Genomic DNA, 115,343 nt, shown 5'->3' on the forward strand with positions numbered 1-115,343 from the left:
GCTGGGCGGCGCTGGACAGCAGCGCGCATCCGCTGGCGGCGCTGCGAAGCGCGCTCGATCTGCAGCTGCGGCCCTGGCCGGAAGCGGCCATGAACGCGCTGCCGCTTGAGGCGGGCGATGCGCGGCTGCTGCAACGCGCGGCCCTGCTGCTGGTCGTGCGTGACCTCAACAGTGCGCAGCGCGTCTATGACGACCTGCGCTACCACCAGGCCTACCGGATGTTCATCGGCCTCGACCACGGCACCGCGTGGTCGCCGATGCAGTGCGTGCGCCTGCTGCAGGCGTGCGCGCATCCGCTGGTGCGCGGCTGCATCGACGAAACGCTGGCCAGCGTGCCGCAACACCTGTTCGACGCGGCACGCGCGCAGGCGGCCCCTGCGCCCGCGCAGGCACATGCGCAGCGAATTGCCGGCGGATGTTTATCGTACTGACACATGCACCGCTGACCATGGCGCAGCGGTCTCTTCCAGGATGACGAGGGCGGAACAATGGCAAGGCAGGTTCGTGGTCGCAGGGCTCGGCAGCAGGGGTTCAGCCTGATCGAAATCATGGTGGTGGTGGTGATCATCGGCATCCTCGCCGCATTGATCGTGCCGCGCCTGATGGACCGCCCTGACCAGGCGCGCGTGGTCGCGGCGCGGCAGGATATCGCGGCATTGATGCAGGCGCTGAAACTGTTCAGGCTGGACAATGGGCGCTATCCGAGTGCCGAGCAGGGCCTGCAGGCACTGGTGAAGCCGCCGCAGGGCAGCGGTTCGATGCCGGTGACGCCGTATCTGGATCGCCTGCCGAATGACCCGTGGGGCCATCCGTACCAGTACCAGATTCCCGGAACCCATGGCGACATCGACGTGTTCTCGCTGGGTGCGGACAGCAAGCCAGGTGGCGACGCCGGGAACGCGGATATCGGCTCCTGGCAGCTGTGAGGCGCGCTGATGGCAACCCGGACACGTGCGGTCCCGTGCACCCGCCAGCGTGGCATGGCGGTGATCGTTGCGCTGCTGGTGGTGGCACTGGTGGCGGTGATTGCCACCGCGCTGCTGACCCGGCAGTCGGCGCAGCTGCGCGCGCTGCGTAGCGACCAGTTGCGTGCGCAGGTGCGCATGGCGGTCGACGCCACGCTGGAGCGTGCGGCGCAGCAGCTGCGCGAGGATGTGCGCGAGCAGTTGACCACGGTACGCAGCGGGCGCTGGGCGCGTCCGCTGACGCTGCAGGCGCCGTTGCCGGTGCAGTTGCAGCTGGTCGACGCGCAGTCGATGTTCAACCTGCGCAACCTGCTGGCGCATGGCCGGCCGGACCCCGAGGCGCGACGCGCGTTCATCGCGTTGTGTGCCGGGCAGGGGCTGGGCCTGGGCGCCTGCGCATCCGCGGCGGACCACATCCAGGCGCGCCTGCGCGACGGCGGCATGCAGGCGCAGGCCCCGCTACCGAGCGAATCGCTGATCACGCAGGCACTGGCCGGTGCCGATCCGGTGGCACTGCAGGCGCTGGCGCGACGCACCGTCGTACTGCCGGCGCAGACCCTGGTCAACGCCAACACCAGCGACCTGAGCGTTCTGCAGGCAGTGACGCCTGCGGTCGAGCCGGCGCGGCTGCAGGCGCTGCTCGGTGAGCGCGACGGTGGCCGTTGGTTGCTCAACCGCGGCGACATCGCCAATCGGCTGCAACTGAGCAACGAACAGATGGCCATGCTTCCCTTGGGCATCCATAGCGAGTGGTTCCTTGCGGTCGGCCAGGTGCAGGCCGACGGCAGTGCGGTCGAGTTCCGTGCGTTGCTCTGGCGCGAGTACCGTGACGATGGGGCACGTGTGCAGCGAGTGTGGACGAGGATCGGTGCATGAGCGTGCAGCTACGGGTGCGCCTGCCGCCGCTGGAGCACCTGCGCGCCGACAGCGCAGTGGACTGGGTGCAGCTGCACAAGGGCGAGGTGCTGGCACACGGCCGCGACACACTGGCGGCGCTGGGCCTGCGTCATCCGAATGCGGCGGTGCGCGCCTGCCTTGATCCGCACGACCTGATCCTGCTGGAACTGCAGCTGCCGCCGTTGTCCGGGCGCCGCCTGCAGTCGGCGCTGCAGGGTGAGGTGGAGGCGATGCTGCTGGACGACCTGCAGGAGGTGGCGTTGGCCCACGGTGCGCAGGCGGCGGACGGCACGGTTCCGGTGGCCTGGCTCGGCCAGCAGGCAGTCCTGCAGGCGCAGCAGCTGCTGGCCTCGTGCGCACTGCAGCTGCAGGCACTGTATCCCACGCCATTGCTGCTGCCCTGGCAGGAGGGCCAGGCCACGCTGCAGGTCAGCGGCGAGCACCTGCTTGTGCGCAGCGGGCGCGATCGGGGCTTCGTCCAATGGTGTGGCGGACGTGACGCGTCCGCAGTGATGCAGGCCCTGGCAGTGCGCCTGCAACAGGCCGGCGCGCACGCCGTGCAGTGGCTCGACAGCGTGCCCCCGACGTGGCCGGCGAGCCTGCCCGCCACCGCCGTCGCGCATGAGCGGCAGGCCTGCGGCCCCGTGCCGGCGTGGTCGTTGCCGCTGGCTGGTACTGGCCAGCGGGCGCCCCGGTTGGCGATCGGCCTGGCGTTGGCGGCGGTGCTGCTGGCCGCGCTCGGCCTGCAGCTGCAGGTCTCGCGGTGGCGAAGTGAGGGCGAGGTGCTGCAACAGGGCATGACGCGGCAGTTCAATGCACGCTTCCCGGAGATCACCGATGTGGTGGACCCGGTGCTGCAGGCAAGGCGGGCATTGGCGGTGCCATTGCCACCGCCGCCGTTGCCGCCACTGCAACGCCAGGTGGCCAGCACGCTGCAGGCGGTCCCGGAGTTGGCGGGGCAGGTTCGCAGCCTGCATTACCAGCCGGGCCAGCTGGACATGGCGTTGGACGCCGATGCCCAGGCATTGGCCGATGATCCGCAGCGGCTCGAGCGCTGGCAGCAGGCGGTGCAGGCGCAGGGCCTGCAGCTGGCACGTGGTTCCGATGGACAACTGCGGGTGAGCGGAGCCGGACAGTGACGACCCGCACCCTGCGCTTGGGCGAGGGACTGGCCGGCCTCCGGCAGCGCTGGCAGCGCCTGCCAGCGCGCGACCGGCTGATGCTGTGGGTGATGGTGGTGGCGCTGCTGGCGGCAGGCCTGTGGTCGTTGTGGCTGGACCCCCTGCTGAAGCAGCACGCGTACTGGCAGGCCGAACTCCCACGGCTGCAGGCGCAGTCCCGCGCACTGGCGCCGCTGCTGCGGGCCCGGGAGCGCCAGCAGCAGGCCCAGGGCCAGCGCCCGACGCTGGCCAGCCTGCGGGACGGAATCAGATCCGCCGGCCTCGCCGACGGCCTGCATATCGAAGCGCGCGACGGGCGCTGGCACCTGCAGGTGCAGGCGGTGCCCGCCGATGCGCTATGGAACTGGCTGCTGCCGCTGCTGGCCGACCCGGCCATCGAGCTGCAGCAGCTGCAACTGACACGCACAGGGGATGCGAACATGCCGGCGGCACGGATTTCCGGAAACATCGTGATGGTGGCCACTGCGGGTGCCCATCCATGAGGGCGATGCGCAGCCTTGCCTGCAGTACTGCATTGGCGCTGATCGTGGGCATGGCCCACGTGCCGGCGCCCGTGCTGGCGCAGGACACCCGCGATGAGCCGGTGCAGCTGAACCTGGTGGATACCGATATCGGCGGCGTGCTGCGCATGGCGGCACGGTTCACCGGCCGCCAGTTCCTGGTCGACCCGCGGGTGACCGGCAAGATGACGGTGGTCTCCGATGGCCCGGTCAGCCGTACCCAGGCCTACCAGCTGCTGCTGGGCGCGCTGCGCATGCGCGGCTTCGCCGTGGTCGAGAACGGCGGCGTCAGCCGGGTGGTGCCGCAGGCCGACGCCAAGCTGCTCGGTGGCCGGGTGGGCAGCGGCGGTGCAGGGGGCGAGATCGCCACGCGCACCTTCGCGCTGCGCTACGAGAACGCGGCCGCGCTGGTGGCAGTGCTGCGGCCGATGATCAGCCCGGACAACCCGATCACTGCCAACCCAGGCAACAACACCCTGGTGATCACCGACTATGCCGACAATCTGGAGCGCATCGCACGGGTGATCGCCAGCGTCGACACGCCGGCTGGCATGGACACCGATGTGGTGAAGCTGCAGCAGGGCATTGCCGTTGACGTGGCGGCAATGGTCGCGCCGCTGCTGGATGCGCAGGGCGCCGAGCCCAGCCAGAAGGTGGTGGTGATGGCCGACCCGCGCAGCAACAGCGTGCTGCTGCGTTCCAGCAGCCCCGGGCGTACCCGCCTGGCACGGCAGCTGGTGGAGAAGCTGGACCGCGCCCAGGATGAATCCGGCAACCTGCATGTGGTCTACCTGCGCAATGCCCAGGCCAACCAGCTCGCTGGTGTGCTGCGCGGCGTGGTGGCCGGACAGAGCGATGCACCGGCAATGGGCAGCAACGAGGGCATCACGCCACTGCCCGGCGATGCCAACGGTTCCACACCGGCGCAGCCGTCGCAGCCGCAGCAGGCCAAGGCCGGTGGCAATGCGCTGGAATCACAGCGGCTGGACCCGAACCGCCGCGACCCGATCGACGCCGGAAGCACCGGCTTCAGCCAGAACGGCATTTCGGTGCAGGCGGACGTGGCCACCAACACGCTGCTGATTTCGGCCCCCGAGCCGGTGTACCGCAACCTGCGCCGGGTGATCGACCAGCTTGACCAGCGCCGTGCGCAGGTGCTGGTGGAAAGCCTGATCGTGGAGGTCAACCAGACCGACGCCGCCGAGCTGGGCGTGCAGTGGATGCTGGGCAATGGCCGCACCTTCGGCGGCACCCACTTTGGTGGCGCCACCGGCGGCATTGGGCTCAATACCGGTGCACGCACTACCTTGGACGTGCTGCCAAAGGATGGCCTGAAGATCGGTGTGATCGACGGCACCATCAACCTGCCCGGCGTCGGTCAGATCCTCAACATGAAGGCGCTGGCCAACGCGCTGCAGAGCAAGGGTGGCGCCAACATCCTGTCCACGCCGAACCTGATGACGCTGGACAACGAAGCGGCCAGCATCATGGTCGGCCAGACCGTACCGTTTGTCAGCGGCCGCTACGTGACCGACGGTGGTGGCGGCAGCAACAACCCGTTCCAGACCATCGTGCGCGAGGACGTGGGCCTGAAGCTGCGGGTACGCCCGCAGATCTCCGAGGGCGGCACGGTGAAGCTGGATATCTACCAGGAGGTCAGCAGCATCGACGCGCAGAGCGCCAACAGCACGGCCGGCATCATCACCAACAAGCGCGCCCTGGATACCAGCGTGCTGCTGGACGATGGCCAGATCATGGTGCTGGGTGGCCTGCTGGAAGACAGCGTCAGTCATGGCCGTGATGCGGTTCCGGGGCTGGGCAGGATCCCGGTGCTGGGCGCCTTGTTCCGCAGCGACACGCGCAAGCGCGCCAAGACCAACCTGATGGTGTTCCTGCGCCCGCACGTGGTGCGTGACCCGGCTGCCGGCCAGCGCCTGACCCGCGACCGCTACGACTACATGCGCAACGCACAGGCCGGCGCGCAGCCGGTACAGAGCTGGGCCTTGCCGGCGCTGTCGGCGCCGCAGCTGCCGCCGCAGGACCTGTCTGTACTCGGCCAGGGCAATGCGCGCGATGGCCAGGGTCAGCCGCAGCAGAGCAGCAGCCTGGCGGCGTTGTATCCGTCCGGCGACGGCGATGCGCAGCTGGTGCAGTTCGCGCAGGGGCTGGACCCGGCGCGTGCCAGCCAGGGCGTTGCGCAGGTGCGTGCACTGGGCCTGCAGGCCTATGCCGAAGCGACACCCGGCGAGAGCGGGCAACGCCTGCGCGTGCGATTGCCGCGCGATCCGGCGACGCTGGACCCGGCACTGCAGCAACTGCGCGGGCTGGGCTACACGCCGGAACTGGTGATCGGGCCGTGAGCGCCGCCGCGCCGCTGCCGTACGCCTGGGTGCGCAGCCATGGCGTGATGCTGTCCGAGGCCGGCGGCGAGCCCGTACTGCTGGGCACCGCCGAAACTGCCGCGTGGGCCGTGGCCGAACTGCGGCGCCGGCATGGCCCGCTGCCGTTCCAGGCGCTGGATGCGGCGACCTGGCAACAGCGGCTGGGTGAACAGTACCGTGACGGCGGCGATGCCGCTGCTGTGGTCGGGGCTGCTGAAAGTGAAGTGGATCTGGACCGGCTGATGCAGGACATGCCGGAGGTCACCGATCTGCTGGATGCGCAGGACGATGCGCCGGTGATCCGCATGATCAACGCGCTGCTGGCACAGGCCGCACGCGATGGCGCCAGCGATCTGCACATCGAGCCGTTCGAGACCCACTCGGTGGTGCGCTACCGGGTGGACGGCACGCTGCGCGACATGGTGCAGCCGCGGCGCGCACTGCACGCGGCGCTGGTGTCGCGCATCAAGATCATGGCGCACCTGGACATCGCCGAGAAGCGCCTGCCGCAGGACGGGCGCATCGCGATCCGCGTGGGTGGGCGTCCGCTGGATATCCGTGTCTCCACGGTGCCGACCGGGCATGGCGAGCGCGCCGTGCTGCGACTGCTGGAAAAGGATGCCGGCCGCCTGCAGCTGCAGCGCCTGGGCATGGCCGATGACACCCTGGCCACGTTCACCGGATTGATCCGGCAGCCGCATGGCATCGTGCTGGTCACCGGGCCGACCGGCAGCGGCAAGACCACTTCGCTGTACGCCGCGCTGGGCCAGCTCGACAGCAGCACCAGCAACATCCTCACCGTGGAAGACCCGGTGGAGTACGACTTCGCCGGCATCGGCCAGATCCAGGTCAACGCGCGTATCGGCATGAGCTTCGGTACCGCGCTGCGCGCGATCCTGCGCCAGGACCCGGACACCATCATGATTGGCGAGATCCGCGATCTGGAAACCGCGCAGATTGCGGTGCAGTCGTCGCTGACCGGGCATGGCGTGCTGGCCTCCCTGCACACCAATGACGCGATCTCAGCGGTAACCCGTCTGGCCGACATGGGGGTGGAGCCGTTCCTGCTGGCCTCGTCGTTGCGCGGTGTACTGGCACAGCGGCTGGTGCGGCGGCTGTGCACGCAGTGCCGGCGTGCCGAGGTGGATGGCGAAGGCCGCACCGTGTGGCGTGCGGTGGGCTGCGCGGCCTGTGCCAACAGCGGCTATCGGGGGCGCACCGGCATCCATGAGCTTTTCGTGGTGGACGATCGCGTGCGTGCGCTGATCCATGAAGGGCAGGGTGAGCCCGCGCTGCGCGAAGCGGCGCGGCATGCCGGCATGCGCACGCTGCGCCAGGACGGCCAGCGTTGGGTCGACAGCGGGGTGACCACGCTGGAAGAAATCCTGCGCGTCACGGGCGACGACTGAGGCCTGCATGGCGCTGTTCGACTACCAGGCCGCCAACGCGCAGGGCCGCATCGAGAAGGGCCAGCTGGACGCGGACAGCCCGCGCGGCGCGCGCCAGCTGCTGCGCGGCCGTGGGTTGACGCCGGTGCAGGTGAGCGCGGCGCGCAACGCCGGCAGTGGCTGGGGCACGCGCCGGCTGTCCGCCAGCGAGTTGGCCTGGGCAACCCGCCAGCTGGCCAGCCTGCTGGCCGCCAGCCTGCCGTTGGAAGGTGCATTGAGTGCGGTGATCGAACAGGCCGAGCGCCCGCATGTGGCCCAGGCACTCACCGCGGTGCGCGCCGACGTACGTGCTGGACAGCGCCTGACCGTGGCATTGGCTGCGCGGCCACGTGATTTTCCGCCGATCTACCGGGCGCTGGTGGGCGCCGGTGAAGACTCCGGCGACCTGGCACGGGTGATGGAGCGCCTGGCCGACTACATCGAAGAGCGCAATGCGCTGCAGGCCAAGGTGCTGACGGCTTTCATCTATCCGGCGGCGATCAGCCTGGTGTCGGTGGCGATCGTGGTCTTCCTGCTCAGCTATGTCGTGCCGCAGGTGGTGACCGCGTTCGTGCAGGCACGGCAAACGCTGCCGATGCTGACCCAGGTGATGCTGGCGGCCAGTGCATTCGTTCGCAGCTGGGGAGTGTGGGCGGGGCTCGGCATCGCTGCGTTGGTGGTGGCATGGCGGTTGGCTCTGCGCAAGCCCGAGCTGCGCCTTCGCTGGGACGCGATGCTGCTGCGGGTGCCGATGGTCGGGCGTTTCGTACTGGGTGTGAACAGTGCGCGCTTTGCCTCGACCCTGGCGATCCTGCTGGATGCCGGCGTGCCGCTGCTGCGTGCACTGGAAGCGGCGCGGCAGACGCTTGGCAATGCACTGCTGGCGCGTTGCGCTGATGACGTGTCCGCGCGCGTACGCGAAGGTGCCGCGCTGGGTGCTGCGTTGAAGGTGCAGAAGGTGTATCCGCCGATCCTGGTGCACCTGGTGGCCAGCGGCGAAAAGACCGGCGCATTGGCACCACTGCTGGATCGCGCGGCACAGACGATCTCGCGCGAGATCGAGCGCCGCGCGATGGCACTGACCGCGTTGCTGGAGCCGACCATGATCCTGGTGATGGGCGGCGTGGTGCTGACCATCGTGCTGGCCGTGCTGATGCCGATCATGGAAATGAACCAGCTGGTGCAGTGATGCGCAACGCGCATCACGGGTAGAGTCGACTGTTAGTCGACTGCTTCTCAAACGCACTTCGACAAGTCCAGCGCTTCGCGTGCCAGTCGACTAACAGTCGACTCTACCCGGTGGGCGTCTTCGATTCTCCACACAATCCTCCACACCTTTTTTCGATCTTCCACAGGTTTCTTAAGCGGCCTGTCATCGGCACGGACCAGCATAGCCACGTCGTCGCAGAGCGGGCTGGGAGGCCCCTGGCGACAGCAGGCGTGCAATGACCGTTCCTCCCTTGGCGTTTCCCTTCGCAGTAAACCCTTCAGGAGAAGATCATGACCAAGTACAAGACCCTGGCCGCGCTGGTTGCCACCGCGCTGCTCGCTACCGTGGGCGCCGCGTCGGCGCAGACCGTTACCGGCGGCGGTGCATCGCTGCCGGCCGACCTCTACAAGGGTTCGGCCGACAGCATCCTGCCGGCGAACTTCACCTACGCCGTGACCGGTTCGGGCACCGGCAAGAAGGCGTTCCTGGAAAACAACTCGGCGCTGTTCTCGACCACCGGCACCGTGCATTTCGCCGGCAGCGATTCGGTGCTGAGCAGCACCGAGCTGAGCACCTACACCACCAACTTCAACCAGCCGACCAATGCCAACCGCTACGGCGCGCTGATCCAGGTGCCGTCGGTGGCCACCTCGGTCACCATTCCGTTCAACAAGGCCGGTTCGGCGGTGGACCTGAGCGTGGCGCAGATCTGCGGCGTATTCTCGGGTGCGATCAGCGACTGGTCGACCATCGATGCCAACCGCAGCGGCCCGATCCAGGTGGTGTACCGCCCGGAAAGCAGCGGTACCAGCGAAATGTTCAGCCGCTTCCTGACCGCCGCCTGTGCCGCTGAGAACGCTGAAACCTCGAAGCTGGTGGGTGGCAAGTTCGCCATCAAGTCGACCTTCGCCGACCTGTACAAGCGCGATGACAACGGCGCCTTGCCGGCGTTCCTGGTGGCCGCCCCGGCCACCGGTGGCACCTCGCTGTACAACGCTGTCTACGCTGCTGACGGCCGTATCGGCTACGTCGGCCCGGACGTGATCCCGAGCCTGACCGATGCGACCAAGGTCGCCAAGGTCAAGGGCTTCTCGCCGGACCAGGTGAGCGTGCAGGCTACCCTGGACACCGTCGCTCCGCCGACCGGCGCCGCAGCCGAGGACCCCGCCAACTGGGTGCCGGTGTTCGGCAACCCGTCGGCCGGCTATCCGATCGCCGGCTACACCAACCTGGTGATCGGCCAGTGCTACAAGGATTCGAGCGTCGCCACCAGCCTGCGCGGCTTCCTGGCCCGCCACTATCCGGCGACCTACACCGTCGCGTATGAGAAGTCGATCACCGACCACGGCTTCATCCCGCTGACCAAGGCCTGGCGCGATGCGATCCGCAACCGCTTCGTGCTGGCCAGCAGCGCTGCCGGCCTGAACAACCCCAGCACCTGCTCGGGCATCGGTCGTCCGCTGTAATCCGCAGCACTGGTTGAGTCCTGCTTGACCCGACGCCGGCCTCCTGGGCCGGCGTCGCCATTTCCGCGACGGTGCCGCCACTGCAGTGTTTCGCTGTCGGCTTCGTGTCACGTGAACCGTCTATCAGGGGCAGGGCATGCGTTGCGCGTGCCTCCCCGATCGTCGCCGCAGCCGCGGCCCACCAGGTTGATGAGGTTCCGATGTCGCACCCGCTCCCGTCCGCTGTTCATCCGGCCGCGCCGATGCGCCGCAATCATCCGATGGCGTGGGCCATCGCGGTCGCCCTGGGCAGCATGGTGGCCCCGGCCAGCCAGGCGCAGCAGGCATTCAGTCCGGGCTGGTTCGCCGAACGCGGCGCGGCCCAGGGCAGCGCGGCACAGAGTGGCCGCATGCCCAACGGCGTGCCGATCCAGTTCCAGTTGCCGGCCCAGCAGCAGGATGCAGCACGGCAGAAGCTGCAGCAGTCGATCGACAATCTCGGCACCGCGGCGCAGGCGATTGCCCTGCAGCAGCGCTTGCAGGAACAGGCGCGGCAGGCGCGCCGCGAGGCTGGCTTCATCGTTGCCGATGGCCTCGGCAAGGACGGCCTGAGCGTCGACCAGAACCCGCTGACCCGTGGCTGGCTCAACGCGCGCGACGCGGTCCAGTCGCAGGGCAGCGACGGGCGGGTGCAGGTCACGGTCGAGCAGACCGCGGACAAGGCGATCCTGAACTGGGAGACCTTCAACATCGGCGGTAACACCACGCTGAACTTCCTGCAGAACCCTGACTGGGCCGTGCTGAACCGGGTCAATGACCCGGGTGCGCGGCCCAGCCAGATCCTGGGGCAGCTCAACGCCAATGGCACGGTGTTCGTGGCCAACCGCAATGGCGTGGTGTTCGGCAACAACAGCCAGGTCAATGTACGTAACCTGCTGGCAGCCGCAGCACGGATCAGCGATGCGCAGTTCCGCGACAACGGCCTGTACAGCCCCGACGCCAGCAGCAGCGCGCTCAGCGATGCATTCGGCAAGGTGATGGTGGAGCAGGGCGCCCGCATCGCGACCCATGAGCCGACCAGTGCGACGCGCGGCGGTGGTTACGTGCTGCTGGCCGGGCACAGCGTGGAGAATGCAGGACATATCGAGGCGCGCAAGGGCCAGGTGCAGCTCGCTGCCGGTGACAGTTTCGTGATCCGGCGCGGCGTGGGTACGGCGACCAATACCAGCTCCACCACCCGCGGCAATGAAATCGCGCCGCGCTTCATCGCTGGCAGCACGGCTGGCAGCGTGCGCAACACCGGCCTGCTGCGCGCCCGCGAGGGTGACGTGACCCTGGCCGGGCGCAGCGTCGAGCAGGCCGGTGTGGCCGTGGCCAGCACCACGCTTGCGCAGCGCGGCACCGTGCATCTTCTGGCCTCGGCCAGTGATGCCGGCAGCAGCGTCACGCTTGCCGATGGAGCCACCACGGCGGTGCTGATCGAGGACGATGGCAAGGCTACGGTGCTGGATACGCAGCGCGACAGCCTCATCAAGGAATCGGCAGAGCAGGACGCGATCCGCGCCGGCGCGCGCTCGGCAACCTTCGACAATCTGTCCCAGCACAATGATCGCCGGGACCAGTCGCGGGTGGAGATCGTCTCGGGTGGCAACATCCATTTCAGTGCGGATTCGCTGACGGTTGCCACGGGCGGCCAGATCATTGCCGATGCGGCGGCCCGCAGCTACGTAGACGACGCGGCACGCGTGGATGTTTCCGGTGCAGTGGGCGTACAGGTGTCGATGGAGAGCAACAATGTCCAGGTCAAGGTGCAGGGCAACGAACTGCGCGATGCCCTGGACAACCGCGACAGCGGCAAGCTGACCAGCAGCGAGGTCTGGGTCGACCGCCGCCGGCTGGTCCACGTTCCGGCCGGTACCGGGGGCTACGAGGGTGAGCGCTGGTACGCGGCGGGTGGCCTGCTGGAAGTGGGCGGCTACCTCGACAACCAGGGGCACTCGATCGGCGAATGGGCCGCGCAGGGAGGCACCGTCCTGCTGGGCGGCAGGGAAGTGATCACGCATGGCGGCTCACGCATCAACCTTGCCGGTGGCAGTCTGGATGTGCAGAGCGGCGTGATCCGGCAGAGCTGGGTGCGCGGCGTCGATGGCCAGGTCTACCGCCTCGATGATGCGCCGGCGGAGATGCTGTTCGATGGGTTGTACAGCGGCCATGAAGTAAAGCAGGAGCGCTGGGGCATCACCGAGACCTTCCGTGATCCGATCGTATTCGCGGCGCAGCGTGTCGATAACGGGTACACGGTCGGCCGCGACGCAGGACGCCTGATCGTCTCCGCACCGACCGCGGTGCTGGATGGGCAGGTTGAGACTGCCACCTTCCAGGGCGCGCAGCAGAACCGCAGGCCGGATTCCGCGCTGGAGGGTTATGCGCAGGCGCAGACGGCGGCCGCACGCAACGCGCAGCTGTACCTGGGGCGCTACGACGGCCAGGGCCGCAGCGGTGTGTTCGGCTCGGAGGTGCGCCTGGATGACAAGGCTCCGACGAAGGCGGCGTGGTCGCTGCTGGCGCCGGTCAACGAGGAGCGGCGTGACACAGTGTGGCTGGATACCGCAGAGCTGAGTGCCCAGCAGTGGGGACGGATCGACCTGGCGACCGCCGATCGCATCCGCATCGATGGCAGCCTTCGCCTTCAGGCAGGCGGACAGCTCAATCTGACCGGCAGCGAGGTGGAACTGGCAGGCGACATCGGCATTGCCGGCGGCCAGCTGTCGGCGGGCAACCTGCTGGATGTCCAGGGCCGGCCGACGGCGCTGCTGCACGATGGCCGCGCCCGCACCGCCATTGCCGACGGCACGCGGATCGATCTCTCCGGTGAATGGAGCAATGCGTCACTGGCGATGCCGCTCGACGCCAGCGGTGCCTGGACGGATGGCGGTCGCCTGAGCCTGAGCAACAGTCATGACGTGGTCGTGGGCGCCGAGGCAGCGGTTGACGTGGAGGCCGGCGCCGCGTTGGACCTGCGCGGCAAGGGCCGCATCGGCAAAGGGGGCAGCGTCAGCCTGCAGGCGAACAGCAGCACGGTTGCGACCGACGGCAGTGGACGGGTGCAGCTGGGCGAGGGGAGCCGGTTCAGTGGCCGAGGACAGGGCAGTGGTTCCTTCTCGCTGGGAACCGGTGGCCACGTTCGGGTGGGCGATGCGGACCCGGCGGGCGCGTCGCTGCGACTGGACCCCGGCCTGTTCGGCAGTGGCTTTGCGCAGTACGACATCAATGGCCACCAGGGCCTGGAGGTGACCGATGGCGCGCAGCTGGTCGCTGCCCTGCCGGGCCTGCAGCTGACCCAGGGCGCTCGGATGGCAACTGATCGGGCGAGCGCGCTGGCGGCGTGGGATGCGCCGCTGTACAGCGCCGATCCGTCGAGCGGGCGCGTCAGCCAGCGCGCAGGCGCGAGCATCAGCCTGCGTTCGGACCGCAACAGCGTGGGCGGTGACCTGCGGGTCGGCACGGATGCACTGGTGGCGGTCGATCCAGGGCAGACGATCTCGCTGCTTGGTGCAGGCAACATCGATGTTGAAGGCACGCTGCGCGCCAAGGGCGGCCGCATCCTGATCGACGATGTGCGACCGGAAAACGCGCTGTACGCCGGGCAGCGCACCGAACGCACCTGGCGTTTCGCCGAAGGCGCGCTGCTGGATGCCGATGCCGACGCGATTTCGCTGCCCGATGCCAGCGGCCGCCTGCGCGGGCAGGTGCGCGCGGGCGGACGCATCGAGATTGGTGGGGCGCTGGACTGGGAGAGCACAGCATTCGTCGACAACCGTCCACCGGAAGCCTTCGTGGTGGTCGAACGCGGTGCGCGCCTGCAGGCGCGGGGCGCGTCGGCCGAACTGGACATCGACGGCCAGGGCCGTGTGCGCGTGGACAGCGACGGCGGGCAGATCGTGCTGCGCTCTGCCAATGCACTGTACCTGGACGGCGGGATGGACGCGGCCGCCGGTGGTGCCGGCGCACGCGGCGGCACGCTTGGCCTGGCCTTTGGCGGCAGCATCCATGCACGTGGCGCCAGCGATGAGGTACTGCGGGCGCGTGCGATCAGCCTCAGCCAGCACAACGCACCGGCGCAGCCACTGCCGGCCGCATTGGAATATGGCCACGCCGCGTTGTCGGTCGAGCAGCTGCAGGCCGGCGGCTTCGGTAGCCTGTCCGTGTTCGGTGACATCCGCGCCGCCGGCGATGTCGACCTGCGCCTGGCCCAGAGCCTGCGCTTCCACGGCCAGGGAACGTCGAGCCTGGGCATGGCCGTGGATGCCGGGCCGTCCTCGGGGCTGCGACTGAGTGCGCCCTACGTCCGCCTGGCGCAGGCACGCTGGCGCCAGCTGCCGGGCGAGAACCTGCTGGTCACGGCCGATGTTGCCTCGGCGGCGCCGGACCAGCATGCGCTGGCGGTGCAGGCCGAGCTGATCGACATCCGCGACGTCACCTGGCTGCCCGGGTTCGAACACGTGGCGCTGGAAAGCCGCAGTGATGTGCGCCTGACCAACAGCATTGCCAGCAATGGCAACACCAGCGCGTTGATGACGGCCGGTTCGATGGATGTGACCGCTGCCCGCCTGTACCCCACCACGGGTGCGGCCGGCACGCTGGTGGCCGGCGCTTCTGCGCAGACCGTGCAGACCGCTGATTACTGGGCTGATCCAGATGCCGTGCTGCGCATCCACGGCATCGGTGCGGGTACGCAGCCGGCGCCGGAATCGGCGCGGGGCACGCTTCGCCTGGTGGCCGCCACGGTGCAGCAGGGCGGCAACGTACAGGTGCCGATGGGCACGCTGCAGCTGGGCGGCCTGATCCAGAACGGAACCGTCGGCAGCCGGGTGGAACTGCTCCCGGGCAGCGTTACCTCCACCAGCGGTGCCGGCCTGTCGCTGCCCTATGGTGGCACCGTCGATGGTGTCGACTGGCGGGTCGGCACGCGCAGCGTGAGTTCGCTGACGCCGGCCGGCATCTCCTCGATGGGGGTGACCCTGAAGGCCAACGAGGTCGAGGTGGCGCCGGGGGCACTGCTGGACATGTCCGGCGGTGGTGAGTTGACGGGTGCGGCCTTCGTGTCCGGGCGCGGCGGCTCTGTCGACGTGCTGCGCACGGCGTTGGCCGACGCCAATCCGCGCTATGAATTCAGTGCGTCGGGCAACCCGGTGTATGCAATCGTGCCAGGACGCGCCGGGACATTCGCCCCCAGCGGCGAGGAAGGATTCGCCGCACCGGGGGTGGGTCAGCAGATCACCGTGCCGGCGGGCGTGCCCGGCCTGGTGGCAGGCACCTACACGCTGATGCCGGCCAGCTATGCGCTGCAGCCCGGTGCCTTCCGGGTGGAGCTGGGCGCCACCGGTACCTCGGGCATCGCGCAACCCATCGCGACCGGCACCGGCACCTGGCGTGTGTCCGGGCAGCAGCGCGCGGCGCTGGGCGCGGCAATCTCGCCGTTGCTCACCGACATCCTGCTGACCCCCGCCGCGGTGGTACGCCGGCACTCGGGCTACAACGAAACCTCCTACAACAGCTTCGCGCAATCGGTGGCCGACCGCCGCGGCGAGTCGCGCGGCTGGCAGACCATCGATGCGCTCGGGTTGACCCTGGCGCTGGGCGAAGGCGCAGGTCGTGCAGACACGCCTGCCATCCGCTTCGCCGGCACCGCGCGGTTCGGCGCCGCCACCGACAACGGGCGCGGCGGCACGCTGACAGCCACGTTGGCCAGCCCGGCGGTCGGTTCACTGGAGATCGTCGATGGCGGTGCGCAATCGCAGGCGCGTGATCGCGGTGCCACCTTCAGCGACGACGCGCTCAATGCCTTCCTGCCTGTGCGGATGATGATCGGCGGGCAGTTCAACCAGGTGACTTCGCAGGTGGCGGTGACCGGCCAGGCACGCAGCGTGGCGATCCGTTCCGGAGTCACCCTGAACGCACCGGAAGTGCTGGTGGCAGCGGCCTCCGGTGGCAGCGGCGTGCTGGTCGAGGCCGGTGCGACCCTCGATACACTGCCGTTCGCATCCGCCAACGCGGATGCCAGGGCGACGCTGCCTTACCAGGTCTCCGGCGGCCTGCTGGCGGTGTCCAACCAGCGCCTGAACCTGATCACCGGCACCACCGGCGTGGAGGCCGGTCCGGTGGCAATCGACATCGGGGGGTGCCAGACGGCGTGCGACGGCCAGACCCGGCTGGTTTCCGATGGCAGTATCGCGGTAGCGACCGATGGCACGCTGCAGATGCGCGACTCGGCCAGCTATGGCACCCGTCAGCTCGGCCTGAGCATGGCGGCGCTGAACCTCGGCAGTGCCGAAGCGATCGCGCAGGCCGCTGCGGCAGGGGCGCTGGCCAGTGGCATGACCATGAACCAGTCCGTGCTGCAGCAGCTGCTGCGCGGCAATGATGCCACCGGCGCACCGGCGCTGGATACGCTGAGCCTAATCGCACGGGATTCGGTCAACGTCTTCGGCAGCGTCGACCTGGATGCGCGCGACAGTGCCACCGGCCGCGGTGGCCTGCAGACGCTGGTACTGGGCGCGCAGGCCATCCATGGCTATGGTGCGGCGAGCGACCGTGCGCGCATCCTGGTGGACACACTGGTCTGGGACGGTTCGCTGGCGGCGACGCAGGGGCCGGGCAGCGATGCGTCGGTGCCGCCGGCCGATCCGATGGTGGACCGGCTCGGCGCCGGGCAGCTGGACATCGTCACCCGCAACCTGCAGCTGGCGCGCGCCCCGTTCAGCCGTCCCAGCTCCGAGGTGCCTGCCAACCGTCAGGTACTCGGATTCAGTGCGCTGAACCTGAGTGCTTCGGAGCAGCTGTCGTTCTCCGCGCAGGGCACGCTGGACGTGTTCCAGCAGCGCGGCGACTATCTGGCCGACAAGGGCTGGCAGTACAGCGGAGGCAGCCTGGGTATCGATACACCGCTGTTGACCGCCGATCCCGCCGCGCAGCTGCGCGTGCGCACCGGCGGCGACTTCCGCCTGCAGGGGGGCACCGGCAAGGCGGGTGGCGATGCACTGGGCAGTGAGCTGAGCATCGACGCCAACCGGATCACGCTGGACAGCACGATCGCGCTGGCGTCAGGACGGCTGTCTGCGAACGCGCGCGAGGGCATCACGCTTGGCAGCCGGGCGGCGCTGGACCTTGCCGGGCGCAAGGTCTCGCTGTACGACGTGGACAAGTTCAGCTGGGGCGGTGATGTCCTGCTGTCCAGCGACACGGGGGACATCCGCACCGATGCGGCCTCCCGCATCGATGTTTCCGCCCGCAACAACCGCGGCGGGCGCATGACGGTCACCGCAATGGCCGGCCGAGCCGATCTGGCCGGTGATCTGCAGGGCACCGCCAGTGGCCGCTACGATGCCGGTGGCACGCTGGTGCCCTACGACGGTGGTGAACTGGTGGTGCGGGCACGTCAGTTGCAGGACTTCACCGGCCTCAACCAGCGATTGACCGCCGGCGGCGTCGTCGGTGGTCGCAGCTTCCAGATCGGTGAAGGCGATCTGCGGATCGGCGACGAAGTGAAGGCGCGCCGGGTCGACATCAGTGTCGACGCGGGCAGCATGACCGTGGCCGGCCGCATCGATGCCAGCGGCGAGCAGGTCGGCAGCATCCGCCTGTACGCCCGTGATCAGTTGCAGGTGGACGGCACGCTGGACGCGCACGGTACCGGCCTGCGCGTGGACAGCCATGGCAAGATCATCGACAGTCCGAACCGGGCCACCATCACGCTGGGCAGCGCCGAAGGCGCCGTTGGTCTGGGCAGCGCGGCGCACCTGGACATGCGTGCAGGCAGCGACGTTGCCCTCGGTGACGGCCCTGGACAGAACGACGGCATGGCGCGGGGCTCGCTGAAGATCGATGTGCCGCGGCTGGGCAGCAACGACGCGGCGATTGCCGTGGCCAGCGGCCTGCGCATCGATGGCGCGGCCGACATCCAGCTCAATGGTGTCCGTCGCTACGACGATGCGCCCCTGGCCACCACCGCTGATGTGCGCGGCAACCGCGCGCAGCTGGTCACCCAGCAGTGGCTGGACCAGGTGGTCGATCCGCACAGCGGGGCCTGGATCGATGGCGCGCTGGGCAATCCGGATCTGCAGCAGCGCACCGCCGCGCTGGGCGACGTCCGCCTGCGTCCCGGCGTGCAGGTGGTGGCGCGGCGCAGCGAGGCCAATCCCGAGGGCGACCTGACCATTGCCGGCGACATCGATCTGTCCGGCTACCGCTACGGGCCCGAAGCCAACCGCGCCGATCCATCGCGGCGTGGCTTCGGTGAATCGGCTTCGCTGGTACTGCGCGCCGAAGGCAACATCAACGTCTATGGCAGCATCAACGATGGTTTCGCACCGCCGCCGTCCACGCCGGACGAGGGCGGTTGGCAGTTGTATGAGGCTCGCAATGGCAGCGCCGGGCACACCCCCTTCGGTGGCGACCTGGTGGTGCCGGTGGACGGAGTGAAGCTGCAGCCCGGCACCGAGTTCCAGGCCGGCACCCGCCTGAACTATGACGTGCCGGTCGAATCGGTAACGCTTCCGGTCGGTACCGTGCTGCCCGCGCCGATGGTGATCTCGCAGACCCTGCGCCTGCCTGCGGGCACGGTGCTGGGTGCGGCGGTGACCACCGACTCCGGGCAGACGCTGGCGGCGGGCACCGTGCTGCAGGAGCCGCTGGTGCTGGCGGCCGGTGCGCGCCTGGGGGCCGGCTTCCGCCTGCGCAGCGCCGTGCAGATGGCGGCACAGGAGTGGCCCGCCGGCGCGGTGCTGCCGGTTGCGCTGCGCCTGGCACGCGAAGTCGAGCTCAAGGTGGGCGCCTACATCCCATCGTTGACCAAGGTGGAGCTGCCCGGCAACGGGCCGGTGAATCTGCGGCCGGCCGATGCCAACGGCAACCAGGGGCGCAACTGGGCGCTGGCGCCGATGCTGGCCGAGGGCACCACCTCCTGGGACCTGACCGTGGTTGCCGGTGCCGATTCCGGGGCGGCCGATCCACGCAGCCGGCGCTGGGGCGCCGAAGGCAGCGTGGTGCTGGCCGATACCCACCAGGGCTCAATCGGTACGGTCAAGACCGAAATCATCTGGGTGGGTGATCGTGTGTTGACTGAGCGGGCATCGCTGGACTGGATCGGCGACACCTCCTATGCGGGCCGTCCGATTGCGGAGCTGGCCGACATGTACGGCTTCACCGAAGATGAGTTCTGTGCGATGTCGGCTGACTACTGCGGCCCGGCCCCCCGCCAGGTGGCCGCGCAGGGCTCGCTGGATTACTGGGGCGATGAGTCCTACGTGGGCACCCCTGCGAAGGACTTCGCGGCGATGTTCGGCATGACCGAAGACGAGTTCTGCAGCACCGCACCCAGCTACTGCGCCGGCGGTGGCACGCAGACCGAAGTGACCACCTACGGCAAGCGCGCGGGCACGCCGGCCTGGAGCGTGCTGCGCACCGGCAAGGGGGACCTGGAACTGCTCGCTGCCGGTGATGTCGTGATGAAGTCCGGCTTCGGTGTGTACACGGCGGGCACTCCCACCACGCTGGGCGAGGGCCGCGACGCTGCCTTCAATTCGCCCCGTGCAGCAGCCCCCAGGAACACCGCACTGCTGGGTCCGAACCTGGTGCCGGGCAGCTATGATGCCGCGTTGGCCGGCTACCAGGCCTGGTATCCCGATCATGGCGGCAACCTGCGCGTCGAAGCCGGGCGAGATATCGTCGGTGACGTCTGGACCGGGCGCGCAGAGTCGGGCACCAGCGAGCGTGACTGGGCGCTGTACTCCAGTGCCGCGGTCGGCAACTGGCTGTGGCGGCAGGGAACCGGCAGCACCACCGGCGTGGAGCCGGTGCCGACCAGCTGGTGGGTGAACTTTGGCGCCTACACCAACGTGTCCGCTGCTGCTGGCGCCTCTCCGCGGATGGTCGGCTTCACCGGCTTCGGTACATTGGGCGGCGGCAACTTGACGCTGGAGGCCGGGCGTGACGCCGGCGTGCGCGATGCGATAGGTGACGCGCTGGACTCGACGATCGCACCGCGCTCGGGTGCGATCATCGCGGCGGTGGGATCGACCGGCCGGGTCAGCGATGGCCAGCTGCACCTGACCGGCGGCGGCGACCTGCAACTGCGTATCGGTGGCGCACTGAATCCGAATCTGCGGGCGACGTTCTCCAGCCTCAATGCCTCCAGGGCGGGACAGAATCTCGACCTCAACGGTACCTTCAGCAATCTGCGTGGCAGCCTGCAGCTGGATGCGGGACGCATCGGTGCAATGGGCGTCACCCTGGAAAGCTACGCGACGCTGGGCCAGCTGCGTGCGGCCGATCTGTTCGCCGCCGACGCCGCTCGCCCGATGGGCGGGCCGGTGCTGGTGCTGGGCGATGCGGTCGCGCAGCTGCAGGCGCGGGGTGACGTCGTGCTCGGCGGCGTCGCCGATGCCGGTCGGGTTCCACTGGCCAACTACAGCGCGGTGGTGCAGGACAACGGCAGCCGCGCTGCGGGCAGCACCTGGTTCTCCCTGTGGACCGACACGACCGCCGTGGACCTGTTCAGTGCCGGTGGCGACCTGGCGCCGGGCCTGGCCGGGCCGGAGAACGTGACCGGCAGCAATCTGTGGCCCGAGCAGGTTGCGCTGGCACCGGGCAGCCGGGAGGAGCTGCTGAACTACTGGCTCTATCCTTCGCGCTTCAGCGCCGTTGCTGCGCAGGGCGACGTCAAGCTGGACCGGATCAGCACCACGCCGGGGACGCAGGATGTGATCCTGCTGGCACCATCGGCGACAGGACGGCTGGACGTCCTGGCCGGTGGCGGCATCTTCGCCCAGCGTGGCGCGACCCAGATCGCGCGCTCCGCCAGCGACGCGCGCCTGCCGGGACCCTTCGACCCTGCATTCATGGCCGAGCAGGGGGATTCCAGCGGCAATGTGACCCGCTCGCGTCACAACCTGTCGGTCGACGGCAACATTGCATCGCCGCAGGCGTCGCTTCCGCTGTTTGCGTTCGGTCCGAATACTCCGCTGTCCACCGTGTCTGCGGCCCTGGCGCCGAGCCGCTTCTACGCGGTGCAGGGCGACATCATCGGTCTGGCCACCGGCGCCCAACGCACGCTGACTCCCAACGGGGGGCAGCGCACGCAGCTGAACTGGTTCGAGGCCGCCGGCGCCGTGCAACTGCGGGCAGGCCGGGACATCCTCGGGGTGTCGATGACCGCGCTGAACACCGCGCCCACCGACTTCACGGTGGTGGCGGCGGGCCGCGACATCGTGCATCTGAACGCGACCATCGCCGGCCCCGGCAACACCGAGATCAGTGCCGGCCGCCAGCTGCGCCAGGAGGATGCGGGCAGCATCGTCAGCCTCGGTGGCATCGTGCAGGGCGATACCCGTCCCGGCGCCAGCATCGCGTTGACGGCCGGCAACCAGCAGATCGATTTCGCGGCCCTGCGTGCCCGCTATCTGGATCCTGCGAATCTGGCCGATCCCGCGCAATCGCTCGCGTCGCAGCCGGGCAAGGCAGTCAAGGTCTACAACCAGGAGCTGAAGCAGTGGCTGCAGCAGCGCTTCGGCGTGGCTGCCGACGGCGACGGGGCGCTGGCTGCATTCGACGCACTGCCGCAGGAACAGCAGCGCATCTTCCTGCGTCAGGTGTACTACGCCGAACTGCGTGAAGGTGGGCGTGAGTACACCGATGCAGAAGGGCCCCGCTTCGGCTCCTACCTGCGCGGGCGCGAAGCCATCGCCACGCTGATGCCGGACAGGAATGCGGCCGGTGCGACGATCGACCGTACCGGCGATATCGTGATGTACGGCGGTTCCGGCGTGCGCACCGAGGCGGGCGGCAACATCGAACTGATGGCACCGGGCGGACAGATCGTGGTCGGCGTACAGGGCGTGGTGCCGCCTGCCAGCGCCGGCCTCGTCACCCAGGGGCAGGGCGATATCCGCCTGTTCAGCCAGGACAGCGTGCTGCTGGGCCTGTCGCGGGTGATGACCACGTTCGGCGGCGACATCCTGGCCTGGTCGGAGCAGGGTGACATCAATGCCGGTCGCGGTTCGCAGACGACGCTGCTGTACACGCCACCGCGTCGCCTCTATGACGGCTGGGGCAATGTGATCCTGTCGCCGCAGGCTCCCGCCAGTGGCGCAGGCATTGCGACCTTGAACCCCATCGCCGAAGTGCCGCCGGGCGACGTCGACCTGATCGCGCCGCTGGGCACCATCGATGCGGGCGAGGCCGGTATCCGCGTCTCGGGCAACATCAATCTGGCGGCGCTGCAGGTGCTCAACGCCGCCAATATCCAGGTACAGGGCGAGAGCAAGGGCCTGCCGGTGCTGGCCACGGTGAACGTCAATGCGCTGGCCTCGGCCAGTGCGGCGGCGAACAGTGCCAGCCAGGCCGCACAGGATGTGATGCGCAAGAGCCAGGACGATGCACGGCGCAACCAGCCATCGGTGATCAGCGTGCAGATTCTGGGCTTTGGCAGTGGTACAAGCAGCATCGCTCCGCCTGCGCGTGGCACGACCGCCGGCAGTGGCTACGACGCCAACAGCGCCTTCCAGTTCCCGCAGGCCAGCCGGGACGAGGGCACCGAGCGCCGCTAGGCATTCCACGCCCCGGCAGGTGCCGACCTTGGTCGGCACGCATTGCCCGGTGCAGCGCATCGGGCTGCAGCATCGGGCCAGCCGCCACGGAACGGTGGCGGCCCCAGCCAGGACGGCACGGAGGGCAGGGAGCGGCCATCAGCGGTGAGGACCACCGACACAGCGCCGTCGGGTGCAGGAGAGCACCCGGCGGCAGGAGGGCAGGGAATCCATGCCATGCGTAGATGCCTGGGCCAGCATCAGTGCCGACCAACGGTCGGCACCCACCAGAGCAGGCTCGGGGGTAGATCCCCGCCATCACCAGAGCAGCCTCAGCAGTAGATCCACGCCATGCGTGGATGCGGCGCCACGAACGAACCCTACAACTCCAGCACCCGCCGGTAGCTCAGCGGCCCACGCCCATCGCGAAGGCCCAGCCGCAGCTCCAGCCCCGTCGCCGGCAAAACCTCGCCCTCGCTCGGCAGCACCGCCCAACCGGCACCGGGCTGCCAGGCCCGCACCTCGAACCGCTGCACACCTTGGGCCACCGCGATGCCTCTGGATTGCTCAGGCGCTGGCAGCGGATACCGGTCGGTCGCCTCGCCACTGGCCCGCCACAGCGTGTTGCCCTGTTGCCACCAGCGCACCCGCTGCCAGCGCAGCCCGTCGCTGCCGACGCTGCGGGTGATCTCCAGCGCGAAGCTTCCATCCGGGTGCCGTTCGCTTACCAGCGAAGGTGGCAGCAGTCGCTGCGGCTGGTCCGCCGGGCGCACGGCGCCATTCATCAGCGCGTCGTCTGCGCGCATGTCGATATCACGCTGGAACTGCTGCAGCACGCGCAGCGCCGTGGTGGTCTCGGCATCGGCCTGGCGCAGGCGCTGGTCGCTGCTGGCCACGCTGTCGAGCGCACGCCAGCAGATCAGCGCCAGCACGCCCATGATGGTGATCGCGATCATCACCTCGATCAGGGTGAAGCCGCGCACGGCGCGCTTCACGGTGCGAGCGTCCACGGCAGCTGCATCCGCGCCAGCGGTCGCCGCGGTGCGTCCTCGGCCACCACGCTAAGTTCCAGCTGCGGCTGGCCGTCGCTGCCCGTGCCAAGATGCTGCAGCACCAGGAAGCTGCCGCGTCCCTGCACGCAGCGCTGGCGGACATCCTGCGCTGCCTGTCCGGTCAGACGCAGTTCCTGCCAGCGGTCCTGCGCGCACATCAGCGCCAGGCGGCGATCGCGCAGCCGCGATTGATCGTCGGTCGCCACCGCCACCGAACGCATCACCGCCGCCAACGCAATCGATACGATCGCCAGCGCGATCAGCACTTCGATCAGGGTGAATCCTCGCATCGCCTGCTTCACTGCACGACCTGCAATTGTCCGCTGCCATCATCACGAAGACGCAGTGTGCGGCCCTCCAGCGACAGCCCCAGCTCCCAGGCAGTGCCGATCCATTCCGGGCTCAGTTCGATGGCGCTGGCGGGCACTACCGCAATGCCAGCGGCCTGCCACTGCTGCGGCCGCAACAGGTCATCGCGTTCCACGGTCACCCAGCGGCCGCCTTCGCGGCGGCTGAAACGATAGCCCTTGGCATCGGACTGCCAGCGCAGGGGCCGGCCATCGATTCGGGCTTCGTCGCGTGCCACCTGCAGCCGCTGCGCCAACCGCTCGGCTTCCTGGCGCAGTTGCCGGGCCGGATCGAGCAGGCTGCCCAGGCCAAGGCCGATACCGGCAGTGCAGATGCCGATGATCACCAATACCACCATCAGCTCCAGCAGGGTAAAACCGCGCGGGATGCGTTGCACCGACATTGCCTCCGGTCCTTGCCGATACGCGCCAGCATAGGCCTGTACGATGAAACAAAAGCGTCAGCCGCAGCTGCTAGCGTAGGCGGACACGAACGTGGCGATGGTGCGGAACATGGATGGCAGGCGCTGGGATCGCAATCGCATGCTGACCCTGCTGGCAGCGATGCTGCTGCTGGCCGTAGTGGCCTATTGGAGTGTCACCCTGTCTGCGGTGGCGCCAGCGGTGGCGGCCGGTGAAGCGCAGGCCGAAGCGCCGGTACGGCCCCTGTTCGATGCGATGGCCAGCCTGCCGCTGGTGCGGCTGCTGTCCCCCGGTGCGGTACGGACCGAGGTGGTCGTGCTCGGCGTGATCGCCGGCGAGCACGCGCCACTGGCGCTGCTGTCGGTGGATGGTCGTCCTGCGCAAGCGTACGCACCCGGGCAGCGGCTGGGGCCTTGCACGGTGCTGGCCAGCATCAGTGCCAGTGCAGTGGAACTGAATCAGGCCGGCCAGTCGCGCAGCGTGCCGGTGCCCGAGCTGCCGCCGGTGCCGACCGATGGCATCGTGCCTGCGCCCTCGAACGGTGGCTCACTGTAGAGCCGGGTCCACGCCCGGCGGCTTCTGCATGAACGTTGAAGGGCGCGCTGGAGCAGCCGGGCGTGGACCCGGCTCTACAGCTTCGCAGGCTCAGCGCGCCGGGCGCTGCGGCACCACCGAGCGGCCGAAGGCATCGCCCATGCGCTGCCGCGTGCCTTCCAGGTTGTACTGCATCAGCTGGTTGCCGGGCTGCCGCATCAAGCGTTCGGCTTCAGGCAGCGCCGGTGACTTGGCTGGCTTCGCCGCCGGTGCCAGCTTGCGCTGCAGGCAGTCCCACGCCGGAATCCGCTCGCCGTTGACCTGCACTTCAATGCACGGCACGGCCTCTTCCCGCTTCTTCGCCTCCTCGGCACGGAGCGATGGCAACGCCAGCAGCAATGCCAGCGCCAGGGCAGGGCGGATGCCCGCTATCGATAGTGCACTCATTTCCAATCTCCCGCGGCAACCGGCGTTCTGCAAGGAAGACGTGTGGCGAAGGCAGTCTCCGCCCGCCACCGTTCCGGCAGGGTCAAAAGATGACAGTGCTGTCACAAAACTATTGGCGGTTTTGACGCGACGTGCACGTCCTGTTGGTAGACCCACGCGCCGCTCCCTGGCCACTCCCTTCGATACGACGCGATGCCTTCGATGACTCCTGTTCCGTGCCGAGCCGTCCGCCTTCCGCTGCACCTGCATCCGCTGGTGCTGGCCCTGGCCGCGATGCCGCTGCCGTTGTTCGCGCAGGCGGCTGCACCTGCGCCCAGCGTGAACATCAATGAATACATTGTGCGCGGCAACACCGTGCTCGATCCGCGCCAGATCGAACGCGCGGTGGAGCCGTTCCTCGGCCCGGGCAAGACCCTGGCCGATGTCGAGAAGGCGCGCGATGCAGTCAATGCGCTGTACCAGCAGGCGGGCTACCAGTCGGTCTATGTGGAACTGCCCGAGCAGCAGGTCAGTGGAGGCGTGGTACTGCTGAAGGTACAGCAGACACCGATCGGCCAGCTGCGGGTCGTGGGAACGAAGCACGAATCGCCCGAACGCATCCGCGAACGCGTGCCGGCGCTGGCCGAGGGCAAGGTGCCGGATTTCGACCAGGCGCAGAAGGAACTGACCGCGCTCAATGAAGGTGGACGTCGCCAGGTGATGCCCTTGGTGCGCGAAGGTCAGGTGCCGGGCACGATGGATGTGGACCTGCAGGTCGAGGAGAAGTCGCCGTGGCGCGCCAGCGCGGCGCTCAACAACGACCACAGTGCCGACACCGAGAAGCTGCGCCTGAGTGCGTCGCTGGCCTACGACAACCTGTGGAAGCGCGGGCACAGCGCCACCATCGGCGTGTACCTGGCGCCGGAAGATACCAGGCAGGCCAAGGTGTTTTCGGCCTCGTACATGATGCCGTTCGAGGGCACGCCGTGGAGCCTGGAAGCGTCCGGCTACACGTCCGATAGCCGCGTGCTGAACGCGGGCGGACAGGTCGGTACCGGCACCGGAACCAATGTGATCGGCAACGGTCACTCGATCGGCCTCAAGCTCAACTACCGCCTTGCCGGCAGCAGCCAGTGGTGGCGCCAGCTCAGCCTTGGTGTGGATTTCAAGGACACCGAGGAAGACACGCAGATGGGCGAGGACAGCCTGAAGACGCCGCTGAAATATGCGCCGATCACGCTGGCCTTCGTCGGCGTGCGCCAGGGCGAGCACGATCAGCTGAGCATCAACACCCAGCTGGTGGCCGGCACCCGCCGCCTGTTCGGTTACGGCAGCGACGCCACCGCCTTCGGCCAGAAGCGCTACTGGGCCGACCCGAGCTTCGTGGCGTTCAAGGCCGATGTCGCCAACACCCATACCTTCGGCAGCGACTGGCAGTGGTACGCGCGCGGCTCGCTGCAGGTGACCGACGCGCCGCTGGTGTCGGCCGAGCAGTTCGCCGCCGGTGGCATGTATACCGTACGTGGCTATCTGTCGGCCGAGGCGATCGGCGACTACGGCGGCCTGGCCAGCCTGGAATGGCGCACCCCGGCGTGGTCGCTGTGGAACGGCACCGATCTGCGCGTCTACAGCTTTGCCGACGCGGCCTATCTGCGCCTGCGCCAACCACTGCCCGAACAGCGTGACAAGTACAACCTGGCCTCGGTCGGCCTGGGCGCGCAGCTGCGCCTGGGCGAACACCTGCAACTGCGCCTGGACTACGCCTGGCCCTATGCCGATGGCCCGGTCACGCGCAAGGACGATCCGCGCCTGCATTTCAACATCAGCACCAGTTACTGACCCTTCCCTTGAACATGCGTTCTCCGGAGACCCCTCGCATGGACCGTTTGCTTTCCCGAGTGTTGCTGCTGCTGGCCGCGCTGGTTGCGTTGCCTGCTGCTGCGGCCGATGCCAATTGGTGGCAGGCCGAATGGAAGTACCGCAAGCCGATCACCGTCGACGCCGGCCCGCAGGGCGCGGGCCTGGCCGGTGACCCGGGCCGCACGCCGCTGCTGCTGCGCCTGCATACCGGCAACTTCGGTTTCGACGGTACCCAGGATGCGGGCAACGACCTGCGTTTCGTGTCGGGCGATGGCCGCACCGTGCTGGCCCACCAGATCGAACAGTTCGACCCCAAGCTGGGCCTGGCCCTGGTCTGGGTGGACGTGCCGGCAGTCAGCGCAGCCGCGCCGCAGACGATCTGGATGTACTACGGCAATGAGAAGGCCCCGGCCAGCGGCAATGGCCAGCAGGTATTCGACCCGGACTACACGCTGGTCTACCACTTCGCCGAAGCCAATGCGCCGGCGCGCGACACCACGGCCTACGGCAACAATGCCGGGGCCGTCGTGCCGCCGTCCGAAGGCTCGGTGATCGGCCGTGGCGTGCAGCTGGGTGCGGGCCCGCTGCCACTGCCTGCCAGCGCGTCGCTGGCGCAGGAAGCCGGCGCGCCGCTCACCGTTTCAGCCTGGATCAAGCCGGGCAGCACCAACGCCGCACAGGCGATCTACGCCCGTCGAGACGGCGCTTCGGAACTGGTGCTGGGCATCGAGAACCGGGTGCCGTTCGTGCAGCTCAATGGCCAGCGCAGCACGCCGGCGCAGCCGATTCCGGAAGGGCAGTGGGCGCATGTGGCGCTGACCGCGGAGAAGGGCGCGTTGCAGCTGTACCTCAACGGTCGCGTGGTGGCCCAGCTGAGCGGCGAGCTGCCGGCGCTGGGCAGCGCGCCGGTGGTCGGTGCCGACGCCCCCGGCGCGGCGCAGCCACTGGCCAACTTCGAGGGGGCGCTGGATGAGCTGCGCGTCTCGCGTGTGGCACGCCCGGCGGCGCTGCTGCTGGCCGACGCCACCGCGCAGGGTGCCGATTCGCGCCTGATCAGCTACGGTGCCGATGAGCAGTCGGCCGGCCAGAGCCACTTCGCCTTCATCCTCAAGGCGATGCCGTTCGATGCGTGGGTGGTGGTCGCCATCCTGGGCCTGATGATGCTGCTGTCGTGGGCGATCATGATCGCCAAGAGCCGCCACTTCGGCCGTACCAGCAAGGCCAATGCGGTATTCACCGAGAGCTTCGGCAAGCTGTCCGGCGTGCCGTTGCGCACCCTGTCGGACATGGATCGCCAGGGCAAGGCACCGACCGCCATGCACGATGGCTCGTTGTGGCGCATCTACCAGGTGGCCATCGATGAAATGCAGCAGCGCCACCAGCGCGACGGCAACAGCGGTTACCTGAGTGGCGCCACCATCGCCGCGATCCGTGCCTCGATGGATGCAGTGATGGTGCGCGAGCAGGAAGCGATGGCGCGGCGCATGAACTGGCTGTCGACCACCATCGAGGGTGCGCCGTACGTGGGCCTGTTCGGCACCGTGATCGGCATCATGCTGGTGTTCGTGGTGGCGGCGATGGCCGGCGCGGTGGACATCAACTCGGTGGCGCCGGGCATGGCCGCGGCGCTGCTGTGTACCGCCGCCGGCCTCGGCGTCGCGATCCCGGCACTGTTCGGTTACAACTACCTGGGCGCGCGTGCCGAAGCGATCGGCGCGGACATGGCGGTGTTCATCGACGAGTTCGCCGCGCGCCTGGCCGAAGAGCAGGACGGGCGCGGCCCGGCCGCGGTCCAGGGCTGAGGGGCGCGCCATGGGCCAGAAGGCGAAGTTCGGCATCAAGAAGCGCGAGAAGGGCATCAACGTGACGCCCTTCGTCGATGTGCTGCTGGTGGTGCTGGTGATCTTCATCCTGACCAGCAACGCCTCCATCCCCGGCATCGAGGTCAACCTGCCGAAGGCCAGCAACAGCGTCGCATTGGAGAAGCCGAAGACCAAGGCAATCACCATCGACCCCAGCGGCCAGGTGTTCCTGGATGCGTATCCGGTGACCATGGCCGAGCTGGAGGATCGCCTGCGCACCGAGCGCGCGACCACGCCGGACTTCCCGGTGATCGTGCGCGGGGATGCGCAGGTGCAGTACGCGCGCGTGGTCGAGGTGCTGGACCTGCTGCGGCGGCTGGAGCTGGCCCAGGTCGGCCTGGTCACCGGCAAGGCACAGGGCTGAGGCATGACGGCCCATCAACCCCCCCGGCCCGAGCCCGGCATGCGCGGCCGCCAGTTGCTGGTGACCGTCGCGCTGGTGCTGGCTGCGTTGCTGGTGCTCGGCATCGCGGTGTGGTGGCTGCTGTTCAAGGACACTGCCAGTACCCGCCGGCCGGTGGTGCAGCCGCCGATGCTGGCGCTGCCGCCGCCCCCTCCTCCGCCGCCGCCGCCCCCGGAAAAACCACCGGAGCCGGAGACGCCGCCGGAAGAAACGATGCCCGAACCGGAGCCGCTGGATCAGCCGACGCCGGCCGAAGAGCCGACGCCGACGCCGGACAACGCCGATCCGGTGACGATGAACGCCGATGCGCAGGCCGGCGGTGACAACTTCGGCATCCAGTCCGGCAGTGGTGGCGGATCGTCCGGCGTTGGCCGTGGTGGCGCCGGCAATGCCACCTATGGGCGCTACCTCGGCTACCTGATGCAGCAGGCGATCTCGCGCGACGACAAGGTCAAGCGCCTGGCGTTCCAGCTGCAGGTGAACGTGTGGCTGGCCAATGACGGCCGCCTGGAGAAGGTCGAGCTGGTGCGCGGCAGTGGCAACGAGGAGGCCGACGCGGCCGTGCTCGACGCCCTGCGCCGCATCGGCAAGGTCGACCAGGCACCGCCGCCGTCGCTCGATTTCCCCGCCCGCGTGCTGATCCAGGGCCGCCGGCCCGGGGCCTGATTCCCGACCTCCGTGATTTCCCTTCTTTCGATGAGAACCGTGATGAACGACCACGTCCGCGCACGAACCGACTCCCGCCACCCGCGGCCGGCCCGACGGGCGCTGCTGTGCTGTGCCGTGCTGCTCAGCCTGGCTGCCCCGGCCGGTGCGATGGCCGCCGAAACCACCATGGTCAAGCTGATCAAGGGCCTGATCGCCAGCGGTGCACTGAAACCCGAAGATGGCCAGGCACTGCTGGTGCAGGCCGAAGCCGAGGCCGCGGCCGCACAGCGCACTGCAGCCACTGGCAGCGCGGCCGCCAGTGGTGGCGTGGCCCTGGAAGCCGGCGACGTGCGCGTGCCCTACGTGCCGCAGAGCGTGCGTGACGGCATCCGTGACGAGGTGCGCCAGGACGTGATGGCGCAGGCGAAGTCCGAAGGCTGGGCGGCACCCAACGAAGTGGCCGAGTGGACCAAGCGCATCAAGGTCACCGGTGATGTGCGCGTGCGCAGCGAGTCGCGCTTCTACTCCGAGCGCAACAGCGATATCGTGAGCAACTGGGCGTCGATCAACTCCGGCAGCGGCTTCGATACGAACAGCAACACCAACCTGCAGTTGCCGCCCTTGTTGAACACCCGCCAGGACCGCCGCAACCTGTGGCGAATCCGCGCCCGCCTCGGCATCGAGGCGATGATCGGGCAGCACACCACGGCCGGCGTGCGCCTGGCCAGCGGCAGCAGCAATGGCCCGGTGTCGACCACCGAGCAGCTGGGCGGTGGCCTGAGCAAGAAGGACGTGTGGCTGGACCAGGCCTGGCTTGCCTATGCTCCGGCCGACTGGGTGACGGTGCGCGGTGGCCGCTTCGGCAATCCGTTCTGGACCAGCGATACGCTGTTCTCCAACGACCTCAACTTCGACGGCCTTGCCGCCAACCTGAAGCATGACTTCGACGGTGGCGACGTTGATCTGTTCGGCAACCTCGCGGTGGTGCCGCTGGAGTACACCTCCGACAATTCGCCGAACCGCAACCAGGTCAAGACGCCCAACGAAAACAAGTGGCTTTCCGGTGCGCAGGTGGGCGTGAACTGGCGCTTCAACGACGAAAATTCGCTGCGCGCAGCGCTGGGCTACTACGACTTCAAGAACATCAGTGGTCGGCTGTCGTCGCCGTGCGCGTTGTTCTCGGGCGTCGATGGCTGCGACACCGATTGGTCGCGCCCGGCGTTCATGCAGAAGGGCAACACCCTGATGCTGATCCGCGACATCGCGCGCAATCCGCTGGATCCGGCCAACACGCCAACCCCGCAGTATGTCGGCCTGGCCTCGGCATTCCGCCTGGCCACGCTCAACCTGCGCTGGGATACGCAGCTGGCGGAGGGCGTCGGTCTGCGCCTGGATGGCGACTACATCCGCAACCTGGCCTACGACAAGCAGGCCATGTTCAACCGCGCCAACGGCGGCATCGTCAACAACTACGGCGCCGGCGGCACCGCCAGCATCGATACCTTCCGCAGCGGCGACACCGCCTGGATGCTGCAGGCCACCTTCGGCGCCACCGAGCTGAAGGAGAAGGGCCAATGGCAGGCGCTGCTGGGCTACAAGCACATCGAGGCCGACGCGTTGCCCGACGCCTACAACGATTCGAACTTCCACCTGGGCGGCACCAACGCCCGTGGCTATTACGTGGGCGGCGCCTATGCGCTGGATGCGCGCAGCTGGATCAGCGGCAAATGGATGGCGGCCAAGGAAGTATCGGGGGCACCGCTGTCGATCGACGTGTTCCAGCTGGAGTTCAACACCGGCTTCTGAGTGGCGGGCGTGATTCGGTTCACGTAGCGCGTGGCGGGGGCGCAGCGATGCGCCCGTCTAAGGAAAGGAGACCACGCGTTGTTCAAAAGGAGGAGTGGATGAGCCGTCGCAAGCTGTTCGAGAGTCCCGAACCGTCCAGCCAGTCCCTGGGCATCGGGCCCGCCTACGTCTCGGTGGAGGGGCTGCGCCAGCACCTGGCCGAGTTCCTGCTGTATGCGGGCCGGCCGGTGGTGATCATGCGCGGGCGCAGCGAAGTGGGCTATTTCCTGCCGGCGCGCTGCTGGCGTCAGCGTGACGATGATCCGCTGGCCGCCGCCGCCGCCGACCAGCTGCTGGATGCGGCCGGTTTTCAGGCAGAAGACATCCAGCAGGTGGAGCAGGAATTCAACGCGATGCGCCAGCGCACCGTGCTGCACTCGCGGCGCTGATGTAGATCCACGCCCTGCGTGCATGGGGTTACGCTGCCACCCCGCGTTCGCTGGTGATGCGCGCGCCCTCGCGCATCACCAGGGTCACTGGAGTCTTCTCCACCACTTCCAGCAGGCGCTGCCATTGCGCATCGCTCAGCTCGGCGCTGGCATGCAGCACGCGGTGCACGTGGAAGCGTCCATCTTCGTCACGTTCCGAACGCAGCTCGGCATGGAACTCACCCAGTTCCCAGCCCTTGCGCTGCGCATACATGCGCAGGGTGATGGCGGTGCAGGCGGCCAGCGAGGCCAGGTACAGATCGAAGGGCGCGAAGCCCTTGCCCTGGCCGCCCAGCGAGGCAGGCTCGTCCGCATCCACATCAAAGCTGCCATTGCTGACGTGGTGCAGGTAGTTGTCGCCGGTCGAAACAATGCGCGCGTAGGCCATCGAAGTCTCCATCTGTCTATAGCGTCGAGCCATGCTCGACTGCTCCAAAACGCGGCGTCAGCCAGAACCGGCGCCGCAACCCAATCACTCGGTACGATCGTACGAGAACTGGATGCCTGCCGTACCACCGGTTTCAATGAAGAGGTTCATGAAAGCCGGCACCGTTTCCGAGCGGGCCCAGTCGCGCTGCAGCTCGCAGAACAGCTGCGGCACGCTGATCAGCTGGCCCCCGGCCTGTTCGATGCGGCGCAACGCGGCATCATGCGCCGCCAGCGAAGTGCCACCAACGGCGTCGACCACCACATACACCTCATAGCCTTCCTTCAACGCATCCAGGGCCGGGAAAGCCAGGCACGCCTCGGTCCACAGTGCGGTCATGATCAGCTTGCGGCGGCCGGTGGCCTCCACCGCCTTGCGGAACTCGACGTCTTCCCAGGAATTGATGGTGGTACGGTCGTAGGTGGGGTAGTCGCCCAGCACCTTGCGCAGTTGCGGAATCGGCGGCTCGTTCAGGCCGGTCTTGACGTTCACCGTCGAATGCACGATCGGCAGACCGTAAGCCACAGCGGCCTTGGCGGTGCCGACGATGTTGTTGACCAGCAGCTGGCGGTCCATCGAGGCGATGGAGTTCACCTGCACCGGCTGGTAGTCGATGATGATGAAGGCGGAATTCTGCGGGGTCAGCAGGTGGTCGCTGGCCGGGTCGCGGATCGGTTCACTGGACATGATGGGTCTCTGGTTGGGAGGAGTGCCGGCAGCGGGCCGGCACCCCGGGGGCAGCTCAGCTGCGCTGCGAATCCAGCTGCTCGTGGTTCTTCTGCACGTCCTGCGCCTTCAGGTAGCTTTCGATCAGCAGCTGGTAGTTCGGGAAGATCTTCGTGTAGACCTCGGCCCATTGCTGGGCATCGTCGCGGTTCCAGCTGCGCTGGATCTCCGAGGCCACCGCGGCGGTGTCCATCGGCACCACGCCGGCCTGCACCACGCGGGCCAGGGTGATCTCTTCGGCCATCTTCGAATAGGTGCCCGAGGCATCGATCACCGCGAACACCTGGTAGCCGTCGGCCACGGCGGCGATCGACGGAAATGCCATGCACACGCTGGTGATGGTGCCGGCGATGATCAGCTGCTTGCGGCCAGTAGCCTTCACTGCGGCAACGAATTCCGGGTTGTCCCAGGCGTTGATCTCGCCCTTGCGTGCCACGTACTGCGCATGCGGTGCAGCCTCGTGAATCTCCGGAATCAGCGGCCCGTTCGGACCCTGTGGGACCGAGGCGGTGGTGATCACCGGCATCCTGGCTAGCGTGGCCATCTTCGCCAGCGCCGTGGCGTGGGCGCGCACGCTGGTGAACGGCATGTCACCGATGGTCTGGAACAGGCCGCTCTGGTGGTCGATCAGCAGCATCGCGGCGTTGTCCGGGTCGATCACCGGGCGGGCACCGTTGAAGTTGGCGGGGGTACTCATGGTCAGTCTCCTGGGGAAGGTGGGCGATGGCCCATTGGCGCGGCGGGTCATCGCCCGCCGCGCGGAAGCGCTCAGTGCGCGATCTGGCCGAAACGGCCGCTGTTGAAGTCGTTGACCGCCTGTGCGATCTCGGCCTGGCTGTTCATCACGAACGGGCCGTAGCCCACCACCGGCTCGTCGATCGGCTCGCCGCTGAGCAGCAGCAGGGTGGCGTCGCTGTCGGCATCGACGAACACGTCCTCGCCGTTGCGGTCGAAGGTGATCAGCTGTGCTTCGCCGACCGGTTGGCCGCCGTTGATCCGGACCGTGCCCTTCAGCACCACCACCGCCAGCGTGCGGCCATCGGCCACCGGCAGTTCGGCGTGATGGCCCTGCTGCAGGCGGATGTCCCAGACATCCATCGGCGTGTGGGTACGTGCCGGACCGGCGTGGCCGTCGAAGCGGCCCGCGATGACACGCACGCGGCCGGCGCCATCGGGTAGATCCACCGAGGGGATCTCTGCGTCGAGCAGGGTCTGGTAGCCCGGTGCGCCCATCTTGTCCCGCGCCGGCAGGTTGACCCACAGCTGCACCATGTCCAGCGTGCCGCCGCGCTTGCTGAATGCCGGCGTGTGGAATTCCTCGTGGAGGATGCCGGAGGCAGCCGTCATCCACTGCACGTCACCCGGGCCGATGGTGCCGCCGGCCCCGGTCGAATCGCGGTGGGCGACCTCGCCCTCATAGACGATGGTGACCGTCTCTAAACCGCGGTGCGGATGCTGGCCGACCCCACGCGGGGTCTCGCTGGGGGCGAAGGTGTACGGACCGGCATAGTCCAGCAGCAGGAACGGGCTCAGGTGCTGGCCATGGGTGTTGTAGGAAAACATCGAGCGGGCGGGGAATCCGTCGCCAACCCAATGCGGGCGAGGGGCGCTGTAGGTACCGGTGACACGCTTCATGGCGATCTCCTGGCCGGGGCTGCCGGCCGCTGTTCTTCGTTGCAAAGAAGGTATCGCCGCGACAATGGGGCCGGTAGACGCCAATATTTGCCGTCATAGTCCTATCGGGTGAACAATGGTGCAGGCATTGCGCCGCCGCAGGAGATCGCCCGTGTTCATCGCAGACATCCGCCGTTGTGACCTCAACGACCTGTTCTACTTCGCCATGGTGGTCGAGCACGGCGGCTTTTCGCAGGCTGGCCGGGCGCTGGCCATGCCCAAGTCGAAGCTGAGCCGGCGCATCGCGCTGCTGGAGGAGCGCCTGGGCGTGCGCCTGATCCAGCGTTCGACGCGGCGCTTTTCAGTCACCGAAGTCGGCCAGGACTACTACCGCCACTGCAAGGCGATGCTGGTCGAGGCCGAAGCAGCCGAAGAAGCCATCGCGATGTCGCGCGCCGAGCCGCGCGGCACGATCCGCCTGGCGTGCCCGATCGCGATCCTGCACGCGCGCATCGGGCCCATGCTGGCCGACTTCCTGGCCCTGCACCCGCAGGTCACGGTGCAGCTGGATGCCACCAACCGCCGCGTGGACGTGGTGGGCGAGGGCGTGGATGTGGCGATAAGGGTGCGGCCGCCGCCGCTGGAGGACAGCGACCTGGTGGTGCGCGTGCTGGCGCGCCGGGTCTGGTGCACCAGTGCCAGCCCGGCCCTGCTGGAACGGTTCGGCACGCCGCTGGTGCCGGCCGACCTGGCGATGATGCCGACCGTCGATCTGGCATCGCCCAGCCAGCAGCATGCCTGGGAATACACCGGGCCGGACGACGTGCAGGCCAGCGTGCATCACCGCCCGCGCCTCGTCAGTGACGACATGATCGCGCTGCGCGCCGCCGCGGTGGCCGGGGTCGGGTTGTTGATGCTGCCGCGGATGATGATCACCGATGAGCTGGAGAGCGGGGCGCTGGTGCCGGTGCTGCCGGAGTGGGTGCCCAGGCACGGCATCGTGCACGCGGTGTTCCCGTCGCGACGCGGCCTGTTGCCTGCGGTGCGTGCGTTGATCGATTACCTCGCCGAGCGTTTCGAGGCGTTGGACGAACCGTAGGTTGCGGCGAGCGTGGAGGTGGCCCGCGCAGGCCCACCCCGCAAGGCCTGGATCTACCGGGCCGGGGTGGTCCCCTCCGGCACATACACCATGCGTCCGTCCGGCAGCCGATAGGTCACGCCGGCCTTGACCCCGCCGCCTTCGCCGATCTCGCCGGTGGACTCGTAGCGGGTCAGCTCCTCGCCCTGCTTCACGGTGATGCGCATGTCGGACTGGCCGGGGTTCTCGATCACGGTGACGTCCTGGCTGGCGAACGGATTGAGCGGATTGCGCACGATCACGATCATCAGGATGCCGGTGACCACCAGGAACAGGTCGATCAGGTTCACCACCGACAGGATCGGGTCGTCGGCTTCGTCGTCATCCAGGAAGCGCATCAGTGCGCCTCCTGCTGGCGTTCGAACAGGCGCAGTTCCTGCAGCAGCCAGCGCCGGCGCACGGTCAGCACCAGATAGGTCAGGCTGGCGGCAACCAGGGCCAGGATCACCGACGAGAAAGCCACCACCATGTTCTCGCCCACGCCTTGCGCGTCGCTGCGGGTCAGCGCCAGCAGTGCCGGGCCCATCGGGATCATGGTCGCGACCAGGCCCAGCATCGGTGCGGTGCGCGAGACGATGCGCAGGCCTTCCAGGCGTTTGAGGATATGCAGTTCCAGATCGTCGCTGCAGCCGCCGTGGCGGGCCTGCCAGGCCAGCAGCTCGGGCCGGTGGCGGCCGCGGCGGCGCTGCAGTCCTTCCCACAGGAAGGCACCGAAGCTGAGGAAGGCATAGGCCAGCGACAGCAGGATCAGCAGCAGGACCGGAACGAGGAACAGGTGGGAGAGATCGTAGAGCGTGGATTCAAGCGCGTTCATGCGGAAGCCGTGTTGGAAGGGGAACGGGAAGGACCGGCGCGCCGTGCGTTGCGCCGTGACTGCAGCACGGCACCTGCACCGAGCAGGGCCAGCAGCACACCGGGCGCCCAGCGCGTGGCAGGCGAGTGCGCAGCCGGCGGCGGCACCTGCCGCATCACCTGGCCTCGCACCTTCGGCGAAGGAGTGGCGGCCGCTTCGACGGTGGCGGGTTGTTGAGCCGCGGAGGCCGCAGCGCGGGTTGCCGGTGTGGCGGCGGCGCGGCCGAGCCCATAGCCCGGGCGTGCCTGCGTTGGTGCCGGCCCCGGCGCTGGCGAAGCCTGCAGCTGCTGCAGGCGTGCCTGCAGTTCCGCGCGGGTGTGGTCATCGGGTTGCCAGTAGCCGCGCGTGATCGCCTCCTGCAGGCGCTGGATCATCTGCACCTGCGCGCTGGCGTTGTGCTGCTCGAACCACTGCGCCAGGCCCAGCTGCCGGCTGTCGCGCACGAAGGTGTCATGCACCGCCTGCCACTGGTCGGCGCGGACGGTAGCTGGCGCGGTCACCTGCCAGCCGAACAGGTTGTCGACGTTCTTCAGTACTTCCAGCGTGCCGGCATAGCCCTCGGCCTGCATCGCACCGATCCACTGCGGGTTCAGTGTCTGCGCGCGCAGCTCATCGGCGAGGAAGCGTGCGGTGCTGCGCGTGCGCGGTGCCGGTTCGCGCAGGTCGGAGACGTACAGTGCCGGGCTGGTGCCATCGAGGTGGCGCACGGCCAGCGCCAGCCCGCCCAGGTACTCGAAAGGATGGTCGGTGCTGAGCAGCCCATGGGTGTTGGAGGAGCGCGACAGCACCGCCGCCTGCACGCCGCGCAGCTGTTCGGCGAACAGGTTGCCGCCGGGCAGGGTGGTCGCCTGGCCATCGCTGCCGTAGCCGTGCTGCAGGCGATCCAGGAAGCCGCGGGCCAGCGCCGCATCGTCCTTGCCCGCCGCGCTGCCGCGCGCCAGCACGGCATGGTTCAGGCCGCTGCCATACTCGCCGGGCGCATTGCTGAAGATGCGCAGGCGCGACAAGCGCTGCGCCTCGTCCGCAGGGACGCCGTCACGCTGCAGGCGCTGTCGCAACGCCAGTGCATTGGCGGCAATCGGGTTGCCGGGCGAGGCCGGCATCGCCGCCAGTTGCTCGATGGCGCCAGCCAGCAGTCGCAGGAACGGATCGAACTGGTCGCGGTAGACGCTGGTGGCCTGGATCACCACGTCGATGCGTGGGCGTTGCAGTTCTGCATCGGGCACGATGTCCAGGGCGATCACCTTGCCACCACTGTCCCAGCGCGGGCGCAGGCCCAGTGCGTGCAGTACCTGCGCCTCCAGCACGCCAAGGTGGCGGATGGCCTCGCTCGACCATAGGCTGATGGCGAGTTTGCGTGGTAGCTGCCCATCGTGATCATCACGATAGGCCTGCAGCAGCTGCTGCAGGGCGAGCTCGCCGGTGTCGAACGCTGCGCGGGTGGGAATGCGGTCGGGTTCGAACGCGAACAGGTTGCGGCCACTGCGCAGTTCCGGCGTGCGTATCGGGTCGCCACCGGCGCCGGGCAGTACGAAGCCACCCCCGAGGCCATGCAGCAGCGATTTGATCTCCTGTGTATCGGCCAGAGCTGTATCCAGTTGCACGGCATGCTGCAGCGCTGCGCGCAGGTCAGGGGTGGCGACGCTGCCGATCGGCGCACCTTCGCGCAGGTGGTGCAGCAGCGTGCGATAGCCGAGGCCCTGCTGGATCTGCCGGTAGTCCACCGCAGTGGCCTCCATCGGATCCTCGCCCAGCGCTTTCAGATAGCCCGGCCCCAGCTGCTGCATCACCATCAGCAGGCGGTGCTCGGGCGAAGCCGGTTCGCCGAAGGTATGCAGCCCCAGTGGCAGGTTGCGCCGGGCAAGTTCGTGCAGGTGGTCGTGCAGCACCGGCAGAAAGCTCTCGAAGCGGGCCTGCATGTCCACCGCGCTCCAGCCCAGGTCGGCGGCGATGCCACTGTCGGTGGCCAGGGTGCGCAGGCGTGCGGCGGTGGCATCACGCACCGGCCCCTGGTCCAGCTGCTGCAGTTCGTGCACCACCGCGTGCAGGTCGCGCAGCTCGTCGTACAGGCCGGACGGCGCGAACGGCGGGGTCTGGTGGCTGACCACCACCGCACGGCCACGGCGCTTGGCCTGGATCGCCTCGCCGACGTTGTCCTGGATGTACGGGTAGAACACCGGCAGCTCGCCCACCGCCAGCCACGGATAATCGGCAATCCACAGGCCGCGGTCCTTGCCCGGCGTCCATTCCTGCGTGCCGTGGGTGCCGAAGTGGATCAGCGCATCGGCCCTCCACTGCTGGCGCAGGTACAGGTACGCCGCCAGGTAGTAATGGCTCGGCACCGATGCCATATCGTGGGTGGCCTCGCCGACTCGGCCCGCGCGCGGGGGCTGCGGCATCAGCAGCAGGTTGCCCAGGCGCAGGCGCGGCAGCACGAACTCGGCCTGTCCGTGCCGCTGGCGTACCGCGGGGTGGTGTGCAGGATCGCCCCACTGTGTGCGCAGTTCATCGCGGCGCGAAGCGGGCAGGGTGGCCAGCCAGCGGCGGTAGTCGGCCACCGGCAGGGTATCGGCCAGCCCGGCATCGAGCAGCGCGTCCAACCGCTCGGGATGGTAGTAGCCTCCCAGCAGCGCCTGCAGCTGCGAGATCAGGGTCCTTTCATCCACCGGCTGCGTCGAATACCCGGCCTGTGCCAGGCGTGGCAGCAGCGCCTCGATGCTGCGCGGCACGTTGAGATGCGACGCGGACAGGTTGCGTTCGCCGTCCGGCGCATTCCAGAACAGCAGCGCCACGCGTTTGTCGGCCGCGGCGGTGTGGCGCAGCGCGGCCAGCCGCTGCAGCTTGGCGGCCAGTGCATCGATCTGTTCGGGAATCGGCTGCAGTTCGCCGCGCGCATTGGCCGAGACCACGATCGGATCACTGGCGCCCCAGGCTTCGGGCACGGCGACGAAGCTTGCCAGGGTCGCCATCGGGATGCCGGTGGTCGCCGCGCGCCAGTCATCCGCGCCGCCTTGCCGGTGGTTCAGTGCCTGCAGCACCGGCACGTCCAGTGCGGAAAATTCGGCGGCACGCGCGCTGCCGTTCTGCAGATGGGTCAGGTTGACCAGCGCATCCACCTCGATGCCGCGCAGCGCCTGCTGCAGGCCGTCCTCGGCGGCGGCATCGAACCAGACGCCGAACAGCGCAACCTTGCGCACGCGTCCTGCCTCGATCAGTGCGTCCAGCACCTGGGTCTGCATGCCGCTGAGCATGCTGCCGGAAATCAGCACCGCCACCTTCGGCCATGTCACCTGATTGTCGCGCTGCCACTGCGCCTGCAATGCGTGTGGGCTGTCCAGCCAGTGGCTGCCGCCCGTGCTGTAGCCGGTGGCCGGCAGCACCTGCGGCAGCGGCAGTCCGTCGGTCCCGGCACCGCTGCGCCAGGCCTGCAGGTATGCCGCCAGCGTGCGGATGTTGGCCTCGCCACCGTTGCCGTAGTAGCCGGCGATCCTGCGCGCGGCTTCGGCCGGAAGCTGCCCGGAGGCAGGTGCGCCGCCACCCACGCGCAGCCAGGGTACCTTGCCGTTCTGCAAGGGGCCACCGACCACCGCCATGACCTCTTCGACATCCGTCGGTCGCGGCGTGTCCAGCAGCACCAGGTCGGCGCCCGCTGGCCAGCCAGCGGGCAGCGCCGCCGCCGGGTCGACCACGCGCTGCTGGAAGCGCACCCCTGCAGGCGCACCCAGCGCGTCCAGGCGGGCGATCCTGCCGGGCAGCACGAAGCTGCTGCTGACCACCTCCACCCGCAAGGGGGCGGGCTCGGCACGGGCCGATGTGCCAAGCATCAGCCACCCGAGCAGCAGCCATGTCCACCCGCTGCGCATGGTCAGAAGGCCAGTTCGATGCCGGCATGCACGTAGCGGCCGGTTTCCGGGTACGGGTACAGCGCACCGGTTTCATCCAGCCGCGTGTCGGCCAGGTTGTCGATGCCGGCCACCACGCTCACCGCCGTGCTCACGCGCCAGCGCGCGTCCAGCGACCACAGCCAGTAGTCGGGCAGGGTCACCTGGCTGCTGCCGGCCACCTGCTGCTGTGGGCCGATGTACTCGCCGCGCACGGCGGCCTGCAGGGGGCCGCGCTGCCAGTTCAGCGCGGTTGCACCGCTACGGCGCGGACGTTCCGGCAGCCATTGGTCGGCCTGACGGTCGCGTGGGTCCAGCCAGCTCCAGTTCGCCTCGAAGGACAGATGCTCGCTGATCGGCGCGGTACCGGCCAGCTCGAGGCCACGGATGCGTGCACGGGCCACGTTGGTGTAGTTGCGCAGTTCGCGGCCGCGCACGCCGCAGGCACGCACGCAGGTGGTCTGGATCAGGTCCTTCAGGTCATTCTGGAAGGCAGTGGCCTGCAACGACCAGCGCTGCTGCTGCCAGGCCACTGACAGCTCGGCGCTGGTGTTCTGTTCCGGCTTCAACTGTGGGTTGCCGACAATGGTGAAACGCCCACCGCCGCCCACGGCGGAGTACTCCGGCGAAAGCTGTTTCAGGCTCGGGGCCTTGAAGCCGCTGCCGATGCCGCCCTTGATTGTCAGCGCGTCGGTGGCATGCCACACCGCATACGCACGGGGGCTGTGGTGCCAGCCGAACTCGGGATGGCGATCACCGCGGCTGCCGAACACCAGCGAGAGCGCGTCGCTCACCTGGATCTCGTCCTGCACGAACAGCGCGCTCTGGTTGGACTGCAGGTGACCACTGCGTGCGCCCGCCGCATCATCCAGTTCCTGCCGCCGCCATTCGCCGCCGACGCTGACGCGGTGGCGTGCACCCAGCGCAACGGTGGCGCGCGCATCGACGATCTGGTCGGTCAGCTGCTGCGGCCGCGAGGCCTCGCCGCGGTCGCGACGGTTGTCGCGGTCCAGCGTCGCTCGGTAGGCACTGACCCGGGTCTGGCCCCAGTCCCAGTCGCCCTGATGGCTCAGCGTGGTCTGGCGGCGACGAATGTCGTCGATGGTCTCGTACACATAGGGTGCGGCACCGGCCTGCAGCGCATGGCGGCGGCGTTCCTCGCGGCCCTGCAGGTGCGACAGGTCGATGCGCTGGTGTGCGTCCGGGGTCCAGGTCAGTACCGCGCGGCCGGTGTTGGCGCGGCGTCCCTCCTGCTCGTCCAGGCGGTCGTCGGTTGGGTCGCGGGTGGCGTCCTTCTGCCGGTGTTCGGCAAATACGCTCAGGCCCAGCGTGCCGGGCAGCAGTGCGCCACCCGCATAGACGCCGGCCTGTGCGGTGTTGCCGCCGCGGTCGCCGCCCACCACGCCAGCGTTGTAGACCAGGTTGCCCTGCCAGTCGTCGGTGGCGCGGCGGCTGATTACGTTGACCACGCCGCCCAGTGCCTCCGAGCCATACAGCGAGGACATCGGGCCACGTACCACCTCAATGCGTTCAATCGCCGCAGCCGGCAGCCAGCCCAGGTCGAAATCCGAGTGGGCGATGGCATCGGCCGACGCGCTTACGCGCTGGCCGTCCAGCAGCACCAGTGTGTAGCCAGGGTCCATGCCGCGGATGCGGATGCCACGACGCCCGAAGCCGACGCCGGCCACGGTGACGCCCGGGCTGCCGCGCAGTGCGTCGGCCAGATCCAGCACCGGCCGCAGCTGGATCTGCTCACGGGTGATCATGCTGATGGAGGCGGGGGCGTCGCTGGCCAGGCGATCGGTGGCAGTGGCGGTCACCACGATCGGATCCAGCTGCGAAGGTGCCTCTGCCGCCGCTGCCAGTACGGGGGCCAGGGCGAGGAGGATCGCGCCGGACAGTCGGCGGGCGGGGACGGAACGGGACATGGGAAGGGGTCGCTACAAATGGGACGATATAACATAGCATCATCTTCACGAAATCTTCATAGGCCGAAGGTCCTGCCTGTGGCGACGTCGCTGAACGGGGGTGCGGTATCGCGGCCGGACGCCTACAATCCCGGCTCGGACCGTCGCCATCACGCCCATCATTCCCCGGTCCGGCCTTGGCACCTATGTCTCCCAATGCCCTGGCGCTGGTCGAGCTGCTGATCCGCGAGCGCCGTGCGTTGTCTCGCTTCATCGCGCGCTACCTCGACCCGGCCAGTACCGAGGACACCCTGCAGAACCTGTACCTGAAGGCCAGCAGTGTGCCCGGCGACCCGCCCATCCTGGAGCCGCGCGGCTATCTGTACCGGATGGCCTACCACCACGCGCTCAACCGCAGCCAGGCCGACGCCCGCGAGCGGCGTGCGATGGCCGAGTACGCCACCGAGATGGCGGAGGTGGGCCACGACGGCGAGGCCCAGGCGCTGGACCAGGCGCAACTGCGCGAGATCACCCAGACCATCCTCGCGTTGCCAGCGCAGGTACGCGAATGCTTCGTGCTCAACCGCTACCTGGGCCTGAGCGAGCGCGAGATCGCCGCCCGGCTCGGCATTTCCAAGAGCCTGGTCGGCAAGCATGTGCTGCGCGCTGCGTTGCTGATCCAGCAGCACCAGCAGGGAATGCATCGATGAGCGGCGATTGCCGTGGGCAGATCGCGCCCGCCGTTGTCACAACAGGAAAGCGCACCCGTTCGTGGTGCGGCAGGCCACAACCATGACCACGTCCGAACCCTCGCCGCGTCAGGCCAGGCAGGCGTTGCGCTGGGTGATCCGGTGCAGTGCAGGCCCGCTGCCGGAACGCCAGCAACGAACCCTGCAGCGCTGGCTGCAGGCCGATCCCCGCCATGCGCTGGCCTGGCGTCGGCAGCAGGCCTTCTGGCAGGGGCTGGATGCCGCCGGGCCCGACGTGCTGGCCGCGCTGCCCGAGTTGACGGCGGATCGCCAAGGGCTGCGTCCGATCGCGCCGCGCCGCCGCCTGCCGTGGCTGCTGGCCAGTGCTGCCGCGGTGGTGCTGATGGTTGCCGCTGCGCCGCACGCGCTGCTGCTGGCACGTAGTGACCTGCGCAGCAGCGATGCACCGCGCGTGGTGCAGCTGGAGGACGGCAGCACGGCGGTACTCGATGCCGGCACCGCGCTGGCACTCGCGTTCGACGGCGAGCAGCGGCGCGTGCGCCTGCTGCGCGGGAAGGCCTGGTTCCAGGTGGCGCATGAGCAGCGACCGTTCCAGGTCGAGGCCGGCGGTGGCCAGATCCGCGATATCGGCACGGCGTTCAGCGTGTCGATGCAGGACGCCACCATAACCACCGAAGTCAGCGAGGGCGTGGTCGATGTGCGCCCGGGCGATGGCAGCGTGCAGCGCCTGCACGCCGGGCAGGCACGTGTGTTCCGTGACGGGCGCTGGCTGCAGCCGGTGCAGCGGGAAGATCCCGGGTCCATGGCACCGTGGCGGCGGGGAGAGGTCGTGATCGACGATCAGCCGGCCACGCAGGCCATCGCCGATCTGGCACGCTACCGTCGTGCCCCGGTCTGGGTGCTGGGCGGGCAGGGCGCACGCGTACGGGTCAGTGGCCTGTTCCACCTGCAGCAACCGGAGACCGCCATCGACGCGGTGGCCGCGCAGGCAGGACTGCGCGTGCAGCGCTTGCCCGGCGGCGCGCTGGTGGTGTGGTGAGGTGCCGCCGTTTCCTGGCGGAAACCGCGGCATGAAAAAAAACATGAAAAAACCGTGGGCACTCGCTGTGCCCCGCTGTCTATAGAGGTATAGCCAGAGCGAAACACCGTTTTTCCTCAAGCCAGACACGCCACCGGCACCGGATGTGCCGGTGGTCCCGCCCCGCTTGAGGAGTTCCTGTCCATGCCGTCCACGGCATCCGCCTGTCATCGCCGCGCCACTGTCCTGGCCCTGGCCATCTCCACCGCATTGCTGCCGCTGGCCTGGGTGCCGGCCGTGCAGGCGCAACCGGCGATCGTCGCGCCGCTGCGCCAGTACACCATTCCGGAACAACCCCTTGCTGATGCCGTGCGTGCCTTTGGCCGCCAAGCCGATGTGCAGGTGGTGTTCCGCAGCGACCTGGTGGAAGGCCGTCGCTCCAGCGCGGTGAGTGGCGAGTACAGCCAGATGCAGGCCCTGCAGCAGCTGTTGCGCGGCAGCGGCGTGCGCGCGCAGCGCGGCATGGACGGCACCTGGAGCCTGCGGGCCGCAGCGGAGGCGGGTGAAGGGGAAGGGGTGCGGGTGACCGAGACACTGGACGTGGCCGGTCGCCTTCAGTCGGAAGGGGGTGAGGCGCGCGATCGGCGCGGCTACGATGATGTGTTCGCGCTGGACCTGACCACGGCGTATTCGGGGCGCGACCGGGTGGAGCGCTACCGCGGCTCCAACCCGGCCGACGTGGTCAAGGATCTGGTCGGCGTGTTCAGTGGCGATGCGCGCAACAGCGGCGCGCTGGACATCAACATCCGCGGCATCCAGGGGCCGGGGCGGGTGCCGGTCAGCATCGACGGTGGCGAACAGGCGCTCACGGTCTGGCGCGGCTACAACGGCGTCAGCAACCGCAACTACATCGATCCCAACCTGATTGGTGGCATCCAGGTCATCAAGGGGCCAGGGCTGGTGCGCGATGTGCACAGCGGGATCGGTGGTGCGCTGGTGATCAAGACCATCGACGTTGACGACATTGTTGCTGCCGGCGAGCGCTTCGGCGGGGAGCTGAAGATCGAAGGCAGCAGCAATGCGGTGGCCCCACGCCTGCCTCGCCTGCACACCGGCGAGGACTACCGAAACGTACCGGGCTTCCCGCAGGGCTCGCCGAACTCGCCCTATGACGACCGCACCCTGGTGGTGCCGGTGAAGTCGCGCAGTGGCAACAACCCTTTCGATGGCGAGGACCAGGCCTGGCGCCTGGCGCTGGGCGTGCGTGGCGACAACGTCGACCTGATGGCCGCCTACGCCTGGCGCAAGCGCGGCAACTACTTCTCCGGCAGCAAGGGAAGCGCGTACTACGACCAGGACCGGCGCGAGCAGTACGAGTACCAGGGCATCGACTACATCACGACGCTGGCGCGCTACTTCAAGCCGGGCGATGAAGTGCCCAATACCTCCAGCGAACAGGAGTCCTGGCTGGTCAAGGGCAGCTGGCAGATCAACGATGACCAGCAGTTGAAGGCGACCTGGCGGCGCACGCTGTCGCACTACGGCGAGATCATGCCGTCGCGCATCCTGTCGGCGCCGGATTATGGTCGCATCCAGTGGCCGCTCAGCCGGGTCGATTCCGATGCGTGGAACCTCGAGTACCGTTTCCAGCCCGCCGACAGTCATTGGCTTGATCTGTACGCCAACCTGTGGCGCACCGAGACAGACAGCGATACCTACACCGCCGGTGGGTTTCCCAATTTCGCACCGGGCAATCCGGCGTGGAATCCCGGGGTCAGCCCGATCCTGCGCAACACCGCACTGGCAAATGCGCGCAATGACCGCACCGGCCTGACCCTGAGCAACCGCTTTGCGCTGCATTCCACCCTGGACCTGACCGTGGGCGGCAACTGGCAGTACGAGAAGCTGGGTTCGCGCGACCCGTACTTCGGCACGACCGATGGATGGCGCATGTTTCCACGTGCTGGCCGGCGCCAGGAGGGCGAAGGCTATCTCAACCTCGAATGGCGTCCGGTCGACTTCCTGACCCTCAACGCCGGCGTGCGCTACAGCCGCTACTGGGCCTTCGATGATTTCCTGCAGGCGCATCCGGAGCTGCTGACGAAGGGCGTGGGCAACAAGGAGGCGACCTACCGGACGAATGAGTTGCCCGAGCGGCCGGCCAGCCTGCAAGCGGAGATCGATGCACTGGAGGCCGAACGCGAGTTCTGGGAGAGCATCGGCATGGGTTCGGTGATTGACGATGCACTGCATGGTCTGCTGGCGTACTACGAGACGCCGCAGGCGGTGGAACATCGGCTTCCGTGGTTGCCCGATGCCAACGGCAACTATGCCCGTGCGACCAACCCCTGTCTCAACGGCAAGGTGGCGGCCATACCCGGCGTGCTGCCGATCTACCCCGGCAGCGACCTGGTCTGCAATATCGGCAACACCATGCAGTCGCGGCCGGTGGACGGGCGCAATGACCGCCGCCGCGATCACGCGTGGTTGCCCACTTTCTCGGCCACGGTGAACCTGTCCAGGGCCGCGCGCGTCTACCTGCGCTACAGCGAAGCAGTGCGCTTCCCCAGCATGTTCGAAAGCACCATCGCGTTCTCCAGCAGCCTCAATCCGCTGTACACGCTCAAGCCCGAGCATGCCTACAACTACGAGCTGGGCTACGTGCACAACCTGTCGGGCCTGTTCGGCAACACCGCCGATGCCGACGTCAAACTGGCCTATTACGTGCACAAGACCCGCAACGTGATCGAGCGCGACGCCTACTTCCTGTTCGACAACATCGACAAGCAGACCATCCGCGGCATCGAGCTGCAGGCACGCTTCGACAACCGGCGGTTCTTCACCGACCTGGGTATTTCGCGCACGCTGGAAAACGAGGTGTGCGACGAAAGCACGGCAGTGCTGCTGGACGCCAACCGTGGCCTGGTGCCGAACTGCGTGCAGGACGGCTTCGTCAGTGGCTACCTGCTGACCCAGGCGATTCCGAAGTTGTCGGTGAACCTGTCGCTCGGTACGCGCCTGTTCGATGAACGGTTGGAACTGGGCAGCCGCATCGTGCACTACCAGCGCCACGAAAACCCCGACCTGCAGGCCTACCGCGACCGGTTGCTGGCCGGTGGCAGCAGCCTGCTGTGGCAGAACGTGCCGTTCACCTGGGGCAACATCACCACCGTCGATGTATACGCGCGCTGGCGCTTCAACGAGCACGCCAGCGTCGAGCTGGTGGGCAGCAACCTCGGCAACCGCTACTACGTCGACCCGGCCACGCGCTCCACGCTGCCGGCGCCGGGCCGCACCCTCAAGCTCGGCATCACCGCGCGCTTCTGACCTCCGGCTTTCAAGCGTTGTACCCGTAGTTCCCACAACCCAAGGAGCAATACCATGAAGATGACCTCCCGCTCGGTGCTCGCCGTTGCTGCCACCTTTGCCCTGGCCGGCGCCGCGCATGCCGCTGACATCGTCGGTGCGGCCAGCCCGGTGACCGACGCCGAGCTGTACGTCGCCGTCGGCGAATCGCAGGTCAACGGTGGCCCGCACCAGGCAGGCAAGGCCGGTATCGGCGTCGGCACCGTGTCCAACGCAAAGCCGGTCGATTTCCAGGGCCTGAGCCTGTACTCGGGCACCACCACCGTCAATGGCACCGCCGTGCGCACCTTGGCCATGCCGATCACCGGCGCACCAGGCAGCCATGCCGGCATGGGCCACTTCAACTTCGTCAAGGTCGGCAGCGGCGATGTGTGGTTCGGCGAATGGTCCAAGGATGGCGCCGCCGGTGGCTTCAACAACCGCCAGGTGTACTTCGTCGGTGACCGTGCCGGCACCACGCTGCCGGCCGGCGTAGCCACCTACAGCGTCGCGGGCCTGAACAAGTTCAACGGCAGCAACCTGCTGTCCGGCACCTTCCGTGCGGACTTCGGCAGCGGCAAGCTGCTCGGCGGCCTGACCGGTGGCGGCCTGGCGATCAACGTCAACGCCAACATCAACGCCGCCAACGCCTCGTTCGCGGGTACCGCCACCGCCAACGGCACCGTTGCCGGTGCCACCCAGGGCCAGTTCTTCGGCGCCAACGCCGCCACCCTGGCCGGTATCGCCACGTTCGCCGGCAATAGCCAGTACGACACCGCCTTCGGCGGCAGCAAGAACTGATCGCCACGCCCCTGACGGGGCAGGGCAGGGACAAGCCGCGATCCGCCAGTCCCTGCTTCGGCCCGCTGCATGCACCACCACGGATCGACCATGCGCCACTCCATCTTCCTTGTCGTACTGCTGTTGGTTGCCACCGATGTGCGCGCCCAGCAGGACGATCTTCGACGCGTGCTTGAACAGGGCACCGACCTTCGCCACCAGCAGCAGGACCAGCAGCGCCTGCAGCAGGCCGAGTCGGCGCGGCCGACCATCACCATCGACGGCCAGACGCTGCGCGTGGAGCGCACCGTCGACGATCTCGGCCAGGCGCTCTACCTGTCGCTGCAGCATCAGCAATGGCAGGCCGCCGCTGCGTTCCTCGAGGAGTACATCGAACTGCCGGGGCATGACCCTCTGCTGCGCCACTATGCGCAGGGGGCGCTGGCGCGGGTGGCCGGCGACCATCGCCGCGCGGCGAAGGAGTACGAACTGCTGCTGGCGGCGCAGCCGGATTTCCTGCCAGCCCGCCTCGAGCTGGCGCGTGTCTATGCGGAAGACCAGCGCGATCGCGATGCGGTTGCGCTGTTCACGGCCATCGCTGCAGGCATCAATGCCGATGATCCAGCCACCGCCGGCGTCCGTGCCCGCGTGGACGGCTACCTGGGTGCCCTGCAGGCGCGCCAGCGCTGGAAAGGCGCGCTGTCCGCCGGCCCGGCGTGGAGTGACAACATCAACCGCAGCTCGGCCAGTCGTACCTGCCTGTTCGGCGTGGGCGACGCCTGCATCATCGAACGGAAACTGCCCGACGCCCAGCGCGCGGCGGGCCTCGACTACGACGCCAGCCTGGAACGGCGCTGGGTGCTCGGCGGGCATCATGGGCTGTACGTGCGCGGTCTCGCCTTCGGTCAGGCATGGCGCGGGCACAGTGCCTACAACGAGCTCAATGCCAACGTGCAGGCGGGTTACAGCTGGCGTAGCGCACGGCAGACCGTGATGCTGGCCCCCAGCTATGACTACCAGGGCCTGGGCAACCATGCGCTGCAGGGCGGCAGCGGCGTGCACGGGGAATGGCAGTACGCTCTGGATGCGCGCAGCCTGCTCAAGCTGGAGGCCGACTGGAAGCGCCAGCGGTATCGCCAGCAGGGCCTGGCCAGCAACTACGACGGCGAGCTGGCATCGTTGTATGCCACCTGGTTCCGCGCGTTCAATCCGCGCTGGACGGTGTTCGCCGGGCTGGATGTCACCGGCAGCAGCGCAGCCGACCCGGCCAACGGCTACCGCCAGCGCGGCCTGCGGCTGGGCGCGGCACGGCAGTGGAGTGGCACCACGGCCACGGTGTTCGTGTCGCTGCGCCATCGCGATTACGATGCCTGGAGTCCGCTGCTGGAGGCGCGCAGGCAGGACGATGAGCAGAACCTGATCGCCATCGTACGCAGCGAGCGGCTGGCCGTGGCCGGGCTGGTGCCCAGCCTGAGCCTGCGCTACGCCCGCATCGACAGCAACGTCGGCTGGCTGTACAGCCACGACCGCAGCCTGCTCAGCCTGAAATGGGAGCGTGCGTTCTGAACGCGCCGCTGCAATGCCGGAGTGAATGCGCCGTGGCGGTGCTCTTCATCGATCATCACGCGCCCTTGTAGCCCGGTTCGCGCATCCTGCGGGCGTTGCGGCAGAGGTGGGCCGCGTGTATCGAGGAGCGTCGGTCGTGCTGGAAGCGGGCAACAAACCAGAGGGCCTGAAAGGGCTGAGAGTGCTGGTGGCGGAGGATGAATTCGCCATCGCGATGTTCCTGGTGGACTACCTGGAGCTGAAGGGCGCGCAGGTGGTTGGGCCGGCCGGAGATCTGCAGGCCTTGGGGCGGCTGGTGGATGACAACCCCATCGATGTGGCCCTGCTGGACATCAACCTGGGCGGCGAGCAGGTGTACCCGTTGGCCGATCGCCTGGCCGAAGCGGGCACGCCGTTCATGCTGACCTCCGGCTACGACGACAACCTGCCCAGCCGCTTCGCCAGCGCGCCCCGCTGCACCAAGCCTTATCACATCGAGGCCCTGGTCCAGCAGTTGGCGGGCCTGGTGGCGACGCCGCAGGCCCCTGCGGGCGTCGCCTGATTGCGCGGCATGTCGCGCCGCATCGAAGGCCTCCAGGCCGCCGGCCCGAGGGGCGGAATGCTGCCGGCCCCGCGCCTGCAGGCGCGCCACGATGGCATGGCCGCGCGCATCGCGCGCCACGACTGGTCGTCCACGCCATTGGGCGCTTGTGGGCAGTGGCCGCCCCACCTGCGCGCCACCGTCGACCTGATGCTGGCCCACGGCTTCCCGATGATCGTGCTGTGGGGCGAACAGTTGGTGCAGCTCTACAACGACGGCTATGCCGAGATCCTCGCCGACAAGCATCCTGGCGGACTCGGCCAGCCGACCCGCGAGTGCTGGCCCGAGGTCTGGCACATCAACGGGCCGATCTACCAGCGGGTCTGGCAGGGCGAGACCATCACCTTTGAGGACAAGCTCTATCCGCTGGCGCGGCGGGGGCGGTTGGAGGATGTCTGGTTCACCATCACCTACAGCCCCATCTGCGGAGAGGAAGGCCGCATCAACGGCGTGCTGGTGACCATGTTCGAGACCACCGCGGCGCACGTTGCGCAGGCGGCCCGCGAGCGCGAGGAGCGCAAGCGGCGGGAAAGCGATCGCCGGTTGGCGCTGGCATTCAAGGTGCTGCCGGTGGGTGTCTGCATTGTCGACGCCGAAGGCCGCCTGCAGCTGTCCAATGATCAGATGCGTGCGTACCTGCCCAGTGGCAAGGTGCCCTCGACCGATGCAGAGAACCAGCATCGCTGGCGCGGCTGGCATGCAGACGGTTCGGCCATCGGCCCCGAGGACTTCGCCATCGCCCGGGCGTTGCGGGGCGAGACGGTGGTTCCGGGCCTGGAGTTCCAGTTCACCCATGATGACGGGCGCGCACGCTGGACACGCGTCGCCGCCGCGCCACTGCGCGATGCAGACGGCGAAGTAACCGGCGTGTTCGCCATCGCCGTGGACATCGACGATCTCAAGCGCGCCACCGAGCGCCAGTCGGTGTTGCTGGCCGAACTGCAGCACCGGGTGCGCAACATCATGTCGACCATCCATGCCATTGCCTGGCGGACCCGCGAGTCGGTTGGCAGCGTGGATGAGTACGCCGAACGCCTGTGCGGGCGGCTGATGTCGCTGGCGCGCACGCAGAGCCTGCTGACCCGTGGTGCCAACGCGGGGGTCTGCCTGCGCGGCATGCTCGACGAAGAGATCGCGGCACAGACACCGGCAGCGGCGGCCTACCGCCTGCAGGGCGAGGACGTGCTGCTGCCGCCGAAAGCAGCCGAAGTGCTGTCCCTGGCGATCCACGAGCTGGCGACCAATGCCCTGCGGCATGGCGCACTGACCCATGAGGATGGCCGGATCGAGGTGGCCTGGGATCTGCAGGTTCAGGCCGGCCAGCCATGGCTGGGCCTGCACTGGTGCGAGCGCCATGCCGAGGTGGAGGACTGGGAGCTGCCCCGCCAGCGTGGCCTTGGCCGGGCGCTGATCGAGCAGCGCGTGCCGTACGAGCTGGCCGGCAGCGGCGAGCTGCGCTTTGGCCCGCAAGGCCTGGACGCCTGGATCCGCTTCCCGCTGCGCGAGCGCGACAGCCTGCTGCAGACTGACGCCCCGGATACCCGGCCCAACGGGTAAAAGGGAATTTATCTCCAATTTGGCCAAATTGGGTATAGTGGCTCTCATCACCCCTGCCTGGAGCCATGCCATGACCCTGCCGCTGGACCTGCCTGGCCTCGAGAAGGCCCCGGCTTCGTCCGTGAAGACCCGGGGCTGGCCGAGCCTGATGCGCACCGTGCGCGAGAAGCAGGCGCTGGTCATCACCAACCACAATCATCCGGAAGCGGTGATCGTGGACATCCGCACGTACCAGGAGCTGCTGGCCAAGGCCGCCGGCGGTGACGCCGGTGAGCGCAGTGAAGAACTGCTGCGCCTGCGCGGTGAGTTCGACCAGACCCTGGCCGGCCTGCAGCGCGGTGAGGGGCTGGGCAAGGTGCTGGGCCAGCCGATCCGCCGCGGCCGCAAGGTCACCCTCGGCCGTCCGCTCTGACCGATGGGGCGGATCCTGGTGCTGGCCGGCGTCAACGGCGCCGGCAAGAGTTCGCTGCTGGGTACCTGGCTGGAAGCCGAAGGGCTGGGCTGGTTCAACCCCGATTCGTTCACCCGCCGCCTGGTGGAGGCCGGCTGGCCGTTGCCGGAGGCCAACGCCGAGGCCTGGCAGGAAGGCACCCGCCGCCTGCGCCAGGCCATGGCCGATGGCACCGACTTCGCCTTCGAGACCACGCTGGGCGGCAACACCATTCCACGCCTGCTGCGTGAGGCCTGCGAACGGCATCAGGTGGCGATCTGGTTCTGTGGCCTGGCCACGGTTGAGCTGCATATCGCCCGCGTTGCGGCACGGGTGGCTGCCGGCGGCCATGACATCCCGGTGGAGAAGATCCACGCGCGCTTTGATTCGGCGCGCGAGAACCTGCTGGAACTGCTGCCACACCTGGCCGAGCTGCATGTCTACGACAACAGCGCCCCGGCCGACGCCGAGGGCTGCGTCGAACCGCTGCCGGTGCTGGCGATGGCGCATGGCCAATTGCAGTATCCGGTGTCGGTGGCCGAACTGCTGCATACGCCGGACTGGGCCAAACCCATCGTAATGCGTGCGATGGAGTTGGACACCCCGCCGTAGATCCACGCCATGCGTGGATGCCTCGGCTGCACGGCTGAACAGATTCCTGGCGCCATCCGCGCCATCCGCATCCAGGGTGATCGCATCATTGTCGCTTTCACAGTCACTGCCGGGGCAACAGTCTGCGAATGGAAGAGCCCGAACCGCCACGTCTGCCCGCCGGAGGGTCACTACACCTGGACGCTGCGCTGGACGCCGGGGAAGCTGGCCCGCATCAAGAAGTAACGCCAACGTAGCGCCGGGTGTATGCACCCGGCGCCACTGTCCCCTGAGATCCACGCCAAGCGAGGATCGCGTTCTGCGCTCAGCCTCAGGCCGGCTTCACCTGCTCGGGTTCCGCAACGTCCGGCAGCGGTGGCAGGTTCGGATCCACCGTCACGGGTACATCGCTCTTCAACAGCGCAGCGGCTTCCTTCCTGCAGCCGACGGCCGGCGGTGAACCGCGCAGCGGCAGGCCGGCGGTCTCCTTCACGAACAGCATGGTCACCAGGCCGATCACCGCCGCGCCCATCAGGTAGTAGGCCGGTACCAGCGGGTCGCCGGTGCGTTCCACCAGCCACGCGGTCACCAGCGGCGTGGTGCCACCGAACAGCGACACCGACACGTTGAAGGCGATCGACAGCGCGCTGTAGCGCACCGGGGTATAGAACAGTGCCGGCAGCGTGGATGGCATCGAACTGGTGAAGCACACCAGCGCCAGCCCCAGCAGCATCAGCCCGAGGAAGATCAGCCCATCATTGCCGCTGCCGACCAGCAGCAGGCACGGCACCGCCAGCACCAGCAACGCGATGCAGGCGCCGATGATCATCGGGCGGCGGCCCAGCTTGTCACTGAACAACCCGCCGACGATGTTCAGCGGCATCATCACCAGCATCACGATGATGATCAGCAGCAGGCCCTTGCTCTCGGCGTAGCCCATGGTGACGCTGAGGTAGCTGGGCATGTAGGTCAGCAGCATGTAATCGGTCACGTTGAACACCAGCACCAGGCCCATGCAGACCAGCAGCTGGCGGCCATGTACCTGCAACAGCGCGCCCAGCCCGGGCCGGTCGTGCTCGCGCTTTTCGGCTTCTTCGGCAAAAGCGCGGAATGCCGGGGTTTCCTCCAGCCTCATGCGCATGTACAGGCCGAGCAGGCCCAGCGGGCCGGCCACCAGGAACGGAATGCGCCAGCCCCAGTCCAGCATCTGTTCGCTGCTCAACAGCATGTGCAGTGCCGTTACGGTACCGGCGCCGGCGATATAGCCGCCCAGCGTGCCGAACTCCAGCCAGCTACCCATCAGGCCGCGGTTGCGGTCGGTGGAGTACTCGGCGATGAAGGTGGCCGCGCCGCCATACTCGCCACCGGTGGAGAAGCCCTGTACCACGCGTGCCAGCAGCAACAGCACCGGCGCCCAGATGCCGATGCGCTCGTAGGCGGGAATCAGGCCGATCGCAAAGGTGCCCAGCGCCATCAGGATCATGGTGAATGCCAGCACTTTCTGGCGGCCGTAGCGATCACCCAGCGGGCCGAATACCAGGCCGCCCAGGGGGCGCACCAGGAACGCCACGGTGAAGGTGGCGAACGCGGCGATCACCTGTGCGGTGGGATTGCTGGACGGGAAGAACACCTGGCCGATGGTGACGGCCAGATAGCCGTAGACACCAAAGTCGAACCACTCCATGGCATTGCCGAGGGCGGCGGCGCCGACGGCGCGCTTGAGCATGGGCTTGTCGACGACGGTGATCTCATCGACCTTCAGGTGGCGGCGGCGCTTGAACCAGCCGAAATGGGCATGTGCATCGGGGGTGTCCTGCATGGGGGCTCCCTTGTAGGTAGAAGAGGGGAAATGTGCGGTGAGACAGGTCCCGGAAATCGGAAACGGCGATGCAGGCGCAGGGGGCGCAGGGGCATCGGTGAGTGGCGTGGAGGCCGGGGAATGTGTGCAGGCGCAACGCGCCGCGCACGGCAAAGCACCGCTGCCATGGCGGAAACGCAGCAACGCAATCACAGCGGCCGCGCAGTCAGCGGCCGGGGGTCACATCAGCGTAGGGAGTGCAGGCAACGGGCCTGCGGGCGTCATCCGCCGGGATCCAGCGCGAGGCGATGGAAATGCAGGGCGGGAGCATTCGTGGCAAGCGAAGCGCCGGTCGGCAGTGCTTCCCACGTAACAGGTGCGCCCGTCACGTAGTGGGTCGTGTCGATCATCCGTTCATCATAACGGCATTGGCGTGAGCATGCAGCGAAGCGGGCTGATCTGCACGCTGTGTTCCATCGCGCCTGTTCATGCGCGAATGCAACGCAATGACATGTGTTGAACGAACTCTGGCCGCAGCGCTCACACCGTGCTGTCTACGGTGGGGGTGAACGCAATCGAGAAGGAGCATCGCATGACCCGTCGCATTCCCGAAGGTACGCTGATCATCGTCGCCGATGGTGGTTCGGCCCGCGTGTTCACCAACGTTGGCAGCGAGCATCAGCTGGCCCTGAAGCAGGAAGGCGAGCTGCGGCTGCAGGACATCAGCGAGCAGGGTGTATCCGGGCAGGGCCCGGCCGGGGCGGTGCCAAAGGACATGTCCATCTCCCAGCTCAACGAAGCGACGTTCGCCAAGCAGGTCGCCGAGCAGCTCAACGAGGATGCACTGAACAACCGCTATGCGCACCTGGTACTGGTGGCCGACCCGACCACGCTGGGGCGCATCCGGCCGCTGCTGCACAAGGAGGTCCAGGCGCGCCTGCTGGGTGATATCGCCAAGGACCTGACCAACGCGCCGCTGGAAGACATCCAGAAAGCGCTGGCGGCGTAGCGCGCATGCCTTTCATGCGTGACCATGTTGCCGCCGAACCGGTTCGCGCCGATGTTGATGCGCAGGCCGGTTGGCTGCTGCTGGAGTTCGGCGCGCCGTGGTGTGGCCACTGCCAGGCTGCGCAACCGGCGCTGCAGGCAGTCGTGGATGCGCACGACCTGCCGCACTGGAAGATCGAGGATGGCAAGGGCAAGCCGCTGGGCCGCTCGTTCCAAGTGAAGCTGTGGCCAACCGTGGTCCTGCTGCGTGACGGCCAGGAAGTGGCGCGGGTGGTGCGGCCGGTGGAACGCGCAGATCTGGCAACCTTGGAGAGCGCGCTACCCGATTGATCGGCACCCGCCTTATGCGGCGTCGCGCCACGCTCAACTGATTGCCGTGGAGCCAAGCTCCACGGACGTCCAGCAAAGCCGTGCCCGATTGTGCCGCACGGTTCAATGCAACGAGGCCCGCGCGTCGTGCAACCCTTCATGCCGCCCAACAGCAAAGAGCGGCCCGGGCCTGCGCCGGAGCTGCCTTCTCCAGGCCCAAAACGCCTTACCAGTGGTAGCTCATGCCCACCTGCGCACTGGTCTGGTGATAGCCACTGGCGTGTTGCAGCGACAGCCCACCCCAGGCGCCGATGCCGTTGCTGAACTTCAGCGACGCACCGGCACTGAACTCGCCACGGCTGCGCGGAATGCGGGCATCCACCACCTCGTCATCCAAGCGGATCTGCGATTCGGCACGGGTATGCAGCCAGTGGGCGGCCAGGTACGGCTGCACCTCGGTGGACCCGTTGCCCCAGCGGGTCACGCCGGACAGGCGTAGGCCCGCACGGCCGAACAGGCCGTTGGCGTTCTCCGCACCCACCACCGTGCCGTTGGCTTCGGTGTGGCGGTTGCTGTCCCAGCGTGTGTAGCCCACCTGCAGCTGCGGCTCCAGATAGAGGCCGCCATTGCGGGCGCCGCCTACACGGAACGCGTAGCCGGTTTCCACCGCACCCTGCCAGGCGCGGCTGTCGTAGCGCTCGGCTGCAAGGCCGATGCCCTCCACGCGGTTGCGGAACTGCGCACGCTGCACCGAGCCATCCACGTAGAAACCTGCATACGGATCGGATCCATTGCCGCCGCGCAAGGTGCCGTAGAGGCCCAGTGCTTCGCCCTTCACCTTGCCGCGGGCGTAGTAGCCGGTCAGTTCATTGGTGGAGGTGCTGGTGGCATTACCGCTGGACAGCATTACACCCGCGCTGCTACCCGAATCGTGACGCCATAGATCGGCACCGACAGTCAGCGCCTGGCTGTTGCCTCGGATATCCAGTTGCTTGCTGACCGCATCGAAGCCATTGCGCGAACCATCCACGCGCGCCCAGGCGCGGCCGCTGTTCTGGCCGGCATGCCGGTCGTGATAGCCGAGGCGGAACATGTTCTGCGCGGCCTGCAGATTGGCCAGGTAGGCACCCGGTTCCGGGCGCAGCACCGGTTCCGGTTCAATCGGATCCACGGGGTCCACGGGGTCCACGGGGTCCACGGGATCCACGGGATCCACGGGGTCGACCGGTCGGCATTGCGGCAGGCGGGGATCGACAACACACGGGTCCGGCACGGTCGGCAGCTGCGAGCGCAGGTACCAGTTGCCGTCGGTGCCAGTGCCCTTGTGCAGGAAGTACTCGTACTGACCGCCCACCGCGCGGCCGGCCAGGTTGAACTGGCCATTGGAGGCACCGCCGACCTGGATCAACTGGATGCCTTGGTGGGTCTGCGCACCGGCACCCCCTACGTTGTTGACGCGCACGTTGGCCGTGCCGCTGGTGTCGCCGCCGATGACGAGCCTGTCGGTGGCCGCATCATCGCCAGCCAGCAGGGTGTTGAACACGATCGTGCCATCCGCGCCGCTGAAGTTGCCAGCCACGTTGAGCGTGTGGAAGGCGGAGCCGTCGCCGAGGGAGACGGTGCCATTGCCGAGGCTGAGAGCACCGACCGTGGAGTTTCCGGTCATGTTCCAGGTGGCCGAGTCCAGCGTGGCGCTGGTGACGCTGGTCATGACGCCGGTGATGCTCGCGCCGTTGGACAGTGCGACGTTAACCGTGCCACCGGCTGCGTTGACAATGCCGCCGGTCGCGCGCGAGGCATCCAGATTCAGGTCGATCACTGCGCCCGCATCCTCAACCAGGAGTGCGGTTCCGCTGCCGCCGATCAACTCGCTGCCGTTGCGGAAATTGAACGTCGCGACGACAGAAGGCCCGCTGCCAAGGCGCACGACGTGTATACCCGCGCCGTTTCGACCTTCGACGCGGGAGGCGTCTATTTCCACATTGCCTCGATCACCGGGCGCGGCCAGTTGATACGTTGCCGTAATGCCAGCGTCGTCACCAATGAGGGTGCTTCCATTCCGGGCAAGCAGGTGGGCCGGGTCGGCCAGCAGGAATCCAATGCCGCGGTCAAAGGTACCGCTGGAGTTGAACGTACCCTCAAGCCGGCTTGCGTCCAGCGTCAGGGCAGCCCCCTGTGTGGCACTGCCGCCGAAGCCGGCACCGAACACTGTGCTGCGCTCGATGAATGCGATCGACCAGCCGGCACCGCCACCGGAGGTGGTCAGGCTCAGGGCGGGGCCAGCGGTGTTGTGTAGGGTGCCCTGGATCAGCGTAATTGAGCTGTTGGTCAGGTTGACCCGCCCCTCAATGGATGTACCAATTGCGATGATGTCGGATCTGTTGGTTGCATTGATCCCCAGAAGACGGGCGCCTGGCTTGGCATTCAACCCTGCGCCGTTCAGGACCCATGTTTCGGGCGTGTCGCCCGGGTTGACCTCGGCGCCCTGACCAGGTCCAAGACTGCCGGCCTGCGCCGTGTGCGCGAGGGCGATGCCGGCGGCGATGGCCAGTGCAAGGGAATGACGAACTGCGATCTTCATCGTGGAACTCCTGTAGGAATCGAACTTCAGGAAAGGGATCGCATTCCCTTCGTCGCTGTGAACAAAAGGCCGGGATGACGCGGGGGCGAAGTGATTTCGGTGCCTTTGCCAGCCCGTGGCTGCAAAGTGGGGGAGGGGCGCATGAGTACTGCGAATGCCGCCACAGGCTTTGCACCGCTGTGCCAGGCTTGGGGACAGTGTGGCAAGCGTGTCTGGATCGATCCATGCAATTAATTGCAATCTCTGCTTGCCATAGGCTGCGCCAGTGGAATCGTTCAGCCGCAGCGCAACATGCGGCGCCGATACGTGAGTGCTAGGATCTGACCACCACCTGAATCGATCCAAATGCCGATGCCCACGCTGGACCGTCGTCTCCTGATCGCTGTCGCCGCCACGGCGATGTTCGCTTCCGGCCTGGCTTCTGCTACTCCTGCCAGATCGGTCGCCGACAAGGCCTATGCCTCGGTTGACCCGTTCATTGGTACCGGCGGCGAAGGCCACACCTACCCGGGTGCCACGGTGCCGTTCGGCATGGTCCAGCTCAGCCCGGACACGCGCATCCAGCCGCGCGAAAAGGCCTACGGCTGGGCAGCTGGCTACCGCTACGACGACAGCAGCATCGTCGGCTTCTCGCACACGCATTTCTCTGGCACCGGTCACTCCGACCTGGGCGACATCCTGCTGATGCCGTTCACCGGCGAGCCGGGCCTCGAGCGCGGCGATCCGCAGAAGCCTCGCAGCGGCTATGCCTCGCGCTTCCGCCATGACGACGAGAAGGCGGAGCCCGGCTACTACGCGGTCACCCTGGACGACTACAAAGTGCGCGCCGAACTGACCACCAGTGCGCGCGTCGGCGTGCACCGCTATGCCTTCCCCAAGGGCACCGACGCCAAGGTGCTGCTGGACATGCGTACCAGCATGTACGACTACCCGGGCAAGGTGCTGTGGTCGCGGGTGCGGGTGCGTGCCGACGGTACGGTGACCGGCTTCCGCGAGACGCGTGGCTGGGCGCCGGGCCGCCAGCTGTACTTCGCGATGCGTTTCTCGCGACCGCTGGCCGGGCACGAGCTGCACAACACCGAACAGGACATCGTCTACAAGGGCTTCCCGCCACCGGGTGAGAAGGACCCAGCGCAGCGTGCGCAGATCGAAGGGCGGCAGCTGGTCGGTACGTTCGCGTTCGGCAAGCTGGACGCACCATTGGTGGTCAAGGTGGCCATTTCACCGGTCAGCGAAGCCGGTGCCATCGCCAACCTCGACGCGGAAGTGGCCGACTTCGATTTTGACCGCGTTCGCGCGCAGGCAAAGCAGGAATGGACGCAGGCGCTGTCGGTGCTCGATATCGATGCGCCGGAACATGCGCGACGCAGCGCCTATACCGCGCTGTACCACACGATGTTGGGGCCGACCCTGTTCATGGATGCCGATGGCCAGTACCGCGGCCCGGACAACGCCGTGCACAAGGCCGAGGGCTATACCAACTACTCCACGTTCTCGCTGTGGGATACCTATCGCGCGCTGCATCCGTTGTTGACCCTGGTGCAGCCGGAGAAGCGCAACAGCGACTTCGTCAATTCGATGCTGGCCCACCATGAGCACAGCCCGTACGGCATGCTGCCGGTGTGGTCGTTCCACGGCCTGGAAGACTGGTGCATGATCGGCTACCACGCCGTGCCGGTGATCGCCGACGCCTACGTGAAGGGCATCGGCGGCTTCGACGCCGACAAGGCGCTGAAGGCGATGGTCGAGACCGCGAACTACGGTCCCTACGACGGCATCGCGCAGTACCGCGAGCTGGGCTATGTGCCGATCGACGAGGAAGGCGAAGCGGCCAGCAAGACGCTGGAATATGCCTTCGACGACTGGACCATCGCGCGCATGGCGCAGGCGATGGGCAAGGCCGATATCGCGGCCACCTTCGACAAGCGTGCTGGCAACTGGCGCAACGCGTTCGACAAGGACACCGGCTTCATGCGAGCGCGCAAGCGCGATGGCAGCTTCCGCACGCCGTTCGATCCCAGCGCCAGCGGCTACGGCACCGACTATACCGAAGGCAATGCCTGGCAGTATTCGTGGTACGTGCCGCAGGACGTGGCCGGCCTGGCCGCCGCGCACGGCGGCAGCGACAAGCTGCTCGCGCGCCTCGATGAGGTGTTCAACGCCAAGGTCGATCCGTCCATCTTCGAGCACATGGAAGACATCACCGGCCTGATCGGCTGGTATGCGCATGGCAACGAGCCCAGCCATCATGTGGCCTATCTGTATTCGCATGCCGGCCAGCCGTGGCGCACGCAGGCGCGCCTGAAGCAGATCATGGACAGCCAGTACGCCGACCGCCCCGATGGCCTGGCCGGCAATGATGACGTCGGCCAGATGTCGGCGTGGTACGTGTTCACCGCGCTGGGCTTCTACCCGGTGGCACCGGGCTCGGGCGAGTACATCCTGGGTCGTCCGTTCCTGCCGAAGACCGCGATGCGCCTGCCCAACGGCAAGACGTTCACCATCGTGGCCGATGGCCTGGACGACAAGCACACCTATGTGGGCAGCGTGAGCCTCAACGGCAAGCCGCTGCAGCGCGCCTTCCTGCGCCACGACGAAATCCTGGCCGGCGGCGAGCTGCGTTTCAGCATGCAGGCCGAGCCGAACAAGGACTGGCCGGGGCAGGGTGCGCAGGCGCCGTATTCGATGAGCCGGTGATGCGGAGCGGCGCCGTCCTGCCGCCGCCATTGCCCCGCACCTGGTAGGTGCCAACCTTGGTTGGCACGCGGCACGTCAGCGGGAACGAAACCGCAACCCCACGCGCGCGCCACCGATGGGGGCGGTGGCGATCACCAGCATCGCACCATGCCGCTGCGCGATCTCGGCCACGATCGCCAGGCCCAGTCCGCAGCCGTCGCCTTCGCTGCTGGCCCGATAGAAACGTTCCGTGACGCGCGTGCGTTCGGTTTCGGCGATGCCGGCGCCGTCATCGTCCACCCATACCTGCACGCCCTCGGCATCCTGCTGTAGTCCCAGGGTGATCACACCGGGCACGGCACCGTAGCGCAGCGCATTGTCCAGCAGGTTGCCCAGCGCCTCGCGCAGCAGCTGGGGGGCACCCTGTACCTGCACGCCGTCATCGGGCCCCTCGTAGCCCAGGTCCACGCCCGCCGCCAACGCACGATCGGCGTAGCGCTCCACCACGCCACGCGCCAGCGCGGCCAGGTCCAGCGGTTGCAGCGGCAGTGCGCTGCCATGCGGATCCTCGGAGCGGCTGAGCATCAGCAGCTGGTTGACCAGGTGCTGCAGCCGCGCCAGCCCGGCCAGCGTGCCGGACAGCGCCAGCTGCTGCGCCTGCGGATCATGCTGGCGCAGCGAACTCTCCAACTCCACCTGCATCGCCGCCAGCGGCGTGCGCAACTGGTGTGCGGCGTTGCTGACGAAGCGGCGCTGCGCAGCCTGCATGGCGTCAAGTCGCTGCAGCAGCGCGTTGTACGCCTCCACGGCTGGCCATAGTTCGCGGGGGGCTTCCTGCGCGGGCTCCAGCGGCGCCAACGGATCCGGCCGCGGGCTGGCGAGCTTCCGCGCCACTTGATTGGCATGCCGTGCGGCAGCACCGGTACCGGACCAGGCCAACCATGCGGCCAGCGCCAGGATCGCGGCCTGGAACGGGATGCTGGTCAGCAGCAGCTTGCGCTCCAGGCGATGGCGCTTGCGCAGCGTCTCGGCGACGCGCAGCCGGATATCGTGGCCCGGCCCGGCGCTGACCACCACCTCCACCATGCGCACCGGCTGCCCACGCACACGTGCATCGTAGTAGACGGCATCGTCATCATTTCCAGCCGCGATTGCGGGGCGTGGCAGGGCTTCGGGCAGGTCGCCATACAGGCGCCCGCCATCGGCATCCACCACTTCGCCATGCACTTCGTCGGCGGTGTCCCAGGTGAACATGCGCGACACCGCCGGGGTGATCTCGATCGAGGCACGCCCGTCCTGCACCTTCACCAGCTCGGACAATGACATCGCCGAGTCCAGCAGCCAGCGGTCGTAGACCTGGCCGGCATAGAAGCGGGCCAATGCGAACGATCCAACCGCGCTGCACAGCAGCAGTACCAGCAGCGGCAGCCACAGGCGGCGCAGCAGCAGGCCACGCAGGCTGAGCACGCGCTCAGTCACCCATGGCCTCCAGCCGATAACCCAGGCCGCGCAGCATGCGGATGCCGACGCCGGCGCGGGCCTGCTCCAGTTTGCGGCGCAGGCGGCTGACATGCACTTCAATCACCGACAGGTTGGCCTCGTGGTCCCAGCTGTACAGCGCGTCGAACAGGCGCTGCTTGGTGACGGTGCGGCCGGGATGCTGCATCAGCGTTTCGACCAGCGACAGTTCGCGCGCGGTCAGCTCGATGCGCTGGCCTTCGACCTGCACTTCGTTGCGGATGCTGTCGAAGCACAACCGGCCCAGACGTTTCTGCGCCGGTGCATCACTGCGGCGGCGTGACAGCGCGCGCAGGCGCGCCTCCAGTTCACCCAGGGCGAAAGGCTTGGCCAGGTAATCATCGCCGCCGCGGTCGAGGCCGAGGATGCGGTCCTCCACGCCATCGCGTGCAGTCAGGATCAGCACCGGCAGGGTCACACCATCGTTGCGCAGGCGCGAGAGCAGGTCGAGGCCATCGACGTCGGGCAATGAAAGGTCAAGCACCATCACGTCATACGGCGCGCTGGCCAGTGCAGCCGGCGCGTGCAGCCCGCGCGAGAGGTGGTCGCACAGATGGCCGGCGCCCTGCAGGGCGCGGATCAGTCCATCGGCCAGGGCGGCGTCGTCTTCGATCAGCAGGATTCGCATTGCAAGCTTCGTGCAAGGTTGGGGCAAGTCTGGCGCAAGTGCGTCACCTTACCGTGACGTGCATGAATTTCGCCCACCGTCTTGCGGCCCTGCTGGCTGCCCTTTCGTGCGCGCCTGCGGCTTCGGCGCTGTCCCTGGCAGAAGCGCAGCGTGCAATGGACGCACACAATCCGGACCTGCGTGCGGCGGCACTGGAGTTGCGCGGGGTGCAGGGCGATGCGCAGACCGCGGCACTGCGCCCGGCCACCGAGCTGTCGATCGGCACCAGCAAGGTCAGCCCCAGGCACGGCATCGGCCCAGGGCGCTGGCAGGACAAGCGGGTGGACAGCACGCTGGGCCTGGGCTGGACCTGGGAACTCGGTGGCAAGCGCGCCCTGCGCATTCGCCAGGCCGATGCGCTGCTGGAAGTGGCCGGGCTGGAGATGCTCGATACCCGGCGCCGCCAGCAGGTGGCGCTGCATGAGGCCTACTTCGGCCTGAAGAGTGCGCAGGAGCGGGTGCAGATAGCCGAAGCCAATCGCCAGAGCTCGGCCGAACAGATGGCGGCGGCCGACAAGCAGGTGGCGACCGGGGCGATGGCGCCGGTGGATCGCGCGCGGCTGGCGGTGGACGATCTGGCGGTGGCTGACGCGGCGCGCGAGGCGGCACTCGATCTGCGCGATGCGCGGCATGCGCTGGGCCTGCTGCTCGGCAGCGATGACAGCCGCGACCTCAGTGCCGATGACCCCTGGCCGGATGCCAGCAGCGTGGCCGACGTGCGCGCGTTCGATCCGACGCAGCGCGCCGACCTGCGTGCCGCGCGTTCGCGGCTGGCCGCGGCCGACGCAGGCGTGGCACTGGCGCGCAGCGAGCGTCGTCGCGATATCCAGCTGGGCGTGGAGGCCGAACGTGAGCCGACCGACATCAGCGGTGTTACCTGGGGCGTGTCATTGACCATTCCGCTGGGCGGGCCGTCGCGCGCACGCGGCGCGATCCAGCGTGCCGAGGCCGACCGGGACAGCGCAGCGCTGGAGCTGCAGGTACTCCAGCGCGAAGCTCGCGCCGAGATGGACCAGCTGCAGGCCAGCGTGCAGTCCGCCGCACAGCGCCGCAGCGACTACGAGGGGCTGCAGTCCGACGCTGCCCGCAAGGCGGTGGAGGGCATCGAACTGGCCTATCGCCGTGGCGCCGCCAGCCTGACCGATCTGCTCGATGCACGCCGCAGCTGGCGCGACTTCGAGGCCGCGCTGATCGAAGCGCGTGCCGACCATGCCATTGCCCTGGCGCGCTGGGAAGCGGCCACATCCGTTGCTGAAGGAGAATCCCGATGAAGTCGATCGTCGCCCATCGCCCGCGGGCGCGGCACGTCATGCTGCCCGCCCTGCTGGCGCTGGTCCTGCTGGGCGGCTGCGGTCGCGAGCCGGCGTCCTATGCCGAGGACGCGCCCCAGGTCAGCGCCGGCCAGATCCAGTTTCCCGCCGGCAGCCGCCAGCTGGACGTGCTGCGCAGCGAAGCGGTGAGTGCCGGCGCCAGCGCCAGCCTGCAGCTGCCGGGCCGGGTGGTCTGGGACGAGACGCGCTCCAGCGCACTGCGCACGCCGTTGCCGGGGCAGGTGGCGCGCATCGAGGCGCAGCCGGGGCAGAAAGTGAAGGCCGGCCAGGTGATCGCCTGGATCACCTCGCCCGAGTTCGGCCAGGCGCAGGCGGAGGGCGTGCGAGGCCGCGCCGAGCTGCAGCAGGCGCGCAGGGAACTGGAGCGCACCCGCGAACTGCACGCGGCGGGGGTGGCGTCGGGCCGCGAGCTGGACGAGGCCGAGACCAACTTCGCCGGCAGCCAGGCCAATCACACGCGTGCGACCGCCTTCGCCAGGGCCTATGGCAACGGCCAGCACGTCGACCAGCGCCTGCCACTGCGCGCGCCCATCGATGGCGTGCTGGTGGAGCGGCGGATGAACCCGGGCATGTCGGTCAGCCCCGACAGCGAACAGCCGTTGGCGGTGATCGGCGATCCGGACCGCCTGTGGTTGCTGCTCGATGTTCCCGAGAGCCTGGCGGGACGCCTCAAGGCGGGCATGCAGGTGAGCGTGCCCGGTGCCGATGGCCAGCCATTGCAGGCGACCCTGCAGCACGTGGATGACTTCGTCGACAGCGAGCGCCGCGTGGTGCAGGCGCGCGCCGAGCTGGACAACCATGCACGTGGCTTCAAGGCCGGCCAGTACGTGCGTGCTCAGGTTGCGTTGCCGGCCGAGGGCGGAGTCTCGCTGCCCGATGCCGCGGTGTTGCTGATCGACGGTACACAGGTGGTGTTCGTGGAGGAGGGCAAGGGCCGCTTCGTGCGCCATGCCGTGCACGCAGAGGAGCTGGGCGACGGGCGCCTGTGGGTGCGAGAGGGCCTGCCGATGGGCAGCAAGGTGGTGGTCGAAGGTGGCCTGCTGCTGCAGCAGCTGGTCGACAGTGCGGGACCGGGCGCCAGCACCGGCACGGGGCATGCCGCCCCATGATCGATCGCCTGATTGCCTATTGCCTGCGCCAGCCGCTGATGGTGATGCTGGCGCTGCTGCTGTTCATCGGTGCCGGCATCGCCGCGTTCCGCGTGCTGCCGGTGGAAGCCTTCCCGGACGTGTCCGACACCCAGGTGACGGTGGTGTCGCTGCACCCGGGCCGTGCCGCCGAAGAGGTGGAACGCGAAGTGACGATGCCGCTGGAAGTGGCGCTGTCCGGCCTTCCGCATTCGGTGCGGGTGTTCTCGCATACGCAGTTCGGCCTGTCGATGATCATCCTGACCTTCGACGACAAGGCCGATGACTATTTCGCGCGCCAGCAGGTGCTGGAGCGCCTGCAGGGCGTGGCGCTGCCGGAAGGGGTGACCCCGGAGCTGGAGGCGATGAGCTCGGCGGTGGGCGAGATCTACCGCTACGTGCTCAAGGGCCCGCACATGACGCCGACCCAGCTGCGCACCGTGCAGGAATGGACGATGGAGCGCAGCCTGCGCACCGTGCCGGGCGTGGCCGATGTGATCAGCTTCGGCGGTTTTGCGCGTACCTTCCAGGTCAAGCCGGACCTGGACAAGCTGCGTGACCGCGGCATCACCCTGGGTGAATTCGCCGAGGCGCTGGAAAAGGGCAGCGCCAATGCCGGTGGTGGCTACGTGGAGCGCGGCCAGCAGCAGTTCCTGATCCGCGGCGTGGGCCTGATGCGTTCGCCGGCCGACATCGGCAACGTGGTGGTGGCGCAGCGCGGCGGTACGCCGATCCTGGTGCGTGACCTGGCTGGCATCGCCGATACCGGCCTGCCCCGGCAGGGCCTGGTCGGCCAGGACGATAATGACGATGCGGTGTTCGGCATGGTGCTGATGCGCAAGGGCGAGAATCCGTCCGACGTGCTCGACGCCCTGCATGCGCGCATTGCCGAGATCCAGGCGAACCAGCTGCCGGCCGGGGTCAGCATCGAGCCGTTCTACGACCGCTCGTGGCTGGTATCGACCACGCTGAAAACCGTCTTCAGCAATCTTCTGGAAGGCGCGGTGCTGGTGTTCCTGGTGCTGTGGCTGTTCCTGTACAACGCCCGCGCCGCGCTGATCGTGGCGGCGATGATGCCGCTGGCGTTGCTGTCGACCTTCCTCGGCCTGCATCTGTGGGGCGTGCCGGCCAACCTGCTTTCGTTGGGCGCGATGGACTTCGGCATCATCATCGATGGTGCGGTGATCGTCACCGAGCACATCGTTTCGCGGCTGTCCAAGCTGCCACCCACGGCAGACAGGAAGACGCGCTTCTCGACCATTCTGTCGGCAGCATCGGAGGTGGGGCGGCCAACGTTCTTCTCGATGCTGATCATCATCGCCGCGCATATCCCGATCTTCACCCTGCAGCGCCAGGAAGGCCGCATGTTCGCGCCGATGGCCTATTCGGTGACCTCGGCGTTGATCGGGGCGTTGATCCTGGCGCTGACCGTGGTGCCGCTGTTCTGCTACTGGTGGCTGCGGCGTGACCGCATGCGCGACGGCAACCCGCTGATGGACCGCCTGACCGGCTGGTACCGGCCGATCCTGGAGCACGCGCTGGCCCGCCCGCGCGCGGTGGTGCTGACCGCGGTTGCGCTGCTGGTCGGCACGCTGGCACTGGGTAGCCGCCTGGGTTCGGAGTTCCTGCCGGAGCTGGACGAAGGATCGATCTGGCTGACCGCCACGCTCGATCCAAGCACCAGCCTGGCCGAAGCGCAGCAGCAGTCGCGGCGTATCCGCGAACTGGTCGGCACCTTCCCGCAGGTGTCGACGGTGGTGGCCAAGCTGGGGCGCCCGGAAGATGGCTCCGATGCCAAGGGCGCCAACCAGATCGAAGCACTGGTGGCGTTGAAGCCGGAGAAGGAGTGGCCGAAGGGCGTGGACAAGCGGCAGCTGGTGAGCGACCTGCAGCGCACGCTGGAGCAGCGCATTCCGGGGCCGGAGTTCTCGATCTCGCAGCCGGTGCGCGACAACATCCTGGAGAGCATCTCGCAGATCAAGGGCCAGGTGGTGATCAAGGTCAGTGGCTCGGATCTGGGCGTGCTGAACCAGCAGGCGCAGGCGATTCTGGGCCAGGTTCGCGGGGTGGAGGGCGTGGAGAGCGCCTTCATTGATCGCGACGGGTCGTTGCCGCAACTACAGATCGAGATCGACCGTGACCGCGCCGCACGCTATGGGCTGAACGTGCGCGACATCGACGAGGTGATCGAGACCGCACTGGGCGGGCGCCAGGTCGGTGAGCTGTGGGAGGGCGACCGCAAGTTCCCGATCACCCTGCGCCTGGACGATGCCGATCGTGACCTGCAGCGGCTGCGCACGGTGCCGGTGGGCATCGGCGATGGCCACGCCGTGACGCTGTCCGACGTGGCCGACTTCCGAATGGCCAGCGGCGCGATCAACATCTCGCGCGAGAACGCACAGCGGGTGAAGGCGGTGAGCATCTTCATCGCCGGGCGCGACATGGGCAGCGTGGTGGCCGACATGCGCAAGCGCGTGGACGCCAGCGTGCAGCTGCCGGAAGGCTACCGGCTGGAGTGGTCCGGCGAGTTCGAGAACCAGCAGCGTGCCATGAAGCGGCTGGGCTGGGTGATTCCGCTGTCGGTGCTGATCATCTTCGTGCTGCTGTTCGATGCCTTCAAGGACATCAGCAGTGCGGCACTGATCCTGGCCAACGTGCCACTGGCGATGATCGGCGGCATCCTGGCCCTGTGGCTGACCGGCATCCCGCTGTCAGTGTCGGCGGCGATCGGCTTCATTGCATTGTTCGGGCAAGCGGTGCTGAACGGGGTGGTGATGCTCAGTCGCTTCGCCCAGCTGCGCGAGCAGGGCATGGACCTGCTGCAATCGGTGGTACAGGGTTCGCTGCAGCGCCTGCGTACAGTACTGATGACCGCTTTGCTGGCGATGTTCGGGCTGCTGCCGATGGCGACCTCGCATGCGATCGGTGCAGAGACCCAGAAGCCGCTGGCGGTGGTGGTGATCGGCGGCCTGCTGTCGGCGATGCTGCTGACCCTGCTGGTACTGCCGACGCTGTACTACTGGGTGCATCGCCGCCGCGAGGCCCGCGGCGGCTGACCGGCACGGTGGATCCAGGCCATGCGTGGATGCGCGATCTACACCATCCCGCCGTTGGCGCGCAGCACCTGGCCGTTGATCCACGCACCATCAGCACCGGCCAGGAACGCTACCGCACCGGCGATGTCCTCCGGCGTACCCAGGCGTTCCAGAGGGTTCATCTTCGCCAAGCGCTCGATCAGCTCGGGCGATTTGCCATCCAGGAACAGGTCGGTGGCGGTGGGGCCCGGTGCCACCGCGTTCACGGTGATGTTGCGCCCACGCAGCTCCTTGCTGAGGATCGCGCCCATTGTCTCCACGGCCGCCTTGCTGGCCGCGTACACGCTGTAGTTCTCCAGCCGGATGCCGACCACGCTGGTGGACAGGGTGATCAGGCGGCCACCGTCGCGGACCCGCCGTGCACTTTCGCGCAGCACATTGAACGCGCCCTTGAGGTTGATGCCGATCACCCTGTCGAACAGGGCGTCGTCGGTGTCGGCCAGCGACGCCAGTTGCAGCACGCCAGCACTGTTGACCACGACGTCGAGACCACCGAAACGGGCCTCGATGGCCTCGAACAGCTGGCGCACCGCCTGCGGGTCTGCCACATCGGCCTGCAACGCGATGGCCTGCGCACCGGCTGCGTTGAGTTCGGCCGCCAACGCTTCGGCGTCGTCGCGGCGCCCCGCATAGTTGATGGCGACTGCGTGGCCATCGGCGGCGAGCCGGCGGGAGATGGCGGCGCCGATGCCACGGGAGCCACCGGTGACCAGGGCGACGGAGGAGGTGGGGGAGGGGGTCATGCTGGCGTCCAGTGGGGCACGCCGGAGTGGCGCTGGGCCATCTTCGCGACATTGTCCTTTCGGATAATCCTGCATAATCCGCCAACATCATCCGGATAGCCGAACAATGGACCGCTTCACGGCCATGCGCGCCTTCGTCCGTATCGTCGAGCGCCGCAGCTTCACCCGCGCCTCCGAGGACCTGGGCCTGCCGCGGGCCACGGTGACCGACGCGATCAAGACGCTGGAACAGCGGCTGGGCGTGCGACTGCTGCACCGGACCACGCGTCTGGTGGTGCCGACGCTGGAAGGCGAGGCCTTCTATGGCCGTTGCCTGCGCCTGATCGCCGACATGGACGATGCAGAGGCCGCGTTCCGTGACGTGCCGCCGCGCGGCCCATTGCGCATTGAAGTGCATGGCACGCTGGGCCGGCACCTGCTGTTTCCGCACCTGCCGGACTTCCTGCAGCGCTACCCGGAGATCGACCTGGAGGTCAGCGAGGGCGACCGCTATGTCGACCTGCTGCGCGAAGGCGTGGATGCAGCGCTGAGGGTGGGGACGCTGGCCGACAGCGATCTGGCGGCGCGACGGCTGACCCTGCTGCGCGAGGTGACGGTGGCCTCGCCGGATTACCTGCAGGCCAAGGGCGTGCCGGGCAGCATCGATGCCCTGCAGGACGGCCACCAGATGGTCGGTTACCGCTCCAGCGCAACCGGCCAGCTGATTCCGCTGGAGTTCCAGCAGGGTGGGCAGGTGCATTACCTGCCGCTGCCGGCGCGGGTGCGTGTTTCCGGCGCGGATGCGTTCCTCGGGGCCGCGCTGGCGGGCCTGGGCATCATCCAGGCGCCGCGCTACCGGATGGACCCGTACATCGCGCGCGGGCTGCTGGTTGAGCTGTTGCCTGAGGCGCCGCCGACGCCAAGCCCGTTGAGCCTGGTCTACCCACGCAACCGCACCCCATCGCCACGGTTACGGGTGTTCATCGACTGGGTGGCCGGGGTGTTCGACCAGGAACGACGTTCCTGAGACGCCGCATGGGCTGGTGGTGCCGGCCGGCATCACAGCGCTGCCAGCGGCCCCTGCATGCGATGGAAGCTGCCATCGGTGGCGGTGAACCAGCCCAGCGAACGCCCGCCGACGAAATCATCGACATGCACGACCGTAGCGCCATCGGCTTCCTGCCACGAAATGGCATAGACCCCGTCGCTGATCCTGTGCCACTCACAGGCGGCTTCACCCCGCGCACCGGCGTAGGCGCCGGAGACGATGGCGTACTGCACGTGGCGGCCATCGGCGCTGTAGACATTGTCGGCGGCCAGTCCGTCATAGCTGACGCGGAAGCGGCGGCCGGCGAATTCGGGAAGGTCAGCGGTCGTGGTCATCGGATCGCCACCGGGTTGATGTTCACCTGGGTCGAGCCGACGTACAGCGGCTGGCCGAGCACGAACAGGAACTCCCAGGCCTTGTCGCGCACCAGCGCGCGGCTGTCGATCAGCTCCAGGTTGTAGATGCCGCGCTTGGCCAGCATGTACTGGTTGATCGGGAACTCTTCGGCACCGTTCGGGTTCGGGTAGACCTCCGAGGCCCAGGTGTCGCCACCGAAGGCGACGATGCCCTGGTCGGCCAGCCACTTCGCGGCCTCCATGCCGATGCCCGGTTCCACCTCCAGGAACTGTTTGTCGTCCTTGCCGATCAGTTCCAGCCAGCCGGTGTTGAACAGCACCACGTCGCCCTTGCGCAGGCTCAGGCCCTGCTTCTTCAGAACGGCCTGGATGTCGGCCACGGTGAACTCGGTACCGCCGGGCACGATCGCCTTGCCGTAGTACGCGGTCATGTCCAGCACGACGCCGCGGGTGACCATCGGCGGCGCCTTCTCGACGCCGAGCTTGCGCACACCGTCCACGGTGACGAAGTCGGCGGCCTTGTTGCCGTTGTAGTAGACGTTGTCGATGCCGATATGGCCGATGCCGTTGAGCTGGGTGCCAACGCCGGTCCAGGCGTTCACCAGTTCATCGTTGAAGGTGAACCTGTTGGGGCCCAGCGACTTGCCGGCCTGCTGGCCGACCTGCACGTTGTACAGGCGGAAGCTGCGGTGGCGGAACGCGGGCAGGTTCTTGTCCACCGGCACCGCCAGCGGATAGGTCTTGCCGGTCCTGACCAGCGAAACTGCGTGCTTGACCACGTCTGCGGTCAGCAGGTTGGCCGCGCCGATCTCGTCATTGGCACCGTAGGCCGAGGGATACCAGTCCTCGGCGGTGGCCTGGAAGGACAGCGGCAGGGTGGCCAGCGCAAGCGCGGCCAGGGTCTTCATTTTCATGGCAAAGCTCCGGTAACTGTCAGGCCGTCGCGGGGGCGGCAAGCGGGGCATGCGACGCGGCCGCGCCGGCATGGGCCGGGAAGTGCGGCAGCACGTACTCGGCGATTTCGTGGAAGGTCTCGGCCAACGGCCGTTCGTTGCGGCGGAACTGCAGGCCGATGTGGTCGACACCGGCCGCCTGCATGGCGTGCAGCTCGGCCAGCAGGGCGTTGCGGCCGCCGCGCAGGCCGAAGCGCCAGCGCTGCAGGGGGGCATCGGCATCGGCCACCAGGTCCAGGTGGATGAAGCTGGCATACGGCTTGTTGCCGGCCACGGCGCGCCAGGCCGCCACGCGTTGTGCATGGTCCTGCGGCGTGCCCGGGTAGGCCAGGCAGCCGTCCATGTGCTGGCCGATCCACGCCGGTTGCTGCTGGGCCAGGCCGGCCACGAACAGCGGCACGGGCGGGCCGTCCGCAGGCAGCACGTCCAAGCCCTGCGGCAGGTGCGCGGCGGCGCCTTCGCGCAGCAGTGCGACCTGCTCGCGGAAGCGGCTGCCACGGCTGTCGAAGTCCCGGCCGAACAACGGGTACTCCACCGGGCGGTCGCCACTGGCCACGCCCAGCAGCAGGCGGTCACCGCTCAGCCGCTGCACGCTGCGCGCCGACTTCAGGGTCAGCAACGGCTCGCGGATCGGCAGCACCACCGCACCGGTACCCAGCAGGATGTGCTCGGTGATACCAGCCAGGTAGCCGAGGTAACTGAATACCTCGAATACCTGCGCCGCATCGCCGAAGGCCGGGTCGTACACCGGCACGTCGCGTACCCACAGCGCACGGAAGCCGAGGCGGTCGGCCAACCGTGCCAGTTCCGCATGGCGTTGCAGGTCCGGTTGGCCGGGCAGGCGCCGCGCGGCGCGTCGTGCCTGTTCGCCCTGCGGCGTCCAGTCATTGTCCAGCGGTGCCTCGATGCCGATGCTGAAACCACTGGCCTGCAGCCGCGCCAACGCACTGACCATGGCGTTGCGCCTCAGTCCCAGGCCGGGGCCAGGCCCGGCGGATCGACTTCGCGGCCGTTGCGCTCAAGCGCGGCGATCGCGGCCATGTCATCGGCATCCAGGCGCAGGTCCTGGGCGAGCAGGTTGCTGGCCAGGTTCTCGCGCTTGGTCGACGACGGAATGACCGAGTAGCCGCGCTGCAGCGCCCACGCCAGCGCGACCTGGGCCACGGTGGCCTGGTGCTTGCCGGCGATGGCGGCCAGCACCGGGTCCTTCAGCACCTTGCCGTAGGCCAGGGTCATGTAGGAGGTGACGGTGATGCCCTGGTCGTGCAGGAAAGCGGTCAGTGCCGGGTTCTGCAGGTAGGGGCTCAGTTCGATCTGGTTGGTGGCGATCTGACCGGCACCAACCACCTCGATGGCCTGCCGGGTCAGCGCGATATTGAAGTTGGACACACCGATCTGGCGGGTCAGGCCCTGCGCCTTGGCTTCGGCCAGCGCGGTCATGTACTCGCGCAGTTCAACGCCATTGCCCGGTGCCGGCCAGTGGATCAGCAACAGGTCCACATGGTCGGTGCGCAGCTTGGCCAGGCTGTCGCGCAGGCTCGGAATCAGCTTGTCGGCGGCATGGTTGTCCACCCAGATCTTGGTGGTCAGGAACAGCTGGTCGCGCGGCACGCCGGATTCGGCGATGGCCTGGCCGACCTCGGCTTCGTTGCCGTAGATCTGCGCGGTGTCGATTGCACGGTAGCCGACCTCGAGGGCGTTGCGCACCGAGTCGATGACGGTCTGGCCGGTCAGGCGGAAAGTGCCGACGCCAAAGGAAGGAACGCTCATGGTGGACTCCAGGGACTTCGTTGGGAGCCGGTGGGCTCGGGACTGGGCGAAGTGTGGGCGCTTTACATTTGTTGATTAAGCTGTGTATACGGGAAATGCTTTTGCGCCGAGGTAAACAATGAAAACCACCCTGGATGAGTTGAAGGCTTTCGTGGCGGTGGTCGACAGTGGCTCGATCACCGCAGCGGCCGAAGGGCTGGAGCTGACCATCTCGGCCACCAGCCGCACCCTGGCGCGGCTGGAGGACAAGCTGCAGACCACGCTGCTGCGGCGGACCACGCGACGGCTGGAACTGACCGAGGAAGGCGCCGCGTTCCTGGAGTACGCGCGCACGATCCTGGCCACGGTCGACGAGGCCGAGGAACAGATGGCCGCGCGCCGCCTGCAACCGGTCGGGCGCCTGCGCGTGGATGCGGCTACGCCGTTCATGCTGCACGTGATCGTGCCGCTGCTGGAAGGCTTCCGCGCGCGCTACCCGCAGGTGGAGCTGGAGCTGAATTCCAACGAGGGCATCACCGACCTGATCGAGAAGCGCACCGACGTGGCGTTCCGCATCGGCGTGCTGCGCGATTCCACCCTGCATGCGCGGCCGATCGGCCACAGCCGCATCCGCGTGGTGGCCAGCCCCGAGTACCTGCGCCGGCACGGCACGCCCACGCGCGTGGAGCAGCTGCGCACGCATGACCTGCTCGGCTTCACCCAGCCCAGTTCATTGAACGAGTGGCCGCTGCACGATGACGATGGCGGGCCGTTCGTGATCGAGCCGGCCATCGCTTCGTCCAGCGGTGAGACGCTGCGGCAGATGGCGGTGGCCGGGCTGGGCATCGCCTGCCTGTCCGATTTCCTGACCCGCCAGGACCGGCGCGACGGTCGCCTGGTGCAGCTGTTCGCCAGGCAGACGCAGGACGTCCGGCAGCCGATCAACGCGGTGTACTACCGCAACACCGCGTTGGCCGCGCGCATTACCTGTTTCGTCGACCACGTGACGCAGACGCTGGGGCAGCGCCCGTTCGACGAGTGAGTCGCCAGCGCTGGACGGGCAGGGCCGGCGCTACCGCGGGCTGCGGTGCTGCGCGGCCCACGCGGACGGTGAGCAGCCGGCTACACGCCGGAAGGCCGCGCTGAACTTGCTGGGGTTGGCGTAGCCGCAGGCCAGTGCGACGTCGGTGACGCTGCGTCCCTGCGCGAGCTGCGCGCACGCCCACTGCATGCGGCGCCGGGTCAGGAACGCATAGGGTGGCAGCCCGGTGGTGGCACGCAGCGCACGGCTGAACGTCGATGGGTCCATCTGCAGCGCTGCCGCCAGCTGCGCAACCGCCAGCGGCTGGCCGTACTGCGCGTCGATGTACTCCTGCAGGTACTGGAGTTGCCGCACGGACAGCGCAGTGGCCCTCGGCGGCGTCGCGTGCCCGAGCCCGGCAAGCTGTCGCAGGCGGTGCAGCAGCACGCGTGCGCCGTGCTCGAGAAATCCGGGAAGGCAGGCATCGGCCTGCGCGCTGCACCACAACGCCTGCAGCACCGAGGTGACCACCGGGTCGCGCTGCAGGCGCACCGCCAGCGGTTGCAGGTCATGCAGCCGGTGCGCCTCCTGCTGCAGGAGGCCGGTGTCGATGGCCAGGCCCAGCACGTCCACTGCGGGGCTGGCATAGGTACCGATGTCACCGGGCAGGACCACATTGAACTGGCCAGGCTGCCAGACGCCCTGCAGCAGGCCGCTATGGCTGCGTTGCTGCAGACGCCCGCCGCCACCGATGGCCATGCCCAGGCGCAGCTGGTGGGGATGGCCCATGCAGCCTTCGCTTGGCCCGAAGCGATGACGCAGCAACACCACCGCACCATCGTCGCTGGCCACCATCGCGGGCGGTTGCGGTCCGGTTTCCTGCAGCAGCTGGTCGGCGAGGGCTCGCATCAGGAAAGCACGCATCACGGATCCGGAAATGGAGCAGTGCTGCCAGGAATGGAGTGGCGGCACTGCGTGAATGTTACAGGATAACACTCTTGTCCCGCGCTGCCGCCGCCTGCGCGCCTGCCATTTCACCATTGAGGTTCATCCGTTGAAGCCGTCCACGCCTGTCGCCGCGCTTGTCGCGGCATCCCTGATCATCCCTGCCATGCCCGCTCTCGCCCAGCAGGCTGACCCGGCCACGCTCGACGGCGTCCGGGTCACCGGTTCCAAGCGCGATACCCCGTACCTGAAGAGCGATCTGTCGGTGACGGTGCTCGACCGGCAAGCGCTGAAAGAGGCCGGCGTCACCGAATTCCGTGACCTGGACAAGCTTGCGCCCAACGTGAAGTTCAATGCGATGGGGCAGCTCAGCAACATGTTCATCTCGATCCGCGGCATCGAGTCCAATCCCTTCCTGGTCAACCGCGCCTCGGTCTACATCGATGGCATCCCGTTCCGGGAGTTGAGCAACGCCGTGCTCAACCAGGTCGAGTCGGTGGAAGTGCTGCGCGGGCCGCAGGGCACGCTGTACGGTGCCAACAGCGAGTCGGGGCTGGTGCTGGTGCGCACACGCGGCCCGGCCGATGCGCGCGAGGGCGAGCTCAATGTGCGCAGCACCTGGTTTGGCAACGGTAATGGCACCGCTCTTGATGGTTTCCTGGCAGGTCCGCTGGACACGGCGGGCAGCCTGTCCGGCTCGGTGGCGTTCATGGGCTCGGACGAAGATGCATACCTGAAGAACCTCACGCCCTCCGGTGCACGCGGCAGGGTGGGCGAAGGCTATCTGCAGGGCAAGCTGCGCTGGCGGCCAAGCGACTATGTCTCGGTGAACGCGCTCGCCTACCACCTGCGCACACGCGCGCCCGGCATGTTCGAGTATGAATACCTGCCGCTGGATACCAGCCTCTACAACCGCACCTACGGTACCTCGCTCAATGGCGGCCGTCGTGCCGGTGACTTCACCTACATCAATGACGCACCGAAGCGCACCGAAAAGGATGAGTCGGTTGCGGGCCTGAGCGCGCAGTGGCAGTTGCAGGCCGGCACGCTGGACGTGGCCGCCTCCTGGCGCGGCGAGGAAGTGACCTCCGCCGGCTATGACTTCGACATGACCCAAAGCCCGGCCCTGGCAGGCCGCATCTACGACAGGAAGAAGGAATGGACGGCCGAGGCGCGCTTCAGTTCGCCCAGTGACCAGGCCCTGGCCTGGATGGCCGGTGTGTCCACCTATCGCAACAGCAAGGATTCGATCCTGGGGACGTTCGTCGGCCCTGCGCTGCATGGGCTGGACAGCTACAACCTGGCACCGCGGCAGACCTCCAAGGGCGAGGACTACAGCGTGTTCGCCACCGCCAGCTACACCTTCCCCGCGCTGCCCAGGCTGACCGCCAGCGCCGGCCTGCGCCATGAGCAGGCGCGGCGTTCCACCGAGCAGCGTGCCGGTGCGCTGGACCTGGGCGCCGGTGGCCGCGTGCTGTACCGCGACGCCGCGCTGGCGCATACCTTCACGGCGACGCTGCCGCGGGTGTCGCTGCGCTACGACGCCACCGACGACCTGTCCTTCTATGCCGCTTCAGCCAAGGGCTACATCCCGGGCGGCTTCAATCTGGCCGCAGCGCAGAGCGATGTGGTCAACGACAAGGTGCTGCGCTACGAATCCGAACGTATGTGGAGCCACGAGCTTGGCTTCAAGATGAATCTGGGCGGCGGCCGTGGTCATATCGGTGGGGCGGTGTTCCACATCACCTCGGACAACTGGCAGGAGATCCAGGTGGCCACCGATGGCAACGGTCGCCCGATTTCGTCGGACTACGTGGGATCGGACGCCTCGATCCGGTCACGGGGTGCAGAACTGGAGGGTGTGTTCGAAGTAGTGCCTGGCTTCACGCTGATGGCGAATGTGGGCTACGTCGATGCGAAGTACACCAAGCTGTGGGTCAGCGTGGACCAGAATCTGGATGGCAAGCGGGTCAAGCTGACCCCGCATTACACCGGCTACCTGGCCGCACGCTACCAGTTCGAGTCTGGACTTTACGCACGGCTGGAATCGCAGTTCACCGGCTCCAGCGCACTGGATGAACGCAACCGTGCCTTCCAGCCGGCCGTCGCCGTGCTGGGTGCGCAGCTGGGTTATGAGGCCGGGCCGTGGAGCGCGCGGGTGTTCGTGCAGAACCTCACCAACAGGCGTCGCATCAATGGCCTGATCTTCGACAACCTGGCATTCGGCCGCGACGGCAACTACTACGGCCCGGTCGACAGCCCGCGGATCCTCGGGGCGGAAGTGGGCTATCGCTTCTGACCAACGCCGTGCCGGCCACTGGCCGGCATCGTGGGGCGCCGGCGCAATGCGCGCCGGTTGCAGATGTGCGCACAGGCCAGCAGCACGCCACCACTGGCCGTCGCTGCACCGTGCCAGAGCAGCGATTCATTCAGCGGCAGGTAGAGCGAGGCGGACAACAGCAGGATCGCGCCGGCGCAGGCCAACTGCACGGGCCGCCAGCGCCCATGCCGGTGCACCCCGGCCGAGGTACTCGCCAATGCCAGCGACGAGGCCAGCAGCGCGAACAGCCATTCCCAGCGCGACAACATCAACAGCAACGTCATCGCGCCATGGCCGGGGTGCTGGAACGAGCGCAGCGCCATCATCGCTGCCGGCACGAACGCCAGCAGCAGGGGCAGGGCGATGCAATGGGCGGCGCAGGCCAGGGACAACCAGGCACCGGCAAGATCGAAACGGGGGTGCCAGCGTGCCGAAGTTGGCGGCTGGGCCGGGGCCCTTGCGGGCGTCGTGGGGATGTGGTCCATAATGTTACATAGTAACAATTGGAGACTCCCCCATGAAGCGTCCTGCTGCTCTTTTCCTGCTGCTGGCTGCCAGCACCGCACAGGCCCATGACATGCGCCAGCACGCACCGCACGTTCATGGCCAGGCGACCGTGGACGTTGCACTGGACCAGCAAACGCTGGAATTCGCCCTTCAAGCCCCCGGCATCGGCATCCTTGATTACGAGCGACCGCCGGCCAATGCAGCCGAGCAGGCCGCGCTGGCACGGGCGACCTCGTTGCTGAAGGGCGGCAGCTGGGTCACCTTGCCCACCGCTGCAGGGTGCCGTCTGGCCACCGGTAAAGCCGATGCAGAGGGCTTCGACGCGACGGCCGCCGCGCCGCCGCCGGGACAGCACCGGCACGCAGGTTTCAGCGCAACGCTGCAGTACTACTGCGCGAAACCGGCTGAGCTGCGCGCCATCGTCGTGCGCCTGCCCATACTGTTCCCGGGCCTGCACGAAGTCATCGTCAACAGTGCAACCGCCAATGGCCAGGATCGCAGCGTGCTCACGCCCAACAACCTGCGCGTGGTGCTGGCACCGTGAGCGCGGCACCGGTGATCTCGCTGGAAGACGTGCAGTTCGGATACGGCATGCAGCTGGTGCTGGATATCCCGCGGTTGTGGGTCGAGCAGGGCAGCAGCGTGTTGCTGCGCGGAATCAGCGGCGGTGGCAAAAGTACGCTGCTGGGCCTGTTGGCCGGTGTGCTGCTGCCCGGCAAGGGCCGTGTCGAGGTCGCCGGCCACGCGCTGCAGGCAATGCGCGGGGCCGCACGGGATCGATTCCGTGCCGACCACCTCGGCGTGATCTTCCAGCAGTTCAATCTGCTGCCGTTCCTCAGCGTGCGCGACAACATCGCGCTGGGCCTGCGCTTTTCGCGCCTGCGCAGCGCGCGCATCAGTGGGCCGCTGGATGCCGAGATCGCCCGCCTGCTGCAGGCCCTGCAGCTCAATCCCGAGCTGATGTCGCGGCGCGCGGGTACGCTCAGTGTTGGCCAGCAACAACGCGTGGCGGCAGCACGCGCCCTGATCGGCCGTCCGGCGTTGCTGCTGGCCGATGAGCCCACCTCGGCGCTCGACCGCGAAGCAGCGACCGCCTTCCTCAAGCTGATGTCCGCGCAGTGCGAGGCGGCCGGCACCGCGGTACTGGTGGTCAGCCATGACGACAGCCTGCAGCCACTGTTCGATCGCACCATTTCACTGTCCGAGATCAACCAGGCAGGTGCCGGCCATGCTTGAGCTTGCCTGGGCCAGCCTGCGCAGCCGCGCGTTGAGCGTCAGCCTCACCGTACTGGTGATTACCCTCAGCGTGGTCCTGCTGCTGGGTGTTGAACGCGTGCGCACGCAGGCGCACGAGGGGTTCGCCAGCACCGTATCGGGTACCGACCTGATCGTCGGTGCGCGTTCGGGGCCGGTAAACCTGCTGCTGTACTCGGTGTTCCATATCGGCGACCCGACCAACAACGTGTCCTGGCAGTCCTACCAGGCGCTGTCCGCTTTGCCGCAGGTGAAGTGGGCGGTGCCGTTGTCGCTGGGCGATTCCTGGCGCGGCTACCGGGTAGTGGGTACCACTGGCGGCTACTTCGAACACTATCGCTATGGTTCCGGCCACGAGCTGGCCTTTGCACAGGGGCGGCCGTTCGACGATCTGTACGACGTGGTGATCGGCGCAGAGGTGGCACGTGCGCAGAAGGTTGCCCTCGGTGACGAGATCGTGCTGGCGCACGGCACCGGCGCGGTCACGCTCGCCACGCATGCCGACAAGCCGTTCCGCGTTGCGGGCATCCTGCAGCGCACCGGCACGCCGGTGGATTCGTCGCTGCTGGTCTCACTGCCGGCCATCGAGGCGATCCATGTCGACTGGCGATCGGGCGTGCAGCTGCGCAGGCAGAGCGTCAGTGCCGAGCAGGCGCGCCACCTCGATCTGACCCCGACCAGCATCACCGCGTTCATGCTCGGTCTGAACTCGCGCATCGCCACCTTCTCGGTGCAACGCAGGATCAACGAATATCCCGAGGAGGCGATGCTGTCGATCCTGCCCGGCGTGACCCTGCAGCAGCTGTGGCAGTCACTGGGCACGGCCGAGCGGGCACTGCAGCTGATCAGCGCGATGGTGGTGCTGCTGGGCATGGTTTCGCTGGTGGCGCTGCTGGTCTCGACGTTGCAGGAGCGGCGGCGCGAGATGGCAATCCTGCGTGCGACCGGCGCGCGGCCGGGGTACATCGCCGGCCTGCTGGTGGTGGAAGCGGTGGCGACCAGTGCCGTGGCCTGCCTGCTGGCACTGGCGCTGCTGGTGGCCGCCAGCGTGGCCGGGCGTGGCTGGGTGCTGGCGACCTTCGGTCTGTCGATCACCCATGTGTGGCCGGATGGCCGCGAACTGGCGTGGGTGGCGGGCGTGCTGGCGATCAGCGCGGCGGCCGGGCTGGTGCCGGCGTTGCTTGCTTACCGGCGCACCTTGGCCGATGGCCTTTCACCGGGAGGCTGAGCATGCGCTGGCTGCCGATGTTGCCGATGCTTATGGTCCTGGCCGCCTGCGAGCGGCCGGTGGATACCGGCGTACAGGCCCTGCCGCCATCGCCGGTGGTTGAACGCGATAGCCCTGCAGGCGCGACAGAGCAGGAGTTGGATTGGCTGCAGATGATGCCGAAGGACGAGCTGGCCGCGCTGGAGCGGGGTGAGGGCCCGGAGGTCGAGCACAATGGCAACCGGCGCATGCCGCAGTTCGGCACCTTCCGCACGGTGGACACGGTACTGCAGCGGCCGGTGCGCCTGCCGGGCTACGTGGTACCACTGGCCAACGCGCAGGACGGGCGCCTGACCGAGTTCCTGTTCGTGCCGTACTACGGCGCCTGCATCCACGTGCCACCACCTCCACCGAACCAGATCGTGCACGTGGTGCTGCCGCGCCCGATCGCGATGCCGGACATGTACTCGCCGTTCTTCCTGGCCGGCACCCTGCGCGCCGAACGGCTGGATGACGACCTGGCCGGTTCGGCCTACACCATGCGCGATGCTCAGCTGAGGCCGTATGAACCGTAATGTCCTGATGGGAGTGGCGTGCTGCCTGGGCTTGCTGGGGTGCACGCAGGCAGGCGGGGACGCCACGACCGTCGCCGCTGCACCGGCCCCCGCGCCGGCACAGCCGGCGGCGGCTGAAGCACCCATCGACCGTTGGGATGCGCTGCGGCCCGATGAAGTGACCTATCAGCGCCCGCCACCGCAGATCGGCCTCTTACGCAACGGCATGGACGGGGTGGGCGGGCTGATCGACGACACCGGCTCGGGCACGCCACCGGGGCAGGAGATCGACCACTCCAGCCCGGACCGCGCCAAGCAGTTCGGCTCTTCGCGCGTGGTCGACGCTGTCGACGGTCGCGCAGTGGATCTGGATGGTTACGTGGTGCCGCTGGGCACCAACGATGCCGGCCTGGTCGATGAGCTGCTGTTCGTGCCGTTCTACGGCGCGTGCATCCATGTGCCGCCGCCACCACCGAACCAGATCATCCATGTGACCCTGGCCACGCCGATCGCACTGGGCGACCTCTGGGATCCGTACCGGCTTGCCGGCCGCCTGCAGGTGAAGCGCTTCGATGCGGATATCGCCAGCGCATCCTACGATGCCGCAGCGGCGACGCTGACGGCGATCCACAACTGATGCGTGCGCGCTGGATCATCGTTGCAGCAGCCTTGCTGTTGCCTGTAGCGCTGCTGGTGTGGTGGCAGCGGCAAGCGGCACCCATCGCGCCACCCGCCATCGCATTTCCGGCACCTGCGGCCGATGCCCGCCAGCGCATCGAACAGCGCCTGGCCGATGACCATCCCTTCCGCAACGACGTGCTGTTCCTGCTGGCGGCGACCCTGCGCGACCGCTGCCAGCCGGCGCAGGCAGGGCTGCTGGCGCGCATGGCCAATCGTGCATCGCTGCCGGTGCTGGCGGCGGTCAGCGCGGTGACCCAGCAGGATCCATCACTGGACCGGCCGATCTACCAGTACATCCAGCATCGCGCCGATGCCACGCGCTGCGGCCAGCCGCTGCAGATGCCGTTGGCCGGTGGGCGCAGCATGCAGGTGGACATCGAGCAGTACGCGCGCACCTTCCCGGACAGTTACTTCGACCCGCAGCGCAGCAGCGAGCCGCGGGACTTCGGCGGCCTGTCGCTGCAGCAGCGTGCCAGCAACGCCTGCAACAGCGTGGTGTATTCGGTGCTGCCGTTGGGCAGCACCGACTGGCGTTGCAGCAGCCTGCGCGCGAACGCGCGCTCGCGGGTGCGCCGATTGTGCGAGGACGAACTGCGGCGCCAGCATGGGGGAACGGGCGGGGAACTGGACATGGCCGTGGGGCAGGGCATGCAGAGTGCGGTGGTGTCGGCGATTGCCGCGCTGCCGGAAGACTGCCGGTGATGATCCCCTGATGCCGGCCACGACCCGGCGTGAGGGGCACGGCAACATGAACATTGCCCGGGCCCCAATCTGAACGGGTGGTGCTGTCCCCATAACTATACAGGACATCCTGTATAGTTATGGCCGTACTTCATCCCCACCAGGTTCCCCCATGGCTTTGTCCCAGCCGTTGGCCGGTGCTCCGGCCCTGTCGCGTGCCCGTCGCTGGGCGCTGTTGTTCACCGTCGCCGCCGGCCTGCTGCTGGTCACGCTCGACAACTCCGTGCTCTACACCGCACTGCCCACCCTGACCGAGGAACTCTCGGCCAGTGCCGGGCAGGCGCTGTGGATCATCAACGCCTATCCGCTGGTGATGGCCGGCCTGCTGCTCGGTGCCGGCACGCTCGGCGACCGCATCGGCCACCGCCGCATGTTCCTGATCGGACTGGTGGTGTTCGGTATCGCCTCGCTGGCAGCGGCGTTCGCCGGTACAGCGGCGCAGCTGATCGCCGCACGTGCGTTCCTGGCAGTCGGCGCGGCGGCGATGATGCCGGCGACGCTGGCGTTGATCGGCCTGAGCTTCCACGAAGAGCGCGAGCGCAACATCGCCATTGCGATCTGGGGTTCGGTGGCCATCGTCGGTGCGGCACTGGGCCCGATCATCGGCGGCTGGCTGCTGCAGCACTTCTGGTGGGGCTCGGTGTTCCTGGTCAACGTGCCGGTGGTGGTGGTGGCCTTCGTCGCCACGCTGCTGCTGGCCCCGGAGGGCCAGCGCGACACCTCGCGCCCCTGGGACATGGTGTCCTCGCTGCTGGCACTGGCCGCACTGTCCGGCCTGGTGCTGGCAATCAAGTCGTTGATCGCCACGCCGCCGTCGTATGCACTGGGCGCGGGCGCGCTGCTGTTGGCGGTCATTGCGGGTGTGGCGTTCGCACGCCGCCAGCGACAGCTGCCGTACCCGCTGCTGGACTTTGCGATCTTCCGCAATCCGGCGTTCCTGGCCGGCACGCTGTCGGCGGTGTTCACCCTGTTCGCCATGGCCGGCCTGCAGCTGGTCACCACCCAGCGCTTCCAGCTGGTGGCGGGCTTTACCCCGCTGCAGGCGGGCCTGCTGGTGTCGGTGGCGGCGCTGGGCAGCCTGCCCAGTGCGCTGCTGGGCGGCAGCATCCTGCACCGGGTCGGCCTGCGCCCGCTGATCTGCGGCGGCCTGGCCGCAGGTGCGCTGGGTGTCGGCGTGGTGGCATTCGGTTTCCCGCACGGCCTGGGTTGGGTGGTCGCCGGCATGGCCATCACCGGGTTCGGCATGGGCTCGGCCATCTCGGTGGCGTCCACCGCCATCCTCAACAACGTACCGGCGCACCGTGCGGGCATGGCCTCGTCGGTGGAAGAGGTGTCGTACGAATTCGGTGGCCTGCTGGCGGTGGCGATGCTGGGCAGCTTGAGCGCGGCGATGTATGGCGCCTTCCTGCCGGTCTCGGCCGACATGCCCGAGCGTGCCCGCGAAGGCTTCACCCAGGCGCTGCACGTGGCACGCGAAAGCGGGCAGGGCGAGTGGTTCGCCCTGGCCACGGCCGCGTATGACCGCGGCTACCAGATCGTGCTGCTGGTGATCACGGTGATGCTGGTGGTCGGCGCGACGATCATCGCGCGCCTGCTGCGTGGCCGCGTCGGCAGCCGCGAGGGCGCGGCCGATCGCGTAAAATGACGCCATGAGAACCAGCAAGCGCGACCGGATCCTCGACGCCGCCGTCAACGTGATCAATCGTGACGGCGTGCGCGCGGTGACCTTCGAGTCGGTGGCGGCCGAGGCCAAGCTGACCCGCGGCGGCCTGCTGTACCACTTCCCGTCGCGCGAGGCGCTGCTGCGCGGTATCGACGAGCACCTGGTGCAGGCCTGGGAGGCGTCGATGGAATCGCTGCTGGGCAAGCGGGCGGAGGAAGCCTCGGCACTGGAGCGCTACCAGACCTTCGTGCGCGTATCCGCGCAGAGCGCCACGCGCGCCGAACTGATGTTCATGCTGGAATCGGCAGACCCGGATGCCGACGAGCGCCCGTGGGGTCCGGCAGTGCGACGCTGGGCACCCTTGCCGCCGTCGGCCGGGCAGGATGACCCGGCCGCGCTCGACAATTTCGTGGCGCGGCTGGCCGCCGATGGCCTGTGGATCTACGAGGCGATGTACGAAGGGCAGCTGGATGAAAGCGTGCGCGGCCAGGTGGCCGAACGGATCGCCGGGCTGCTGGCGAAGCCCGATGGGGCATCCAGCTGAGCCGTCGACCGACGCACGGATATCGCTCTTGGTAGAGCCGACCGCGGGTCGGCTGCTAACGAAAATCCCACGCATCGCGCGCGAGTCGACCCGCGGTCGACTCTACCCGGCCTGCGCTGCGGTCGCTGCCAGCCACGCTCGCGGCGAGGCACCCAACCGCTTGCGGAACGCCTTCGACAACGATGCGGTATCGGCAAACCCGACCTCGATCGCCACCTGCTTGACCGCCACCCCAGCCCGCAGCTGCGCGCAGGCCAGGCTCAACCGCCAATCCAGCAGATAGCTGGCCGGCGTGGCCTGCATCACCTCCTTGAACACCGCCGCGAACGCGCTGCGCGACATGCCGGCAGTCGCGGCCATGCGCGGCAGCGTCCATTCGTCCTGTGGCGCCTGGTGCATCGCCACCAGTGTGCGTGCCAGCCGTACATCCGACAGCCCCCGCATCAACCCATGGCTGACGCCCGCCGCATCCGGGTGGTCCACCACCCAGCGCAGGATCTGGATCAGCGCGACCTCGAACAGGCGATTGGTCAGCAGCCGTGAACCACAGCGCTGGCGATCAGCCTCGGCGAACAGCAGGTGCAGGGTGTCATCCAGTTCGCCGATCGCGGCCAGTGGCACCACCATCACCGGCGGCAGCGACTGCACGATCGGATTACGCGCGCCGCCATCGAAATCCAGCGTGGCGCAGGTGAAATCCGGGCCTTCCAGCGGTGCATTGAAGAACACATGGTGCAGCGGTTGCGGATACAGCAGCAGGCTGGGTGTGTCGATGTTCAACCGGGGCAGCGCGATATCGCCGTCGGGATGACGGACCTCCATTTCACCCTGGCGCAGGATGTGCAGGAAGGCACGACCGGGCTGCGGCTCGAAGACATGGCGCCCGCACAGCGGACCGCTGTGGAACAGCGCGGCCTGCACCCGGAAGCGCTCCAGCAGGGAGGAGAGACGGTCGGGTGGGGAGGTGTCGGTGGGCGTGCTCATGGATGAATGGACAACATGTGTGGCTAATTGCGCCTGAAGCGTCCAGCGAGTCTACCTAGGATGAGCGGGTCGTCCAATCCCGGGCGCTTTCCCAAGGAGATCCACCATGTCCCGTGTCCCCCTGATCGATGCCGCCAACACCACCGCCGACCGCCAGGCCCTGCTGGGTCAGGTCCACGCTGCCTTCGGCGCCACCCCGGCCATGTTCCGCGCCGTGGCCAACTCGCCAGCCGCCCTGCAGAGCATGTGGGGTTCGTTCGGCGCGCTGGGCGGCGGTCGCCTGTCGCCGCTGCTGGGCGAGCAGATCGCCGTGGCCATTGCCAACCGCAATGCCTGCGAGTATTGCCTGGCCGCACACACCGCGCTGGGCCGCAAGGCGGGTGCCAGCAGCGAGCAGATGGCCGCTGCACAGATCGGTCAGTCCAGTGACCCGGCTACCGCCGCTGCCCTGAGCTTCGCGCTGAAGGTAGTCGAGCAGCGTGCACAGATCACCGACGGCGATGTGCAGGCGCTGCGCGCAGCCGGCTTCGACCATGAGCAGATCGTGGAGATCCTCGCCCATGTGGCGCTCAACCTGTTCACCAACTACGTCAACGTCGCGTTCGACGTGCCGGTGGATTTCCCGAAGGTAGCGCTGCGCTGAGGTGCATCAGGCCGGGGGCGCGTTGCTCCCGGCCGTTCTCAGCTGTCGTGGCTGTCGTCCGGCCGAAGCCGTTCGGGATGGGTATACACATTGAACCCGCTTTCGCGCGCGAACCCGACCAGGCACAGGCCTGCACTGCGGGCCAGGTCGATCGCCAGCGCGGTCGGTGCCGAGACAGCAGCCAGCACGCTGGCGCCGGCGCGCACCGCCTTGCTGACCATTTCGTAGCTGGCGCGGCTGGAAATCACCAGCAGGCCGCCTTCAATGGCATGTTCGTTGTGGTGCAGCGCGCCGATCAGCTTGTCCAGCGCATTGTGGCGACCGACGTCCTCGCGCACCCAGCCGATCCGCCCGCTGGCATCGGCCCAGGCCGCGGCGTGGGTGGAGCCGCTCACCGCATTCATCGGCTGGTGCTGCGCCAAGGTGGCCAACGACCGTTGCAGGGCGGCGGGCGGGTAACTGCGTCGCTCGCGGATCTGCGGCAATGGGCGCAGTACTTCTTCCAGCTGGCGCGTGCCACACAGGCCACAGCCACCACGGCCAGGCAGCAGGCGCCCATTGGCCGGGTCCAGGTCGGCGCCGGGCGCCTCGTCGGCCACGGTCATCTGTAGTTCGATGCCTTCCAGCTGCGGACGGATGTCGATCGACAGCAGCTGCGAGGGAGTGTCGATCAGCCCTTCGCTGAGTGAAAAACCGAGTGCGAAATCTCCCAGGTCACACGGGGTGGCCATCATCACCGCGAAGGCAGCGCCGTTGTAACGCAGCGCCACCGGCACTTCTTCGGCCACCACGTCGACCTGCGGCTGGTGCCCCTCGCTGCGCCAGCGCAGCAACGGGCGCTGGGCCGTGCCGGCAGGCGGGGTGTGCGGTGGGGTCGAATCAGGCATGCAGCGCGTCCGGGCAAGGGAAATACGCAGGTGGTGGACCACCCGCGGCCTCGAGAATAGCGCAGTGGCCACGCGCTGACGCAGGTGTAACCGTTGTCATGGCAGGCTGCGTTGAAAACGGCGTGGACGCACTGGCGAAGCCACACAGGCCGTGCTTGACTGTGGGGCTGGCCGCGCGATCGAAAGCGCCGCCGGACTGCGTTGTTGCGATCGTTGCTGCGTTCCTCCCGCCAGGTTCCCGAACATGCCCGAGCAGAAACCGCCGCGTTACAAGCCCTACAACCAGCCGGCCGGTGGCTGGGGTGCCGCCGGCGCCACCGCCAAGGTGCTGCTGCAGCAGAGCGTGATCGGCAAGGGGTCGAAGGCGTTGCTGGCAATGAACCAGCCCGGCGGCTTCAAGTGCCCCAGCTGCGCGTTCCCCGATGCTGACGAACGAAGGAAGCTGGAGTTCTGCGAGAACGGCGCAAAGGCACTGGCCTGGGAAGCCACCCAGTTCCGTGCCGGCCGCGAGCTGTTTGCCCGGCACACGGTCACCGAACTGATGGCGCAGACCGACTACTGGCTGGAGATGCAGGGCCGGCTGACCGAGCCGATGCGCTACGACGCGGCGACCGACCATTACGTGCCGTGCAGCTGGGACGATGCCTTCGCGCTGATCGGCCGCCACCTGCAGGCGCTGGACACCCCACACCAGGCAGAGTTCTACACCTCCGGTCGCACGCCCAACGAAGCCGCGTTCCTGTACTCGATCTTCGTGCGCGAGTTCGGCACCAACAACTTCCCGGACTGCTCGAACATGTGCCACGAACCGACCAGCCGTGGCCTGCCGCCGGCCATCGGGGTGGGCAAGGGCACCATCGTGCTGCAGGATTTCGAGCATGCCGAGGCGATCTTCGTGATCGGCCAGAACACCGGCACCAATTCGCCGCGGATGATGAGCAACCTGGTTGAAGCGCGCAAACGTGGTATTCCGATCGTGGCGGTGAACCCGATGCCCGAGCGCGCATTGATCCGCTTCGCCGAGCCGCAGGACGTGGTACAGATGGCCACGTTCGGTTCGACCGAGATCACCAGCGAGTTCGTGCACATCCGTATCGGCGGCGACCTGGCCCTGATCAAGGGCATGATGAAGGTGATGTTCGAGCGCGAAGCGCAGGGCGAGCGCGTGCTCGACCACGACTTCCTGGCCGAACACACCGTGGGCCTGGAGGCGCTGCGCGAGGACGTGCTGGCGCAGGACTGGGGCCAGATCGTGCAGGTGTCCGGCATTTCGCAGGCGCAGATCCGTCGGTGTGCGGAGATCTACATCCGTTCCAAGGCCACCGTGATCTGCTACGGCATGGGCCTGACCCAGCACCAGTACGGCTCGCGCCTGCTGCAGCAGGTGGCCAACCTGCTGATGCTGCGCGGCAATTTTGGCAAGCCCGGCGCCGGCATCGGGCCGATCCGCGGGCATTCCAATGTGCAGGGCGACCGCACCGTCGGCATCGACGAGAAGCCCAAACCGGCCTACCTGGACCGCGTGCAGCAGGTGTTCGGCTTCGATCCGCCGCGCGAGCACGGCCATCACGTGGTCGAGTCGATCGAGGCGATGCTGGATGGCAGCGCCAAAGTGTTCATCGGCCTGGGCGGCAACTTCATCCACGCCGTGCCCGATACGCCGCGCGCGTACGAGGCCATGCGTAGCCTGGAGCTGACCGTCGGCATCGCCACCAAGCTCAATCGGGGTCACCTGGTGCATGGCCGCGATGCCTTGATCCTGCCGGTGGTGGCGCGCTCGGAGCGCATCGTCACGCCGGCCGGCGAGCAATTCGTCACCATCGAAGACGCGATGTCGAACGTCACCGCATCGCGCGGTGTGCTGGAACCGGTCAGTGCCGAGGTATTGCCCGAGGTCGAGATCGTCTGCCGCATGGCGATGGCCACGTTGCCGCACAGCAGGGTCGACTGGGCAGGCTGCATGCATGACTACACCCCCATCCGCGAGCTGATCGCCGCCGTGTACCCGGAGATCTACACCGGCTTCAACGAGCGCATCCAGCAGCCGCACGGCTTCCATCTGGACATTCCGCCGCGCCGCCGGGTGTGGCCCACGCCCAACGGCAAGGCCAACATCCTGGTGATGCCCGGCCTGGACGTGGATGATCCGGTGCACGACCCGGACATGCTGCGGCTGGCCACGGTGCGTTCGCACGACCAGTACAACACCACCATCTACAGCTACAACGACCGCTATCGTGGCGTGTACAACGATCGCATGGTGCTGTTCATGAACATCGAGGACCGGCTGGCGCGCGGGCTGGAGAAGGAAGCGCGGGTCAGCCTGGAGACCATCAGTGACGATGGCGTGCAGCGGCGCATCGAGGGCCTGACCGTGCTGGATTACCCGATGCCGCGCGGTGCGCTGGCCGGCTACTACCCCGAACTGAACCCGTTGCTGCCACTGGACTACTACGACCGGATCAGTGGCACGCCGGCAGCCAAGTCGATTCCGGTGCGGATGCGGGCGATGGCAGCCGCGATTGCGTGACGCGCGCATCGGCTATCATCGCCGGGTGAACCTGCCTGGCCTGCTGCTGCGATGGATGCTGCTCGTTGCCCTGGTGCTGAACGCACCGGCGCTGGCGCTTGCCTCATCGCCGTACACCATGGCGGCCGATGCGGATCACTGCGCCGCACCGCATTCCGCTGCCATGCCCGGATGCTGCGACGAGGCAACATCAACGGTCTGCCAGAGTGGTGAGTGCGAATGCCCGCCGGCCTGTCTCGGCATGCCGGCTGCCCTGAGTGGAACCCCTGCGTCGCCCTGGCGTGAGGCACCTCTGGCGGCCAGCGCCCAGCAACGCGCATCGCCGCCAATGCCGTACCCGTTGCGGCCGCCCATCGGTTGATTCCCTGCAGGCCTCAAGCGCCTGCCGTAGTTGCTTGTCTTACCCATGACCCTGCCTGCGCCTTCGATACGCGGGCGGCGGGCCGCATGGCCCGCATCTGCAAAGGAATCAACACCATGAACCGTTCTCTCTCCCTCGGCCTGCTGCTGGGCAGCGTGCTGGCCACGGCCGCCTGCGCACGTGCTGCCGAAGAATCCGCTGCCGCACCGGTCGCCAGCGAGGCACCGGCGGCGCCCATCAAGGCCAGCCCGGCCAGACTGGACCCGGCACTGCCCATCGCCATCGTGCACAAGACCGCCAGCTGTGGCTGCTGCGGCATATGGGTCGATCATCTGAAGGCCGAAGGCTTCCAGGTGGACGTGCGCGATACCGATGACATGAACCCGGTCAAGGTTCGTCTGGGTGTGCCGGTCGGCAAGGGCTCCTGCCATACCGCCGAGATTGGCGGCTACGTGGTCGAAGGTCACATTCCGGCCGGAGACATCAAGCGCCTGCTGGCCGAACGCCCGGCCGCGCGCGGGCTGGTGCTGCCCGGCATGCCGGCCGGCTCGCCGGGCATGGAAATGCCGGACGGCTACGTGCAGCCGTACACCGTCGAACTGGTGCGCAACGATGGCACCACCGAACCGTTCGCCCAGCACGGGCAGGGCGGCTGACAGGCAGGGGGTGCCGGCCATGTTGGCCGGCACCCTTCGGCGCTACAAAATCAAAGGGCGCCGGCTGTTTCCTTGGCCAACTGCGCGTCGAACTTCTGTTCTGCCGAATCAGCGTAGGCCTTGCAGGTCAGTGCCTTGGCGCCGGCCGTGGCACCCGCGGCATAGTCCCAGTGGCTGGCGCCCGGGTGCGGGGTCAGCAACACGTCGCACGGCAACGCCCGCACCGTCGCGAAGCTGCGTTTGTAATCCTCTACCAGGCGCGGATAGCGCACATTGCCCTGCAACTGGTAGCCCGGGGCACTCAGGCTGTCGGCGTAGACGATGCGCACCGGCTTGCCGTCGCGGGTATCGGTCCAGGTCCAGGCGGTGCTGCCCGGCGTATGCCCCGGCATGAAGTGCGCGGTGAACGCGATGCCGCCCACCGTGACCACTTCGCCATCCATGATGATGCGGTCGACGCTGGCCGGCGGATAGGTGATGTCATCACCGAAGTGCAGGTCGTCGCTGCCACCGCGCGCGAGCAGCACTGCGGATTCAGCGTTGGTCGCCACTTTCGCACCGGTACGGCGCTTCAGCTCCGCCACAGGCCCGGCATGGTCGGCGTGTGCGTGGCTGAGCAGGATCAGCCGCAGCTCCTCCGGTGCCACGCCGCGCACCTTCATGTTGCTGATGAGGTGGCTGGCCATCTGCGGCATGCCGCCGTCGAGCAGTACCGCGCCGTCGGCGGTCTGTACCAGCAGCGCGGTCAGGTCCTGCGTGCCGATCTGCCAGGTGTGGTCGGCGATCTGCAGCGGCGCCATCGGCTGCAGCCAGGACGCATCGACGGTGTACGCCTGCAACTGCGGCAGTGGTGCCTCGGCGGCGCGGGCGTGCGCGGCCGGAAGCGCAGCGGCGAGGGCGAAGGCGAGCAGGGAACAGCGCATGATCCACATCCGTTTGAAGGAGGCCCAGAAACTAGCATGGGCCTCCTCCATCACGGTGCGCATAGATTTCATGGCTCCCATAAGGGGGCCATGGCTCAGTACCGGTACTGCCACCCCAGCGTCAGCACCCGGCCGCGTCCGGAGAAGTAGCTCGGGTTCGACGGCGTCGTCTGCGAGTAGTAGCTGATGTACTGCGTGTTGGCCAGGTTCTGCACGCCCAGCGTGAACGCGTGCTTGTCCAGCGCATAGCGCGCGACCAGATCCACGGTGGTGTAGCCCTTGAACTCGGCCACGCGCGCCCCCTGCAGGTCGAAGTCGCGGTCGAAGGCGTGGCTGGCCTGCAGGCGGGTGCTCAGCTGCGGCGTCCAGTTCTGTTCCCAGAACGCGGTCAGCCGGTTCGGCGCGATGTTGACGCCGGCCAGGTCGCTGTCCAGCCGGCCATCAATATTGGCATCGTAGCGGCCGTTGGCGCGCGCATAGCCCAGGCCAAGGCGGCTGTCACCCAAGCGCAGGCGCAGGTTGGTTTCGAAGCCTTCCACGCGGGTGGCCTGGCGCTGCACGTTGTAAGCGTCGATGCCCGCGTCGTAGACCAGCACCGAGCCGAGCTTCGATTCGGACGTGTAGTAGGCGATATCGCCGCTGAAGCGCCCATCGTCATACTCCAGGCCGATCTCTCGGTTGTCCGACACCACCGGCGACAGGTCCACCAGGCTGTCCACGCGTTGCCCGTCACGGTTGATCGCGCGCAGCACGCGGCCGACATCGGCCACGGTGTAGCCCTCCGAGTACGAGGCATAGGCGTTGAGGCGATCGTTGATGTACCAGACCGCACCGAAGTTGGGCAGGGTCTCGCTCATGGTCGGCTTGCCGCCGGCCACCTTGCGCGCGCCATAACGGGGCAGGGTGGTGTAGTCGCCCACCTCCAGCTCGCCCTTCTCGTAGCGCAGGCCGCCGGACAGCATCAGGTGGTCGGTCGGCCACCAGTGCAGCTGCAGCAGCGGCGACAGGCTCTGGTAGGTGGTCAACGGCACCCAGTTCATGCCGCTGGCCAGCAGGACCTGGTGGGTGCGGTCACGCAGGCCGTCCAGGCCCAGGGTCACGTCCAGCGTGGTATTGGCGATGCGGCTCCAGCTCTGGGTGAGCTTGAAGCCGCGCTTGTCCGATTCATTCTGGGTCTGGTCCCACGCAGCATTGGCGCCGGTGTTGCCCCACGGGTCCCATTGGCTAGCGCCATAGCGGCCTTCGAAGTCCACCGCGAACGCCTGCGCCTGGAAGCGGCCACCCAGCAGGTCGGCGGCGCTGTAGTCCAGCGTCAACGAACGCGAGCGGTTCATCGGCGGGTCCAGCGGCGTGTCACCGGGCACCGAAAGGGTCGGGCGGCCGCTGCGGTAATCGCCGTTCACCGCCAGGTAGTTGTCCAGCCCGCGCAGTTCGTAGCGGTTGGCCATCAGCTGCAGGCGCTGGCCCTCGGCAATGTTCCAGCCGAGCTTGGCGAACACGTTCGACGACGTCGAATCCATCAGTTCGCCCTGCGCGTTGGTACCGATCGAGCGCCCTTCGCCGTCATGGAACAGGCCCTGGCGCTCGTAGGCCAGGCCGGCCACCAGGTCGAACTGCTCGCCGCGCATGCCCACCAGCGCCGACGCGCGCTGGCCGCTGTCGTCGTGGCGGCGAGGCAGGGCGGCGCTGTAGCTGAGGTTGCTGTCGAACAGGAACGCCCCGGGTTCGCTGGGCGCGCTGCGGGTGATGATGTTGACGATGCCGCCGGTCCCGCCGATGCCCTGCAGGGCGTTGGCACCGTGGATGACTTCGATGCGTTCGATCATCGCCGCATCGATGGTGTGCGAATCACGCGAGCCATCGCGCAATGGCGTCGACTGCGGCACGCCGTCGACCATGTACAGGATGCCGCGGCCACGCATGGTTTCGCCGTAGTTGGACATCTTCTCGCGGGCGGGCGCAAAGGCCGGAATCTGTGACGACAGCACGCGCGAGACATCCGAGCGCAGCGCCAGCTGCTGCGCGATGTCCTCGCGGGTCAGCACGGTGATGGTGTTGGGCATGGCGGTCTCGCCCTGCGGCATGCGTGCGGTGGATGCCGATACCGTGATGCGGGCCAGTGAGGTAGCCGCGGCCTGCGGCGCGGGGCGCGCCGGCGGGGTGGCCTTGGCCGGTGCCGGTGCAGTGGCCGCCGGGCTCAGCACGAAGACGCCCGGCGAGCGTTCCTGCAGTGCCAGGCCCTGGCCGGCCAGCAGGCGCTGCAGCGCCTCGCGCGGGGTGTAACGGCCGTTCAGCGCCGGTGCGTTGCGCCCGCCTACGCTTTCCGCGGCGAACAGCAGCTGGATGCCACTCTGCCGGGCCAGCGCGGTGAGCGAGGCCTGCAGGGAGCCAGCGGGCAGGTGCAATTCCACCGCGGCCGGCGCGGACGTCTGGGCGGCAGCGGGCAGTGCCGCGCACAGGCAGGCGGCAAGCAGGGTGGGGGCCAACCGGCGCAGCGCGGCAGGCGGAACAGGGCGGGTCATGCGGAGGTCCTTCGGAGGGGTTCAGACACCTGCCGGATGGGAGGGCGCACAACCCACCCTCGCGACGGCGATCAATCGCGGGCGCGCAGGTGCAGGCTGCCATCGGCGGCGGTCTGCAGCTGCACCGGCAGGATGTCCGGCAGCAGTGCCACGGCGGTCTCGGCGCGGTCGGCATCGAACACGCCCGAGACCAGCAGCGGGCCCAGCGTCGGGTCATCCAGCACGATCGGGCGGTCGTGGTAGCGCTGCAGGATGCGCAGCACCTCCGACAGCGGCAGCCGATCGAACTGCAGCCGCCCGTGGGTCCAGTCGGCCCGGTCCGGGCTGACGGCTTCGGGGGGCGACAGCGATCCTGCCTGGGCCAGCAGGCGCTGGCCCGGCTTCAGCCGTTGCTCGGCCTCGCTGCCGTCGACCCGCACGCCCACCGCGCCGCGCCACAGGGTCACCTCGCTCAGGTCACCCTGGCGGTCCACGTCGAACACGGTGCCGTAGTTGCGTACATGCACCGGGCCAGCATCGACCTGGAAGCGGCGCCAGGCCGAGTGCTGCACCTCGAAGCGCGCCTGGCCGCGCACCAGCAGCACCTGCCGCGAGCGCAGATGACGGCGTACCTGCACGCGGGTGCCGGCATCGAGCAGTACCTGGCTGCCGTCGGGCAGGGTGACGTTGCGGCGTTCGCCGACGGCGGTCTGGTAATCGCGCACCTGCCAGGCCGGGTCGGCGGCCAGCAAGGCGCCGGCGGCCACCAGCAGCAAGGCCAGCGCGCCCTTCGCGGGGCCAGCGCTGCGCCGGCGCTGCAGTGCCTCAGGGCTCGGCAGCGGGAAGCGTTGCTTCAATGCATCGCGGTGCCGCTCCAGCACCTGCTCGGCGGAGGCGGGTGGCGGCGCGGGTTCGGAAGGGGCGGGCGTGCGGCTCACTGCAGCCCCGCGTGCAGGCGGCAGTCGGCCATCGCCAGGCGCAGGTGGCGCTCCACCGCCTTCAGGCCGATGCCCATGCGCTGCGCAACCTCTGCCTGTGGCAGTTCATGGATCTTGTGCAGGATGAACACCTGCTGGCGCCGGCAGGGCATCCGCTCGATGGTGACGCTCAACTGCTCAAGCGCGCGCATGCCCTGCGCCTGCTGCTCGGGTCCGGGGCGCGGGCACGCGCCCTCGGGCAGTTCGGCGCGCGCCTCGACCCAGTGCCGGCGCAGGTCTTCAGCGCGGCAGCGGTCCACCGCCGCGTCGTGTGCGATCCGGCGCAGCAGCGCGATCGGTTGCCGTGGGTCGTGCACGAGCGGACGCTCCAGCAGGCGCACGCAGACATCGTGGACCACCTCGCGGGCCAGCCCGGGTGAGCGGAAGCGGTGATGCAGGTAATCCACCAGCTCCTCGTAGTGGCGCACCAGCGAAGACACCAGCGACAGCGCGGGCGGGTGGGGCGAGGGTGGCTGGGGCATCCGGACGGGCGGCAAAGGCGAAGGGTGGGCACAGGGAGGGCCTCCCCTGCACGATGACACAATACTAATGGGAACCGTTCGCGTTTGCCATGTGCCACTGGCCCGGTCGATTGTTCGCTGCGGCTGGAAGGTGAAACCACGATCATCGGCTGGAGCGCAGAATCGGCCCGGGCTAGCCTGCCTGCGGGTACAAGGAGAGCGATAGATGCATGTGATGCTGGTGATCACCGCAGGCGTCCTGCTGCTGGGGGTGTTCCTGCTGTTCGGCCGTCTCTGGAGCGTGGGCACCTCGCAACTGCCCACGGCGCTGATCGCATTCATTGCCACCTGGCTGCTGGTGGCCGTGGCCAACATGTGGGTAGGGGTCAGCAAGGCCGGTTATGCAGTACGCGAGGAGCTGCCGATCCTGCTGCTGGTGTTCGCCGTACCGGCGCTGCTGGCCGGTTTCCTGTACTGGCGCCTCGCGCGCTAAGGAGTTCCATGAGTCCCCGACTGCGCCTGCCCGCGCTGCGCCACCGCGATGGCCATCATGCCCGCGTGACCTACGAAGAACTGTTCTTCGATCTGGTCTACGTGTTCGCGGTCACCCAGCTCAGCCATCACCTGCTGCACCACCTGGACATGGCCGGCGTGATGCAGGCGCTGGTGCTGTGGTTCGCGGTCTGGCTGGGCTGGCAATACGCCTGCTGGGTCAGCAACTGGTTCGACCCACAGGCACCGCGCATCCGCGGGCTGCTGTTCGCCACCATGCTGCTGGCACTGCTGATGTCCTCGTCCATTCCCGAGGCGTTCGCCGATCGCGCCTGGATGTTCGCCGGGGCCTACGCCACGATGCAGGTGGGCCGAACCGCGTTCGTGCTGTTCGAGGTCGGTGGCAACCATCCACTGGCGCCGAACTTCCGCCGCATGCTGGCCTGGGTCAGCGTCTCGGCCTGCTTCTGGCTGGCTGGTGCCGCGGCAGAAGGCAATCTGCGGCTGGCACTGTGGGCGGTAGCCGTGGCCTGCGAGTACATCTCGCCGATGTTCGGATTTGCGTTCCCGGGCATGGGGCGTTCGCGCACCCGCGACTGGACCATCGAGGGCGGCCACCTGGCCGAACGTTGCCAGCTGTTCGTCATCGTCGCACTGGGCGAGACGTTGCTGGCCACCGGTGGCGTGCTGAGCGAGGTCGAGCACTGGAGCCTGCAGGTGGTCTCCGCGGTGCTTGCCACCTTCGCTGGCACGATTGCCATGTGGTGGCTGTACTTCGGCATCTCCAGCCGCGATGCCACCGAGGCCATCACCCATGCCGAAGACCCCGGGCGGATGGGGGCCAACTTCCACTACGTGCACGCGCTGCTGATCGCCGGCATCATCGCCACGGCGGTGGGCAACGATCTGGTCATGGACCATCCGGCGGCGGCCGTCACCCCGGTGTACGCCACCGTGATGGTGGCGGGCCCGCTGATCTATCTGCTGGGCAGCGCGCTGTACAAGCGCGTGGTCTATGGGCACGCGCCGCGCTCGCACCTGCTGGGCGCCGCCGCGCTGCTGGTGCTGTGCCCGCTGTTGCCATGGATGCACCTGCTGGCCGCCGGATGGCTGACCAGCCTGGTGCTGCTGGGCGTGGGACTGCTGGATACGAGGCTGAAGCGGCGCACCCGGCAGGTGCAGGGCTAGAACCCGCCGCCGGTCTTGAAGCCACCGCCACCGCTGATGCCGCCGCCGCTGTGGAAGCTGCTGCCGCTGGAACTGGAACTCGATCTCGAGCTGGAACTTGAACGTGAGCCCGAACGAGAGCTGGAACTGCTGGATCCGCCCGCAAGCAGGTCGAACAGGCTGCCAGAGGAGCGGGGGACGCTTCGGCTGCTGGGGGTGCTGAAGAAGGACGCGGCGACGGTGGCGGGGGCGGCGGCGCGGTAGCTCGGCGCCTCGTAGGCCTGGCGTTCGATATCCGCAGCGGCCTGGTAGCTCCTGCGCGCAGCCTGCAGGCTGTCCAGGCGCTTCTTCAGTGTGGCCATTTCGCGGGTGTGCTCAACCACCAGGCCGTCGATCTCGCCCAGGCGCAGGCGACTGCCATGGATGCGTTCGAGCACGGCATCGTCGTCGCCGGAGGCGGTGGCGGCAACGCGGCGGTACAGGTCGTCCATGCTCTTGGCCGACAGCGTGCGCGCCAGCGCGGTCAGCAGGGCGCTGCCTTCGGCATCGGTCCAGCTGCGGAAACCATCGATCTGTGCCTGCTTGGCATCCACGGTCTGCCGATGCAGTTGCTCGGCCAACAGTGCCTGCGCCACGGCGCTCTGCGCCGCCTGCAGCTGCTGGCGCAGCGGGTCGCCACCGGCGTGGGCGAGGGCGGCGTCGCGGGCCTGCTGTACCGGCTGGCGGGCGGTCTCGACGTCGGCACGGGCCCGTTCGGCATGTTCCTGCAGATAGGGCGGAAGCTCGACCAGCGTGGCGTACTCGCGGCGGGCGCGGTCGAAGCCGCACAGCTCGGCCAGCCAGCCATCGACGGTGCGCACCAGCGGCCAGCCGCGATAGGCCGCGCTACCGAAGCTGCGTCGGTGCAGGTACATGAAGATCGGGTCGGCCTGGTAGGCGCCGGCCTTGGCATCATGCTCCGACTGCGCAGAGGCGGCCATGCGCTCCACGGTGCCGGCACGCGCCTCGGCCAGCTGCAGCTCGTCCTGCAGCACCCTGTAGGTGGGTTCCGCTGCCAGCGTGGTGTCCACCTGGTCCTGCAGGGCCTGCCACTGTCCGCCGGCGGCGTCGCGTGCGGCAACGGCCTCCTGCGAGCGCTGCTGCAGCGAATGTTCGATGTCCAGCAGCGCCTGCAGCTCGTCGGCCAGCACCGCCGCTTTGCGATCGCGGCGTTGCAGGTCGGCGCTGGACTGCTGCAGCAGGTCCCTGGCCACCACCGGCGGCGAATCAGTGGCGGCTTCGGCCTGCAGCCGGGCCAGTGCATTGAAGTCTTCGCGGACCCGGCCGTGCAACGCTTCCTGTTCCTTGATCAGCTCCCGGCACTGGTCGCCACGCGCGGCCAGTTGTGCCTGCACCTGGCCGATATCGGTTTCGACATCGGCAATCGCATCGTTCAGATCTCTCATGTCAGTTCCTTGCCCATCACCATTCGGTGATGTAGCCGCCGGTGGCGGGCATGCGGAAACGCGGCGACAGGCTGCCGCGCGGCTTGCTGCCGATCTGGTCGTCTTCGATGATGCCGTTGTCCTGCTTGTCCTCGGCAACCCGGTTGTAGGTTGCCTCCGGCACGCGTACGGCGAACAGCGAGGCCCATTCGTCCTTGCCGGTTTCCTCATTGCGGATCAGCAGTTCGGTGGCCTTGCCGGCCTCGTCCAGCGCTTCGGTCACCAGGTAGTAGTTGCGGCCACCGTTGGCCTTTTCGTTGTAGCGCCAGACGCCGGTGCGCTCATCGTCGCGGTTGACGATGCGGTAGACCAGGGTCTGCGACAGCAATGCCACCAGCTGGGCGACCTCGTCCATCGCCGGCCCTGCCTCGGCCAGTGTCTCGACGCGGACCAGCCGGGCAGCCTGGTCCAGCGCACGCTCGAAGCGCTTGCGGTCTTCCCCGCCGACACCGGTGGCGAGGCCATCGGCCTTGAGCTGGGCCAGTCGCTCGTTCAGCGCGGCCAGTTTGTCGGCACTGCCGATCAGGTCCTTCAGGGTGGCCACCGCCTGGCCGGCAGCGGCCATGTCGCCGGCGCGAAGTGCGACGTCGCCGCCGGTGTAGGCACGTGCGCGTACCTTCTCGGCGTCCGGCGCGAGGCGTGCTGCTTTTGCGGCCGCGTTGGTGGTGTCCAGCAGTTCGCTGGCATCGATGGCCTGGCCGAGTGTGGTCACGCGCGCGGTCAGCGTGGGCAGGGTTTCCCTGGCCTGCGCCAGCAGGTGCGCGGCGGTCTGCCGGTGCTGCTCCACCTGCGCGGCTGCCTGTTCGCCGGTGGCGCTGCCGCCGCTGCTGATACGCGTGAGCTTGTCCTTGCGGATCAGGGTGGGCAGGTCCGCCATGGCGGCGGGCACGCCGGCAAAGCGACGCTGTGCTTCGGCCAGCGCGGCCTGTGCGCCTTCGGTCAGCGGCTGCAGGCGCTCACCGCTGGCGGTGGCACGGGGCAGCAGCCCCTGCAGGGCCTGTTCCTGTGCGGCCAGCAGGGCGCGCGCTGCAGCAGCCTCCTGTTGCTGCGCGGCCACCTTGTCGTTCAGCACCTGCACGTTCTTCTGCACGTTGCTCTCGTGCACGAACGCGCCGAAGCTGCGCGCCATCACCAGCAGCATGCCGAGCACCAGCAGTACCAGGGCCGCCAGCAGCGCCCACTTCAACAGGCGGGCCCGATCGATCCAACGCCGCGCCAGCCAGGCCTTCCAGCCACGCGGCGCGGCATAGAGGTAGCGCTGCTCACGCTGGGCCTGGATGCCAGCCTCGAGGATCTCGTCGGAGACCTCGATGCCCTGCGAGCGGTACAGCTCAAGCAGGCGTTGCTTCAGCGTCGCCTTGTCATGGCCGCTGTCGGCCAGCGCCTTCATCTCGGCATTGCGGTAGCGCAGCTGGTCGACCACATCCATGGTCAGCAGCGCATCCTGCAGCTCGGCAGGAGCCATCGTCGCACTCACCTCAGCGCGACTCCGGGCTCGGCGGTGCCTGCAGCAGTGCGGCGAAACGCTGCTTGCCCTGTTCGACATACTCGGCGATCTCGGCCGAATCACGGGTGGCCTGGTTGCGCAGCTGCTCGATTTCCTGCAGCGAGGTCTCCTGGAAGCGCACCACCGCATCAACCAGCTTGCGCACCGAATCGACGCCGATGGTGGCGCCATAGCCGGCCTTCAGGCCCTCGTGCAGTATGTCATCGCCGATGTTGGCCACCGCTTCCAGGCCCTTGGAGGTGCCCTCGGTCATCGCATTGAGCGCCTGCGTGGACTCGTGCAGGCCCATCTGCGTGGTGAAGGCCAGGTTCAAGGCGGTGAAGCTGGTTTCATTGGTGGAGAAGAACACCACCGAGCGCTCGTTGACGCGGCGCTTCACCTCGTGCGACTGGTGCACGCGCAGCATGATCGACTCGGACGTGGCGTAGTTCACCTGCAGGTTCTCGGACAGGTCCTTGGCCAGCTGGTAGCGCGATTCCTCGGCCTGGTGGTTGCGCAGGGCCTCATCGCGGGCCATCACCAGGCGGCCGGTATCGGCGGCATCAGCGGCCGGATCGGCCGATTCCACGCGCTGCTGCGCCTGCTTCAGCGCCTCGCGCGCATCGGCCAGCACCTGCTCCTGCAGCTTCAGCAGTTCATGCGCCTGGATCTCGGCATCCTTGATCGACAGGCGGAAGTCGCCGTACATCTCCAGCACGCGCGATTCGCGCTGCAGCTGCTCGGCAGAATCGCGGCTGACCTCCAGGAACGTACGGCGGATCTTCTCGAACCGGCTCGGGATGTCACCGCGGGTGACCTTCATCCACAAGTTCTGAAGGCGCTCGCCCATGTCGATCCTGCCGTCGCGCACCTGTTCGACCATGGCGCTGGCGTCGTCGCGGATGCTGTCGAAGGCGCGGATGATCTCCGTATAGCGATCGGACACCTTGGCCGAGCTGATTTCATCACGCATCACGGCATTGAAATGGCCGGACTGCTGCAGCACGCGGGCGATGGCCACCACGCGGCCCTGGTCGAGGGTGGACAGCTGCGAAACCAGGGCGATGGCCGGTGCGTTGTTGTCCTGCGGGGCAGCCAGGCCCAGGCTGCGCAGCGTGGCCATGGCGCGCTCGAGGTACTTGATCGGCGCGGTAGCGGCCGGCGTGGCAAGAAGAGTGTTCTCGGGCATTTCGACGGCTCCGGTCAGGGCAAACGATGAAGAACCTGCCGCGCGGAACGGGCAGATTGCTGCGAAACGAAGGGGAAGGGGCGCGGCGGCCGTGCGCTGCACGGCACGGCAGCCCGGGCGAGGGCGGCGGGCCCGGCAAGGGCGAGGATGGCGTCCTGTTCAAGCATGGTGCATTCCCTGCAGATCGCCCCCCTGGCGATTCCGCGCCCATTGTAGCGGTGGCGGCGGGCAGGTGAAGCCCTACCTATGGCAGGGGGGAGCAGCGTTGGTGCGCAGGCCGGTGCCGCCGACGTCGACTGCGCGCAGCATCGCGGCGTGGATGTTCATGGCGTGCCCGCCTGCAGCCGGTCGTACATGCGTACCAGGTCGACCAGGGTACGTGCGCCCATCTTGCGCATCACCTGCGCGCGGCGCACCTTCACCGTGATCTCGCTGACCCCGAGGTCGCCGGCGATCTGCTTGTTGAGGCGGCCGCGCACCACGCCATCGACCACCTCGCGCTCGCCCGCGTTGAGCGTGTTCCAGCGCTGCTGCAGGGCATCGAGCGCCTCGCCGTCGCGACGGCGCTGGCGGTCGATCTCGATGCCCTTGTGGATCGCATCCAGCAGTTCCTGGTCACGGAACGGCTTGGTCAGGAACTCGATGGCACCGTCCTTGATCGCGTTGACGCCCATCGCAATGTCGCCGTGGCCGGTGATGAACACCACCGGCAGCTGCAGGCCGTGGCTGCCCATCGTCCGGTGGAACTCCAGGCCGCTCTGGCCGGGCATGCGCACGTCCAGCACCAGGCAGGCCGGTGCGTCCTCCAGTTCGTGTTCGAGGAACGCCTGGGTGGAGGCGAAGGCCCGTACCTGCAGGCCCATCGAGGCCAGCAGGTCTTCCAGCGCCGCGCGCACCGACGGATCGTCGTCGATCACGTAAACGATGGGTGCCGGGTCGGCGATGGGTGCAGCGGGCTTACGCATGGGGAGAATCCGTGGCGATGGGCAGGTCGAACACAAAGCAGGCGCCGCCACCTGCCGGTCGCTCAGCGCGGATCTGGCCGTCATTGGCCTCGATCATTGAACGGCTCAGGCTGAGCCCGAGGCCCAGGCCGTGTGACTTGGTGGTCCAGAACGCATCGAACACGCGCTCGGGATGGTCGGCGGGCAGGCCGACACCGCGGTCGCGCACGCTGAGGCTGATCCGCTGTCCGTCGCGTTGGGTCACCAGGGACAGGCGGCGGTCGGCAGGCGGCACTGCTTCCATCGCGTCCACCGCATTGAGGATCAGGTTGCCGATCACCTGCTGCACCTGCACCCGATCGGCCTGCACCAGCGGCAGATCGGCATCGAGCAGCAGGGCTACGGCCACGCCATGCTGGTCCAGCTCGCTGCGCGATAGCGCCAGCATTTCCTCCACGGCCTGGTTCAGGTCAAACGCGCGTCGTTCCGGTGCAGCACCCTGGGTCAGGCCACGAATACGGGCGATCACGTCACCGGCACGATGCGCATCGGCCAGGATGCGGGCCACGGTCTGCCGCGCCTTGTCCACGTTCGGCGGGTCCTGTGCCAGCCAGCGCTGGCAGGCCTCGGCGCTGCTGGCGATGGCCGCCAGCGGCTGGTTCACCTCATGGGCGATGGAGGTGGTGAGCTCGCCCACGGTGGAGGCGCGCGCCACGCGCAGCAGGCGGGCCTGCGCTTCCTGCACGGCGGCCTTGGCCGCTTCCATGTTCAGGGCGAGGTAGGTGGTGATGCCGATCACCAGCATGCCGATCACCGAGTTGACCAGGCCGATGCGATAGGTGCCGAAGCGGGTCAGGAAGAAGCTCAGCCCGGTCAGCGCGATGCAGGCGATGGCCAGCGTGATCAGCCCGCGCCCGCTCAGCACGCGCGATGCCGCGAGGATGACCGCTGCGTAGAAGCAGGCAGCGGCGACGGCGTAATCGGTGACGGTGTCGATCAGGAAGATCGCCGCCATCACGACGATCAGGGCCAGCAGCACCAGCGGGCGACGGGGCGACAGCGATGGCATCGGAACGGCTCCCGGGCGTGGGTGGAAAGGATAGCAAAGCCGCCTTGGGCAGGTGCCGGCTCCTGGTGGGTGCCGACCGTTGGTCGGCACAACCTCGGATAGCCCACCACGCTACTCCTCCAGGCTGGCGTTCCAGAACCCCTGCAACACCCCGGGCGTGGTCGCCAGCGTGGCCAGCACCGCATCCAGTTCACCGGCATCGACCGTAGTGGCATACAACACCGCTTCGATCTCCACGTCGCGCTCGCCGAACGGGCGCTGGTCCACCGCGCGCACCGGGTAGTGCGCCTGTTCCAGCAGCAGCAACAGCCGGTCCAGCACTTCGGCCTGCTGCTCACGCTGGCAGACCACGTTGATCGCATAGGTCGCCTCGCTGAACGCCTCCGGCAGCGGTTGCCGCTGGATGCGGTTCACCACCGGGCGCAGCAGGGTGTTGGCGGCCAGCACGAACACCGCCGCCAGCACCGCCTCCGGCAGCAGCTTGATACCCGCGCAGGCACCCACCGCCGCCGAGCCCCACAGCGTGGCGGCGGTGTTCAGGCCGGACACCTGCGCGCCGTCCTTCATGATCGCGCCCGCGCCGAGGAAGCCGACGCCGGAGATCACATACGCCACCACATGCAGCGGCGACGGCGGACCGCCGTACAGGTCATGGAAGCGCACGGCCAGGTCGACGAACACCGCTGCACCCACCGCCACCAGCGTATTGGTACGCAGGCCGGCGGTGCGTTGGCGCAGCTGCCGTTCCAGGCCGATGGCCGTGCCCAGCACGAACGCCACCGACAGGCTGATCAGCGAGCTCAGGGTTGCGCCGGCGTTGAACGCCGGCAGGTTCGGATTGATGTCGAGCATCCATTTCTCCCTGGACCAGGTGGCGGGCACTTACTGCCAGCCGTAGCGACGGATGTAGAATTTCTTCAGTGCGGTGGTCAGCACTGCATAGCCGAACAGGATCGCCACCAGGAACGGCCAGTAGCCGGTCGGCAGGGCCTGCAGCTTGAAGTAGCCGGCCAGTGGGCTCATCGGCAGGGCCACGCCGATGGCCATGATCAGGCCGGTCATCACCAGCAGCGGCGGCGCGGCGATGCTCTGCAGGAACGGCACCTTCGGCGTACGGATCATGTGCACGATCAGGGTCTGGGTCAGCAGGCCCACCACGAACCAGCCGGACTGGAACAGGCCCTGGTCGGCCGGCGTGCGTGCATCGAACACGTACCACATCAGTGCGAAGCAGCTCAGGTCGAAGATCGAGCTGATCGGCCCGAAGAACACCATGAAACGGCCGATGTCCGCCGGGTTCCACTTCAACGGCCTGCGCACCAGCTCCTCGTCCACGTTGTCGAACGGAATGGCGATCTGCGAGATGTCGTACAGCAGGTTCTGCACCAGCAGCTGCAGCGGCAGCATCGGCAGGAACGGCAGGAAGGCCGAGGCCACCAGTACCGAGAACACGTTGCCGAAGTTGGAGCTGGCGGTCATGCGGATGTACTTCAGCATGTTGTTGAACGTGCGCCGCCCCTGCACGACGCCTTCCTCCAGCACCATCAGGTTCTTTTCCAGCAGGATGATGTCGGCGGCTTCCTTGGCGATGTCCACCGCGCTGTCCACGCTGATGCCGATGTCGGCCGCGCGCAGCGCCGGTGCATCGTTGATGCCGTCGCCGAGGAAGCCGACCACCTTGCCTTGCGCGCGCAGCTCGCGTACCAGGCGCTCCTTGTGCAACGGCGTCAGGCGGGCAAACACGCGGTGATGGTGCAGCGCCCGCGACAGCGCGCTGTCATCCATGCGCTCGATCTGCGGGCCGGTCAGGATGGTGTCGGCCTCAAGCCCCACCTGCGCACAGACGCGGGCGGTCACCAGCTCGTTGTCGCCGGTGAAGACCTTCACCTCCACGCCATGCGCGGCCAGCGCCTGCAGCGCCTGTGCAGCCGACTCCTTCGGCGGGTCCAGGAAGGCCACGTAGCCGACCAGGGTCAACCCGCACTCGTCCGCCTGCGAATAGGTCGTCTGGCTGGCGGCGGTTTCCTTCATCGCTACCGCCACCACGCGCAGGCCCTGTTCGTTCAGTTCCTCGGTGGTCTGCCGCACGCGCGCCAGGCGGCGCTCGTCCAGGGGCATGTCCTGGCCGTTCTCGCGCACCGTGCTGCACACAGCCAGCATCTCCTCCACCGCGCCCTTGCAGATCAGCTCGTGGTGGTCCTCGCGCTCGGACACCACCACCGACATGCGGCGGCGCTCGAAGTCGAACGGAATCTCATCCACCTTGTGGTAGTCCTGCGACAGCCGCAGCGAACTCTGCAGTTCCACGTGTTCGAGCACCGCGCGGTCCAGCAGGTTGATCAGGCCGGTCTGGAAGTGGCTGTTGAGGTAGGCGAACGTCAGCACGTCCTCCGAATCGTGGCCGAACACATCGGTGTGGCGCTCCAGTGCGATCTTGTCCTGGGTGAGGGTGCCGGTCTTGTCGGTGCACAGCACTTCCATCGCGCCGAAGTTCTGGATGGCGTCCAGGCGCTTGACGATCACCTTGCGCCGCGACAGCAGCACCGCGCCCTTGGCCAGGGTGGAGGTGACGATCATCGGCAGCATTTCCGGGGTCAGGCCCACCGCCACCGACAGCGCGAACAGGAACGCCTCGGTCCAGTCACCCTTGGTCCAGCCGTTGATCAGCAGCACGAACGGGACCATCACCAGCGCGAAGCGGATCAGCAGCCAGCTGACACTGTTGACGCCGGCCTGGAAGGCAGTGGGCGCACGGTCGGTGGCGGTGCTGCGCTGGGCCAGGGTGCCGAAGTAGCTGCGGTTGCCGGTGGCCAGCACCACGGCGGTGGCGGTGCCGGACACCACGTTGGTGCCCATGAACAGCAGGTTGTGCTGCTCGAGCAGGCCGGCCAGGCCATCGCCCGGGTGCGCGAACTTCTCCACCGGCAGCGACTCGCCGGTCATCGCCGCCTGCGCCACGAACAGGTCCTTGGCGGTCAGTACGCGGCAATCGGCCGGAATCATGTCGCCGGCCGACAGTACGATGTGGTCACCGGGCACCAGCTCACGGATCGGCAGGTCCAGCAGGCGTGCCGGCCGACGGCTGTGCAGGTGCGCGCCGAAGTACTGGTCGGCCACATCGGCCGCTTCGGTACCGGGACTGCGGCGCAGCACGCGCGCGGTGTTGCCGACCAGCGCCTTCAAGCGCTCGGCGGCACGGTTGGAGCGGCCTTCCTGCACGAAGCGGATCAGCGTGGACAGCAGCACCATCGCACCGATCACGATCGTGGCCTTGAGGTCCTCGGTCAGCCAGGACACCGCCGCCAGCACGGTCAGCAGCAGGTTGAACGGGTTGCGGTAGCACTGCCACAGGTGCCGCCACCACGGCAGCGGCTTTTCGTGATCCACCTCGTTGGGGCCGAGCGTGGCCAGCCGCTGCTCGGCCTCGTGCGGGCTGAGGCCATCGGCATGCGAGCCCAGCGTGGCCAGCAGCTCTGTTTCTTGCTGCTGCGCCAGGGTAACCAGGCCGGTGGTGAGCGCGAACGGTGCGGCCTCGTCGCTGCCCGGGCCGAAGCCGGCTTCGGGCATCGCACGGCGGCGGAACAGGTTGCCTGCGCGACGGCTGCGCAGGAAGGCGTTGAACCAGGCGTTGAGCAGGCTCATGGGACTCTCCTCGAATGTCAGAGCCGGCCGGGGCCGGAACACGAACGGAACGGACAGAACAGGTCAGGCGTGTCGCATCGCCAGCACCGCCGGCGACCACGGCTGCATGTGCAGGCGCTGGCTGCCGCCGATGCACAGCGGCTTCATCGCATCGCGCAGCGGGTAGGGCAGGTGGCGCAGCACATTGATGCGCTCGCTGATCGGCAGCAGCGACAGCGCGTCGGCCACCACGCGAGGCGAGCCGAGCGACAGCGAACGGGCGAACATGACCGGGCCGTGCTGCAGCAGCTGGCTGCGCAGGGCGGCAACATCGCGCTCACCGATCAGGCGGCGCAGGGTGATGTAGAGGATCTTGTAGGACATGGGGGTGATCTCCAGGCAAGCGGCACCTGGCGATCCCCCGTCACTCAGGCAGGCAGGGACCGGCGGGCAGGCGCCAGGAACAGGCAACAAGCGGGCATCCGGGGCGCGGTGCGCCCGGCCGGGTCGGGGTCCATCTGCGTCTCCATGAAGTGGGAGTGCCGGCCAGGGTTGCCCTGGCCAGTGGCGCTATTGTCCGCCCCTGAATGGGGCAGTCCTAGAGGCTCGTGGGTTAGCCCGGCTATACGTTGGTATATGCATGGGGCAGCGCTTGCGCCGGCCCATTGCCGGAGCGCATGGCGCGCTCCTGTTTCGAACCGGTCTGATGGAAGCATGCCGCTGGCGAGCTGCAGGTAAGCGACGGCCTTGTTGCCCTCACGACCCCTGAGGCGGCGGAGAACACCGTGGACGGCGGCTGTATTGCGCCGGTCTGGCGGGGAGCGTCGGCAACGCTGTTCGTGCAGCCGCAGGTACAGCTCATCTACATCCGGTTCCAGGCCGGGCAGCATGTGGAACGACATGGCACGACGGTCGGCAATGCCGAGGCGGGTGGTCTGGGCGGGCGCATCGGCGCGCGCGTATTCGGCCACTCAACGGCCCTGGGCAACCGCGTGCAGCCCTATCTGGGCGTGAACTGGTTGCGCGGTGCGGCCACCAACGCGCTGGATTTCAATGGCCAGACCCTGGCCGCCGGCAATTCGCGCGACCGCTATGAAGTGCAGGGCGGCGCCGAGCTGGAGCTGGGTGGACGCGTCGGTGCCTGGGGCGGAATGAGCCTGCAGCGCGGCAGCCAGAACTACCGCAATGTCATCGCGCAGGCCGGCATCAGGGTGGCCTGGTAAGGCCACACAGGGCAGGGCGGTGGAAAGGCCGCCCTGCCTGCCAGCAGCCGTCGACTGGCAGTCGACGCTACCAAGTCGGCATCAGAAGCGGTCGGCAAACGCATCCGTCGCGCGCACCAGCGCATCCACCGTCGCCGGCTCATTCGCGCTGTGGCCGGAGGTCACCATCTCCAGCCTGGCTTCCGGCCAGGCCTTGGCCAGGTCCCAGGCGCTGCGCGGCGGGCAGATGATGTCGTAGCGGCCCTGCACGATCACGCCGGGCAGGTGGCGGATGCGATCGATGTTGCGCAGCAGCTGGTCCGGTTCCAGGAAGATGCCGTTCCGGAAGTAGTGCGCTTCGATGCGGGCCTTGGCCAACGTGTCCAGCGGATCATCGGTGGACATCGCATCCACGTCATGCTGCAGGGTGGCGGCGTTGTCCTCCCAGCCCAGCCAGGCCTGCGCGGCGGCGATGCGGGTGGCCTCATCGGCGCTGTCCATGCGCGTCCAGTAGGCCGCAATCATGTCGATGCGCTCATCCTCCGGGATATGGGCCTCGTAGCGGTCCCAGCGTTCCGGGAAGATCCAGCGCGCGCCACCGCTGGTTTCCGCGAACCAGCGGTTCTCCATCTCGCGGCCGAGGAACACGCCGCGCACGATCAGGCCGGTGGCGCGCTCGGGATGGGCCTGCGCGTAGGCCAGCGACAGGGTCGAGCCCCAGGAGCCGCCGTAGACCAGCCAACGTTCGATGCCCAGGTGCCCGCGCACCTTCTCGATGTCGGCCACCAGGTCCTGCGTGGTGTTGTCGCGCAGCTCGCCGAACGGCGTGGAGCGGCCGCTGCCACGCTGGTCGATCAGCACGATGCGGTAGCGCGCCGGATCGAAGAAGCGGCGGTGGGTGGGCGAAATGCCCGCACCCGGACCGCCGTGCAGGTACACCACCGGAATGCCCTCCGGCGTGCCGCACTCTTCGATATGCAGGGTGTGCAGATCGCTCACCGGCAGGGTGAACTGGCGGTAGGGTTCGATGGCGGGGTACAGCGTGCGCATGGCGGGCATCTCACAAACAGAGGTCGCCAGCATAGCGCCGCCGCCTGCGGCCTGCAGTGGCGTGCGCCTTCCCGGCGCTGGAAATGCGCTGGCCGATGCGCATAAGCTTCCGCGATGCAAGCGACCACGACAGGGACGTCCACGCTCAGACCCACGCTCAGCAGCGGCGGCCGCGAGCTGCTGAAGTGGCTCGCGCTGCTGGCCATGACCGGCGACCACGTGGCAAAAGTGGTCTACGGTGGCTGCCTGCCGGTCGTGAGCGAACTGGGGCGCATCGCGTTCCCGCTGTTTGCGCTGGTGATGGCCTGCAACCTGGCCCAGCCGGGTGCGGACCTGCGCAAGTCGATCAGCCGTTTGGCCGCATGGGGCGTGATCGCGCAGCCGTTGCATGCACTGGCCTTCGGTTACTGGTTGCCGCTCAACATCCTGCTTACCTTCGCGCTGGCTGCGGTGGCCGTGCATGCGCTGGCCAGTAACCGCCCACTGCTGTTGCTGCTTGCTGCTGGCATGGCGCCGATGCTGGTGGATTACCAGTGGGCCGGCGTTGGCTTCGTGCTGCTGGGCTGGCTGGCGTTCCGGCATCGCGCGTGGTGGCTGTTGCTGGTCGGCTGGGCGGCAGTGTGCTGGGTCAACCACAATGGCTGGGCGCTGCTGGCCATCCCGGTTGCGTTGGCGGTGGCGCGCGTGCAATGGCGGCTGCCGCGCTGGCGCTGGGCGTTCTATGGGTATTACGTCGGGCATCTGGCGCTGCTGGCCGTGTACGTGCATCTGCACGGTTGAGTGCGTGCGTGGCGGCTGCAACGCTATCGTCGCTGTCCGATGGAAGGCCTGCCTGCCGGGGTAGAGGATGGAACGGTGGCGGGACAGACCGCCACCTGTCCACTCAACCCACCGGAGCATTGCATGAGCATCGAATCGATCCTGTACTCAGCCCAGGCCACCGCCGTCGGCGGGCGCGAGGGCCGCGCCACCTCGTCCGACAAGATGCTGGACATCGCCCTGTCCACCCCCGCCGAACTGGGCGGCACCGGCGGCACCGGCACCAACCCGGAACAGCTGTTCGCTGCCGGCTACTCGGCCTGCTTCCTCGGCGCGCTCAAGTACGTGGCGGGCCAGGAGAGCATTGCCATCGGCGATGATGCTTCCGTGACCGGCCGCGTCGGCATCGGTGCGGTCAGCACCGGCTTCGCCATTGACGTTGCGCTGACCATCTCGCTGCCGGGCGTGCCCACCGTGCAGGCCGAGGACCTCGTGCGCAAGGCACACGTCGTCTGCCCGTACTCGCATGCCACCCGCAACAACATCAACGTATCGCTGATCATTGCGTGATGAAGCCCGCCGCAGCACGGAAACGTGCTGCGGCCAGTTGCGGCGGCTACCTGTCCAGGTCAGCCCAGTCATGCGGGGCAGTGGCAAGAAAGGCAAGCGCCGCAGCCCGGAGCGAGGCGGCGCCGTCGGCCATCGACTCGGCGCCGAATTCGCCCAGCACGTGCAGTGTCCCGGCCTCGCTGTCATCACAGCGGTGGCCCAGCAGCAACACGGGCACCTGCGCCAGGCGGGCAAGCCGTAATGGCCCAGGCTCGCGGCCATCTCCGCTCCAGGGGTCGAGTTTGGTCACCACCGAGGCGCCGCGTCGAAGATGGCGCCAGGCCTGGCCGGACTGCCCTGATTGCCCGATATCCAGGCGATGGCCCTGCCGCTGCAGCGCCGCCAGCACGCGATGGCGAGGTGACCCCTGCCGGTGGTAGGTGCTGATGAAGTAGTGTGACGGCGCGCCCGGGCGATCCAGCAGCGCCGCCATGGCCAGTTCCATGTCGCCGCTGGGCAGTATGCAGATGACCCGTCGCCGGCCGGCGGCGGCGGCCCACAGCGCGAGCGGGTCGTGCCACCTCATCGCACGCAGCACGTCCTGCTGGGCACGGAACGGCAGATGCCGCAGGCGATGGAACCTGGCCTGGCGGATCCAGCTGGTGGCCAGGAAGCGCGCGGCCAGCCGGGTTGCTGCCGAGGATTTGTGGCCCAGCTGCTGCAGCGCTCCGAGGGCGCGAGTGTGGCGATGCGGTTGCAATCGGGGCCCGATCCAAGCGAAGGCCTCTTCCGCCATGCGGTTCTGCATCCGGGGCGGCAGGCAGGGAAGCAGGGCCGCACCCACCCGCAGGCTTGCACGGTGACAGGCATGGCCTGCCATCAGGCGCACTGCCCAAAGGCGTTCGCGGTTCCATGCAGACTTCATCGCGATGTCCTCGACAACGGGGGGAGCATCAGCGTCCCCAGTCCGGGCCGGCACAGGAACAGGACAAGTTCGAAATGTGGGCAGCGCCCTCTGGTGGGATGAATGCGTCATGCATTGGCGCGTTTTTGGATCTTGTCCTACATCGGCTGCCAGCCCTGCCGCGCATGCTGGCGCTCCATTCTTCCCGCCGCGCGCTTCCCGTCGCTCGATGCCATGCCCTCTGCGTCCCCGTCCCCTGCAGATTCCCTGCGCCGCCTGCACACCCGTGCAGGGCCGGGCGCCGTGGACGCCGGTGAGCTGCAGGCGCTGAAGCAGTATCCGCGCCGGCTGATGCTGGCCTGCGGCGCGGTGTTGAGCCTGCTGTCGCTGAGCGTGCTGATCACCCTCATCGTGGTCCAGGTCAATGGGTACGAGGCCCGGCGCATTGCCGAATTCCGCCGCGCCCACACGGCGCTGCAGATCCAGCTTGCGCGCCAGGACGCCAGCTACGCCCGCCTGGCGAACATGGCCGAGTACGCCTGGGACCGCAACATCCAGCTCGGTGACGCCAGCGCCGACGATCTGCGCCGTGCCTATCTGCAGGGTGGGCAACGGCTGGTGGTGGTGGCCGATGACAGCAGCCGCCCGCAGATGGCGCTGGGCCTGGACACCGCCCAATGGCGCCCCCGGGAGCTGGAGCGCTACCTGCAGCTCACCACGGCGGTGTCACTTATCCAGCGCCTGACCGCCACCAGTGGCGAAGGTGAGCCAGCCAGCGCCTCCTATTTCTTCGATCCCAGCGGCCAGTACCTCTCCCTGGACAAGGGCCTGACCGAGCGCAGCCTGATCAGCGCGCTGGCGGCCACTTCGCGCCGCGAAGTGTTCGAGCACCTGCGTGCACCCGCCCAGCTGCTGGCTCCGGCCTCCGGGCACGACCAGGTGCCCCTGCTGGAGAGTGTCGAACGCAGCGACAGCCCGCGCAGAACGTTCGGCCGCCACCCGATCACCGGCGAGCCGTCGCTGGTGTCGGTGTTCCAGGCCAGCGTTGCTGCTGCGCCCATCGCAACCTTCGTGGCCTACGAACCGATGGCCCGCCTGCAGGCGCTGCTGCGCCGGAACAGCCAGGGCCATATCGCGCTGCTGGATCGCGATGGGCTGCGGGTGCTGGCCTCCGATGACGTGGGCGGCGCACCTGGCCATCGGGCGGATACTGACTGGGTGCTGCTGGGCGATGCCACCCGTGCGCGCTTCCACAACGGTCGTTTCACCCTGGCGCTGCCGGTCACCGGTACGCCGTGGACGCTGGTGGAGACCTACCGCTGGGGCGACATCCTGCGTGACATCGCGTCGATGCTGCTTACCGGCGTCGCCTGCCTGGTGGCCGCGCTGGCACTGCTGTGGTTCCTGCTGCTGGGGCTGCACCGGCGCATGTATACCCCGGCGTTCCGCCAGGTGAAAGCCATCTACGCCCGCGACCGCCGGTTGCGCCTGCTGCTGGAGCACGTGCCGGTGGGCGTGGCGCTGCTGGAGGCGGGTACCGGCCATGTGCAGGATTGGAATGGACCGCTGCAGCGCATGGACCGGGCCGCCGGTGGGCGGCTGATGCCGCAGCTGCGTGAGGCGATGATGCAGGCCGACGTCCGCCACGGTGCGGTGAAGGTGGAGGGCGAGCTGCCGCTGGCCAACGATCCGCAGCAACGGCTGTCGCACCGCACGCACATCCACTCCGGAGGGGACGCCTGGCCGGGTGGCGTGCTGCTGATGGTAGAGGACATCAGCCACGACAGGCGTGAGCTGCAGGCGGAGCAGAAGCGGACCGCAGAAGCAGAAGCCTGCAGCCGCGCCAAATCGAATTTCGTGGCGGCGATGAGCCATGAGATCCGCACGCCGCTGCACGGCATCATCGGCCACCTGGAGCTGCTTGCACGCAGCCCGTTGCAGGCCGAGCCCGCCGAACGCGTGTTGCGCCTGCGCCAGTCTGCCGATTCGCTGATGGACGTCATCACCGACGTGCTTGATCTATCGCGTATCGAGTCGGGCCAGTGGACGCTCACGCCTGAGCGCTTCTCGCCATCGGCACTGGTGGAGCGCGTCGCCGTGCTGTACGCCCCGGTGGCACAGGCCAAGGGCCTGCAGCTGGATTGCGTGGTGGACGCTGATGTACCCGCTGCCGCGGTCGCACCGATGGCGGCCATCGAGCGGGTACTGCGCAATCTGGCCAGCAACGCGCTGAAGTTCACCGCCTCCGGGCGGGTACAGCTTCGCGTGTCCCACCAGCAGAGCGGGCAAGGCCAGTACCTCTGCCTTGAGGCCACCGATTCCGGTATCGGCCTGAGCGCCGCCGAGCGGGAGCGGTTGTTCCAGCCCTTCGTGCAGGCCGGGCCGGATATCGTGTCGCGCTTCGGCGGCTCCGGCCTGGGGTTGGCGCTGTGCCAGCAGCTGTGCCAGCGCATGGGCGGGCGGATCTGGGTGGAAAGCACGGCAGGGGTGGGCAGCCGGTTCGTGGTCGAGGTGCCGTTGTTGACGTCGATTGCCATTCCGGTGCCGCTGCCGCTGGCCGGGCAGCGGATCAATCTGCTGGCCGCGCC

At 68.1% G+C, this 115,343-nt stretch carries 95 protein-coding genes (2 of these 95 cut by a window edge); 55 read left to right on the forward strand and 40 right to left on the reverse strand.

Features of this window, described 5'->3' with window-relative positions:
• From V3B30_RS00290 to V3B30_RS00335, 10 genes are all read left to right on the forward strand, one after another.
• A protein-coding gene (locus tag V3B30_RS00290; protein WP_238381579.1) for a hypothetical protein crosses the window boundary here: on the forward strand, positions 1–431 show its 3' portion. The gene continues 127 nt to the left of window position 1, outside the view; only the last 431 of its 558 coding nucleotides appear in the window; its start codon lies beyond the left edge, outside the window; the stop codon is at positions 429–431.
• 57 nt (positions 432–488) lie between these two features.
• The gene (gspG, locus tag V3B30_RS00295; protein ID WP_262082408.1) at positions 489–926 is read left to right on the forward strand and encodes a type II secretion system major pseudopilin GspG; all 438 of its coding nucleotides are present in this window, start codon (positions 489–491) and stop codon (positions 924–926) included.
• 9 nt (positions 927–935) lie between these two features.
• Positions 936–1,841, forward strand: a complete 906-nt coding sequence (gspK, locus tag V3B30_RS00300; protein WP_262082409.1) for a type II secretion system minor pseudopilin GspK — start codon at positions 936–938, stop codon at positions 1,839–1,841.
• Positions 1,838–3,001 (forward strand): type II secretion system protein GspL, encoded by a 1,164-nt coding sequence (gene gspL / locus V3B30_RS00305; protein WP_100472784.1) that lies wholly within the window; start codon positions 1,838–1,840, stop codon positions 2,999–3,001. Before gspK ends, gspL begins: the two co-directional genes overlap by 4 nt.
• Positions 2,998–3,525, forward strand: a complete 528-nt coding sequence (gene gspM, locus V3B30_RS00310; protein WP_100472781.1) for a type II secretion system protein GspM — start codon at positions 2,998–3,000, stop codon at positions 3,523–3,525. Before gspL ends, gspM begins: the two co-directional genes overlap by 4 nt.
• Positions 3,522–5,903: a type II secretion system secretin GspD gene (gene gspD / locus V3B30_RS00315; protein WP_315973616.1), complete on the forward strand. Its 2,382-nt coding sequence runs from the start codon at positions 3,522–3,524 to the stop codon at positions 5,901–5,903. Before gspM ends, gspD begins: the two co-directional genes overlap by 4 nt.
• Complete coding sequence (gene gspE / locus V3B30_RS00320) at positions 5,900–7,333, forward strand: type II secretion system ATPase GspE (protein WP_100472775.1); 1,434 nt, start codon at positions 5,900–5,902, stop codon at positions 7,331–7,333. Before gspD ends, gspE begins: the two co-directional genes overlap by 4 nt.
• A 7-nt stretch (positions 7,334–7,340) precedes the next feature.
• Positions 7,341–8,540 (forward strand): type II secretion system inner membrane protein GspF, encoded by a 1,200-nt coding sequence (gene gspF / locus V3B30_RS00325; protein WP_262082411.1) that lies wholly within the window; start codon positions 7,341–7,343, stop codon positions 8,538–8,540.
• A gap of 311 nt (positions 8,541–8,851) precedes the next feature.
• Positions 8,852–10,027, forward strand: a complete 1,176-nt coding sequence (locus V3B30_RS00330) for a substrate-binding domain-containing protein (protein ID WP_262082412.1) — start codon at positions 8,852–8,854, stop codon at positions 10,025–10,027.
• 200 nt (positions 10,028–10,227) lie between these two features.
• A complete protein-coding gene (locus V3B30_RS00335; RefSeq protein WP_262082413.1) occupies positions 10,228–22,611 on the forward strand; it encodes a filamentous haemagglutinin family protein in 12,384 nt (4,127 codons plus the stop codon).
• A gap of 359 nt (positions 22,612–22,970) precedes the next feature.
• On the opposite strand, the gene V3B30_RS00340 is transcribed toward V3B30_RS00335, so the two are convergent.
• The 3 genes from V3B30_RS00340 to gspH are packed head-to-tail and all read right to left on the reverse strand — an operon-like array spanning position 22,971 to position 24,387.
• Positions 22,971–23,585 (reverse strand): prepilin-type N-terminal cleavage/methylation domain-containing protein, encoded by a 615-nt coding sequence (locus tag V3B30_RS00340; RefSeq protein ID WP_315973619.1) that lies wholly within the window; start codon positions 23,583–23,585, stop codon positions 22,971–22,973.
• On the reverse strand, positions 23,582–23,932 hold the full coding sequence (gspI, locus tag V3B30_RS00345) for a type II secretion system minor pseudopilin GspI (RefSeq protein WP_262082415.1): 351 nt from the start codon (positions 23,930–23,932) through the stop codon (positions 23,582–23,584). Before gspI ends, V3B30_RS00340 begins: the two co-directional genes overlap by 4 nt.
• An 8-nt stretch (positions 23,933–23,940) precedes the next feature.
• Positions 23,941–24,387 (reverse strand): type II secretion system minor pseudopilin GspH, encoded by a 447-nt coding sequence (gspH, locus tag V3B30_RS00350; protein ID WP_049423094.1) that lies wholly within the window; start codon positions 24,385–24,387, stop codon positions 23,941–23,943.
• 115 nt (positions 24,388–24,502) lie between these two features.
• Between gspH and V3B30_RS00355 the strand changes: the two genes are divergently transcribed.
• The gene (locus tag V3B30_RS00355) at positions 24,503–24,967 is read left to right on the forward strand and encodes a general secretion pathway protein (protein WP_262082416.1); all 465 of its coding nucleotides are present in this window, start codon (positions 24,503–24,505) and stop codon (positions 24,965–24,967) included.
• Positions 24,968–25,057: 90 nt separating this feature from the next.
• On the opposite strand, the gene V3B30_RS00360 is transcribed toward V3B30_RS00355, so the two are convergent.
• Positions 25,058–25,393 (reverse strand): hypothetical protein, encoded by a 336-nt coding sequence (locus V3B30_RS00360; protein WP_262082417.1) that lies wholly within the window; start codon positions 25,391–25,393, stop codon positions 25,058–25,060.
• Between the two features lie 201 nt (positions 25,394–25,594).
• Here V3B30_RS00360 and V3B30_RS00365 point away from each other — a divergent pair, with 201 nt between their 5' ends.
• The 6 genes from V3B30_RS00365 to V3B30_RS00390 all read left to right on the forward strand — a co-directional run bounded on the left by V3B30_RS00365 (position 25,595) and on the right by V3B30_RS00390 (position 32,379).
• The gene (locus V3B30_RS00365; RefSeq protein ID WP_262082418.1) at positions 25,595–27,211 is read left to right on the forward strand and encodes a ShlB/FhaC/HecB family hemolysin secretion/activation protein; all 1,617 of its coding nucleotides are present in this window, start codon (positions 25,595–25,597) and stop codon (positions 27,209–27,211) included.
• A gap of 38 nt (positions 27,212–27,249) precedes the next feature.
• Positions 27,250–29,034: a MotA/TolQ/ExbB proton channel family protein gene (locus V3B30_RS00370; RefSeq protein WP_262082419.1), complete on the forward strand. Its 1,785-nt coding sequence runs from the start codon at positions 27,250–27,252 to the stop codon at positions 29,032–29,034.
• A 10-nt stretch (positions 29,035–29,044) separates the two neighbouring features.
• Positions 29,045–29,458 (forward strand): biopolymer transporter ExbD, encoded by a 414-nt coding sequence (locus tag V3B30_RS00375; RefSeq protein ID WP_005409874.1) that lies wholly within the window; start codon positions 29,045–29,047, stop codon positions 29,456–29,458.
• A 39-nt stretch (positions 29,459–29,497) separates the two neighbouring features.
• Positions 29,498–30,163: a cell envelope integrity protein TolA gene (locus tag V3B30_RS00380; protein WP_049462486.1), complete on the forward strand. Its 666-nt coding sequence runs from the start codon at positions 29,498–29,500 to the stop codon at positions 30,161–30,163.
• 42 nt (positions 30,164–30,205) lie between these two features.
• Positions 30,206–31,951, forward strand: coding sequence for a putative porin (locus V3B30_RS00385; protein ID WP_262082420.1), 1,746 nt, complete (start codon positions 30,206–30,208; stop codon positions 31,949–31,951).
• A gap of 98 nt (positions 31,952–32,049) precedes the next feature.
• Positions 32,050–32,379 carry a hypothetical protein gene (locus V3B30_RS00390; protein WP_049409507.1) on the forward strand — a complete coding sequence of 110 codons (330 nt, stop codon included), beginning with the start codon at positions 32,050–32,052 and terminating at the stop codon, positions 32,377–32,379.
• Positions 32,380–32,407: 28 nt separating this feature from the next.
• Here V3B30_RS00390 and V3B30_RS00395 read toward each other — a convergent pair whose 3' ends face one another.
• From V3B30_RS00395 to V3B30_RS00410, 4 genes are all read right to left on the reverse strand, one after another.
• Positions 32,408–32,806: an OsmC family protein gene (locus tag V3B30_RS00395; RefSeq protein WP_262082421.1), complete on the reverse strand. Its 399-nt coding sequence runs from the start codon at positions 32,804–32,806 to the stop codon at positions 32,408–32,410.
• Positions 32,807–32,890: 84 nt separating this feature from the next.
• A complete protein-coding gene (locus tag V3B30_RS00400) occupies positions 32,891–33,532 on the reverse strand; it encodes a hydrolase (RefSeq protein ID WP_262082422.1) in 642 nt (213 codons plus the stop codon).
• Between the two features lie 55 nt (positions 33,533–33,587).
• Positions 33,588–34,268: a hydrolase gene (locus V3B30_RS00405; protein WP_100472748.1), complete on the reverse strand. Its 681-nt coding sequence runs from the start codon at positions 34,266–34,268 to the stop codon at positions 33,588–33,590.
• Positions 34,269–34,339: 71 nt separating this feature from the next.
• Positions 34,340–35,206: a pirin family protein gene (locus V3B30_RS00410; RefSeq protein ID WP_262082423.1), complete on the reverse strand. Its 867-nt coding sequence runs from the start codon at positions 35,204–35,206 to the stop codon at positions 34,340–34,342.
• Between the two features lie 151 nt (positions 35,207–35,357).
• On the opposite strand from V3B30_RS00410, the gene V3B30_RS00415 reads away from it, so the two are divergent.
• A complete protein-coding gene (locus tag V3B30_RS00415; protein WP_262082424.1) occupies positions 35,358–36,284 on the forward strand; it encodes a LysR family transcriptional regulator in 927 nt (308 codons plus the stop codon).
• Between the two features lie 53 nt (positions 36,285–36,337).
• On the opposite strand, the gene V3B30_RS00420 is transcribed toward V3B30_RS00415, so the two are convergent.
• From V3B30_RS00420 to V3B30_RS00435, 4 genes are read right to left on the reverse strand one after another with little or no spacing between them, the layout of a single operon-like run.
• Complete coding sequence (locus tag V3B30_RS00420; RefSeq protein ID WP_262082425.1) at positions 36,338–36,661, reverse strand: DUF2149 domain-containing protein; 324 nt, start codon at positions 36,659–36,661, stop codon at positions 36,338–36,340.
• Positions 36,661–37,137 carry a MotA/TolQ/ExbB proton channel family protein gene (locus tag V3B30_RS00425; protein ID WP_100472736.1) on the reverse strand — a complete coding sequence of 159 codons (477 nt, stop codon included), beginning with the start codon at positions 37,135–37,137 and terminating at the stop codon, positions 36,661–36,663. The genes V3B30_RS00420 and V3B30_RS00425 overlap by 1 nt, the downstream gene beginning before the upstream one ends.
• The gene (gene cobN, locus V3B30_RS00430; RefSeq protein ID WP_262082426.1) at positions 37,134–41,039 is read right to left on the reverse strand and encodes a cobaltochelatase subunit CobN; all 3,906 of its coding nucleotides are present in this window, start codon (positions 41,037–41,039) and stop codon (positions 37,134–37,136) included. Before cobN ends, V3B30_RS00425 begins: the two co-directional genes overlap by 4 nt.
• Before the next feature lie 2 nt (positions 41,040–41,041).
• A complete protein-coding gene (locus V3B30_RS00435) occupies positions 41,042–42,985 on the reverse strand; it encodes a TonB-dependent receptor (RefSeq protein ID WP_262082427.1) in 1,944 nt (647 codons plus the stop codon).
• A gap of 185 nt (positions 42,986–43,170) precedes the next feature.
• Here V3B30_RS00435 and V3B30_RS00440 point away from each other — a divergent pair, with 185 nt between their 5' ends.
• The 10 genes from V3B30_RS00440 to V3B30_RS00485 all read left to right on the forward strand — a co-directional run bounded on the left by V3B30_RS00440 (position 43,171) and on the right by V3B30_RS00485 (position 53,787).
• On the forward strand, positions 43,171–43,674 hold the full coding sequence (locus tag V3B30_RS00440; protein WP_262082428.1) for an RNA polymerase sigma factor: 504 nt from the start codon (positions 43,171–43,173) through the stop codon (positions 43,672–43,674).
• Between the two features lie 82 nt (positions 43,675–43,756).
• Positions 43,757–44,713: a FecR domain-containing protein gene (locus tag V3B30_RS00445; RefSeq protein ID WP_100472725.1), complete on the forward strand. Its 957-nt coding sequence runs from the start codon at positions 43,757–43,759 to the stop codon at positions 44,711–44,713.
• A 183-nt stretch (positions 44,714–44,896) separates the two neighbouring features.
• Complete coding sequence (locus V3B30_RS00450) at positions 44,897–48,019, forward strand: TonB-dependent receptor (RefSeq protein ID WP_262082429.1); 3,123 nt, start codon at positions 44,897–44,899, stop codon at positions 48,017–48,019.
• 54 nt (positions 48,020–48,073) lie between these two features.
• Entirely contained in the window at positions 48,074–48,838 is a 765-nt protein-coding gene (locus V3B30_RS00455) for a Slam-dependent surface lipoprotein (protein WP_262082430.1), read from the forward strand.
• Between the two features lie 90 nt (positions 48,839–48,928).
• Complete coding sequence (locus tag V3B30_RS00460; protein WP_262082431.1) at positions 48,929–50,383, forward strand: porin family protein; 1,455 nt, start codon at positions 48,929–48,931, stop codon at positions 50,381–50,383.
• Between the two features lie 136 nt (positions 50,384–50,519).
• Positions 50,520–50,924, forward strand: a complete 405-nt coding sequence (locus V3B30_RS00465; RefSeq protein ID WP_100472717.1) for a response regulator — start codon at positions 50,520–50,522, stop codon at positions 50,922–50,924.
• 9 nt (positions 50,925–50,933) lie between these two features.
• Entirely contained in the window at positions 50,934–52,520 is a 1,587-nt protein-coding gene (locus V3B30_RS00470) for a PAS domain-containing protein (protein ID WP_262082432.1), read from the forward strand.
• A 70-nt stretch (positions 52,521–52,590) separates the two neighbouring features.
• Positions 52,591–52,932 carry a type II toxin-antitoxin system prevent-host-death family antitoxin gene (locus V3B30_RS00475; RefSeq protein WP_043033329.1) on the forward strand — a complete coding sequence of 114 codons (342 nt, stop codon included), beginning with the start codon at positions 52,591–52,593 and terminating at the stop codon, positions 52,930–52,932.
• A gap of 3 nt (positions 52,933–52,935) precedes the next feature.
• A complete protein-coding gene (locus tag V3B30_RS00480; protein WP_100472710.1) occupies positions 52,936–53,562 on the forward strand; it encodes a hypothetical protein in 627 nt (208 codons plus the stop codon).
• Between the two features lie 9 nt (positions 53,563–53,571).
• Positions 53,572–53,787 (forward strand): hypothetical protein, encoded by a 216-nt coding sequence (locus V3B30_RS00485; RefSeq protein WP_262082433.1) that lies wholly within the window; start codon positions 53,572–53,574, stop codon positions 53,785–53,787.
• 85 nt (positions 53,788–53,872) lie between these two features.
• Here the strand turns inward: V3B30_RS00485 and proP are convergent, their stop codons facing one another.
• Positions 53,873–55,360 (reverse strand): glycine betaine/L-proline transporter ProP, encoded by a 1,488-nt coding sequence (proP, locus tag V3B30_RS00490; protein ID WP_100472707.1) that lies wholly within the window; start codon positions 55,358–55,360, stop codon positions 53,873–53,875.
• Between the two features lie 260 nt (positions 55,361–55,620).
• Positions 55,621–55,749 (reverse strand): hypothetical protein, encoded by a 129-nt coding sequence (locus V3B30_RS00495; RefSeq protein ID WP_256202341.1) that lies wholly within the window; start codon positions 55,747–55,749, stop codon positions 55,621–55,623.
• Between the two features lie 182 nt (positions 55,750–55,931).
• Between V3B30_RS00495 and V3B30_RS00500 the strand changes: the two genes are divergently transcribed.
• Positions 55,932–56,348 carry a host attachment family protein gene (locus V3B30_RS00500; protein ID WP_100472704.1) on the forward strand — a complete coding sequence of 139 codons (417 nt, stop codon included), beginning with the start codon at positions 55,932–55,934 and terminating at the stop codon, positions 56,346–56,348.
• A 5-nt stretch (positions 56,349–56,353) separates the two neighbouring features.
• Entirely contained in the window at positions 56,354–56,677 is a 324-nt protein-coding gene (locus V3B30_RS00505) for a thioredoxin family protein (protein WP_262082435.1), read from the forward strand.
• A 205-nt stretch (positions 56,678–56,882) separates the two neighbouring features.
• Here the strand turns inward: V3B30_RS00505 and V3B30_RS00510 are convergent, their stop codons facing one another.
• Complete coding sequence (locus tag V3B30_RS00510) at positions 56,883–59,237, reverse strand: autotransporter outer membrane beta-barrel domain-containing protein (RefSeq protein WP_329809573.1); 2,355 nt, start codon at positions 59,235–59,237, stop codon at positions 56,883–56,885.
• A gap of 345 nt (positions 59,238–59,582) precedes the next feature.
• Between V3B30_RS00510 and V3B30_RS00515 the strand changes: the two genes are divergently transcribed.
• Entirely contained in the window at positions 59,583–61,934 is a 2,352-nt protein-coding gene (locus V3B30_RS00515) for a GH92 family glycosyl hydrolase (RefSeq protein WP_262082437.1), read from the forward strand.
• Between the two features lie 75 nt (positions 61,935–62,009).
• Here V3B30_RS00515 and V3B30_RS00520 read toward each other — a convergent pair whose 3' ends face one another.
• Entirely contained in the window at positions 62,010–63,392 is a 1,383-nt protein-coding gene (locus V3B30_RS00520; RefSeq protein ID WP_262082438.1) for a sensor histidine kinase, read from the reverse strand.
• Complete coding sequence (locus V3B30_RS00525) at positions 63,385–64,059, reverse strand: response regulator (RefSeq protein ID WP_100472690.1); 675 nt, start codon at positions 64,057–64,059, stop codon at positions 63,385–63,387. The genes V3B30_RS00520 and V3B30_RS00525 overlap by 8 nt, the downstream gene beginning before the upstream one ends.
• A gap of 62 nt (positions 64,060–64,121) precedes the next feature.
• Between V3B30_RS00525 and V3B30_RS00530 the strand changes: the two genes are divergently transcribed.
• Genes V3B30_RS00530 through V3B30_RS00540 form a run of 3 tightly spaced genes read left to right on the forward strand, consistent with a single transcriptional unit; the run spans position 64,122 to position 69,612 of the window.
• Positions 64,122–65,369, forward strand: a complete 1,248-nt coding sequence (locus V3B30_RS00530) for a TolC family protein (RefSeq protein WP_262082439.1) — start codon at positions 64,122–64,124, stop codon at positions 65,367–65,369.
• Positions 65,366–66,538: an efflux RND transporter periplasmic adaptor subunit gene (locus V3B30_RS00535; protein ID WP_262082440.1), complete on the forward strand. Its 1,173-nt coding sequence runs from the start codon at positions 65,366–65,368 to the stop codon at positions 66,536–66,538. Before V3B30_RS00530 ends, V3B30_RS00535 begins: the two co-directional genes overlap by 4 nt.
• The gene (locus V3B30_RS00540) at positions 66,535–69,612 is read left to right on the forward strand and encodes a CusA/CzcA family heavy metal efflux RND transporter (RefSeq protein ID WP_262082441.1); all 3,078 of its coding nucleotides are present in this window, start codon (positions 66,535–66,537) and stop codon (positions 69,610–69,612) included. Before V3B30_RS00535 ends, V3B30_RS00540 begins: the two co-directional genes overlap by 4 nt.
• Before the next feature lie 38 nt (positions 69,613–69,650).
• On the opposite strand, the gene V3B30_RS00545 is transcribed toward V3B30_RS00540, so the two are convergent.
• Positions 69,651–70,394 carry an SDR family oxidoreductase gene (locus V3B30_RS00545; RefSeq protein ID WP_262082442.1) on the reverse strand — a complete coding sequence of 248 codons (744 nt, stop codon included), beginning with the start codon at positions 70,392–70,394 and terminating at the stop codon, positions 69,651–69,653.
• 106 nt (positions 70,395–70,500) lie between these two features.
• On the opposite strand from V3B30_RS00545, the gene V3B30_RS00550 reads away from it, so the two are divergent.
• Positions 70,501–71,400 (forward strand): LysR family transcriptional regulator, encoded by a 900-nt coding sequence (locus V3B30_RS00550; RefSeq protein WP_262082443.1) that lies wholly within the window; start codon positions 70,501–70,503, stop codon positions 71,398–71,400.
• A gap of 32 nt (positions 71,401–71,432) precedes the next feature.
• Here the strand turns inward: V3B30_RS00550 and V3B30_RS00555 are convergent, their stop codons facing one another.
• Genes V3B30_RS00555 through dkgB form a run of 4 tightly spaced genes read right to left on the reverse strand, consistent with a single transcriptional unit; the run spans position 71,433 to position 74,500 of the window.
• Entirely contained in the window at positions 71,433–71,756 is a 324-nt protein-coding gene (locus tag V3B30_RS00555; RefSeq protein WP_100472677.1) for an adenylate cyclase, read from the reverse strand.
• A complete protein-coding gene (locus V3B30_RS00560) occupies positions 71,753–72,691 on the reverse strand; it encodes a cyclase family protein (protein ID WP_262082444.1) in 939 nt (312 codons plus the stop codon). The genes V3B30_RS00555 and V3B30_RS00560 overlap by 4 nt, the downstream gene beginning before the upstream one ends.
• Positions 72,692–72,710: 19 nt before the next feature.
• Positions 72,711–73,685 carry a TIGR03571 family LLM class oxidoreductase gene (locus V3B30_RS00565; protein WP_262082445.1) on the reverse strand — a complete coding sequence of 325 codons (975 nt, stop codon included), beginning with the start codon at positions 73,683–73,685 and terminating at the stop codon, positions 72,711–72,713.
• An 11-nt stretch (positions 73,686–73,696) separates the two neighbouring features.
• Entirely contained in the window at positions 73,697–74,500 is an 804-nt protein-coding gene (gene dkgB / locus V3B30_RS00570; protein ID WP_262082446.1) for a 2,5-didehydrogluconate reductase DkgB, read from the reverse strand.
• 118 nt (positions 74,501–74,618) lie between these two features.
• Here dkgB and V3B30_RS00575 point away from each other — a divergent pair, with 118 nt between their 5' ends.
• Positions 74,619–75,521 (forward strand): LysR family transcriptional regulator, encoded by a 903-nt coding sequence (locus tag V3B30_RS00575; protein ID WP_100472672.1) that lies wholly within the window; start codon positions 74,619–74,621, stop codon positions 75,519–75,521.
• Positions 75,522–75,551: 30 nt separating this feature from the next.
• On the opposite strand, the gene V3B30_RS00580 is transcribed toward V3B30_RS00575, so the two are convergent.
• Positions 75,552–76,424: an AraC family transcriptional regulator gene (locus V3B30_RS00580; RefSeq protein WP_262082447.1), complete on the reverse strand. Its 873-nt coding sequence runs from the start codon at positions 76,422–76,424 to the stop codon at positions 75,552–75,554.
• A 187-nt stretch (positions 76,425–76,611) separates the two neighbouring features.
• Here V3B30_RS00580 and V3B30_RS00585 point away from each other — a divergent pair, with 187 nt between their 5' ends.
• On the forward strand, positions 76,612–78,744 hold the full coding sequence (locus V3B30_RS00585) for a TonB-dependent receptor (protein ID WP_262082448.1): 2,133 nt from the start codon (positions 76,612–76,614) through the stop codon (positions 78,742–78,744).
• Here the strand turns inward: V3B30_RS00585 and V3B30_RS00590 are convergent.
• Positions 78,732–79,250 carry a MerC domain-containing protein gene (locus tag V3B30_RS00590; protein WP_262082449.1) on the reverse strand — a complete coding sequence of 173 codons (519 nt, stop codon included), beginning with the start codon at positions 79,248–79,250 and terminating at the stop codon, positions 78,732–78,734. The genes V3B30_RS00585 and V3B30_RS00590 overlap by 13 nt on opposite strands.
• A 32-nt stretch (positions 79,251–79,282) precedes the next feature.
• On the opposite strand from V3B30_RS00590, the gene V3B30_RS00595 reads away from it, so the two are divergent.
• The 8 genes from V3B30_RS00595 to V3B30_RS00630 all read left to right on the forward strand — a co-directional run bounded on the left by V3B30_RS00595 (position 79,283) and on the right by V3B30_RS00630 (position 85,916).
• The gene (locus V3B30_RS00595) at positions 79,283–79,816 is read left to right on the forward strand and encodes a DUF2796 domain-containing protein (RefSeq protein ID WP_262082450.1); all 534 of its coding nucleotides are present in this window, start codon (positions 79,283–79,285) and stop codon (positions 79,814–79,816) included.
• On the forward strand, positions 79,813–80,508 hold the full coding sequence (locus V3B30_RS00600) for an ATP-binding cassette domain-containing protein (RefSeq protein WP_262082451.1): 696 nt from the start codon (positions 79,813–79,815) through the stop codon (positions 80,506–80,508). Before V3B30_RS00595 ends, V3B30_RS00600 begins: the two co-directional genes overlap by 4 nt.
• Positions 80,501–81,754 carry an ABC transporter permease gene (locus tag V3B30_RS00605; RefSeq protein WP_262082452.1) on the forward strand — a complete coding sequence of 418 codons (1,254 nt, stop codon included), beginning with the start codon at positions 80,501–80,503 and terminating at the stop codon, positions 81,752–81,754. Before V3B30_RS00600 ends, V3B30_RS00605 begins: the two co-directional genes overlap by 8 nt.
• A gap of 2 nt (positions 81,755–81,756) precedes the next feature.
• Complete coding sequence (locus V3B30_RS00610) at positions 81,757–82,308, forward strand: DUF3299 domain-containing protein (protein WP_262082453.1); 552 nt, start codon at positions 81,757–81,759, stop codon at positions 82,306–82,308.
• Entirely contained in the window at positions 82,298–82,924 is a 627-nt protein-coding gene (locus tag V3B30_RS00615) for a DUF3299 domain-containing protein (protein ID WP_262082454.1), read from the forward strand. The genes V3B30_RS00610 and V3B30_RS00615 overlap by 11 nt, the downstream gene beginning before the upstream one ends.
• Positions 82,924–83,670, forward strand: coding sequence for a hypothetical protein (locus V3B30_RS00620; protein WP_262082455.1), 747 nt, complete (start codon positions 82,924–82,926; stop codon positions 83,668–83,670). Before V3B30_RS00615 ends, V3B30_RS00620 begins: the two co-directional genes overlap by 1 nt.
• 151 nt (positions 83,671–83,821) lie before the next feature.
• On the forward strand, positions 83,822–85,354 hold the full coding sequence (locus V3B30_RS00625) for an MFS transporter (RefSeq protein WP_262082456.1): 1,533 nt from the start codon (positions 83,822–83,824) through the stop codon (positions 85,352–85,354).
• 4 nt (positions 85,355–85,358) lie between these two features.
• On the forward strand, positions 85,359–85,916 hold the full coding sequence (locus tag V3B30_RS00630) for a TetR family transcriptional regulator (RefSeq protein WP_100472662.1): 558 nt from the start codon (positions 85,359–85,361) through the stop codon (positions 85,914–85,916).
• 102 nt (positions 85,917–86,018) lie between these two features.
• Here the strand turns inward: V3B30_RS00630 and V3B30_RS00635 are convergent, their stop codons facing one another.
• On the reverse strand, positions 86,019–86,900 hold the full coding sequence (locus tag V3B30_RS00635) for an AraC family transcriptional regulator (protein ID WP_262082457.1): 882 nt from the start codon (positions 86,898–86,900) through the stop codon (positions 86,019–86,021).
• 106 nt (positions 86,901–87,006) lie between these two features.
• Here V3B30_RS00635 and V3B30_RS00640 point away from each other — a divergent pair, with 106 nt between their 5' ends.
• Positions 87,007–87,543 carry a carboxymuconolactone decarboxylase family protein gene (locus V3B30_RS00640; RefSeq protein WP_262082458.1) on the forward strand — a complete coding sequence of 179 codons (537 nt, stop codon included), beginning with the start codon at positions 87,007–87,009 and terminating at the stop codon, positions 87,541–87,543.
• Between the two features lie 38 nt (positions 87,544–87,581).
• On the opposite strand, the gene fdhD is transcribed toward V3B30_RS00640, so the two are convergent.
• The gene (fdhD, locus tag V3B30_RS00645) at positions 87,582–88,430 is read right to left on the reverse strand and encodes a formate dehydrogenase accessory sulfurtransferase FdhD (RefSeq protein ID WP_262082459.1); all 849 of its coding nucleotides are present in this window, start codon (positions 88,428–88,430) and stop codon (positions 87,582–87,584) included.
• Between the two features lie 244 nt (positions 88,431–88,674).
• Between fdhD and V3B30_RS00650 the strand changes: the two genes are divergently transcribed.
• The 3 genes from V3B30_RS00650 to V3B30_RS00660 all read left to right on the forward strand — a co-directional run bounded on the left by V3B30_RS00650 (position 88,675) and on the right by V3B30_RS00660 (position 91,977).
• The gene (locus tag V3B30_RS00650) at positions 88,675–90,960 is read left to right on the forward strand and encodes an FdhF/YdeP family oxidoreductase (protein ID WP_262082460.1); all 2,286 of its coding nucleotides are present in this window, start codon (positions 88,675–88,677) and stop codon (positions 90,958–90,960) included.
• Entirely contained in the window at positions 90,953–91,321 is a 369-nt protein-coding gene (locus V3B30_RS00655; protein ID WP_262082461.1) for a hypothetical protein, read from the forward strand. The genes V3B30_RS00650 and V3B30_RS00655 overlap by 8 nt, the downstream gene beginning before the upstream one ends.
• 116 nt (positions 91,322–91,437) lie before the next feature.
• A complete protein-coding gene (locus V3B30_RS00660; protein ID WP_262082462.1) occupies positions 91,438–91,977 on the forward strand; it encodes a DUF411 domain-containing protein in 540 nt (179 codons plus the stop codon).
• A gap of 50 nt (positions 91,978–92,027) precedes the next feature.
• Here the strand turns inward: V3B30_RS00660 and blaL1 are convergent, their stop codons facing one another.
• From blaL1 to V3B30_RS00680, 4 genes are all read right to left on the reverse strand, one after another.
• The gene (gene blaL1 / locus V3B30_RS00665; protein ID WP_262082463.1) at positions 92,028–92,900 is read right to left on the reverse strand and encodes a L1 family subclass B3 metallo-beta-lactamase; all 873 of its coding nucleotides are present in this window, start codon (positions 92,898–92,900) and stop codon (positions 92,028–92,030) included.
• 95 nt (positions 92,901–92,995) lie between these two features.
• A complete protein-coding gene (locus V3B30_RS00670) occupies positions 92,996–95,422 on the reverse strand; it encodes a TonB-dependent receptor (protein ID WP_262082464.1) in 2,427 nt (808 codons plus the stop codon).
• 71 nt (positions 95,423–95,493) lie between these two features.
• Positions 95,494–96,339 (reverse strand): FecR domain-containing protein, encoded by an 846-nt coding sequence (locus V3B30_RS00675; RefSeq protein ID WP_262082465.1) that lies wholly within the window; start codon positions 96,337–96,339, stop codon positions 95,494–95,496.
• Positions 96,336–96,860 carry an RNA polymerase sigma factor gene (locus V3B30_RS00680; protein WP_262082466.1) on the reverse strand — a complete coding sequence of 175 codons (525 nt, stop codon included), beginning with the start codon at positions 96,858–96,860 and terminating at the stop codon, positions 96,336–96,338. Before V3B30_RS00680 ends, V3B30_RS00675 begins: the two co-directional genes overlap by 4 nt.
• A gap of 205 nt (positions 96,861–97,065) precedes the next feature.
• Between V3B30_RS00680 and V3B30_RS00685 the strand changes: the two genes are divergently transcribed.
• Together V3B30_RS00685 and V3B30_RS00690 are read left to right on the forward strand one after the other, a co-directional pair.
• Positions 97,066–97,332: a hypothetical protein gene (locus tag V3B30_RS00685; RefSeq protein WP_262082467.1), complete on the forward strand. Its 267-nt coding sequence runs from the start codon at positions 97,066–97,068 to the stop codon at positions 97,330–97,332.
• An 8-nt stretch (positions 97,333–97,340) separates the two neighbouring features.
• On the forward strand, positions 97,341–98,519 hold the full coding sequence (locus V3B30_RS00690) for a low temperature requirement protein A (RefSeq protein ID WP_262082468.1): 1,179 nt from the start codon (positions 97,341–97,343) through the stop codon (positions 98,517–98,519).
• Here V3B30_RS00690 and V3B30_RS00695 read toward each other — a convergent pair.
• From V3B30_RS00695 to V3B30_RS00730, 8 genes are all read right to left on the reverse strand, one after another.
• On the reverse strand, positions 98,516–99,943 hold the full coding sequence (locus V3B30_RS00695; RefSeq protein WP_262082469.1) for a hypothetical protein: 1,428 nt from the start codon (positions 99,941–99,943) through the stop codon (positions 98,516–98,518). The genes V3B30_RS00690 and V3B30_RS00695 overlap by 4 nt on opposite strands.
• Before the next feature lie 16 nt (positions 99,944–99,959).
• Positions 99,960–101,447 (reverse strand): DUF6384 family protein, encoded by a 1,488-nt coding sequence (locus tag V3B30_RS00700; RefSeq protein ID WP_262082470.1) that lies wholly within the window; start codon positions 101,445–101,447, stop codon positions 99,960–99,962.
• A 13-nt stretch (positions 101,448–101,460) separates the two neighbouring features.
• Positions 101,461–102,657 (reverse strand): cell surface protein, encoded by a 1,197-nt coding sequence (locus V3B30_RS00705; RefSeq protein WP_262082471.1) that lies wholly within the window; start codon positions 102,655–102,657, stop codon positions 101,461–101,463.
• A gap of 323 nt (positions 102,658–102,980) precedes the next feature.
• Positions 102,981–103,622 (reverse strand): response regulator, encoded by a 642-nt coding sequence (locus tag V3B30_RS00710; RefSeq protein ID WP_262082472.1) that lies wholly within the window; start codon positions 103,620–103,622, stop codon positions 102,981–102,983.
• A complete protein-coding gene (locus V3B30_RS00715; RefSeq protein ID WP_262082473.1) occupies positions 103,615–104,670 on the reverse strand; it encodes an ATP-binding protein in 1,056 nt (351 codons plus the stop codon). The genes V3B30_RS00710 and V3B30_RS00715 overlap by 8 nt, the downstream gene beginning before the upstream one ends.
• A 111-nt stretch (positions 104,671–104,781) precedes the next feature.
• On the reverse strand, positions 104,782–105,522 hold the full coding sequence (locus V3B30_RS00720; protein ID WP_262082474.1) for an MgtC/SapB family protein: 741 nt from the start codon (positions 105,520–105,522) through the stop codon (positions 104,782–104,784).
• Between the two features lie 30 nt (positions 105,523–105,552).
• Positions 105,553–108,312: a magnesium-translocating P-type ATPase gene (mgtA, locus tag V3B30_RS00725; protein WP_262082475.1), complete on the reverse strand. Its 2,760-nt coding sequence runs from the start codon at positions 108,310–108,312 to the stop codon at positions 105,553–105,555.
• Between the two features lie 63 nt (positions 108,313–108,375).
• Positions 108,376–108,675 carry a hypothetical protein gene (locus V3B30_RS00730; protein ID WP_006447714.1) on the reverse strand — a complete coding sequence of 100 codons (300 nt, stop codon included), beginning with the start codon at positions 108,673–108,675 and terminating at the stop codon, positions 108,376–108,378.
• Positions 108,676–109,076: 401 nt separating this feature from the next.
• On the opposite strand from V3B30_RS00730, the gene V3B30_RS00735 reads away from it, so the two are divergent.
• Positions 109,077–109,514: an autotransporter outer membrane beta-barrel domain-containing protein gene (locus V3B30_RS00735; protein ID WP_262082476.1), complete on the forward strand. Its 438-nt coding sequence runs from the start codon at positions 109,077–109,079 to the stop codon at positions 109,512–109,514.
• 81 nt (positions 109,515–109,595) lie between these two features.
• Here the strand turns inward: V3B30_RS00735 and pip are convergent, their stop codons facing one another.
• On the reverse strand, positions 109,596–110,543 hold the full coding sequence (pip, locus tag V3B30_RS00740) for a prolyl aminopeptidase (protein WP_262082477.1): 948 nt from the start codon (positions 110,541–110,543) through the stop codon (positions 109,596–109,598).
• Positions 110,544–110,657: 114 nt separating this feature from the next.
• Between pip and V3B30_RS00745 the strand changes: the two genes are divergently transcribed.
• Entirely contained in the window at positions 110,658–111,323 is a 666-nt protein-coding gene (locus tag V3B30_RS00745; protein ID WP_262082478.1) for a TraX family protein, read from the forward strand.
• 123 nt (positions 111,324–111,446) lie between these two features.
• On the forward strand, positions 111,447–111,872 hold the full coding sequence (locus tag V3B30_RS00750) for an organic hydroperoxide resistance protein (protein ID WP_262082479.1): 426 nt from the start codon (positions 111,447–111,449) through the stop codon (positions 111,870–111,872).
• Positions 111,873–111,918: 46 nt separating this feature from the next.
• Here the strand turns inward: V3B30_RS00750 and V3B30_RS00755 are convergent, their stop codons facing one another.
• Positions 111,919–112,611, reverse strand: coding sequence for a hypothetical protein (locus V3B30_RS00755; protein ID WP_262082480.1), 693 nt, complete (start codon positions 112,609–112,611; stop codon positions 111,919–111,921).
• A gap of 378 nt (positions 112,612–112,989) precedes the next feature.
• Here V3B30_RS00755 and V3B30_RS00760 point away from each other — a divergent pair, with 378 nt between their 5' ends.
• Positions 112,990–115,343, forward strand: partial view of an ATP-binding protein gene (locus tag V3B30_RS00760; RefSeq protein WP_262082481.1) — the 5' portion only. Its footprint extends 316 nt past the window's final position; only the first 2,354 of its 2,670 coding nucleotides appear in the window; the start codon lies at positions 112,990–112,992; its stop codon lies off the right edge, out of view.

The sequence above is a fragment of the Stenotrophomonas sp. SMYL41 genome (assembly GCF_036319965.1).
Lineage (GTDB): Bacteria > Pseudomonadota > Gammaproteobacteria > Xanthomonadales > Xanthomonadaceae > Stenotrophomonas > Stenotrophomonas maltophilia_R.

What these genes read in the sequence shown, in the direction of transcription:
- gspG (WP_262082408.1), top strand. Translation starts at nt 489, where the DNA reads ATGGCAAGGCAGGTTCGTGGTCGCAGGGCTCGGCAGCAGGGGTTCAGC.
- gspK (WP_262082409.1), top strand. Translation starts at nt 936, where the DNA reads ATGGCAACCCGGACACGTGCGGTCCCGTGCACCCGCCAGCGTGGCATG.
- gspL (WP_100472784.1), top strand. Translation starts at nt 1,838, where the DNA reads ATGAGCGTGCAGCTACGGGTGCGCCTGCCGCCGCTGGAGCACCTGCGC.
- gspD (WP_315973616.1), top strand. Translation starts at nt 3,522, where the DNA reads ATGAGGGCGATGCGCAGCCTTGCCTGCAGTACTGCATTGGCGCTGATC.
- gspF (WP_262082411.1), top strand. Translation starts at nt 7,341, where the DNA reads ATGGCGCTGTTCGACTACCAGGCCGCCAACGCGCAGGGCCGCATCGAG.
- V3B30_RS00330 (WP_262082412.1), top strand. Translation starts at nt 8,852, where the DNA reads ATGACCAAGTACAAGACCCTGGCCGCGCTGGTTGCCACCGCGCTGCTC.
- V3B30_RS00335 (WP_262082413.1), top strand. Translation starts at nt 10,228, where the DNA reads ATGTCGCACCCGCTCCCGTCCGCTGTTCATCCGGCCGCGCCGATGCGC.
- gspI (WP_262082415.1), bottom strand. Translation starts at nt 23,932, where the DNA reads ATGCGAGGATTCACCCTGATCGAAGTGCTGATCGCGCTGGCGATCGTA.
- V3B30_RS00355 (WP_262082416.1), top strand. Translation starts at nt 24,503, where the DNA reads ATGGATGGCAGGCGCTGGGATCGCAATCGCATGCTGACCCTGCTGGCA.
- V3B30_RS00360 (WP_262082417.1), bottom strand. Translation starts at nt 25,393, where the DNA reads ATGAGTGCACTATCGATAGCGGGCATCCGCCCTGCCCTGGCGCTGGCA.
- V3B30_RS00365 (WP_262082418.1), top strand. Translation starts at nt 25,595, where the DNA reads ATGACTCCTGTTCCGTGCCGAGCCGTCCGCCTTCCGCTGCACCTGCAT.
- V3B30_RS00370 (WP_262082419.1), top strand. Translation starts at nt 27,250, where the DNA reads ATGGACCGTTTGCTTTCCCGAGTGTTGCTGCTGCTGGCCGCGCTGGTT.
- V3B30_RS00375 (WP_005409874.1), top strand. Translation starts at nt 29,045, where the DNA reads ATGGGCCAGAAGGCGAAGTTCGGCATCAAGAAGCGCGAGAAGGGCATC.
- V3B30_RS00380 (WP_049462486.1), top strand. Translation starts at nt 29,498, where the DNA reads ATGCGCGGCCGCCAGTTGCTGGTGACCGTCGCGCTGGTGCTGGCTGCG.
- V3B30_RS00385 (WP_262082420.1), top strand. Translation starts at nt 30,206, where the DNA reads ATGAACGACCACGTCCGCGCACGAACCGACTCCCGCCACCCGCGGCCG.
- V3B30_RS00390 (WP_049409507.1), top strand. Translation starts at nt 32,050, where the DNA reads ATGAGCCGTCGCAAGCTGTTCGAGAGTCCCGAACCGTCCAGCCAGTCC.
- V3B30_RS00395 (WP_262082421.1), bottom strand. Translation starts at nt 32,806, where the DNA reads ATGGCCTACGCGCGCATTGTTTCGACCGGCGACAACTACCTGCACCAC.
- V3B30_RS00400 (WP_262082422.1), bottom strand. Translation starts at nt 33,532, where the DNA reads ATGTCCAGTGAACCGATCCGCGACCCGGCCAGCGACCACCTGCTGACC.
- V3B30_RS00405 (WP_100472748.1), bottom strand. Translation starts at nt 34,268, where the DNA reads ATGAGTACCCCCGCCAACTTCAACGGTGCCCGCCCGGTGATCGACCCG.
- V3B30_RS00410 (WP_262082423.1), bottom strand. Translation starts at nt 35,206, where the DNA reads ATGAAGCGTGTCACCGGTACCTACAGCGCCCCTCGCCCGCATTGGGTT.
- V3B30_RS00420 (WP_262082425.1), bottom strand. Translation starts at nt 36,661, where the DNA reads ATGCGCTTCCTGGATGACGACGAAGCCGACGACCCGATCCTGTCGGTG.
- V3B30_RS00425 (WP_100472736.1), bottom strand. Translation starts at nt 37,137, where the DNA reads ATGAACGCGCTTGAATCCACGCTCTACGATCTCTCCCACCTGTTCCTC.
- cobN (WP_262082426.1), bottom strand. Translation starts at nt 41,039, where the DNA reads ATGCGCAGCGGGTGGACATGGCTGCTGCTCGGGTGGCTGATGCTTGGC.
- V3B30_RS00435 (WP_262082427.1), bottom strand. Translation starts at nt 42,985, where the DNA reads ATGTCCCGTTCCGTCCCCGCCCGCCGACTGTCCGGCGCGATCCTCCTC.
- V3B30_RS00440 (WP_262082428.1), top strand. Translation starts at nt 43,171, where the DNA reads ATGTCTCCCAATGCCCTGGCGCTGGTCGAGCTGCTGATCCGCGAGCGC.
- V3B30_RS00445 (WP_100472725.1), top strand. Translation starts at nt 43,757, where the DNA reads ATGACCACGTCCGAACCCTCGCCGCGTCAGGCCAGGCAGGCGTTGCGC.
- V3B30_RS00450 (WP_262082429.1), top strand. Translation starts at nt 44,897, where the DNA reads ATGCCGTCCACGGCATCCGCCTGTCATCGCCGCGCCACTGTCCTGGCC.
- V3B30_RS00455 (WP_262082430.1), top strand. Translation starts at nt 48,074, where the DNA reads ATGAAGATGACCTCCCGCTCGGTGCTCGCCGTTGCTGCCACCTTTGCC.
- V3B30_RS00460 (WP_262082431.1), top strand. Translation starts at nt 48,929, where the DNA reads ATGCGCCACTCCATCTTCCTTGTCGTACTGCTGTTGGTTGCCACCGAT.
- V3B30_RS00470 (WP_262082432.1), top strand. Translation starts at nt 50,934, where the DNA reads ATGTCGCGCCGCATCGAAGGCCTCCAGGCCGCCGGCCCGAGGGGCGGA.
- V3B30_RS00475 (WP_043033329.1), top strand. Translation starts at nt 52,591, where the DNA reads ATGACCCTGCCGCTGGACCTGCCTGGCCTCGAGAAGGCCCCGGCTTCG.
- V3B30_RS00480 (WP_100472710.1), top strand. Translation starts at nt 52,936, where the DNA reads ATGGGGCGGATCCTGGTGCTGGCCGGCGTCAACGGCGCCGGCAAGAGT.
- V3B30_RS00485 (WP_262082433.1), top strand. Translation starts at nt 53,572, where the DNA reads ATGCGTGGATGCCTCGGCTGCACGGCTGAACAGATTCCTGGCGCCATC.
- proP (WP_100472707.1), bottom strand. Translation starts at nt 55,360, where the DNA reads ATGCAGGACACCCCCGATGCACATGCCCATTTCGGCTGGTTCAAGCGC.
- V3B30_RS00495 (WP_256202341.1), bottom strand. Translation starts at nt 55,749, where the DNA reads ATGATCGACACGACCCACTACGTGACGGGCGCACCTGTTACGTGGGAA.
- V3B30_RS00500 (WP_100472704.1), top strand. Translation starts at nt 55,932, where the DNA reads ATGACCCGTCGCATTCCCGAAGGTACGCTGATCATCGTCGCCGATGGT.
- V3B30_RS00505 (WP_262082435.1), top strand. Translation starts at nt 56,354, where the DNA reads ATGCCTTTCATGCGTGACCATGTTGCCGCCGAACCGGTTCGCGCCGAT.
- V3B30_RS00510 (WP_329809573.1), bottom strand. Translation starts at nt 59,237, where the DNA reads ATGAAGATCGCAGTTCGTCATTCCCTTGCACTGGCCATCGCCGCCGGC.
- V3B30_RS00515 (WP_262082437.1), top strand. Translation starts at nt 59,583, where the DNA reads ATGCCGATGCCCACGCTGGACCGTCGTCTCCTGATCGCTGTCGCCGCC.
- V3B30_RS00525 (WP_100472690.1), bottom strand. Translation starts at nt 64,059, where the DNA reads ATGCGAATCCTGCTGATCGAAGACGACGCCGCCCTGGCCGATGGACTG.
- V3B30_RS00530 (WP_262082439.1), top strand. Translation starts at nt 64,122, where the DNA reads ATGAATTTCGCCCACCGTCTTGCGGCCCTGCTGGCTGCCCTTTCGTGC.
- V3B30_RS00535 (WP_262082440.1), top strand. Translation starts at nt 65,366, where the DNA reads ATGAAGTCGATCGTCGCCCATCGCCCGCGGGCGCGGCACGTCATGCTG.
- V3B30_RS00540 (WP_262082441.1), top strand. Translation starts at nt 66,535, where the DNA reads ATGATCGATCGCCTGATTGCCTATTGCCTGCGCCAGCCGCTGATGGTG.
- V3B30_RS00545 (WP_262082442.1), bottom strand. Translation starts at nt 70,394, where the DNA reads ATGACCCCCTCCCCCACCTCCTCCGTCGCCCTGGTCACCGGTGGCTCC.
- V3B30_RS00550 (WP_262082443.1), top strand. Translation starts at nt 70,501, where the DNA reads ATGGACCGCTTCACGGCCATGCGCGCCTTCGTCCGTATCGTCGAGCGC.
- V3B30_RS00555 (WP_100472677.1), bottom strand. Translation starts at nt 71,756, where the DNA reads ATGACCACGACCGCTGACCTTCCCGAATTCGCCGGCCGCCGCTTCCGC.
- V3B30_RS00560 (WP_262082444.1), bottom strand. Translation starts at nt 72,691, where the DNA reads ATGAAAATGAAGACCCTGGCCGCGCTTGCGCTGGCCACCCTGCCGCTG.
- V3B30_RS00565 (WP_262082445.1), bottom strand. Translation starts at nt 73,685, where the DNA reads ATGGTCAGTGCGTTGGCGCGGCTGCAGGCCAGTGGTTTCAGCATCGGC.
- dkgB (WP_262082446.1), bottom strand. Translation starts at nt 74,500, where the DNA reads ATGAGCGTTCCTTCCTTTGGCGTCGGCACTTTCCGCCTGACCGGCCAG.
- V3B30_RS00575 (WP_100472672.1), top strand. Translation starts at nt 74,619, where the DNA reads ATGAAAACCACCCTGGATGAGTTGAAGGCTTTCGTGGCGGTGGTCGAC.
- V3B30_RS00580 (WP_262082447.1), bottom strand. Translation starts at nt 76,424, where the DNA reads ATGCGTGCTTTCCTGATGCGAGCCCTCGCCGACCAGCTGCTGCAGGAA.
- V3B30_RS00585 (WP_262082448.1), top strand. Translation starts at nt 76,612, where the DNA reads ATGCCCGCTCTCGCCCAGCAGGCTGACCCGGCCACGCTCGACGGCGTC.
- V3B30_RS00590 (WP_262082449.1), bottom strand. Translation starts at nt 79,250, where the DNA reads ATGGACCACATCCCCACGACGCCCGCAAGGGCCCCGGCCCAGCCGCCA.
- V3B30_RS00595 (WP_262082450.1), top strand. Translation starts at nt 79,283, where the DNA reads ATGAAGCGTCCTGCTGCTCTTTTCCTGCTGCTGGCTGCCAGCACCGCA.
- V3B30_RS00605 (WP_262082452.1), top strand. Translation starts at nt 80,501, where the DNA reads ATGCTTGAGCTTGCCTGGGCCAGCCTGCGCAGCCGCGCGTTGAGCGTC.
- V3B30_RS00610 (WP_262082453.1), top strand. Translation starts at nt 81,757, where the DNA reads ATGCGCTGGCTGCCGATGTTGCCGATGCTTATGGTCCTGGCCGCCTGC.
- V3B30_RS00615 (WP_262082454.1), top strand. Translation starts at nt 82,298, where the DNA reads ATGAACCGTAATGTCCTGATGGGAGTGGCGTGCTGCCTGGGCTTGCTG.
- V3B30_RS00620 (WP_262082455.1), top strand. Translation starts at nt 82,924, where the DNA reads ATGCGTGCGCGCTGGATCATCGTTGCAGCAGCCTTGCTGTTGCCTGTA.
- V3B30_RS00625 (WP_262082456.1), top strand. Translation starts at nt 83,822, where the DNA reads ATGGCTTTGTCCCAGCCGTTGGCCGGTGCTCCGGCCCTGTCGCGTGCC.
- V3B30_RS00630 (WP_100472662.1), top strand. Translation starts at nt 85,359, where the DNA reads ATGAGAACCAGCAAGCGCGACCGGATCCTCGACGCCGCCGTCAACGTG.
- V3B30_RS00635 (WP_262082457.1), bottom strand. Translation starts at nt 86,900, where the DNA reads ATGAGCACGCCCACCGACACCTCCCCACCCGACCGTCTCTCCTCCCTG.
- V3B30_RS00640 (WP_262082458.1), top strand. Translation starts at nt 87,007, where the DNA reads ATGTCCCGTGTCCCCCTGATCGATGCCGCCAACACCACCGCCGACCGC.
- fdhD (WP_262082459.1), bottom strand. Translation starts at nt 88,430, where the DNA reads ATGCCTGATTCGACCCCACCGCACACCCCGCCTGCCGGCACGGCCCAG.
- V3B30_RS00650 (WP_262082460.1), top strand. Translation starts at nt 88,675, where the DNA reads ATGCCCGAGCAGAAACCGCCGCGTTACAAGCCCTACAACCAGCCGGCC.
- V3B30_RS00660 (WP_262082462.1), top strand. Translation starts at nt 91,438, where the DNA reads ATGAACCGTTCTCTCTCCCTCGGCCTGCTGCTGGGCAGCGTGCTGGCC.
- blaL1 (WP_262082463.1), bottom strand. Translation starts at nt 92,900, where the DNA reads ATGCGCTGTTCCCTGCTCGCCTTCGCCCTCGCCGCTGCGCTTCCGGCC.
- V3B30_RS00670 (WP_262082464.1), bottom strand. Translation starts at nt 95,422, where the DNA reads ATGACCCGCCCTGTTCCGCCTGCCGCGCTGCGCCGGTTGGCCCCCACC.
- V3B30_RS00680 (WP_262082466.1), bottom strand. Translation starts at nt 96,860, where the DNA reads ATGCCCCAGCCACCCTCGCCCCACCCGCCCGCGCTGTCGCTGGTGTCT.
- V3B30_RS00685 (WP_262082467.1), top strand. Translation starts at nt 97,066, where the DNA reads ATGCATGTGATGCTGGTGATCACCGCAGGCGTCCTGCTGCTGGGGGTG.
- V3B30_RS00690 (WP_262082468.1), top strand. Translation starts at nt 97,341, where the DNA reads ATGAGTCCCCGACTGCGCCTGCCCGCGCTGCGCCACCGCGATGGCCAT.
- V3B30_RS00695 (WP_262082469.1), bottom strand. Translation starts at nt 99,943, where the DNA reads ATGAGAGATCTGAACGATGCGATTGCCGATGTCGAAACCGATATCGGC.
- V3B30_RS00700 (WP_262082470.1), bottom strand. Translation starts at nt 101,447, where the DNA reads ATGGCTCCTGCCGAGCTGCAGGATGCGCTGCTGACCATGGATGTGGTC.
- V3B30_RS00705 (WP_262082471.1), bottom strand. Translation starts at nt 102,657, where the DNA reads ATGCCCGAGAACACTCTTCTTGCCACGCCGGCCGCTACCGCGCCGATC.
- V3B30_RS00710 (WP_262082472.1), bottom strand. Translation starts at nt 103,622, where the DNA reads ATGCGTAAGCCCGCTGCACCCATCGCCGACCCGGCACCCATCGTTTAC.
- V3B30_RS00715 (WP_262082473.1), bottom strand. Translation starts at nt 104,670, where the DNA reads ATGCCATCGCTGTCGCCCCGTCGCCCGCTGGTGCTGCTGGCCCTGATC.
- V3B30_RS00720 (WP_262082474.1), bottom strand. Translation starts at nt 105,522, where the DNA reads ATGCTCGACATCAATCCGAACCTGCCGGCGTTCAACGCCGGCGCAACC.
- mgtA (WP_262082475.1), bottom strand. Translation starts at nt 108,312, where the DNA reads ATGAGCCTGCTCAACGCCTGGTTCAACGCCTTCCTGCGCAGCCGTCGC.
- V3B30_RS00730 (WP_006447714.1), bottom strand. Translation starts at nt 108,675, where the DNA reads ATGTCCTACAAGATCCTCTACATCACCCTGCGCCGCCTGATCGGTGAG.
- pip (WP_262082477.1), bottom strand. Translation starts at nt 110,543, where the DNA reads ATGCGCACGCTGTACCCCGCCATCGAACCCTACCGCCAGTTCACCCTG.
- V3B30_RS00745 (WP_262082478.1), top strand. Translation starts at nt 110,658, where the DNA reads ATGCAAGCGACCACGACAGGGACGTCCACGCTCAGACCCACGCTCAGC.
- V3B30_RS00750 (WP_262082479.1), top strand. Translation starts at nt 111,447, where the DNA reads ATGAGCATCGAATCGATCCTGTACTCAGCCCAGGCCACCGCCGTCGGC.